The organism is Corynebacterium lehmanniae (assembly GCF_043161975.1).
Lineage (GTDB): Bacteria > Actinomycetota > Actinomycetes > Mycobacteriales > Mycobacteriaceae > Corynebacterium > Corynebacterium lehmanniae.
In genome coordinates this window covers 2,374,128-2,489,060 of record NZ_CP170998.1, presented here as the reverse complement: position 1 = coordinate 2,489,060, position 114,933 = coordinate 2,374,128, and the positions used below count along the sequence as shown (strand labels likewise).

Sequence of the window (114,933 nt, the reverse complement as noted above, 5' to 3'; positions counted from 1 at the left end):
GTGGACTCCGACGTACTCGTCGGCGGCGGCGAGTACGGGGCGCGGCTCGTACCCACCGTAGACGCGCCCGGGCTGGTCGCGGTGCCGTTTGTCAGCCCGCTTGTGCCCACGCGCCGCTTCCTACGGCGACAGCCCGTGCGCCGCACCGACGCCTCCCGGGTCCTCGCAGGCCGCGCGCTGCAATCAGGGGGCGAGGAAATCGCCGTGCTTATCGACGGCATCCGTCGCCCCCGCCCCGTCACCCGCGTCACGTTCTACCGCCATCTGCGCGACATCCAGAGCGTCCGCGAGGGCTAAATTCTAGAATGTGAGTTATCTCACAGTGGGAATTTTGTGGCGTTTGGTTAGCGTTTCGTTACCTCGCCGGTACTGAGCCTTGTTGTAGGTTTTGGCGGTTTACGTGGCGTCGATAGGCAAAGGCCCACGTCAAAGGGGTGTGACTAGGGCTACCTGAAGTGGGCGGGTTTGTCGCTCGAATTTTTGTTCTAACCGCGATTTTGAACGGACGTCCAAACGCGCCGTGGAACTCTTCCCTACATTCGTTTTTGTTCCCGCAAGGACCGCTCCAGACGGAAACCGCGGTAGCAAAATAAATTTACTAGCCAAAACCTTTAAGGAGAAATCATGGCTGACTTCAACCGCATCGAGGACCTCGCAAACGCAACCGCATACGACGTCGACGGCGACAAGGTTGGCGGCGTCAAGGACGTTTACGTCAACGACACCACCGGCCAGCCGGACTTCGTTTCCGTCAACCACGGTCTCTTCGGTGGCGGCGACTCCATCGTCCCGCTGCGCGGCCACAGCCTGCGCGACGGCGAGCTGCACCTCGCATTCCCGAAGGAGCGCATCGAGGACGCACCGGACCTGGACGAGAACGGCCACCTCACCACCGAGGACCAGGACGCGTTCTACCGCCACTACGGCCTGGAGAACACCCAGGACGTGACCACCTACGAGACTGGTAACCGCTTCGCAGAGACCGGCGCTGCTGGTGCGGGCGCAGCAGGTGCTGCAGGTGCTGGCTACGCTGCCGGCGAGCGCCGCGACGTCGAGACCGACGTCGACGCTGAGCGCCGCGAGTTCGCCGACACCGACCGTCACGACGTCGCAGACAACGGCGAGATCATCCGCTCCGAGGAGCAGCTGAACGTCTCCAAGGACCGCGTCGAGACCGGCCAGGTCCGCCTGCGCAAGTACGTGGTCAACGAGACCGAGACCGTTGAGGTCCCGGTTGAGCGCGAAGAGGTCCGCGTTGTCCGCGAGCCGATCACCGACGCTGACCGTGCCAACTACGACGGCAACATCGGCGAGCAGGAAGCTTCCGTCACCCTCTCCGAGGACCGCGTGAACGTTTCCAAGGAGTCCGTCCCGGTGGAGAAGGTCTCCCTGGAGAAGGACACCGTCCGCGACACCGAGCGCGTCTCCGAGGAGGTCCGCAAGGAGCGCTTCGAGACCGACGGCGTCGTCGAGGGCGACGTCGAGGGCGACGTCGAGGGCGACATCAACAAGCGCTAAACACTATGCGCTAAGCGCCTGAGCGCTAGACGCCTCAAACCCCGGCTGGGTTTTCCAGCCGGGGTTTTCGCTGTGCGGGTTGGTTTGGGCTGCCAAACCCGACGCCCGCTAGTCGAAGTCGAACGATTCCGGCTCGACCTTGGGCGTCTTCGAGGTGGGCGCGAGAGCGGCGAGGGCGGACTCGTGGGACATGCCGCACACCATCAACAGGTCCACGATCAGTGAGCGTGTCTGCGCCAGGATGGCGTACGCGGACAGCACGCCGTTCTCCGGGATGACGTCCATGCCAGCTTCCTGAGCGGCCTGGCGCAGCTCGTTGACGCATTGCGGGATCACGGTGGCCTGGGCGACTCGGGAATTGACGTCGTAGACCTCGGAAAGTTCGAGGCACACCTGGGAAAGGGTGTCCAGGAGTTGGATTTGGGCGGGGGTGGCGGAATCGTTGTCGTTGGCAAGCACGCCCGCCCTGCGCGCCAACACACGAGTCGTGCGCACCGCATTATCGACGGGCGGGATCACGCGCGCGAGCGAATTAATGTAGCGGCGCGTGCCCCACAAAAACGGCGAGACCCGCGACGTTTCCTGGCCGGCCTTAATGGCGGCGGCGAGGTCGTCGATGCCGGTCTGGGTGCCGCGGATCAGGTCGAGAGCCTCGTCGATGCTCGCGGGGTCGTTGTCGCGCAGTCCGTCCGAGACGTCGTCGAGCACCGACGACATGATGCCCAGCACCTTGGACACCTCCGCGCGGGCCGACTGCATCGGCGCCTGCGGGATCAGCGCGATAGTAGCCAAGGCGACCAGGCAGCCGATGATCGCGTCCACGGTGCGGTCGATACCCGTAACCTCCGCGCCCGGCGGCATGATCGTGGCGATTAGGATCGCGCCGATCGCGGCCTGGTTGTTCACCAGGATCGAACTGGAGAAAAACGACGCAATAAGCAGCGAACCAGCGACGATCACGGCGATCTGCCAGCCGCCGTCGCCGAGCCGGTAAAAGATGAGGTCGCCAACCAGCACACCAAGGATGCAGCCGAGCGCCATATCCACAGATTTGGACACTCGGTCCCCGCCCGTCATGCCGATGATGATGACCACGCTGATCGGTGCGAAGAACGGGCGCGGGTGTCCGGCGACGTCGCGTGCCAGGAAGTACGCCAGTCCGGCCGCGAGGCCGATCTGCAGGATCGGGAGCAGACGCTTGCGCACGCGTTTCAGGCGCGCCTGCACCGATTTGTCCACCAGCTGAAGACGCTCCCGCGTACCCATCCTCTGCTTCGCCATGGTTAGACAGTCTAGGCGGGAGGGGAACCGGTCGGGCATGAGAACGGTTGAGGCCTAAACGAAACGTGCAAAAGTCGACATCCTGGACAGGTGCGCAGATTTACTGTTGCAGGTCAGGAGGCTATAAGACCTCGCGCATGTAATGTTTTACAAACACTGACCCGAGGCCTGGGGCGGGTGTGGCGCAGGAAGCTGTTGGGGCTGGTGTGGTTCGCGCCCGGGAAAGTTCGCACCAGACCGAAACAGGGCAAAAGGAAAACCTCCGGGGATGGCCGGAGGTTCGTCGAGAAGCAAATGCTTACTTGGACACGGACTTGCCCACGGAGTGGAGGTCCTGGCACGCCTCGATGACGCGCTCGGACATGGCCTGCTCGGCCTTCTTCAGGTAGGAACGCGGGTCGTAGGTCTTCTTGTTGCCCACCTCGCCGTCGATCTTGAGCACGCCGTCGTAGTTGGAGAACATGTGCGCCGCGACCGGGCGGGTGAACGCGTACTGGGTGTCGGTGTCCACGTTCATCTTGATCACGCCGTAGCGCAGGGCCTCCTCGATCTTCTCCTTCTCGGAGCCGGAGCCGCCGTGGAAGACGAAGTCGAACGGCTGCGCACCCTCGTCCAGGCCGAGCTTGCGGGCGGCGACCTTCTGGCCCATGTCCAAGACCTCCGGACGCAGCTTCACGTTGCCCGGCTTGTACACGCCGTGGACGTTGCCGAAGGTGGCGGCCAGCAGGTAGCGGCCGTTCTCGCCGGTGCCGAGGGCATCGACGGTCTTCTCAAAATCGGCTTCGTTGGTGTACAGGTTCGAGCCGGCGCGAGCCTCGACGCCGTCCTCCTCGCCGCCGACGACACCGATTTCCACCTCGAGGATGATGTTCGCCGCGTGCGCCTTAGCCAGGAGCTCCTGCGCGATCTCGAGGTTCTCGTCGATCGGCACTGCGGAGCCGTCCCACATGTGGGACTGGAACAGCGGCAGCTCGCCGCGGTCCACGCGCTCCTGGGAGATGGCGATGAGCGGACGGACGTAGTCGTCCAGCACTTCCTTCTGGCAGTGGTCGGTGTGCAGGGCGATGTTGACGTCGTAGTGCTGCGCCACCTCGTGCGCGAACGACGCCAGCGCCTTCGCGCCCGCAACCTTGTTCTTCACGCCCAGGCCAGAGCCGAATTCGGCGCCGCCGGTGGAGAACTGGATGATGCCGTCAGACTCCGCCTCGGCGAAACCCTTGATAGCCGCGTTGATGGTCTCCGACGAGGTGCAGTTGATCGCCGGGAACGCGAAGCCGCCCTTCTTGGCGGTGTCCAGCATCTGGTTGTAGACCTCGGGGGTTGCGATAGGCATGGAAATCCTCCTGCTAGGGGTTGCAGTTACGCACCCAGTATGCCCGTTTTACGCCTGCGCTGCAGCCACCCTCGCCGCCGCCTCCAGCAGCATCCAGCCGGAAAGTTGGACGGACAGGTCGCGCTCGTCGATACGCACGAGCCCCACCGCCTCGCTTATAGACGACGGCCCGAGCCCGTAGTTGTGCGGCAACTTCGCATCCTGGGTCCACTCCGCGGCGAACACCGGCAAACCGTCGACCTCCAGGCGGTGCGACCACAGCGACTCCGCCGACTGCATGACCAGCCGCGCCGCGATCTTGCGGGTGGCGACGTTCTCCTTCGAATCCTCCGGCAGCCGCATGGCAACCTCGGCCAGGTAGCGCGCGAGAATTCCCTTGAACAGGCCGCCGTCGCCCTCCCCAGACTCCTCCGGCGGGCTCAGCAGCACGCCCTGCGGGGTGGCCAGGTGCAGCGCAATCGCCTGCACAATCGCGCGGATGTGGGTGATGTAGAACATCGACGCGTCCGCGCGCTCCGAGTAAACGAAGGAATCGATCTGCTCGTCGTGCGCCAGGCCGACGTCCTCACGCAGCGCGAGCGCGATCTCGAGGCTGGCTCCGAGCGCGGTGCCCTGGTTGTAGGTGTACACCTTATCGACGACCTCCGGTCCGCTCATGCGCATCCGGATGCCGTCGTCAAGCAGGCCGTCCTCACGCACCAGGTTGTCGAAGATCCAGTCCACAATCTCGCGCGCCTTGTCTAGGCGGCCGGTGCGGGCGAACAGCAGCGCCGCGGTGGCGTTCGACGGCACGTTGTAGAACGTCTCGCCGCTTCGCCACGGCAGCACGCCCGTCACCGGGTCGATGCCCGCGAGCAGGTCAAACTCCAGGTCGTCCAGGTGGCGGTTGCGCTTGATCCCGCCGATGCGGGTCGCGCGGTTCCACGCCAGCGCCAGCCACGCCTTGTCGTCGTAGTGGACGTTGGTCAGCAGCTTGCCGCGGTTGCGGCGCTGCACCCCGCGCAGCGTGTCCGCGATCCGGCGGCGGCGCGATTTGGTCTCACGGCGGGTGGCGGCGTCGACCTGGCAGTCCAGGTACTGGGCCTGCCACCAGTAGTGCCAGTGCCAAAACAGGCGGTCCTTGGGGCCCGGCGGCCACGCCACCACCGCCAGGTTCGTCTTGGGCAGGCCCCAAAGCTTTTGCGCGTGGCGTTCATTTACGGCAGATTCAGCCAGGTCGGCGCGGTGCGCCCACGTTTCCGGCACAGGGGGACTCCTCAAGTTCAAACGGTTCGTACCTATATTGCCAGAGTGGCCGGATTCGTTTCACCGGTTCCGGCGGGTTGTGGGGGTGGCGGCGGGTTTTGGGCCTAGCCTCCTAAACGAAACGTGCAAAAGTTGACAATTGATACGGTCGTTCAACTTTAAACGTGCAGGTCAGAAGATTATAAGTTCTGACGCATGTAAAGTTTTGCGAAACCTGGGCGGGATGGTTACCACGCCTGGGAGAGGTCCGCGTGCAGGCGGATCCAGGCGTGCATCGCGATGCCGGCCGCGACGCCAGCGTTGATGGAGCGGGTGGATCCGAACTGGGCGATCGAGCAGGTCATCACCGACGCCTCCTGGGCTGCTTCGGTCACGCCGGGGCCTTCCTGACCGAACAGCAGGACGCACTCGCGGGGCAGCTCGGCGGTCTCCAGCGGCACGGAGCCGGGGGTGTTGTCGATGGCGACCACCGGGATGCCCTCCGCGGCGGCCCATTCCATGAGGTCGGCAACCGTTTCGTGGTGGCGGATGTGCTGGTAGCGGTCCGTGACCATCGCGCCGCGCCGGTTCCACCGCTTCCGTCCGACAATGTGCACCTCGCGGGCCAGAAAGGCGTTGGCGGTGCGCACGACGGTGCCGATGTTCATGTCGTTTTCGAAGTTCTCGATGGCCACGTGGAACGGGTGCCGGCGCTGGTCCAGGTCGGCCACGACCGCATCCAGCGACCAGTAGCGGTACGCGTCGACGACGTTGCGGCGGTCACCGTCGCGGAGAAACTCCGGGTCCAGGCGGGGGTCGTCGGGCCACTCACCTTCCCAGGGGCCGACGCCGTGGCGGCCTTCGTTCCATTCGGTGGGGCCGCGGAGCTCGTCTTCAGGCGAATTAGGCAAGGCCGAGGTCTTCGAGTCCGAGGAGGAAGCGGTACTCCAGGCCGGCATCGCGGAGCACCTTATCGGCGCCGGTCGCGCGGTCGACGACGGTGGCCACGGCGACCACCTCGGCGCCCTCCTCACGGCAGGCTTCGACGGCGGTGAGCGGCGAGTTGCCCGTGGTGGTGGTGTCCTCGACCACCAGCACGCGCTTGCCCTTGATGGACGGGCCCTCGATGCGGCGCTGCATGCCGTGCTTCTTGGCCTCCTTGCGCACCACAAAGGAATCGATCGGGCGGCCGGGGGCGTGCATGACGGCGGTGGCGACGGGGTCGGCGCCCAGGGTGAGGCCGCCGACGGCGTCGAAGTCCAGGTCGTCGGTGAGCTCGCGCAGCAGTTTGCCGATCAGCGGGCTGGCCTCGTGGTGCAGCGTCGCGCGGCGCAGATCCACGTAGTAGTCCGCCTCCTTACCCGAAGACAGGGTCACTTTGCCGTGCACCACTGCCAGCTCTTTGACCAGCTCAGCGAGTTTTTCCTTCATCGTTTTACTCCTTGTCGTCGAAAATTGAGCTCGGGCCCTGCATGCGGCGCACCCGGGTCAGGTCCACCACGCGGCGCTCGTCGCCGGCGATGGTTTCCACGTCGTCGCCGCCGATGGTGTGGTCGGCCACCTCGCCGCGCTCGCCGCCGGTGGTGCGGGTGGGCAGCTCCACGGGGTCTTCGGGGCGCTGCATCACCGGCTCGTCGTCTACCTCAGGTTCGGCCGCGGGGGCCTGGCCCGGGATGTCGCGGGTGGGGAATGGGAGGGTGAGCGGAGCATCGTCGAGAGGCGGGAGCGTCCGGGCCGCGTCCGCGAGCAACGCCAGGGGCGCAAGGGTGGCGTCCCAGTCCTGCGGGGTGGCGTCGCGGCCCAGCTGCGCAATCGCCCACGCGCCCTCGAACCAAACGGCCTGCACTGCGGCGGGCAGTTGTTCGAGCGCGGTGAGCACTCGCCTATCGACGAACCTCCGGCCCGCCCCCGCCTGCGTAGCAAAACACGTGAACCCGTGGTGCGTGTCCAGCTCCACCAGGTCATCGGAGCCTTCCGCCGCGAAATCCGTGCGGCGGAAATCCACCACCGCGCTGGTTTCCGCGCCGGTGCCCATGGCGATGACGGTGGCCTCTCCCAGGTCAGCCACGTGCGCGTCGTGCCCGTAGGCACTGCCTGTGGCAACGTTTCGGGCCGAGGCTCCCCCGGCGGCGGCGCCGCGCGACCACTCACCTGCCAGCATGTCGTCCCTGGACGCGAACGCGTAGCCGTGCTCGCGGGCCCAGGCGCGGCGGGCGCGCTTGCTGGGCTTGGCCGGTTTAGCGGGCTTTTCGGGTTGTGCGCTGCCCTCGCGGGCATCCGATGCGAACAGCGCCACGGCGGCAAGCAGCGCCGCGAGTGCGAGAACGAACAGCAGGATGACCATCGCGGCCTATGCTACCGCGCGGCCCGACACTAAATGTCCGTCGCCACCGGGTTGTCGCGGTTGCCGCTCCACTGGGACCATCCGCCCACGTAGTGCGTCAGCAGCGGCAGGCCGGCCTGCTCCATCGCGGCCAGCAGCAGGGCTGAGTGGTTGCCGGATCCGGAGTAGGTGATCACGCTGGCCGGGTCCGTGTTCTGGGTAACCCCCAGCTCGGAGAAGCGGTCGCGGATCTCATCGGTGCCCTTCACCTTGTGGGTCTCCGGGTCGAACAGGTCGTTCACCGGCAGGTTCCGGGCACCCGGGATGTGCCCGGCGCGCAAATCCAGGATCTCGCGGAGGCCCTGGAAACGGCGGGCACCTCTGGCGTCGATAAGCAATCCCTCAAATGCCCTGACGTCCTCCATGGTTGCGGACGGCAAGCTGCCCTCGGTGAGTTTGACGTCGCGCGGGACGACGATGCCGCCCGGGCCCGCGACTGTGGGGAAGCCTCCGCCGTCCCAGGTAGCGAAGCCGCCGTCGAGGATGTGCACGTCCGTGACCCCGGCCCAGCGCAGGATCCACCACGCGCGGGCGGCGAACAGTCCGTTGCCTCCGTCGTAAATGTACACCGGGCGGCCGTCCTCAATGCCCCAGCTCGCGGCGGCTTTACGCACCACGTCGATGCTGGGCAGCGGGTTGCGGCCCACCGCGCGGCCGGGCAAGCCGGCGAGCTGCACCGACGGGTCGCAGTACAGCGCCGTCGGGATGTGCTCAGATTGGAATTTGGACCACGCTTTGCCTGCTTTCGGCTCCCACAGCGCGGCGATGATGGTCTGCTTCTGGCCAGTCTGGATTCGCTCGTTGAGTTCAGCGGCGGAGACAAAGACGCTCATGGCCGCAAGTGTAACGGTGTTTTACGCCATGTACCCGGGAGCGAGCTGGATTGTGCCCTGCTCCTCTAGCCCGCTGAGCCACTCGGTGATCCCCTCGCGCGGGCAATCCGCGCCGATGCTGGCTGCGAGCATGCCGCCCGGCCCGAGCTCCACCCGGCACCCGAACGCCAGCAGGGTGCCGGCGATCTCGTCCGGGTCCAGCCCCTCTGGATCCTCCGGCAGCACGCGCACCGTCGACGCGCCGCCGCGCACCACAACGCGATCCACGTGGAACGCGCCGCCCACCGTCACGCACTCCACGATGTCGCCCATCGCTAGCGTCGTATCCACGAACGGCACGCTCGCCACCACAAAATGATTCGGCCCAATCTGGTGCGCCTGCAGCTGCTCGCTCTCAACGCCCGGGATTGCAACGCGGGTGAGGATCGTGGTGGTTGCCTGCATGCACGGCAGTCTAAACCCTTCCGCCGCCGATTTGGGATTTTTACGGTTGCTGCTGGCCTAGACTGCATGCGTGACTGGATACTTAGCCCCCACCAAGAAAATGCGCGTCGCGGACTTCGCGCGCAGAAAGTCTGACGGCGAGAAGTGGGCGATGCTCACCGCGTACGACTACGCCACCGCCCGCGTGTTCGCGCAGGCCGGCATCGAGTGTCTCCTGGTCGGCGACTCCGCGGCCAACGTGGTTTACGGCTACGACACCACCAGCCAGGTCTCCGTGGACGAGATGGCGTTCCTCGGCGCGGCCGTCGTGCGCGGCGCCGGGAATGCGCTGGTGATCATGGACCTGCCGTTCGGGAGCTACGAGGCGAGCGACGAGCAATGCGTCCGCACCGCCACCGACCTGGTGCGCCGCACCGGCGCCCACATGGTGAAGCTGGAGGGCGGCGTGCGGATCGCCCCGCGCATCCGGGCGCTGAAAAACGCAGGTCTTGCGGTATGCGCCCACGTGGGGTTCACCCCGCAGTCCGTGGACAACTTGAGCGGGTTCAAGGTCCAAGGCCGCGACGCTGGAGCGGAGCAATTGCGTGACGACGTCCACGCAGTCGTCCAAGCCGGCGCCGACATGGTGGTCTTCGAAATGGTGCCCGCGGATTTGGCGGCGGAACTTACCGCCTCGTGCCCGGTCCCGACCGTCGGCATCGGCGCGGGTGCAGGCACCGACGCCCAGGTGCTGGTCTGGCACGACATGGCGGACATGCCCGCCGGCGACCACCGCGCGAAATTCGTGCGCCGTTTCGGAACCGTCGGCGCGGACCTGGCCGCCGCGGCCGCGGACTACAAGCGCGCCGTGCACACCGGGGAGTTCCCGGCCGACGAGCACACGTTCTAGGAGGGCGCGGGTCGCTTGCAGCGCTAGAGCTCGATCGGGGCGTTGTCCAGCAGACGGGTCGCGCCGACCTTCGCCGCCACGAGCAGACGCGCCGGACCCGTGTACCCCTCCGGCAGATCTGACATGTCGGGGGCGGTGGCGACGAGGTAGTCGAGGTGGAGGCCTTTGGTGGCGTCGAGAAGCGAGCGCGCTTCGGCGAGGCTGCCGGTGGCCAGCGCCCGCGGGATGGCAAGGGCAATCTCGCGCTCCTCGGCGGAGAGGTAGCGGTTGCGCGAGGACAGCGCGAGGCCGTCGGTGTCGCGCACGATCGGGCAGCCGTGGATGCGCACGGGAAGGTGCAGGTCATCCACCATTTGCCGGATCAGCGCGAGCTGCTGGTAGTCTTTCTCGCCGAAGAACGCGTCCGCTGCGCCGGTCAGCGCGAACAGCTTCGCCACCACCGTGAGCACGCCCGCGAAATGCGTCGGCCTCGTCGCGCCCTCCAGCACCGCGCCGAGCGGGCCGGGCTGGATCGTGGTGCGCGGTCCGTGCGGGTACATCGTCTCCGGCGACGGCGCGAAGACGGCGTCGACGCCGAGGGCTTCAAGCTTTTCGACGTCCTCAGCCAACGTCCGCGGATATTTCTCCAAATCCTCTCCCGGCGCGAACTGCAGCGGGTTGACGAAGATGCTCACCACCACGGGGTTGCCCAACGCCTTGGCGGTGCGGACGAGAGCGAGGTGGCCGCTATGCAGCGCGCCCATGGTGGGGACGAGTGAGACGGGGCCGTCCGGAAGCGCGTTAGCCAGCGCTTCCGGGGTATGCACGAGTTGGGTCATGCACCCATTATCTACCTCGCGGTGACGTCCAGGCCCTCGCCACCGTCGGCGACGTCCACGTGGACCGTGTCGCCGTCGACGATCTCACCCGCCAGCAGCTTCTTGGCCAGGCGGTCGCCGATGGCCTGCTGGATTAGGCGGCGCAGCGGGCGGGCGCCGTAGGCCGGGTCGTAGCCGCGCTCGGCCAACCAGGACTTCGCGGAATCCGACACGTCGAGGGTCAGGCGACGGGCGGCGAGGCGCTCAGCCAGGCCGTCGAGCTGGATGTCCACGATGCCGACGAGCTGGTCCTGGCTCAGCGGGTCGAAGACCACCACGTCGTCGAGGCGGTTGATGAACTCCGGCTTGAAGTGGTGCTTCACCGCGTCCATGATCTGCTCGCGGTTGCCACCGGCGCCCAGGTTGGAGGTGAGGATGACCACGGTGTTGCGGAAATCCACCGTCCTACCCTGGCCGTCGGTGAGGCGACCTTCATCCAGAACCTGCAGAAGCACGTCGAAGACATCCGGGTGCGCCTTCTCGACCTCGTCGAAAAGCACCAGCGAGTACGGACGACGGCGCACGGCCTCGGTGAGCTGGCCGCCGGCGTCGAAGCCGACGTATCCCGGAGGAGCACCGACCAGGCGGGCGACGGAGTGCTTCTCGCCGTACTCGGACATGTCGATGCGGATCATGGCCGACTCGTCGTCGAAGAGGAACTCCGACAACGACTTCGCCAGCTCCGTCTTACCCACGCCGGTGGGTCCGAGGAAGAGGAAGGAACCGATCGGGCGGTTCGGATCCGCCACGCCCGCGCGGGAGCGGCGCACCGCATCGGAGACCGCGACCACGGCTTCCTTCTGGCCCACGACGCGCTCGCCGAGCACGGACTCCATGTTCAGCAGCTTCTCGGTCTCGCCCTGCATCATCTTGCCCGCCGGGATACCGGTCCAGGAGGATACGACGTCCGCGATGATGTCCGGGGTGACCTCCTCTTCCAGCATGGTCTTGTTGCTGGCCTCGGATTCCACCTTGGCTACCTCTGCCTCGAGCTCCGGGATGCGGCCGTAGCGCAGCTCGGAGACCTTGGCGTAGTCGCCCTCGCGCTCCGCGATCTCGGACTCGTTGCGCAGGCGCTCGAGCTCCTCCTTCGCGGACTGGACCTTGTTCACCTCCGCCTTCTCGTTCTCCCAGCGCGCCTTCATCTCGCCGAGGCGCTCACGCTGGTCCGCGAGCTCTTCGCGCAGGTGCTCCAGGCGCTGCGCGGAGGCGGCGTCGGACTCCTTCTGCAGGGCGATCTCCTCGATCTCCAGGCGGCGCACGATGCGCTCGAGCTCGTCGATCTCCTGCGGGGAGGAGTCGATCTGCATGCGCAGGCGCGAGCCGGCCTCGTCGACCAGGTCGATGGCCTTGTCCGGCAGGAAGCGGTTGGTGATGTAGCGGTTGGACAGCTCCGCCGCCGACACCAGCGCCGAATCCTGGATGCGCACGCCGTGGTGCACCTCGTAGCGCTCCTTCAGGCCGCGCAGGATGCCGATGGTGTCCTCCACCGTCGGCTCGCCCACGTAGACCTGCTGGAAGCGGCGCTCCAGGGCGGCGTCCTTCTCGATGTACTGGCGGTACTCGTCCAGCGTGGTCGCGCCGACCAGGCGCAGCTCACCGCGGGCGAGCAGCGGCTTGATCATGTTGCCGGCGTCCATCGCGGAGTCCCCGGAGGCACCGGCGCCAACGATGGTGTGCAGCTCGTCGATAAAGGTGATGATCTGCCCGTTGGACTCCTTGATCTCGTCCAGCACAGCCTTGAGACGTTCCTCGAACTCGCCCCGGTACTTCGCGCCCGCGACCATGGAGCCCAGATCCAGCGAGATCAGCGTCTTGCCCTTGAGCGATTCCGGCACGTCGCCAGCCACGATGCGGCGGGCCAGGCCCTCCACAATCGCAGTCTTACCGACGCCCGGCTCACCGATGAGCACCGGGTTGTTCTTCGTGCGACGGGAAAGCACCTGCACCACGCGGCGGATCTCCGAATCGCGCCCGATCACCGGGTCGATCTTGCCCTCGCGCGCACGCGCGGTCAGGTCCGTGGAGTACTTCTGCAGCGCCTGGAACTGATCTTCTGGATTGTCCGAGGTGACGGTCTTGCCGCCGCGCACCGAGGAGAAGGCTTCCTTGAGCGCCTCGAAGGTGGCGCCGCGCTTCGTCAGCAGCTCAGCGGCGTCGTCGCCTCCCTTTGCGATGCTGGCCAAAAGGACGTCGGCGGACACGAACTCGTCGCCAAGCTCGCCCGCGAGATCCTGCGCGTGTTGCAGTGCCGTCTGCAGGTCCCGGTTGATGCCCGGGTTGGCCATGTTCTGCCCCTGCGCGCTGGGGTAGGTGCTAATCAGCTCGCTGGCCTCGCGCGCGACGGTGTCTGGGTCCACGCCCGTGGCCTTGAGCACCGGGGCGGCGATGCCGTCCTCCTGCTTCAAAAGCGCTTCCAGCACGTGCGCCGGGCGCATCTCCGGGTTGCCGGCGGCAGAGGCGCGCATCTGCGCCTGCTGCAGGGCCTCCTGTGTCTTCTGCGTGTATTTATTCGCCATGATTCCATGGTCCTTTCTTGCCTAATGTTTGTTTCGCACTAGGTGTAACGCACAAGAAGTTGAGTCTGTTCCTGTCAACGGCAAAAAAGGTGCGCGGGGTTGGCTCAAAGTAGCATCGCACCAGATCACACGCGGGGGATACCCCCTTCAACAAAGAAACCCGCTAGGCGCGAAACCTAGCGGGGATTCTTATTGATACCGGATTTTAACCCGTCTTGTAGTTGCCAGTGTAAATATGAGTTCGTGCAAACGCAAACCACCTTGGCTATCACCAAAGCCTTGTCGGACGCCCGCTTCGATACATACCGGACCGTCGCTGGGGGCTCCGACGCGAAGGCACTTGAAATCTATTTATGGAATATTGGGGCGGCCGGTGCCGTCGCTGCGACCACCGGAATGGTCGAGGTGCAGCTGCGCAACAGTATCGACGCTCTACTTCAAGGGTGGAACGAGAACGAGCCCGTAAACGAGCCCGGTCGATCAGAACCGTATCCCCGCGGATGGCTTAAAGATCCTGCGCCGCGGCTCCGGCAGATTATCTCGCCCGCCAACCGGCCACCCATGTGGAAGAAGGCTGAACCCGCCCTTCTGGGCGAAGACGGCAACCCAACAAAGCCCAACCCAACGCATGACGATCTTGTGGCAGCCCTGCCGTTCGGATCCTGGTTGTTCCTTCTGCCACGCCCCGAAGTAACTTCCTCCCAGAACCCCAGGATGAGGATTTGGAACGAGGCTCTCAGTTCGGCATTTGCCCCTAAGCAGGGATCTTCGTTCCAACATGCGAGCCACGCCGTGATCTATAAGTGGGCGAGCACCGTGCGATTCGCCCGCAATCGAGCGAGCCACTTGGAACCGCTTTTGGAGCCAACCGAGCTCATGCGGTACCACAAAGTCTGTCTCCGCCTAATGAACTCGATGAATCCTGCGGCAGCGTCTTGGTTAGCCGGCCAGCAGTATATCCCTGCCGCTTTGCGCCGCCGGCCGTTCTAAGCACCAAGCTTTACGACGATCTCGCGACCGGTATCCACTTCATCGCGTAAGCAAGCACGACCACCCCGACCGCGATGGCGAAGGCGATCCAGCCGAAGACGGCGGTAAAGCCCGCGATGACCGCGATCGGCGCAATGATGGTGGTGCCGATTTCGAACGGGGCGAAACCGACGTAGGCCACGCCGTACTCGTTGAGCGTGCCGGACTTGAGCTTCGGGTCCACCATCTTCAAAAGCGCGATGCCGGTGGCCACTGCGGCGGTGGCCCAGCCCCAGCCGAACAGGCCGCGCTCGAGCCACTTGTCGCCGAAGAAGGTCGGGCCGGCCCAGAACATCCACACCACGCAGAACAGGGTGCCCAGCACGAAGATAAGCACGAGCGCCTGCCAGTAGCCGGCCAGCGCTGCGGGCACGATGGAGGCGATGCCGAAGGCGATCATGTAGTCCGTGGCCGCACCGGAAACAGAGTTGATGGTGGAGCTGTCCAGGTAGTTCGGGCGGCCGGCGAGCTTGAGCAGCAGGCGGCCGATAAGCCCGATGACGAACGCCATGGCGAACAGCGGGATGGACACGTTCGGCCACTGGCCCTTGATCACGCTGTTGACCATGTAGGCGATGAGCACGGTGAAGACGATGAAGCCGGCGTGCAGCGCCAGCGGCTCGATGGACGACGGGTTGGTGGTGGCCTTGCCGATGGAGGGGCGCTCGTCTTCGTTGTGGATGTAGCCGGTGCGCAGGTCGTCGGGAAGCGTGCCGGCGAGCTGGGAGGCCTTGCCCTTGCGGATACCCCAGTTGGCCATGATCACACCACCCACGATGGCCACCAGGGTGCCCACGGTGGCGGAGGTGAAGCCGATGGAGGACGCGCCCTCCACGCCGATCTCCTCGAGCGCGGAGCCCACGGCCGCCGCGGTGCCGAAGCCGCCGACGAAGCCGACCGGCAGCATCATGCCGAACCACGGTTCAGTGCCGAACACCGGCGCGAACAGGTACACGCCGAGCAGCACGAACAGGCCCCATTGGCCCATGAACATGGCGGTGGAGTAGCCCCACATGTTGCGGGCGCCGGAGGCGACGGAGCCGCCGAGCTCCATCGAGTAGGCCATGGACGCGAACACCACCGCGATCAGGAGCGTGGTGTAGGTGCCCACCTGGTCGGACCAGTGGATCACGCCCAGGATCTCGTCGCCCAGCAGCAGGCCGAGCAGTCCCGCGGTGATCGGAGCAGGCAGCAGCAGCGCCTGCAGCACCTTCAGCCGGTTGCGCAAAATGTTGCCGACGATGAGTAGGACCGAAATCCAGCCGATGTCCGTGAGCAGCGTATACGGGGTGAATTCCACCACAGCACCTCTTTTCTATCCACTTATCACATTCAAGCCGGGTGCAACTTTAGCCCACAGGCGCTAGGTAACCTGTTTTCATGCCTTCCGCCCACTTTGCCGAGATACTGCGCACCCACGGCCCGCAGGTCAGCCGCGCGTGGCGCGCCCGCTTCTCCGAGGCGTACCCGCAAGCAGAAATGATGCTGCCTCCTGGCGACGAGATGCCGCCAGTCCTCATGCGCGCCGCCCTCGCCGTGCTCGAGCGCCCCGCCGATAAGGTCCGCGACGATCTGAAGGCGTTGGCGCTGGACCTGCGCCGCACAGGGTTCCCGGCCGAGGAGTACCCCAATGCGGTGCACATGCTTATCGACGAAGCCGGGGCCGACGCGCCCGAACTGATCCAGGCGGCGGAGCTCATGCGCAATGCCGCCTCACAGGCGGACGTTGCTGGCGTGCCTGCCGCCACCGCCGCGCAGGTGACCAGCGTGGAGCGCCGCGGCGGGGTGCAGGTCGTGCGCCTGGAGGCCGGCACGCCGGTGCCCTACGCCCCCGGACAGGTCATCCCGGTGATGTCGCCGAATCGCCCCGGCGAGTGGACCGGCCTGGTCCCCGCGCTGCCGTCCAACCAGCTCGGGCAGCTGGAGTTCCACGTTCCCGACGAGATGCAGTTGCAGCCGGGCGACTGGTTGACGTTGGGGGCGGCGCGGGGCGGGGTACGCGGGGACGTCGATAGGCAATTGCTCCTGGTTGCCGCCGAGGGTGGGTTCGCGGCGGCGAAGGCGCTGGTCTTCCACTATTTGGAGCAGACCGATCCGCCGGAGGTGCACCTCGTGGTCGGTGCGAGCGGGCCGGAGGGGTTCTACGACACGGCGGCGCTGGACGCACTTGCCAAGGCGCAGGACTGGCTGGACGTGGCGTGGATTGCGCAGTCGCGGGTGGGTGCGCCGCTGGAGCAGGTGGTTTCCGGCGCCGGGATGTGGTGGGGCCGCGAGGTGATCGTGTGCGCGAATGAGGAGCGCGCGGTGAGCCTGGCCGCGGCGCTGGAGGTGGCCGGGGCGCGGGACGTGCAGACCGTCGCCCCCGATGCGGCGCCGGAGTGGTTTAGCGCATAGCGCTGTGCTGCCTAATCGCCTCTAGCGGCAGCTGCTTGCGTGCCTCGTCTGCGTCAGTCGGGTCGATCTCCACCACCAGGGTTTCCGGGCCGTAGCCGGCCTCCGCGAGGCGTGTGCCAAACGGGTCCACCACCACCGAATGCCCCGCGCCCGTGGGGCCTGAGGGCTCGCCGGCCTTGGCTTCGAAGTCCGGGCGCGCCTGGTCGGCCGCCGCGATGAACACCCCGGCGTCCAGCGCACGCGCGGCGGTGAGGATGTGCCACTGCCCCACCTTGCCCGGCCCGTCCGCCCAGCTCGTGGGTACCACAACCACCTTTGCGCCGCGTTGGGCAAGCTGTTGGAACTGCTCCGGGAAGCGGATGTCAAAGCAGGTGGCCACCCCCACCGTCACGCCGTCGTGGACGAACGTGACCAGCTCACCACCTGCGCGCACTGTGTCCGACTCCTTGTAGTTGAAGGCGTCGTAAGTGTGGATCTTGTCGTATCCCTTATGCACCCCGCCGCCGGTGATCAGCGCGGTGTTGTAGACGCGGTTGAGTTCCTTGCCGTCCACGGTGTTGGTGTCTGCGGGGCGGAACATGCCGGCGACGATGGTGACGCGGAGCTCGTCACTAAGCTTTTTGAGCCCTGTGGCGAACGGACCGTCCAGCTCTTCTGCCTGCGTATCCAGCCGCCCCTGCCCGAACGCCTGGCTGGCGGCCTCGGGCAGGACGATCAGCGTTGCGCCTTGGGCGGCGGCGTCGCGGACCAGCGGTTCGATGGCGGCCAAATTTTCCATCTTGTCGCTGCCGGAGGCGAATTGCAATAGCGCGATCTTCATGTGGATAACTCTAGGTGCGCCTCAAGGGAGTTATCCACAGATTTGGAACAGGGTATTGCGTCGGCTGTTGCGTTCGCGGATGGTTCGTTGCATGACATTTCTTCAACTGACCACAGAGACCGCACGTGCCGCCCGCAGCTGCATCCGCAGCTTCGGCGCCCTTCCCACCGCCCACCTGAGCCCGTCGCGCTCCGCATCCGCGCTCGCAACGTTGCAGGACACGGAGCATTTGCTTGTCGACGACACCACGTCCCGCCTTGACACCCACCTCCACGATGTCGCCGCGTTTGCGTCCGAAGTGGAGCAGGCAGATGCCCGATTCGGCAAGGAGCTCACGCCATGACATACAAACCAGCACTGATCGCATCCGAATTGTTCGCCGCGGCCGCCGCCACCAGATTGGCCGCTGAGGGTACGCGAGAGCGCGCGGAACACGCGCCGTTTTCAGCCGCTGTGATTGCGGATTCCGGGTTCCGCGGCCCCGCGTTCGAGGTCTCTGCGGCCAGGTTTGCGGACTACGGCTCGTCGCTAGGCGCAAGCGCCGAGCGGCTGGAGCAAGCCTCGGTGGCTTTGGTCGCCGCCGCCGCCCTGCAGCAGCAGTTAGACGAGGCCGCTCAGTTCATCGGCATGTACTCCCATTCCCGCGTCGTGCTGTGGCTCAACGGCATGTCCATGATGCTGGACCTGAGGCTGTCTCGGACCCTGCTGGGCGCATCTGGTAAAGAGCAGGACTACGACCCGCTGTTCGACCACCCGGACGAGTCCTTCGAATCCCTGCACGCCCGGCACGCGCAGACGGTGCCGGCCTCCACGCTGCGCGCGGTGGAGGACGCCGGCGGCGTTCTCCTGGAGGCCGGGCCGACGGCGAGCACGGTGCTCGTCGGCGACGCGGTGGACCCGGCGCGCGTGATCACCATGGTCGCAGGCGCGACCACCGGCAAACCATCGCAGCTGCCGGGCGAGCTGGAAAAGGCCCGGATGCTCTCGGAGAAAACCGGGGCCGCGGTGGTGGTGTGGCAGGGCTACGCCCCTCCCCCGCTACTCACGGACGCAGCCTCGCCCCACCGCGCCCACGCCGGCGCGGACGACCTCGCCATGTTCCAAGCCGCGCTGGAGGAGCGCTTCCCTGACGCGCAAAAGACCGTGGTGTCCCACAGCTACGGCACGCTTTTGGCCACCAAGGCGGCGCACCAGCACGGGTTGCTCGCGGACGACCTGTGGATCCTGGGCAGCGCTGGCGTGTCTGGCGAGCACGTCTCAAAGCTGACGCTCGCCGGACCGGAGGCGACGGTGCACGTGGTGGATTCCCCGAAGACCCGATCCTGCTGCTGCGCTCCGGGCCGACGGCGGCGCTCGGCTCGTCGCCGTCGTACATCGGGTGGGGCGGCGAGCGTGTGCTGGGTGTGAGAGGCGACCACACCGACTACTTCACAGACCCCGCGTTCTTGTCTGCTTTGCAACAGCGCGCCGACCCGCCTGCGTAAATGTCGTTACCATGGCGCACGTTGAATGAAACCACCTATAAGGAGAATTAGGTAGACAATGCCCAACTTTGCAGAACAAGTAGTCAAGCGCCTAGAGGATCAAGGCATTAAGCGCATTTACGGCCTGGTGGGCGATTCGCTCAACCCGCTGTCCGACGCCGTGCGTCAAAGCGACATCGAGTGGGTCCACGTGCGCAACGAGGAGGCCGCCGCCTTCGCCGCGGGCGCCGATTCCCTCGCCGCCGATGAGCTCGCCGTGTGCGGCGCCTCTTGCGGCCCGGGTAACACCCACTTCGTGCAGGGCCTGTTTGAGTCCCACCGCAACGGCGCGAAGGTGCTGGCCATCGCGTCCCACATCCCCACCATGGAAATCGGCTCCTCCTTCTTCCAGGAGACCCACCCGGAGCTGCTCTTCCAGGAGTGCTCCTCCTACTGCGAGGTTGTCCACGAGGCAGACCAGGGCATGCGCGTGCTCCACAACGCCCTGCAGAACACCCTGGCCGGCAACGGCGTGTCCGTGATGATCGTGCCTGGCGACGTCTTCGCCGCCGACACCGCCGAGGGCCCGCACACCGCGGACTCCGTGTACGCCACCGGCGCCAACAAGCGCGTCTACCCGGACCCGCACGAGGCTGCCCGCCTGGTGGAGGCGATTAACAAGGCCGACAAGGTCACCCTGTTCTGCGGCTACGGCGCGCGCGACGCACGCGACGAGGTCTTCGCCCTGGCGGAGAAGATCAAGTCCCCCATCGGCCACTCCTTCCGCGGCAAGATGTACTTCGAGTACGACAACCCGTACGACGTCGGCATGTCCGGCCTGCTCGGCTACGGCGCCTGCCTGGACGCGATGGAAGAGTCCGACCTGTTCATCATGGTGGGCACCGACTTCCCGTACACCGACTGGCTGCCGGACGAGAACGTCGCCCAGATCGACATCGACGGCACCCACATCGGCCGCCGCACCAAGGTGGACTACCCGGTCGTCGGCGACGTCAAGAGCGTCATCGAAAACATCCTCCCGCACATCGAGGAGAAGTCCGACCGCAAGTTCCTGGACAAAATGCTCAAGCGCCACTACCAGCTGCTGGACCATGTGGTGAAGAGCTACACCTCCAAGGCCTTCGAGTCCAAGAAGCCGATCCACCCGGAGCTCGCCGCATCCGTGCTGGACAAGCTTGCGGACGACGACGCCTACTTCACCGTCGACACCGGCATGTGCAACGTGTGGTCCTCGCGCTACCTCACCCCGAACGGCAAGCGCGACGAGGCCGCATCGTTCCTTCACGGCACCATGGCGAATGCGCTGCCGATGGCGATCGGCGTGCAGGCCGCGTTCCCGGACCGCCAGGTCATCTCCTGGTCCGGCGACGGCGGGCTGGGCATGCTCATGGGCGAGCTGCTCACCATCAAGCTGCACCAGCTGCCGGTGAAGGTGATCTGCTTCAACAACTCCTCGCTGGGCATGGTGAAGCTGGAGATGATGGTGGCCGGCATGCCGTACTTCGGCACCGACCACGAGCAGGCCAACTACGCCGAGATTGCCAAGGGCGTGGGCATTAAGTCCTTCCGCATCGAGGACCCGGACGACCTCGAGCCGGTGCTCAAGGAGGCCCTGGCCTACGACGGCCCGGTGCTCGTGGACATTGTCACCGACCCGGAGGCACTCTCCCTGCCGCCGGGAATCACCTGGGACATGATGAAGGGCTTCACCAAGTCCGGCGCCCGCACCGCCTTCCTCGAGGGCGGCGTCGGCCGCCTGTTCAACCTGGCCAAGTCCAACCTCCGCCACATCGGCGGTGCCGCGGCCATCGAGTTCGGCGGTTAAGTCCGGCCCGGTAGCCTCCTCAATGCGGAAACACATCGGCGTATGTAGTGTTGTGGAGGCTTCAAAAAGCCCCTAGCCCTCCATGGCTAGGAAGCGTTTCGAATTTTTACAGCACAAACGCCCGCGCTCACGTGTTCATTGCGCGGGCGTTTTGTCATTCGGTGTCCGACTTCCACTGCCGGTATCCCAGAGCCCGCCGGATCAGCGCCGACCACCCGACAACCTGCAGCACAATGGATGCCGCACCAAATGTGGCGTTGAGCCAAAACTGATCCTCGTACGGAAACCCGGTCAGCCTCAGCACCAGGCCGACGACGTACGCGACGCCCAGGTAGCCAGCGTCAACAATGAAATCGTTCACCCGGCGGTTCTGCAGCGGAAGCCCGATGAGCAGCGCGGCGGCAAGCATCCCCAGCAGGGGGACGACAACGTGGCCGCCGAATACCGCCACGCCTGGAAACGCGACACACAAAATGGCGATCAGCAGAAACTCGGGGATGCGAAAACCCCACGGTCGCGTGTCTTTGAGCAGCGGCGGTTCGCTGACACCTACCATCATGCGGCCGAGTATACGAACTTCCGCGTCACTTCCTCTTCCACGCCAGGAGCGCGATCGCACGCCGCAGCGCCGCGGAGACACCAGTCAGGATTATGGCTGCGACGAGGTACGGCATGATGGCCGGCAGCGCACCGTACGGATTGTCACTTTTGGCCAGAATGACGGCGGCAAGAACGCCCACCACGATGTAGGCGGCATCTCCCCAAAACCTGTTCACCGGCTGGCGCTGCAGCGGAATGCCCAGCACCATGCACATCAGCAAGACACCCAGCAACATCGGAGCGACGAAAAACAATGCAAACCCAAAACCGGCGCTGATTTCACTGTTCGCGTCCTCAACCACCATCCACGCCAACGCCGCAACCAGCAGGATGACTTCCGGGAAACGGAACCGCCACGGACCGGTCTCTTTGAGCAGCGGCGGAGCGCCAGCCTTAGTCGTCATGCGGCCGAGTTTAAAACCCCGGCCGCTACCGCGCGCTGCGCCGGCGGCGTCGAGAAGCAGCTGGCTCTCGGCCCTTAGGAACAGAGCTTTCTAGGATTTCAGTAACCCCGGCGATGTGCTTTCGCAGGGATCGTTCCGGGGCTTTCGGGGGAGAGTAGACAGGGGACCTCCTCGACTCCCTCGCGCGACGTCTTAGGCTTGACCATTCTGGTGGCCACCGAGGCATCAAAGGACATTGGTTGTTTTGTGCCGATCGCTACGTATCAGATTGGATACGAACGATTTCTCAGTCCTGCATCAGATAACTGGCCGCCTTACCATTGCGGTGAATTTGTCGTAATTGCTGTACCTGATAGGAGACCGACAATTAATTTCTCGATGCAGGAATTTCTCGTCTATGCGATCCTGGCTTTCATCGTAATTGCGGTGATTTGGTGGGTAGTCAAAATTCTGAAGGGTTTCGCCAACGGGTACCGATCGGTGAATAAAGCGGATTTGCGTGCTGATACCGAAAAGCAAATGGACAGGATGTAGGGGGAGCTTGCTAAGCGAAAAAGGGCGAGGAACTATTGAAGTCCTCTCCCTTTTTGCAATTTCGCCGGCGGATCTCCCCGGCTAAGCCGTTCTGTGGGGGTTTTCGACCACGCCTTCGTCCAGACAATCACGCGTTGATGGGCTCCGAGCGCAACGCTTGTAAGGACCTACCGCGCGCTGCGCCGGTGGCGTCGAGAAGAAGCTGGCTCCCGCGTGACCACTGCTGAAAAAGGAAATTCAGTAACCCCGGCGATGTGCTTTCGCAGGGATCGTTCCGGAGCTTTCGGGGGGAGTTTACAGGACACCGTTAAAACGGCAGCTGTGGCATGCCGTTCGCGTTCACCCAGCCCCAGGCTGCGATACCGAGTCCGGTAAGCGTCATGATCAGCCCCACGACGATGGAGGCGACATTCGACGGGTTTGACGAACCGTCGCGCTGAGGCGACGCGACAGCCGGTGTCGTGGTTGTGGTCACCGTGGACGTGCGAGGCGATTCAGCAGGAGTCACCGGGCGTGTAGGGCTCGGCGACTCCGGTCGCGTTTTCAACGGGGTCGGCACCACTGGCGCGGGCGCTTGGGGAGCTGTGGCGTTGGAGGTCGGAGTGGCCGGCGAAGGAGTGGTTGTCGCTGTAGCGGTGAGAGCGGGCTTCAGCTTCTCCTCAACGGCTTTCTTCACATTTGGCTTGGCATCAGCCGGAATTTGGTCGATGACCTCGCGCAGCTCTTCCTTCGTGAAGTCCAGGACCGGCACGTTGAGGTCCTGGCTGTACTGAACCTCATTCGCTTCGTTGTACAGGCTGAAACGGATGGGCAGTAGTTCTCCCTTGTAGCCGGTAAGCCCCGTGATTGGAACCTCGATAGGCAGTGCACCTCCGGAGGGATCGTTCACGCCTGGAACGGTGTATTTCTCGGTGTAGGTGCGGCCGTCGTAGGTGTACTCCAACAGGTAAGTGTGCTCGTCTACACCGTGGTTACTCACCTCAGCGTGGATGACGTTTTCGGAGTTCGCGGTCACGATGCCATTCGGACGCTCTTCCGTATCTACCAACCGGAAGCCGCCCTTGCCGTTGTTCTTCTCCGCGGCGACGAGCACCAAATCGCGGGTGCTGGCATCCTCGTTCTTCGAGACTTCTGGGGTCTCAATGTGTCCGATCGCTTGCCCAACCTTGCCACCGGTGAAATTGAGGTTCTCCCAGTCAGAGCCAATCTCGTACTCGCCCACAAAACACGGATCCTCAATTTTCAGGGTGGCGCACCGTTCCTCAAGCTGCGATGGGTTGCGTGAAATCCCCTTTGTAAAACCGAAGTGCTCAAACTGATAGAGGTAGTTCATCGTGGACACATACCCGGGCACCCAGTTGTACCCCTCTGCGCGCTTGGGCTGGTTAATCGCACCAGAATGCCCGAGCCCGAGATTGTGACCGAATTCGTGGAGGATGGTGTTGCGCACCTGCTCGTCGCGATTCATCTGTTCGTACCATGCGACGTAGAACGATCCACCTGGCATTGACCCCAATCCGGAAGCGTCGTTACCCGGTGCCATTTCGTCGCCGATGACGCCAACGTGGAACACCGCCTCCCTGTCTTTCAGGAGCCTGGTGCTGTAGCCATCCAGAACCTCGCGTCCGCTCTTGCCGTTAAACGGGTGCTTCTCAAACTTGATGGGACCACCTTTGAGCTGCCCCGGTTCAGCAGAGACGAAATTCGAGTACCAGTTGCCCGCGTCGATGTGCAGCTTCACGCCGTTTTCATCAAATTCTTTGACCAATTCGTCCAAAATCTGTTTTGACGGCCGGTAGGCATTCTTGTTGGCCTCTGCGCATTCGACCCAGTTCATCGTCTTTTCGATGTTCTTAAGGAAACGCCCACTGACGTTGCATGCGTTGCTGTTGAGCTCCGGCTCCATCCAGTTGAGCTGGAGGAACACGTCCTTCTGATCGGGGCGCGCACCCCACTTCGCCAGGTCGAGCCTTTGCCCGCCTTCCGGTGTGAATGAGCCCCGCTCCCACTCGTCGGGAATGCCGTCTTCATCTATGTCTTGCGTACGCAGCTGCGGCGTGAGCTCGACGCTTATCGACGCCGTCACGGTCTCCCCCGACTTCCAGCCACGCCACCAACCCGCTCCCTGCGAGGACGCATCGCCATCTGGAGCCTGCGCTCCCTTCGGGCCATCCTGCCCCCAACTGGCGTTCGGAATGGCTTCACTGGGTTCCCCTGCGAACCCAGACGTCTGGTAGTCGCCACCGAATTCCACCTGCATGTCGTAGCCCGGAGTGACAGAACGGGCGATCATCTTTCCGTCTTCGACCTCACCCACGAACTGCGTTGGATCATCCATGGATGCGCGGACAAAGTGGCGAAGATCAAGTTGCAGGTTCTGCTGTCTAGGCGTGGTGTTCGTCGCCTCAATGGTGACGTCGACACGCGAGTCGTGCATTCGAATCGTGCGGACGACTTCAATTCCCGTCCCCGGGTCAACGCTCACCAACTCGACTGCGTCACCGGTTCGATTCACCTGTGCAGGTGTGGTGAACTGCGGCGCACCGCCGATGTACATCGACGTTTGGATGTCCGTACGCAGCCTTCCCGCTGCGGACAGCGGCGCGTTCCAGGTGAACTCCAACTGCGAATACTGATGAGTTGCGTCGAGGGTTGCGGCTGCAAGCGAACCAGCGCCATCGCGGGTGTATTTGGCAACCTGCCCCTCTATCTCGGTGGCTGCATTTGCGGGACTACCCGGAGCGACCGCGAGCCCACCCAGCGCAAGCGCAGTGGTGGCGGCGAGAGCAACAATTGTCTTTGGTTTACGCATGATGCCTTCCTAAAAGTTGATCCCGTTCTGGCGCAGTACATCGCGGATGAGGTCCTGGTTTTGTACGGCGGCGAAACCCGCACCGCCGATGAGAGCCAACGCACCAAGCACGAGGGCAAGAATGCTTCCGACACTCGATCCGCTGTTTTGAGCTGGCGGAGCCGGAGCGGTGACAGTTGTTGTCACCACCTTGCTGGTTGGTGGAGTAGGTGTCTGCGCAGTCGGTTTGGTCCGCTTGGCTGCCTTCGCACGGACCTTCACCTCCTTCTGGGAGTTATCTTCAAACGTGGCCACAACCGGGATAACAACCTCTTCGTCCACCCGCACGTTTTCATCTGCGCGAACGGTCAGCTCACCGGTGGCCGGATCGATGCTGACGTCCCAGTTTGGTGCCTCGAAGGTGTCCTTCAACGCGAAGGTGGTGTTGTCCGGCACGTCGCGCTTCGTGTCCTCTGAAGTCGTGTCTCCTACCGGGACCGACAGCTCGGCCCACTCCGGCTTTGCGGTGCGCGCGATGGAATCCGCCACTACCTCTGCGGTGATGAACTCGCTGGATCCGTCTGCATATCGAACCTCCAGGACGGGGAAGTACCTCGTCCCAGGTACTGCGTTCGCGGGCACCGTCGCCTTGAAGGTGCCATTTCGCTTATCGACGACTACGTCGGCCAACCCTGCGGCGTCGGCAAGCGCGAAGCTCGTGTTCGCTCCAACATTGCCGTGGCGAGCCGACGTAGCCTGCTCACCTGCCTTGGCTACAGCTTCGCGGTAGACGGGCTGGTACTGGTCAGCGTCTACGCGCGCCTCGGCGACGCCAATGATCGTGGTGATCTCCTTGGTGGAGCCGTCCGCAAACAACGCGACCGTGGTGAAGGACAACGGCGTGGCGTTCTCAGGTGCAGTAGCACGCAGATCACCGGTGTGCGGGTCGACGGAAACACGCCAACCGCGCAAGTCGTTCTTGTGCCCAGCGATAAACTCCACGTCCGCCGGCAGGTCACGGGTACCTGTTTGCACAATTTTCACCGCGCGGTTGGGCGCCGCTGCCTTGCCCGATTCGTAGCCCAGCGGTGTCTCATCGGCCTGAGTCTTTTCCACGATTTCGAACGGCACCAGCACTTCATCGACGGATCCGTCCGGGTAGACCACCTCAACGGTGACCTCATGTACCTCGCCCGGGGCTGCGTCAGCTGGCGGAGTGTACTCAACCAGTTGGCGAATGGTGCCGTCTTCCCCAGGAACCCGAACAATCTGCGTACCCGGAGTCTTCGCCTTCAACGTTGTTCCCACCGGCAGCGGCTGGTTGTCAAACATCTCGCCCTGGTCATGCAGCGTTGCCAGCGGATCGACCGAAAGGCTTGTCTTGTCAGCTCGGGCATACGCGGTTGGGAACGTCGGCGTGTACCGGTCGCTGTACCTCTCGGCTGAATCCGGCGCGACGCTCACCGTCGGACGAGCAAGCGACGGGGCTGGTGTGGTCGGCTTCGGTGTCGAAGGAGCGGTAGTCGGAGTGGGCCTCGCAATTACCTGAACAACGCCTACGGCAACATTGGAGCTTTCGTCCGTGTATATTGCTTCAACTGGCACCGCGATCGTAGTGCCTGGCACCGCATTTTCTGGGACCCGTACTTCGAATACACCCCCGCCGAGTGCACCTACTACTGGGGGCGAATAGCTGTAGCGAATGTTCGTCGGCTCGTCCACGACTTTGTCCGATGAATAGAAAATTGCACGCAGCCGTACTTTCTCACCGGGATAGCCAGAGACGCCCTCTTCAAAGTGAATCTGATTCCAATCTGCCATTGCTGGTGCCGAAATTTCGAGGGGCTCGGCTAAAATTCTGAAAGTCGTCTGTATGGCAAACCCGTCTGCGCCGAAGATAGAGGACCCGTCTTCATCAACGAGACTCACAGTTACCTCGAATTCAGAGCGCTCATTCACGACACCCACGATCCGCTGGCCGAGATCCGAATAGGACATGGTCTCAGGCAGGCCTCGTACCTCAATTCGGGAACCATTCGGCATGTTCGACACTTCAACGGGAATTGAGAGGTACTCACCCGTTGTCACTTGCTGTTCAGGAATTGGGGTGATTTTCGCGGGTTTGGAGTTCGAGTCGAACGGATTGGAGCCAGCTAATACCTCTGTAGCAGTATCAACCTCGTCGCCGTCAGGGTCCCCCTCCATGGCCCAAAATGTCCAACCCCCACCGTTGTCGCTAGGTCGATCCAGTTCGATCGAACTCACTACCCTGAGATCACGTTCCGACCCGTCCGCAAAACGGAAGGTCAGAACGGCTTCATCATCAGAGGGTGCTGCCTGGATGAATCGGTTCCAGTCAACTGGTTTTCCCTCAAAACGAGCATCATAAGATCTCGCCATATCTTCCAGGGACGGAACGTGAATTAGGTATTCACGAGTCAACGCATCGTATCCGTATTTCCACACTGAATGCTCAGCGAGAGAACGGTAGACGACTTCTACGGGATTGGGCTTATCGAGATCAGCTGGCGGCACAGGTTCACGCACAACACTCCCGATTTGATTCTCACGAAAAGTTCCGAAAGGCAGATAAGAGGGGGAGTAATCCGCATCCGAACCAGGCGTGATGAACAAAACCGGGAAGGGATCATCATGAATCCTATTTCCCGCGGAATCGAAGATCTCAATCGTGCCCCGAAGCGTTTGAGGGCTATCAGAAACCAAAATATCGTAGGTCCACAGCGTATTGTCTTCGCCGGACTTCCGAATGTCAGCAGAGATTTCTACGCCGTCGCCATCTCGAATCACAACCCAGACCGGCTCTTCTGGATCAACTAATTCCAATTTGAGGCGTTCCCAGCCACCCGTTCTAATCTCCAATGGCAGATCTGTATCAGGTAGCTTCACCTTCGTGCTCGAAGCGCGATCTGCGCTCACTTGTGCTTCGGCGAACTCAGGAGTGTCAGTCACTGCCTGGACTGCCGATACCACCAGCGCCAACGACACCGCAGCTGCCGCAATTGTTGTACCCCGCCTGCGCGAGCCGAGGGAACGTGGACCAGAAACAGAGCGGGATGCGCCCATAGGATCTCCTTTATCAGGACCAGAACTTGGCAGAAACTGGAGCGACCCTGTCCAAACCCTGGAAGTGTTACCAAAAGGAGAATATGGCGAAAGCCCGAGCCTTTCAACGGCTCGGGCCTATTTTATGCAGATTAAAGGCGCTGCTTAGACACCTTTTAGCTACACCACCCCCAACCGGCGGTGTGTACCTACCGCGCGGAGCGCCGGCGACGTCGAGAAGCAGCTGGCTCCCACGTGACCACCGCAGTGGAGCGGGGCACGTGCACGAGCTCGCCGCCCCGGCGAGAACCGGACTGCAACTTCTGGCGCAGCTCCTCGTTGTGGCCGCGCTGGGTTTCCAGCTCGTCTTGGAGGTCCTCGATCTGTTGGGACAGCTCGATGATCGTCTTGATGCCGGCGAGGTTGACGCCCTCCTCCTGGGAGAGGTGCTGGATGCGGCGCAGCATGGAGATGTCGCGGCGCGAGTAGCGGCGGCCGCCGCCCTTGGTGCGCATCGGCGTGACCAGGCCGAGCCGGTCGTAGGTGCGCAGGGTCTGCGCGTGCATGCCGGTCAGCTCGGCGGCAACGGAGATGACAAAGTACTCCTGTTTTTCATCCATCGTCTACACCTCCTTCCTGGGCTAGAGCCCGGCCCACCCGGCGCGCGGGTCGAAGCCGGAGTCCTTCTCAGCCTGGGCGTAGGCGCGCAGCGCGGAGGTGGCGGACGGATCCAGATCCTTGGGCACCTTCACCTCGACGGTGACCATCAGGTCGCCTGCGCCGGAGCGCTTCGGGATGCCGCGGCCCTTCACGCGCAGGGTGCGCCCATTCGGGGTGCCGGCGGGGACTTTCACCTTCACCGGGCTGTCCAGGGTGGGCACCGTGATGGTCGCGCCGAGGGCGACCTCGGAGAACGCGACCGGGACGGTGACCTCGAGGTCGTCGCCGGAGCGGGTGAACACCTCGTCGCCTCGCACGTGCACGGTGACAAACAGGTCGCCGGCGGGCGTGCCGTTCGGGCCCGCCTCGCCTTGGCCTGCCAGGCGCACCTTCTGCCCGTCGATCACGCCGGCGGGGATGCGCACGGTGATCGAGCGGGTGCGCCGCACGGTGCCGGTGCCGCCGCAGGTGGTGCAGGGGTCCTCGATGATCTCGCCGGTGCCGCCACAGTTCGTGCAGGGACGCGCCATGCCGAACGCGCCGGAGTTCTCGCGGATGAAGCCGGAACCGGAACACGTCTGGCAGGTATGCGTCTTGCCGTCCTTGGAGCCGGAGCCGTGGCAAGTGGTGCACGGCGCCTCGCCGGTGAGCTCGACCGGGATGGTCGTGCCCTTGGCTGCTTCGCGGAAGTCGAGGGTTATTTCCGTTTCGACGTCGGCCCCCCGCGACGGCCGAGCGTTCCTGCCAGCACCGCCGCGGCCGCCAAAGAAGCCACCGAAGATATCACCAAGGCCGCTGTCTCCAGCTTGTCCACCAGCGGCTGATCCGAAGATGTCGGAGAGGTCGAATTCCGCTTCCGTGCCGCGAAACCCGCCCGGAAAGCCGGACCCTCCTCCCCGCCCGAACCGGCCGAAGCCGCCCGAGCTGATCATGGATTTCAGCTGGTCGTATTCCTTGCGCTTCTGCTCGTCGCCGATAACGTCGTACGCCTCGGCCACCCGCTTGAACTTCTCCTCCGCCTTCTTGTCGCCGGGGTTGGAATCGGGGTGGTTTTCGCGTGCGAGCTTGCGGTATGCCTTCTTAATGTCGGCAGCGCTTGCCGACGAGCTCACGCCCAAGTCGCCGTAATAATCCTTATCTGCCCATTCTTGCTGCATAGCCATCTCGCACCCTCCTTTCCTCTACAAAGAGTATTGAGTCTGTCTCGCTAAAGTTTGTTCACTAATTTATCTAAGTACAAAGGCCGGGGACGAGGCCGCGTGGGTCTCCGCGCTACCTCATTCCCCGGCCCTGGCATCCGAGCGTGTTGGTTACTCGGTGGTGTCGGCTTCTGGCTCGCCGGCCGGCTCGGCGGGATCGGCTGGATCCGCAATGATCACCATGGCGTTTCGCACCAGGCGGTCCCCGATCATGTAGCCCTTGCGCAGCACCGTGCCCACGGCCTTGGTGTCGCCCTGGGACAGGTCCTGCACTGCCTCGTGGATCTCCGGGTTGAACGCATCGCCCTCGGCGCCGAACTCCTTGATGCCCTGGCCGGCAACGATCGTGCGGAACTTGTCGGCAAACGCCTTCAGCGGGCCCTGCTCCAAGTCGCCGTGCTGCTCGGCCAGATCCAGGTCGTCCAGAAGCGGCAGCAGCTGGGTGGCGAACTTCGCCTTCGCAGTGTTGGCCAGCTCGCCGCGCTCACGCTCGGTGCGGCGGCGGTAGTTGGCGTACTCCGCGCTGACTCGCTGGAGCGACTCGGTGCGCTCCGCCAGCTGCAGCTCGATGTCGCTGACTGCGCCATCCCCGTCCACATCCGGGTCGATCTCGTTCTCCGCGATCTTCGCGGCGTCCTCGAGCTCGGCGTCCGCGGCTAAGAGGGGGTCTTCGTCCGTGGCAAGCGCCTCGGACTCAGCGGCCTCGTCGGCGAGCGTTTCCGCCTGGTCGGGGGACACGTACTCGGGGTCCGTGGCCTCCGGAGCGCCCGGGTTGTCCGGCATCTGCTCATTGTGCGGGTTCGTCATCAGAGGTCGCCTCCTTTCTCGGTTGCTGGGCCGGGTCTACTTGTTGTCGGAATCGGTTGCGTCGTCGTCCTCGACAACCTCGGCGTCGACCACGTTGTCGTCGCCTGCGGCGGCGTCAGCCTGGGTTGCGCCCTCGTTCGCCTGAGCCTCGTAGAGCGCGGTGCCCATTGCCTGGGACTCGGTGTTGAGCTTCTCCACGGCGGACTTGATGGCGTCCAAGTCCTCGCCCTTGAGTGCCTCGTCCACGGCGTCGGCAGCCTCGGTCACGCGGCCCTTGATGTCCTCCGGCAGCTTCTCGCCGTTTTCATCCATGAACTTGCGGGTCTGGTAGGCCATGGTCTCCGCGTTGTTGCGGGTCTCCTGCTCCTCGCGGCGCTTCTTGTCCTCGTCGGCGTGAGCCTCGGCGTCCTTGATCATGCGATCGATCTCTTCGTCGGACAGACCGGAGCCGTCCTGGATCTTGATCGTGTTCTCCTTGCCGGTGGCCTTGTCCTTCGCGGACACGGACACGATGCCGTTGGCGTCGATGTCGAAGGTGACCTCGATCTGCGGCACACCACGCGGAGCCGGTGCGATGCCCGCCAGCTCGAAGGAGCCGAGCAGCTTGTTCGCGGACGCGATCTCGCGCTCGCCCTGGAAGACCTGGATCTGCACGGACGGCTGGTTGTCCTCAGCCGTGGTGAAGGTCTCCGAACGCTTCGTCGGGATGGTGGTGTTGCGCTCGATGAGCTTGGTCATCACGCCGCCCTTGGTCTCGATGCCGAGGGAAAGCGGAGTGACGTCGAGAAGCAGCACGTCCTTGACGTCGCCGCGCAGCACGCCAGCCTGCAGAGCAGCGCCCAGCGCCACAACCTCGTCCGGGTTGACGGACTTGTTCGGCTCCTTGCCGGTCAGTTCCTTGACCAGCTCGGACACGGCCGGCATGCGGGTGGAGCCGCCGACCAGGACCACGTGGTCGATGTCGCCGACGGACATGCCGGCATCCTTGACCACCTGGTTGAACGGGCTCTTGGTGCGGTCCAGCAGGTCGGAGGTGATCTTCTGGAACTCGGTGCGGGTCAGCGTCTCATCCAGGAACAGCGGGTTCTTCTCGGAGTCCACCGTGATGTACGGCAGGTTGATGGAGGCCTGCTGTGCGGACGACAGCTCAATCTTGGCCTTCTCCGCAGCCTCGCGCAGACGCTGCATAGCCATCTTGTCCTTGGACAGGTCGACGCCGTTCTGGGACTTGAACTTGTCCACGAGCCACTCGACGATGCGGTTGTCCCAGTCATCGCCGCCGAGCTCGTTGTCGCCGGCGGTAGCCAGCACCTCGACGACACCGTCGCCGATCTCCAGCAGGGACACGTCGAAGGTGCCGCCGCCAAGGTCGAAGACCAGGATGGTCTCTTCCTTCTCGTTCTTGTCCAGGCCGTACGCCAGGGCAGCCGCGGTCGGCTCGTTGACAATGCGCAGCACATCCAGGCCCGCGATCTGGCCGGCCTCCTTGGTGGCCTGACGCTGAGCGTCCTCGAAGTACGCCGGGACGGTAATAACAGCCTCGGTGACTTCCTCACCGAGGTACGCCTCAGCGTCGCGCTTCAGCTTCTGCAGGGTGCGGGCGGAGATCTCCTGCGGGGTGTACTTCTTGTCGTCGATCTCCACGGTCCAGTCCTCGCCCATGTGGCGCTTGACGGAGCGGATGGTGCGGTCGACGTTGGTCACAGCCTGGTTCTTCGCGGACTGGCCAACCAGGACCTCGCCGTTCTTCGCGAAAGCGACGACGGACGGGGTGGTGCGGGAGCCCTCCGCGTTAGCGATGACGACCGGCTCGCCACCCTCGAGGACGGAGACGACCGAGTTCGTGGTGCCAAGGTCAATACCAACTGCACGTGCCATAAGAGTTATTCCTCCTGTTGAGAAGTGGTTTATCAGTAAGTTGATGTGCTCCGACTCAACTTGACGGCCACCACTATAACACCGGCGGCGACGTTCTTGAGTCTGTCGCACTCATAGGTAACAACGGCACGTGCGGCAAAGTTGTTCCCACTTGACGCAACTTTCTTTGTTCCCGCAGCTCAACGCCAAGAAAAAGCCTCCGGTTGCGAGGGCAACCGGAGGCGTAAACGTCGAGAAGCAACTGCTTAGAACAGGCCAGTCTCCTGCTCGGAGTAGGACACCAGGAGGTTCTTGGTCTGCTGGTAGTGGTCCAGCATCATCAGGTGCGTCTCGCGGCCGATGCCGGACTGCTTGTAGCCGCCGAACGCCGCGTGCGCCGGGTAGGTGTGGTACTGGTTCACCCACACGCGACCAGCCTGAATGGCGCGGCCGGCCTTGTATGCCGTGGTGCCGGAGCGCGCCCACACACCCGCGCCCAGACCGTAGATGGTGTCGTTGGCGATGGAGATGGCCTCGTCGAAGTCCTTGAAAGTGGTCACGGACATCACCGGGCCGAAGATCTCCTCCTGGAAGATGCGCATGTCGTTGGTGCCCTTGAACACGGTCGGCTCGATGTAGAGGCCGTTTTCCAGGCCGTCGATCTTGTTCACACCGCCGCCGGTGAGCACCTCCGCGCCCTCCTGGGGCCCAAGCTCCAGGTAGGACTGGATCTTGTTCATCTGCTCGGTGGAGGCCTGCGCACCCATCATGGTCTCAGTGTCCAGCGGGTTGCCAGTCTTGATCTGCTTGACGCGCTGCACGCCGAGCTCCAAGAACTCGTCGGCGATGGACTCGTGCACCAGAGCACGCGACGGGCAGGTGCACACCTCGCCCTGGTTCAGCGCGAACATGGCGAAGCCCTCGACGGCCTTCTTCTTAAAGTCGTCGTCCTTTTCAAATATGTCCTCGAAGAACAGCGCCGGAGACTTGCCGCCGAGCTCGAGAGTGACCGGGATGATCTTGTCCGCCGCGGCCTTGTTGATGATCCTGCCCACCTCGGTCGATCCGGTGAAAGCGATCTTGGCAATACGGTCGGAGCCGGACAGCGCCGCACCCGCCTCGTCGCCCATGCCGTTGACGATGTTCAGCACGCCCGCCGGGATGAGGTCGCCGACAAGATCCATCAGGTACAGAATCGACGCCGGAGTCTGCTCCGCCGGCTTGAGCACTATCGCGTTGCCCGCCGCCAGCGCCGGAGCGAGCTTCCACGCGGCCATGAGCAACGGGAAGTTCCACGGGATGATCTGGCCGACCACGCCGAGCGGCTCGTTGAAGTGGTAGGCGACAGTGTCCTCGTCGATCTGGCTCAGGCGGCCTTCCTGCGCGCGCAGAGCACCCGCGTAGTAGCGGAAGTGGTCGATGGCAAGCGGGATGTCGGCGGCGAGCGTCTCGCGCACGGCCTTGCCGTTATCCCAAGTCTCCGCCACCGCGAGCTCCTCGAGGTGCTCTTCCATGCGGTCAGCGATCTTCAGCAGCACCATTGCACGCTCCGCCGCGGAGGTCTTGCCCCAGGCGGGCGCGGCCTTATGCGCGGCGTCGAGCGCGAGGTTGATGTCGGCTTCCTTGCCGCGCGCCACCTGGCAAAACACCTCGCCAGTGACGGGGGTGATGTTGTCGAAGTACTCGCCGTCCACCGGGGCGACCCAGTCGCCGCCGATGTAGTTGTCGTAGCGCTCGCGGTACTTCACGTTCGAGCCTTCAGTTCCGGGGTTCGGGTAGACAGTCATCTCCAGGCCTTTCTTACATCGGGATCAGGTTGTGGCCCACGCTACACTTAACTCCGCGTGTGGGCTAGAGCATTTTGCTTTGCGACGCCCATCCGTCTCCCACGACATATGCATTAACCAGCATCTCTGGCACAATGAGCGCGTGACTAAACACGAAAACAACGACTACGTCGGCGCGCTCGACACCGCAGTCGACGATGTCCGGATGCTGCCCACCCCGGCAGACGCGGCCCAGGAGCTCTCCAAAGAGCCCGTAGACCGCGGCGACATCATCGCCTCTGACGGCCGCACCGCCGCCGCCTGGGCACTGCGCTTCATCATCATCGTCGCCGCCACCGCGATCCTGCTCTACCTGCTCAAATGGGTCTGGATGGGCCTGCTTCCCATCCTGCTCGCCCTGATCCTGGCCACCGTACTGTGGCCCCCGGTGCGCTGGATGCGGAACCACAAAGTGCCCGCGGCACTCGCGGTGTTCATCACGCTCATCGCCACCTTCGGCATCCTCGGCGGCATCATCGCCGCGATGGCGCCGACCGTGAAGACGCAAGGCACCGAGCTCGGCCACCAGGCGGAACAGGGCATCAACCAGATCATCGCCTGGCTGAAGGAACAGAACTTCACCTTCCTCGAGCCGGAACGCATCCAGCAGGCCGTGGACCAGGCCACCGCGTTTGTGAAGGGCCAGGCGTCGAACATCGCCTCCGGGGTGTTCTCCGGCATCGGCGCGATTACGTCGGTAGGCACGACGCTCGCGTTGACACTCGTGCTGCTGTTCTTCTTCCTCAAAGACGGCGACCGCTTCCTGCCGTGGGTCCGCAAGTACACCGGCGTGCGCGCCGGCTGGCACCTCACCGAGGTGTGCATGCGCTCCTGGAACACCCTGTCCGGCTTCATCCGCACCCAGGCCATCGTGTCCTTGGTGGACGCCATCTTCATCGGCCTGGGCCTGATCTTCCTGGGCGTGCCGCTGTGGCCGGTGCTGGCTGTGGTGACCTTCTTCGCCGGCTTCATCCCCATCGTCGGTGCGATCTCCGCAGGCGCACTGGCTGTGATCATCGCGCTGGTGTCCAACGGGTTCATGAACGCCGTGTTCGTGCTGATCCTCATCATCGCCGTGCAGCAGCTGGAGGGCAACGTTCTCTCCCCGATCCTGCAGTCCCAGGCCATGGGCCTGCACGCCGCCGTGGTCCTGCTCGCCGTGGCCGTGGGCGGCACCCTGTTCGGCATCGTCGGCGCGTTCCTCGCCGTGCCGGTTGCCGCTGTCGCCGCGGTGTGGCTGCGCTACTGGGCTGAGATGGTCTCGCTGCGCTCCGGTGAAATCACCGCCGACGAGATAGCCATGGCCACGCAACAGACCCAAACCATGGACTCGAAGTCTTCCTTCCTCGCCGTGCGCGACCACATGATGAGCATGGCGAAGCGCGAGAAGTCCAACACCAAGGTCCCCGTCAAGGAAGGCCTCGGCTCCACCCGCGTGCCGCTTGGCGACGCCGAGGGAGAGCCCGACGTCCCGGGCCGCACCCACGCCATCAACGACGAAGAATAGGTACGGTGGGCGCCGCACTTACTCATCGACGAAAGGACGTAAACCATGGCCGACCTCAACGGCAAGAACATCGCGATCATCGCCACCAACGGCTTTGAGGATTCGGAGCTGACCTCCCCGAAGGAGGCCGTAGAGTCCGCCGGTGCGACCACCAAGGTCGTCTCCACCGAGACCGGTGAGATCGAGGGCAAGAAGGGCGCGAAGGTAGCTGTCGACGCCAAGACTGCCGACGCCTCCGTCGACGAGTTCGACGCGCTTATCCTGCCCGGCGGCACCATTAACGCCGACACCATCCGCACCGACGCCGACGCCGTCGCCCTGGTCAAGGCGTTCAAGGATGCCGGCAAGCCGATCGGTGTGATCTGCCACGGCGGCTGGATCCTTGCCGATGCCGACCTGCTCAAGGGCGTCAAGCTCACCTCCGTAGCCAACGTCAAGACCGACCTGGCCAACGCCGGCGCCAACTGGGTCGACGAGGAAGTTGTGGTCGACTCCGGCTTCATCTCCTCTCGCACCCCGGACGACCTGCCGGCGTTCAACGCCACGATCGTGGAGGAGTTCGCGAAGTAGGGCCCTGTTCCCTCCGCCCGCTGGGTTTGCCCCGGCGGGCGTTTTCTTTGCCTGATGTGGGAGTTGGCTTCAGCGCGGACCGATTCTCCGGTTCAGTGCTGTCGAAAGTTCGAATCGTCTAGCAACCTCAGCGAAACGCTAGACGATTAGGCCAATACCGGCAATCGTTTTCAACATCACCTGGGGAAACACCACCCGGCTTGGCTGATCGTCTAGCAGCGTTGGGTGGGCTACTAGACGATCCGCATTCTCAACGGAGTCGAGTCTGGAAAGGCCCATTGGAAGCCGGCGCCAGCGATCGAAGAATAGGCGAGTCCGTCGAAGTGATTGGATTACCGCAGGTGGTCGCGCAGCGCCTGCTCCAGCTCGACGCGGGCGCGCTCCAGGGCTGCCTCCCAGACCTCGGAGGCGGACTCGTCGGCCGAGTCGGAGACCTGCTTGAGCAGGGTCAGCGGCACACCGAACGTGGAGCACACCGCTGCCAGGGCGTAGCCCTCCATGTCCACGAGCTGGCACTCGCGGGCGAGCTCGTCGCGCAGGTCGGAGCGGTTCACAAACGCGTCGCCGGTGGCGAGCTTGGCCTTGGGCAGCTCGGTGAGCGGGTCGAAGGAGAACCAGCGCGGGTAGACAAAGTCGGTGATCTCGGAGGTGCCGCCGACTTTGAAGTCGTGCTTGACGGCGTCGGAAACCTCGTAGACGCCGGGCTCCAAGTCCACCAGGGCGCCGGCGGTGCCGACGTTGATCACGCGCGACGGCAGAGGGCCTTCGGATAGGCGGCGGGTCAGCGCGATTGCGGCGGGCAGGGTGCCGATGCCGGTGATGAGCACCTCGTGGTCGCCTCCGGACATGATGTCCGCGGCTTCTTCCTTCATGGCTGCGACGATAAGCAAGTCAGACATGGTTGCTTATCGTAGGCGCGCTGGCTCCGGGTCGACCACTGTCGCGCCCTCGCGCTCCCCGGCGGCCCTCGAGTTCTCCCGGGCCTTGAGCACGCCTCGCACGGATAGCGCCGCGCCCACGATCAGGACGGCAACGCGCACGGCCCACAGTCCGGAGTCCACGCCGAGGAACTTCAGCACCACCGGCAGGTTCAAGAACACAATCAGGGTGCCCACCACCCCGCCGAGGGCGATGGGGTTCATGCGGGTGACCACCCACGCGCCGATCGGCGCGGCGATGACTCCGCCTGCCAACAGCGCGAGCACCCCGGCGAGGTTGGCCATCAGGTCGTTCCACATGCCTACCGCGAAGCCGAGGGTGGCGGCCATGGTGACCAGGAACTCGGCCGTGTTGACGGTGCCGACGATGCGGCGCGGCTCCGAGCGCCCGGCGGACAGCAACGTTGAGGTGGTTACGGGCCCCCAGCCACCGCCCCCGGTGGCGTCCACGAAGCCGCCGAACAGGCCCAGCCCGGCCAGGAATCCGCGCGAGTGCGGCTTTTCAGCCAGCTTGCGCTGCGTCAGCCCGCGCGCGAAGCGCAGCATCAGGTTCAGCCCGATCAGCGCGAGGATCAGCGACATCACCGGCCGCGCCGCTTCGGTGGACAGGCGCACCAGCACCGTCGCGCCGAGGAAAGCGCCGATTGCGCCGGGGATGCCGATGGCGAACGCCGTGCGCCAGTCCACGTTGCCGAAGCGGGTGTGCGCGACGCCGGAGGCCAGCGTGGTGCCCAGCTCGGCGGTGTGCACGACGGCGGACGCGGCGGCGGGCGTGAGCCCGGCCAGCGCGATGAGCATGGTCGACGAGGTGGCGCCGAAGCCCATGCCGAGGCCGCCGTCGACAAGTTGGGCGGCCAGGCCGGCCACGGCGATGAGCAGCAGCGTCTCAATCTTGTACATTTCAGGCGTCCTTTTCGGCGGCGCGGTATCGGTTGGCAACGACGTCCGCGAGGTCTGTGGTTAACGGCCCAGAAGCTGACAGGTGCAGCGGGATCCGGTCCAGGAGTGTTCCGTGGGTGACAAACAGCGGCAGCACGTGCGTGTGCCTATCGACGAACCTCCGGTCGCCCCCAGTCGCCTGCACCACCGACACCTCGATCCCGGCCAAACGTGCCAGGTCAGATGCCAGACGTGTGTAGTTCGCCGCCTGTTCGGTATCTGATGTGCCGACGGGGAAGAGGGTGGCGTGGGGCGCCGAAGGGGCGTCGATAAGCAAACGCTTGTGCAGGACCTCGGCGATGTCGGGGCCGGTGCCCAGCGGCTCGGCGAGGGTGAGGTCGCAGTGGGCCCGCGCCTCGGCGAGGTGGGCCGGCACGTCCACCTTCGCGTGGAACGCGCGGGTGAACAGCAGCGGCACGACGATGGCGCGCGGGCTGTCCAGCGCGGCGGCTGCTTCGGCGAGGGTGGGGCGGTCGAACTCGAGGTGCGCGTCCGCCCACTCCACCCCGAGCGTTTCGGCCGCCGCTTCGGTGAGCGCGCGGATGCCCTCCTTGGCGCGCGGGTGGCGCGAGCCGTGGGAGAGGGTGATCAGCGCGGTCATGGCGGGTGCTCCTAGCGCAGGCGCTTTCCGACGAGACCCGCGGCCAGCGTGTTGCCGGAAGACTGGTCCACGAGCAGGAAGTTGCCCACCGCGCCGCGGGCGGCGTAGGGCTCGACCGGCAGCTCGTCGGCGGTCTGGATGGTCACGTGCGCGATCTCGTTGAGTGCGACAGCCTCGGGCGAGGTGTTGTCGCCGGCGGCGCCGTCAATGTCGAGGACGCGGTCCACGCTGGCCACCCGGGCGCGCACGAACGCGGTGCCGATGCGCAGCTTCACGGCCTGCCCGGCGCGCAGCTCCTTCTCGGTCAGCCCCACCACGGTGGCAGCGAACTCGCGCACGTCCTCCGGCCGAGATTGCGAGGCCAGAAGGTCGCCGCGGGTCAGGTCGATCTCGTCGGCGAGGCGCAGGGCGACGGAGTCGCCGGCGTGGGCGGTGTCCACTGGGCCGTCGGTGGAGTCGATGCCGGCCACGGTGGTTTTCCGGCCGTAGGGGGCAAGGATCTCGTCACCGACGGAGACGGAACCGGCGTTGACGCGGCCGGCGTAGGCGCGGTAGTCGGTGGCGTGCTCGCGAAGCACGTACTGGATGTTGAAGCGGAAGTCCAGGTCATCGGCGCGGCCGTGGTTGACCGGGATGGTCTCCAGCAGCTCCAGCACGGTCGGGCCGGTATACCAGGGGGTCTCCGCGGACAGTTCAGCCACGTTGTCGCCCTTGAGCGCGGAGATCGGCACCACGTGCGGGTCCTCGATGCCCAGCTCGGCGGCCTTGGCGTCGAATGCCACCTTAATCTCGTTGAAGGTCTCCTCGGAGTAGCCGACCAGGTCGATCTTGTTCACCGCCAGGATCACGGTGCGCACGCCCAGAAGCTTGGCCACGGTAAGGTGGCGGATGGTCTGCTCTACCACGCCGTTGCGGGCGTCCACCAGCAGCACGACCACCTGAGAGGTGGACATGCCGGTCACGGTGTTGCGCGTGTACTGCACGTGGCCCGGGGTGTCGGCGAGGATGAAGGTGCGCTTGTCGGTGGCGAAGTAGCGGTAGGCCACGTCGATGGTGATGCCCTGCTCGCGTTCGGCGCGAAGCCCGTCGACAAGCAAAGAAAGATCGAGCCCCTCAAAGCCCCTATCTGCGCTGGTGCGCTCAACGGAGGCGAGCTGGTCGGCGAGGACAGACTTCGTGTCGTGCAGGAGGCGGCCGACGAAGGTGGACTTGCCGTCGTCGACGGAGCCGGCGGTGCACAGGCGCAGCGTTTCGCGGTCCGCCAAAGCGGCTGCGGCGGAGGCGGCTGGAGCGGTAGTCGTAGTCATCAGAAGTAGCCTTCCTTCTTGCGGTCTTCCATGGCGGATTCGCTCAGACGGTCGTCGGCGCGCGTCGCGCCGCGCTCGGTCAGGGTGGAGTTGGCGATCTCGACGAGCACCTCGTCGATCGTGGACGCGTCCGAATCAACCGCGCCCGTGCAGGACATGTCGCCCACGGTGCGGTAGCGCACCCGGCGGGTCTCAAGCTGCTCGCCCTCGCGCGGGCCGCCCCACTCGCCCGGGGTCAGCCACATGCCGTCGCGGCCGAACACCTCGCGGTCGTGCGCGAAGTAGATCGACGGCAGGGCAATCCCGCGCGCGCCGATGTACTCCCACACGTCCGCCTCGGTCCAGTTGGAGATGGGGAACACGCGCACGTTCTCGCCCGGCAGCGTCGCGCCGTTGTACAGGTCCCACAGCTCGGGGCGCTGGCGGCGCGGGTCCCAGCCGCCGAAGGAATCGCGCACGGAGAACACGCGCTCCTTGGCGCGGGCGCGTTCCTCGTCGCGGCGCGCGCCGCCAAGCACTGCGTTGTAGCCGACCTCTGCGATGGTCTCCACCAGCGGCACGGTCTGCAGCGGGTTGCGGGTGCCGTCGGGACGTTCCTGCAGGTCGCCGCGGTCAATCCAGTCCTGCACCTCGGCCACGCGCAGGCGCAGGCCGTGCTTTTCCACGAGCTCGTCCCGGAACTGGATCACCTCCGGGAAGTTGTGCCCGGTGTCCACGTGCAGCAGCTCAATCGGCATGGCCGCCGGCGCGAACGCCCGGCGCGCCAGCTCGAGCACCACGCACGAGTCCTTGCCGCCGGAAAACAGCAGGCCGATCTTGTCGAACTGCCCGGCCACCTCGCGGATGATGTGGATGGACTCGTTTTCCAAGTCCTTCAGGTGCGGCGACAGCTCAGTTGTCGTTGCTTGCGTCATCTTCTCTAACACTCCTTTTATTCGTGCAGGCCGCACTCGGTCTTGGATGCGAACGCCCAGCGCCCGGCGCGCGGGTCCTCCCCCTCGGCCACCGGCATGGTGCAGGTGGCGCAGCCGATGGAGGGGTAGCCCTGGCGGGTCAGCGGGTGGATGATCAGGTCGTTGTCCTCCTCGAAGGCCTCAGTGTCCTCCAGCGACCAGGTCACCAGCGGGGAGATCTTCAGCCGGCCGGTTCCATCCAGGCTCAGCGCGGGTGCCTCAGCGCGGGTGGGGCCGTCGGCGCGGCGCAGGCCGGTGATCCATCCGGCGTACGGGCTCATGTGCACCGCCAGCGGCTCCACCTTGCGCATCCGGCAGCACGCGCCGGGATTGCGCAGGTACAGGTTCGGGCCGTACACCTCGTCCTGCTCCGGGCGGGTGAGCTGGGCTTTCGCGCGCACCAGTTCGTGCGTCGGGTAGCGCGCCTCCACGGCGTCGGCCACCTCCAACGTCTCCGGGAAGTGGTACTCGGTGTCCAGGAACAGGAAGTCGGCGTCGGGCAGGTGGCGCTCGGCCAGCTCCGCCAGCACGGTGTTTTCCATGGACAGGGTCACCACCAGCTTGCCGGGGGCATGCTCGTGGGCCCAGCTCAAGATGTCGGCGGCGGATGCGTCGTAAAGCTTGGGTGCCCACTCCTCGACTAACTGGGCGTTTTGCTTCGCGACGTCCTCCGGCAACGCCGCCGTCTCCTTCGGCCCCTCCGGGCTGATCTCGGGGTCGCGGAAGTTTCCTCCCGGCTGGTTGAGCAGGTTGGTCATCGCTTCTCTTCCTTCACTACTGCGGTATGCCCGTGCCGCGCCAGGGAGGCCTGCAGCGCCTCCTCCGTCGACGGCGCGGGCGCGTGCGGGGTGTCCGGATCGTCCTGGCCGTGGTATTTCACCTCGAAAATTCGCAGGCATTCCCCGCATTTCCAGGCAAAATCCGTCTCCTCGTTGGGCCAGAGGTCCTCGCCGCCACAATAAGGGCAAAACGAGGGGAAATTGCGGTTCGGATTCGGGGCTCGGCGAAAGCTCATCGCAGGTCGTCCTCGTCCGCGCGGGCGACCCACTGACGGAATGTTTCGCCGTCCTCGCGCTTGTCCACGTAATGCTGCACCACGCGCGTGACGTAATCCGTCAGCTCGGTCGACAGCACCTTGTGGCCGCGCAGCTTGCGGCCGAAGTTCGCGCCCTCGCCGACGGTGCCGCCCAGGTGCACCTGGAAGCCCTCGACCTTCTCGCCGGCGTCGTTCGCCACCATCTGGCCCTTCAAGCCGATGTCGGAGACTTGGTGGCGCGCGCACGCGTTCGGGCAGCCGTTCAGCGAAATCGTGATCGGGGAATCCAGGTCGCCGAAGCGCTCCTCCAGCTCATCCGCCAGCTCGATCGCGCGGGACTTGGTGGTCACGTGCGCGAGCTTGCAGTACTCCAAGCCGGTGCAGCTGAGCAGGCCGCGACGGAACTCGGAGGGTGTGGAGTACAGGCCCATCTCCTCCAAATCAGCCTGCAGCTTCTCGACGTCCTCCGGTGTGATCCCGAGCAGCAGCACCTCCTTGAACGGAGTGAAGCGCAGGTCGGTCACGCCGTAGCGTTCAGCGAGGTCGGCTAGGGCGATGAGCTGCTCGCCGGACATGTGCCCCAGCGTGGGCTTGACGCCGATGTAGACGTTGCCGTCCTTCTGCTCGTGCACGCCGATGTGGTCGCGGTCAACCAGGTTGTTGGGGGCCTTTGGTCCGTCCGGAAGCTTGTAGCCCAAGTAGTCCTCTTCGAGGATCTGGCGGAACTTCGCCACGCCCCACTCCTTGACCAGGAACTTCAGGCGCGCGCGGTTGCGAAGGCGGCGGTAGCCGTAGTCGCGGAAGATCCGCACCACGTTCGCCCACACGTCCGGAACCTGCTCGAGGGTGACGAATGCGCCGAGGGACTGCGCGAGCATCGGGTTGGTGGACAGGCCGCCGCCGACGTAGCACTCGAAGCCGGGGCCGAGCTCGGGGTGCTCGACGCCGATGAAGGCGAGGTCGTTGATCTCGTGGACGACGTCCTGGCGGGCGTTGCCGGAAATCGCGGTCTTGAATTTGCGCGGCAGGTTCTGGAACTCGTCGTCGGTGACGATCTGCTGGATCTCGCGGATCGCCGGGGTGGCGTCGATGATCTCGTCCTTGGCGATGCCCGCAACCGGGGAGCCCAGGATCACGCGCGGCACGTCGCCGCAGGCGTCCCAGGTGTTCAGTCCGTGTTCCTCGAGCGTGTCCCAGATCACGGGGACGTCCTCGATGCGCACCCAGTGGAACTGGATGTTCTGGCGGTCCGTCAGATCCACGGTGGAGCGCGCGTAGTCGCGGGAAAGCTCGCCGACGGCGCGGGCCTGCTCCGTGGAGCAGATGCCGCCGTCGAAGCGGATGCGCATCATGAAGTACTTGTCTTCGAGCACGCTGTTGTCCTCGCCGGTGAACTCCCCGCCCAGGTTCTGCTTGCGCTGGGTGTATAGGCCGAGCCACTTAAAGCGCGGGTAGAGGTCCTCGCGGTCTATGGAGTCGAAGCCGCCCTTGGAGTAGACGTCGATCACGCGCTGCTTGACGTCCAGGACCGGGGACTCCTGCTTGATCTCCTCGTCGTGGTTCAGCGGCGTGCAGCCGTCGATAAGCCACTGCCCCTCCGGCTTTTTGGCGCGTGTCCTGGGCTTCGTGGGTGCGCTCATCTGCTCTCCCTAACTAGACAACTCTGTACACATCCGGGCAGCCCGGAGCTATTGCTGGCCAATAGTGCCGGACTACTCGGTCTAAAACAACCGGACTGGAGAAAGTGCCGGTTAACGCCGTGAATGTAAAGGATTTGCGCGTGTTGAGAATGAAATTATTTGCAGGTTTAAGACCACTCGGTCTATACGCTATAGTGTCCAACATCAACACACCCTTTTGCGAAAGGACTACGAACTTATGAGCCTGCGCGTCGCCGTAGTTGGAGCCGGCCCAGCCGGCATTTACGCCTCCGACCTGCTAATCCGCAACGAAGAGCACGACATCCACGTCGACCTCTTCGAGCAGATGCCCGCCCCCTTCGGCCTGATCCGTTACGGCGTGGCACCCGACCACCCGCGAATTAAGGGCATTGTGAAGTCCCTGCACAACGTGCTGGACAAGGACAAGCTGCGCCTGATCGCCAACGTCACCGTCGGCCGCGACATCACTATCGACGACCTGCGCGACTACTACGACGCCGTGGTCATCTCCACCGGCGCGGTGCGCGACCGTGAGCTGCTCATCCCGGGCGGCGACAAGTCCATCGGCGCCGGCGAGTTCGTCGGCTTCTACGACGGCAACCCCCGCTTCGAGCGCAACTGGAACCTCGAGGCCAAGGAAGTCGCCGTCGTCGGCGTGGGCAACGTGGCCCTCGATGTCTCCCGCATCCTGGCCAAGACCGGCGACGAGCTCACCGTCACCGAAATCCCGGACAACGTCTACGAGTCCCTGAAGAACAACAAGGCGGAGACGGTGCACATGTTCGGCCGCCGCGGCCCCGCTCAGGCGAAGTTCACGCCGAAGGAGCTGCGCGAGCTCGACGAGTCCGACACCATCCAGGTGCTCGTGGACCCCGAGGACATCGACTACGACGAGCTGTCCGAGCAGGTCCGCCGCTCCGACAAGTCCGTCGACCTGAACTGCCAGGTGCTGGAGCAGTACGCCATGCGCGAGCCGGACGACGCGCCGCACAAGATCCACATCCACTTCTTCGAGGAGCCGGTGGAGGTGCTCACCGACGATTCCGGTGCCGTGACCGGTATCCGCACCGAGCGCCAGGAACTCGACGGCAACGGCGGCATCCGCGGCACCGGCAAGTTCACCGACTGGCCGGTCCAGCAGGTCTACCACGCGGTGGGCTACCGCTCCGAGCCAGTCGAGGGCGTGCCCTTCGACCTCGAGCGCCACGTCATCCCCAACGACGGCGGCCACGTCCTGGTCACCGCCGAGGAAGGCGCCGCACCGGAGGACAAGCTCTACGTCACCGGCTGGATCAAGCGTGGACCCGTCGGCCTGATCGGCAACACCAAGTCCGACGCCAAGGAAACCACCGACATGCTCGTGGCCGACGCCGCGGCAGGCCGCCTCGCCGCCCCGTCGCACACCGGCGCGGACGATATCTTCGATCTGCTCCGCGAGCGCGGTGTGGACTACGCCACCTGGGAAGGCTGGTACAAGCTGGACGAGGCCGAGCGCGCACTCGGCGCCGCCGACGCCACCTTCCCGCGCGAGCGCAAGAAGATCGTGGAGTGGGAGGACATGCTCGGCCACTCCCGCGCCGGCCATTAGGGCCTCGTGGCGGAAAACCACATCAACCGAATCGACACGTCCGCGCGACGTGTCGATCTTCTGTTGCGGAACTGACCTCGACGGGAGCGGGTGTCTGACCGCCGCTGGGTCACCCGGGAGGACCTATCCTGGTTCGCATGCAATGGCTGGCCACGATGCAGCGCTTCTTCGCCGAGAACGGGGCGAACGCATGAACATAACCTGGCAGCGGGCGACCGTGCTCGTAGTCATCGCGATCCTGACCTTGTTCTTCGCTTTCGACTGGGTCACAGTCCAGTCCCCCTACGGTGCGGCCGGTACCACCGTCGGCGCCGCCCTCATCGCCGTGTGCGGTGCCTGCTGCATGGCGTACGGCGTCCGCCCCGCCGCCGCCGTCGCCGGGATCGCCGCGTGCGCCAGCGTCGCGCTGTGCCTTGTTGCGCTGAGCATCCCCCTCTACTGGGAACCGGCGCTCGCATTCGGCGCGGTCGTCACGACCTCCCGGGTCCCCCGGCGCGACCGCACCTGGTTGACCGTCTGGCTCCTCGCGATACCCACCGTCGCACTTTTCACCCACAGCATGTTCACACCGGACTGGCCGGGCGGCCAGTCTGTGTGGCGCGCCGCCGCCGTCGCAGTCCGCACGGTGGCGCTGTCGTGGGTGTTTCTAGGGTTCTTTTTCCTTCTCGGCGCTCAGCTTCGCAACCGGCGGGAAAAGATCTCCGAGTTGGAGCAGCAGATCGAATTCGCTCACGTCCGCGAGCGCACCCAGATCGCACGGGAGATGCACGACATCGTCGCCCACACTCTCGCCGGGATCACCACCCTGGCGGACGGTGCGCGATACGCATCCAAACACAACCCAGAAGTGGCCAGGGATGCCCTTGAAACGATCAGCGCCGAATCCCGCACCGCACTGTCGCAGATGCGCGGACTGCTCAGCGTGTTACGCGACGACGATGCCACGGCACCCACCGGCGCTGCCCCGGGCCGACGCGACTTCACCGCGCTGTTCAACGACGCCCGCGCCCGTGGCCTCGACTTAACCGTCGCGGGCTTCGACGAGCTCCCCGAGGATATGCCGCCGCTCACGCTCTTCACCATCTACCGTGTCTGCCAGGAGGCCATCACTAATATGCTGCGCCACGCGCCCACACCGGAAGGTGCGCTCACCTTTTCCGCCGACGCGAAGTCGGTGCGTGTGGAGGCGGTCAACGCTGCGCCGAAAAGCAAGCACGACCCCGACGGTTTCGGGCTTGTGGGCATCCGCGAGCGAGTCGCGGCGCACGGCGGGCGCGTGAGCGTGACCGACGACGGCGGCGAGTTCGTCCTGACCGCGGAGGTACCACGATGATCAACGTCGCGCTTGTGGATGACCAGCCGCTCGTGCGCGCCGGCTTCTCCCTGCTCGTCACCTCCCAGGACGACATGGACGTGATCTGGCAGGCGGGCGACGGCGCGGGGGTGGCCGGGCAGCCGGCGGCGGACATCGTGCTCATGGACATTCAGATGCCCGGCACGGACGGCATCGAGGCCTGCCGCGCGTTGCTCGACGAGCACCCGGCCACCCGCGTCATCATGCTGACCACCTTTGACGAGCGCGACCTCGTCCTCGGCGCGCTTGACGCCGGGGCCTCCGGGTTCCTGCTCAAAGACGCCGACCCTGACGAGCTGCTCGACGCGCTGCGCACCGTCCACGGCGGCGACGCGGTACTCGCGCCGAGGGTGACGCGCCACGTCATCGGCGCCGCGCAAGCCCCCGAGCAGCGGGAGGCGGCACGCAACGAGGCAATGCTCGAGCGACTCACCCCGCGCGAGGTGGAGGTCCTGCGCTTGGTGGCGCTGGGCTACTCAAACGAGGAGATTGCCGAGGCCGAGACGCTCTCCCCCGCGACGGTGAAGACACACGTGCACCGCATTCTGTTCAAGACCGAGTCCCGCGACCGCGTCCACGCCGTCCTCTTCGCGTTCCGCGCGGGCCTGGTGGGCACCGGCGAGTTGCTGGGCCACTAGCCGTGTACACCCCAGGGTGTACACGCCGATTTACACCCGCGGGCGGACGATTTCACCCGCGCCACGCGCGATTGTGGGAACCATGATCGAAGTTCACAACCTGACCAAACGATATTCAAGCTCCACCGCCGTCAACGCGCTGTCGTTCACCGCGCCGGACGGCGACGTCACAGGCTTCTTGGGCCCGAACGGCTCCGGCAAGTCCACGACCATGCGCATGATCGTCGGGCTAGAAACCCCAGACGAGGGCGAGGCGCTTATCGACGGCTCCACTTTCCGATCCCTCGACCAGCCCGCACGCGCCGTCGGGGCACTGCTCAACCCGGAATGGATCGCCCCACACATGACTGGGCGCGGCCACCTGAAGATGGTCGCCGACTACGCCGGCGTGCCGGAATCCCGCGCCGACGAAGCGCTCGAGGCGTTCGGGCTCGCGGAGGCGGCAAAACGGGAAGTGAAAAACTACTCCCTCGGCATGCGACAGCGCCTCGGCGTGGCCAGCGCGCTGATCGCGGACCCATCCAACGTCATCCTGGACGAGCCGGTCAACGGCCTCGACCCGCAGGGCGTGGCCTGGATGCGGGGGCGCATCCGCGAGATGGCCGCCGAGGGTCGTGCGGTAGTCGTCTCTTCGCACCTGATGAGCGAGATGCAGCTCACTGCGGACCGCCTTGTGGTGATCAACCGCGGCCGCCTCGCCGGTGAGGGCCCGCTCGAGGACTTCCTGGGCTCCAACCGGGTTGAGGCGACCTGCAGCGACCCGGCGCGGCTGGCTGAGGCCGTCGGCGGCCAGGTCATCGGCGACTCCGTTGTCGTCGACGACGCCACCGCCCGAGACGTCGGCGAGGCCGCCCAGCGCGTGGGCGTGACGGTGTACTCCCTCCAGGAATCCCGCCGAAGCCTCGAAGAAGTGTTCCTGGAGTCGACGAAATAGGACGTAGGAGGTTTTCCATGCACACACTGAAAGCAACGCTTCGGGAAGTCTTTTCCCGCCCCGCGACGCGCATCCTGCTCGCGTTTGTCGCGGCCGCCCTCATTCTCGGGCCCATGGCCGTCGCGATGCTCCTCGGCCCCAACGGTACAAGCACCGCAGACCCTGCAATGCTGCTCATCCCGGCCGCTTTGATGCTCCCTGTGGCGTTCGCCGCGGGCGCTTTCCCCGCCGGCAGCGCGCACTCGCGCGGCACGATCGGCTACGCCTACCTCGCGTCGAACCACCGCGGTTGGGAGCTCGCATGTCGCGTCGGAATCGCAGCTCTCGCCTGCATACTGACGGCATTTGCCGCCTCGGCGATCGGGCTCGGCGGCGCGCACGTGTTTGTCGACAGCGTCGCTCTGGAAGGCGCCGACAGCGCAGATATGGTGCGCGGCCAGGCCGAGCTGTGGATCGCGTACCCGCTCCTCGCGGCCCTGACAGCCGTACTGCTCGGTTCGGGCACCGCGTCCTTCTTCGTCTGGGTCGTAGAGTCGCTCATTGTGGAGACTGCCCTCGGCGCGATCAACCAGCCGTGGGCCGCGGCCCTGGAGAAGCTCCTGCCGGGCGGCGCGGCCGGGAACGGCACGGCCGGCGTGGTCACTCTTGCGGTCTGGGTCGCGGTCCTTGCCGCCGCCGCGTACGCTGCCGTGCAGCGGAGGGCAGTGAAGTGACCGCGACAGGGACCACAACACACACCGGTGAGCGCACTGCGGCCCGCCAGCGGTTCGTGGCCCCCGACCTCGCCCGCGGGTTCGCTCTCGTCGGCATCGCGATGGCCAACATGGTCACTGACTGGGACCCTGCCGAGGGCGCCGACCACGCGGCGGGCCTCGGCGGCTACAACGGTGACGGCACCGTGTTGGAGAAGCTGCTCGTCTTCTTCGAGACGCTCTTCGTGCACGTGCGCGGTTTGCCCATGTTTGCCACCCTGCTCGGTGTTGGCGTCGGCATGATCTTTGTCAGCCTCGAGCGGCGCGGCTACCCGCTGCGCGCCCGGCGCATGGTGCTCGCGCGCCGCTACGGGTTCCTGTTTCTGTTCGGTCTGGTGCATAAGACGCTGTTTTTCACCAACGACATCATGACGGCCTACGGCATCGCGGCACTCATCCTGTGCTTGTTCATCGGGTGGAGCGACAAGGCCCTCTACGCCCTCGCAGGTGCTGCGTTCGCCCTGAACGCGGTGCTTCGGGCACCTGGCGTATTCGCCGCGTTTTCGTCGACAGCGGAACCAATAGACGGCAGCCCCGCGCGCATCGTCGACCTCAGCGACCGCATAGCCGCGGGCCTGACCAACTTCTGGGTGTACCCGGCAATGGGCGTGATCGAGATGCTCGCCTTCTTCCCGCTTGTCGTGGTCGGGTTCGTCTGGGGCCGCCGCGGTATCTTCGGCGACGTCGACGGCAACTCCCGGATGCTCCGCGGGTGGGCGATTCTTGCAGCCGTAGTTATCGCGTCCGTCGGCATCCCGTGGGGCTGTGCGGAAATCGGCGCGCTCGAACCCAGGTGGGCTACAGGGCTCAATGCCACCAACGAGCTCGTCGGCATGCTCACCGGCCCCGGCATTCTCGCCGCAATCTCCCTCGCGTGCCGGCCGTTGCAATCGCGTATCAACGCCTCCGGCTCCCTCCCGCACCTAGCCCAACCGCTAGTGGCGCTGGGGAAACGTTCCATGAGCGGCTACCTTGCGCAAACGATCCTCTTCATCCTGACAACCCAGCCCGCGTTCTGGTGGGCGACCCGCGATGCGACGATCGCCGGCAAGCTCGGTTGGGCGCTGATTGTTTGGCTGGTTACGGTGACTGGTGCGTGGGCGCTCGAGTGGGCCGGCAAGCCGGGTCCGTTCGAGTGGCTGCACCGTCGTCTGTCGTACGGCAAGGACGGCCTGCCCGACCACTACCCTGGCTAGGCCGCCCGGAGCAGACGCAGCCGGAGTTCGCACTGCGCCTGCGCACCCCTTCGGCCCGTTGTTTCTACCCCCACCGGTCTAATATTGCCCCGGACAAAAAGAGAGGAGCACTCATGGATCTCATCCGCCTCACCGCGCGCTTTGGCAGGCGGTACAGCGGCAAGATCGCGCTGGTCATCGTGTTACAGCTGATCACCACCCTGGCCACGCTGTACTTGCCGGACCTGAACGCGGACATCATCAACAACGGCGTCGCCCAAGCGGACGTGCCGTACATCTGGCACACCGGCCGCACGATGTTGGTGGTGGCACTGGTGCAGATCGCGGCGGCGATCGCGGCGGTGTGGTTCGCCTCCCAGGTGGCCATGAACACCGGCCGGGACATCAGGGCCGCCGTGTACGACCGGGTGTCCGATTTCGACAGCGAGGAGATGGCTCATTTCGGCGCCGCCACACTGGTCACGCGCGGCACGAACGATGTCCAGCAGGTGCAGATGACGTTCCTGCTGTTCATGAATTTCATGGTCGCGGCACCCATCATGGCTATCGGTGGCATCATCATGGCGCTGCGCCAGGACGCGGGCATGTCGTGGCTGGTGGTCACCGCGGTGCTCATTCTCGCCGTCGTGGTGGGGATCACCGCCGCGGTTCTGATGCCGCTGTTCAAGCGCATGCAGAAGAAGCTGGACGCGATCAACGGCCTGTTGCGCGAGCAGATCGCGGGTATCCGCGTGGTGCGCGCGTTCGGCCGTGAGGACCACGAGGCCGAGCGTTTCACGGAGGCGAACCACGACATCACCAGGCTGAGCCTGAACATCGGCCGGGTGTTCGTGACCATGTTCCCGGTGATCATGCTGATTTTGAACCTGGCCACGGCCGCGGTGCTGTGGTTCGGCGGCCACCGCGTGGACGAGGGCCTGGTGGAGGTCGGCTCACTCACCGCGTTCATGCAGTACCTGATGCAGATCCTCATGGCGGTGATGATGGGCGTGTTCATGCTGATGATGCTGCCGCGCGCAATTGTCTGCGCCGACCGCATCGAGGAGGTGCTCGGGCATGAGGTGAAGGCGTCGGTGACCGGAGGGGCGTCGATAGGCAAGGGCTCCGTGCGCTTCGAGGATGTCTCCTACACCTACCCGGGCGCGGAGAAGCCGGTGCTGGAGCACATCTCGTTTGAGGCGGCGCCGGGGACGACGACGGCGATCATCGGCTCGACGGGCAGCGGCAAGACCACGCTCGCTGGGCTTTTGCCCAGGCTGTACTCGCCGACTTCGGGGCGCGTGCTTATCGACGGCCATCCGGTCACCCACATCCCGCGCCAAGACCTGGTGGGGGCCGTCGCGATGGTGCCGCAGAAACCGTGGCTGTTTTCCGGCACGGTGGCGTCGAACCTGCGAATCGGCAACCCGGATGCCACGGATGATGAGCTGTGGGCGGCGCTGCGCGTCGCGCAAGCCGGGTTCGTGGAGGATCTGGACATGCCGATTGCCCAGGGCGGCACCAACGTCTCCGGCGGGCAGCGCCAGCGGCTGTGCATCGCGCGGATGTTCGTGGCGGATCCGAAGGTGTACGTCTTCGACGACTCGTTTAGCGCGCTGGACGCGACCACCGAGGCGAACCTGAATGCGGCGATGCGCGAGATCGTGCAGGACCGCACGGTGATTGTGGTGGCGCAGAAGGTGTCCTCGATCAAGCACGCGGACCAGATTCTGGTGATGGAGGCCGGCCGCATCGTCGCGCGCGGCACGCACGACGAGCTGCTGCAAACCAGCGAGACGTACCGGGAGATCGCGGCGAGCCAGGCGGAGGTGGACGCATGAGCAACCAGCACGGATCCGAGCTGACCGACGATCAGCTCGCCGAATACGAAGAGAAGATGGCAGGCGACGACTACTCCAACAAGGCGCCGCGCAAGGCCAAGCAGTTCTGGCCGTCCGCAAAGCGCCTGCTAGGGCTACTCGCGCCGTACAAACTCGCGCTGACGGCGGTGTTTGTCATGAACGCCGTGTCCGTGGTGCTGGCCGTGTACGCCCCGCGCGTGATGGGCCGGGCGATGGACGTGATCTTCTCCGGCGTGATGTCCAAGCACATGCCGCCGGGCACCACCAAGGAACAGGCGATCGAGGGCCTGCGCGCCGCGGGCCAGGATCGGTTCGCTGACATGGCCTCGGCGATGGAGCTCACCCCCGGCTCCGGCATCGACTTCGACCGCCTCGGCCAGCTCATCGTGCTGGTGGTGGCGCTGTACGCGGCGGCGTCGTTGCTGATGTGGGCGCAGGGCGCGATTTTAAACAAGCTGACCATGCGCGCGGTGTTCAACCTGCGCGAGCGGGTGGAGGCGAAGATCAACCACCTGCCGCTGCGCTACTTTGACACACGCCAGCGCGGCGATGTCATGTCGCGCACCACCAACGACGTGGACAACGTGCAGCAAGCGTTGCAGCAGTCCCTGTCCTCGCTGTTCAACGCAATCCTGACTGTGGTGGGCATCCTGGTGATGATGTTCGCCATTTCCTGGCAGCTAGCGCTGGTCGCGCTGCTGGCCATCCCGCTGACAGGCTTAGTCATGGGCCTGGTGGGCACGCGCAGCCAAAAGCAGTTCACCACCCAGTGGAAGGCCACCGGCGACGTCAACGGGCATGTTGAGGAATCCTTTTCCGGCCACGACGTGGCGGTCATTTTCGGGCGCACCGACGAGCTGCGCCGCACCTTTGACGAGCGCAACAACGAGCTCGCGGGCGCAGCGCAGAAGGCGCAGTTTTTGGCCAACTCCATGCACCCGACCATGCAGTTCATCTCGTATTTGTCGTACGTGGCCATCGCGGTGCTCGGCGGCGTGAAGGTCGCCTCCGGCAAGCTCACGCTCGGCGACGCCACCGCATTCATCCAGTACTCCCGCCAGTTCAACCAGCCGCTGGGCGAGATCGCCGGCATGATGCAGATGCTGCAGTCCGGTGTGGCGTCCGCGGAGCGCGTCTTCGAGCTTTTCGACGCTGAAGAGGAACCCGCCGACAGCGCCCAGACCCTCATGGACGGCCGCGCCGAGGGCCTGGTGGAGTTCCGCGATGTGTCCTTCTCTTACACCGACGAGCCGTTGATCCAGGACCTGAACCTGCGGGTGGAGCCCGGCCAGACCGCTGCGATCGTCGGCCCCACCGGCGCCGGCAAGACCACGCTGGTGAACCTGATCATGCGCTTCTACGACGTCGATTCCGGCCGCGTTACCCTCGACGGGGTGGACATCCGGGATTACTCCCGCGAGGACCTGCGCGGCCAGATCGGTATGGTGCTCCAAGACGCGGTGCTGTTCAAAGGCACCATCATGGACAACATCCGCTACGGCCGGCTCGACGCCACCGACGAAGAGGTCATCGAGGCTGCGAAGGCCACCTACGTGGACCGCTTCGTGCGCTCGCTGCCGGACGGCTACGACACGGAAGTCGACCAGGACGGCGGGTCCGTCTCCGCGGGCGAGCGCCAGCTGATCACCATCGCGCGCGCGTTCCTGTCGCAGCCCGCGCTGCTGATCCTGGACGAGGCGACCTCGTCGGTGGACACCCGCACCGAGGTCATGGTGCAGCAGGCCATGCACGCGCTGCGTTCCAACCGCACCTCCTTTGTCATCGCGCACCGTCTGTCCACCATCCGGGACGCGGACGTGATCGTGGTGATGGAAGACGGCAGGATTGTGGAGCAAGGTTCGCATGCGGAGCTCGTCGAAAAGCAAGGTGCGTACTGGCGCCTGCACCAATCCCAGTTCAGCGGGGACTAAACGCGGGTAGCATCGGACGCATGACTGCAGAAAACGAAGGTCTGTACACCAGCATCGACACTCCGGCAGACGGCGCAGCTAACAAGGCTGCTTCAGCCGGTGCGGACAACCCGAACCAGGACATGGACACCAAGCCCCTCGGCGAGGGCGTGCACACCGTGGAAGAAGCCGAAAACCACGAGGACGACTCCCGCTGGAACGACGGCAAGCTGCCTCGCACGCAGGACTAGCCTCAATCCCGCCTCCTGCCCCGGACGTGCACGACATCCGTCCGGGGCGTTACTATGTCCGGCGTGAGCACCCCATACGGCAACTTCAGAATCGGCGACCAGGAGCGCATGGACGCCATGGACACCCTCGGCCGCGCACTCGGCGAGGGCCGGCTCAACATGGGCGAGTTCGACGACCGCTGCCGGCAAGTCGCCGAGGCACAGGTCCACTCCGACCTCGATCCGATTTTGGGGGATCTGCCGCCGCAGCCGGCCGGAGGTGCCGTCGAGAGGCAAGAAGTGCACTCGGGCGATGTGTTTTACAGCGGCCGCGAGATCATGCAGGCGCGCCGCTCCGGCAAGCGCATGCGCGCAGGCGTCTTCTGGCTGGGCACGGTCGGCGCGCTCGGGCTGACCGCTTTGCACCCGGTTTTCCTGCTGATCATCCCCACCCTGTTCATCCTGCTGTACGTGATGAAGGTCGGCCCCGACTCCTGGTACACCCCCAGCCTGCGGCAGCTGGAGCAGCAGCGCCGCCAGGAGATCAAGCGCCGCCAGCTGGAGATCGAATCCGCCAAGGCGCACCAGCAGGCCATGATGCGGGTGCAGCGCAAGGATCAGTTCAACCAGCTGACCTCTGATGCGCTCGATGTCGCACAAAACACGATAAACCGCTTCCGCAAGAACTAAAGAGGCCTACAGTGGTGTGGCATGAGTGAGCCACTGCAAAAGCACCGCCATTTCGACCAAGCGGACAAACTGAAGAACGTCTTCTACGACATCCGCGGGCCGGTGACCGCCACCGCGGAGAAGATGGAGCGCGACGGCCACACCATTTTGAAGCTCAACACCGGCAACCCGGCCGTCTTCGGCTTTGAGGCGCCGGACGTGATCATGCGCGACATGATTGCCAACCTGCCCACTTCCCAGGGCTACACCACCTCCAAGGGCATCACCTCGGCGCGCCGCGCGGTGGTCACTCGCTACGAGATGATCGACGGCTTCCCGCCCTTCGACATCGACGACGTCTACCTGGGCAACGGCGTGTCCGAGCTGATCAGCATGACCACCCAGGCGCTGCTCAACGACGGCGACGAGATCCTCATCCCCGCCCCCGACTACCCGCTGTGGACCGCCGCGTCCACCCTCGCCGGCGGCAAGGTCGTGCACTACATGTGCGACGAGGAGGACGACTGGAATCCCTCGCTCGAGGACATCCGCTCCAAGGTCACCGACCGCACCAAGGCGATCGTGGTGATCAACCCCAACAACCCCACCGGCGCCGTGTACTCGCGCGAGGTGCTCGAAGGCATCGCCAACATCGCCCGCGAGCACGAGCTGATGGTGCTCGCCGACGAGATTTACGACCGCGTGCTTTACGACGGAGCTTCGCACATCTCCATGGCAGAAATCGCCCCCGACCTGCTGTGCATCACCTTCAACGGACTGTCCAAGGCCTACCGGGTGTGCGGCTACCGCGCCGGCTGGATGGTGATTACCGGACCGCGCCGTCGCGCCAAGGGCTTCATCGAAGGCCTTGATTTGCTGTCGGGCACCCGGTTGTGCGCGAACGTGCCTGGCCAGCACGCCATCCAGGTGGCGCTGGGCGGCCGGCAGTCCATCTACGAGCTCACCGCCGAGGGTGGGCGCCTGCACAAGCAGCGCAACGTCGCCGTGCGGAAGCTGCGCGAGATCCCGGGTATCTCCGTGGTGGAGCCGAAGGGTGCGCTGTACTGCTTCCCCAAGATCGACGCGGAGATGTACAACATCCACGACGACGAGAAGTTCATGCTGGACCTGCTCAAATCCGAAAAGATCCTGATGGTCCAGGGCACCGGCTTCAACTACCCCACCCCGGACCACTTCCGCGTGGTCACCCTGCCGTGGGCGTCGCAGTTGGAAAACGCCATCGAGCGCCTAGGCAACTTCCTGGCGGACTACCACCAGCACTAGGGGTTCGTCCTACTGCAAGGTCTCAATGGTGACTTCGCGGGTGAGACCTATTCGCGCGCAGAAATCCTCGTCATGGCTGACCAGGACGATCGCACCGGCGTAGCTGTCCAGTGCGGAGACGAGCCAGTCCACTGTGGAAATGTCGATATTGTTGGTGGGCTCGTCGAGAAGCAATAGCTTCGGGGCTGGGTGAGAAAGCAGGATACGGGCGAGCTCAACGCGGAATCGCTCCCCGCCAGACAGCGTGCCAACGGGGGCGTGCACGGTGTCGTTCTGAAACAGCAGCTGCGCAAGTTGGTCGCGGATATACTGCGGCTCTGCCTCGAGGTTGGTTTGCGTCACCAGCTCCAGCACCGTCAGCTCTGGGTTGAGCGTAATGCGCTGGCGAAGGTAACCCACGTCGTCGATGACGTAGCCTGCCTGCCCACTCGCGATGGAGTTGAGCAGCGTAGTCTTGCCACTTCCGTTAGGACCGGTAATGCGCACCCGCTCGGGACCTACGACTGTCAGTCCGGGAATGTCCAAGACCCGGGTACCATTGGGCAGCTCGGTGCCGGGCAAATCGATAAAGACAGCTTGATCATCGCGGACTTTTTCCTGGGCTTTGTTGTAGGCGGCGAGCGCGCCCTCCACCGCTCCTGCGTGGGCCGACCCCCGTCTCGCCGCAGTCTTTTCAGACCTGTCCTTGTCCAATCCCATCGCCATGCCGGGCTTGCGCTTCGAGGCGGCGAACTTCTTTCCACGGCGCGCATCCCGATCGATGCGTGTCTGCATCGCTTCCCGCTCCTTGACCTGCTTGCGGTGGTTCGCTTTTGCGTCCCTCACCCCGCGTATCGCTGATTCCTGCTCCTGCGCGAGCGTCTCCTTGTATGCGGAAAAGTTGCCGGAGAACATTCGCAGCCGGCCGTCGTGCAGCTCGGCAATTTCGGTGGCGCTCTGCAGCAAGTCGCGGTCATGACTAGCGACGAGCACAGGTACCGACGCCGCCTCCAGCTCCCGTATGAGCTGCTCTTTCGCGTGGTGGTCGAGGTTGTTGGTTGGCTCATCCAAGACGACGAAGTCGGGGTTGCCGGAGAACAAAGCGGCCAACGCTACCCGGACTGTTTCACCGCCGGAAAGCGTATTCAGAGTTCTACCCAAAGGCAGGTCGAGGCCGTGCGCGGACAGGGTGGCGGTGATCTCTGCGGCGATATCCCAACGGTCACCGATAGTTTCGAAAAGCTGGGGGTCGAACTCTCCGGCCTCCACCGATGCAATTGCGTTGAGAGTCTCCGTAGCGCCAAAAACATCAGCCACGGTGTCGTCCGCCCGCAGCATGAGGTCCTGCGGTAAGTACGCGATGTTCGCGGGGCGTTCCACCGACCCACTCGTCGGTTTGAGCTGATCGAGGATGATCTTGATCAGGGAGGATTTACCGGATCCATTGTCGCCGATCAACCCGGTAAGCCGACTATCAAATACGGCGTTCAGGCCTTCAAAGCACGTGGTTCCATTGGGCCACTCGAGAGAAATGTTGTTCAGGGAAATAGGCATGCTCATACGTCTTTCTGGTTCGTGTTATGCGGAAGCACGGAACGCGAGCACTGCCTACTCCTTCCCTCGGGGACGCAGTCTTGTTAGAAACTACGCTGAGCCAGTGTGCGGGTCAAGCACTTTGCGTCCAATAAGTGACCGGACATGACGCGGATCTGCTAGTTCGTCCTTGAATGCCTCACGAGCGAGCTAGCAGATCAAGTGTCCAACTTTTCGTTTGCCCAGGTGATATTGAAACGCGGTGTCGATAGCAGGCTGATCTGCTAGTTGCGCTGCGAACCCTTAAATGGCGAACTAGCAGATCCGCGAGTTGGGGCTGAGTGGGGCCGGTTGAACCTGGTTGGAGCTGGGCCCTGGGAGCTGGCCAGCCAGCCCACCCCAGGCCCGCGAGACGGAAGCTACGCCACGGGGCGGAAGGTGTCCGGGGAGGCGGCTTTCCAGTCGGGGGCCCAGATCGACGGGGCGTCGTCAAGCAATTGCCCCGGGCGCAGCCACTCGTAGATCGAGGCGTAGGAGCGCGACTCAGTCGGCGAGACGCTGCGGCGCAGCATGTGCGGGGTGAGCTCGGACGGGTCGGAGACACCCATGGACGCCATGAGGCGCACGGCGGTGTTGACGGTGGTCTTCTGGAAGTTGCAGACCGCCTTGGACTTGTCCTCCACCACAATTGCGCGGTTACGGCGCGGGTCCTGGGTGGCCACGCCAGAGGGGCACTCGCCGGTGTGGCAGCGCTGCGCCTGGATGCAGCCGGTGGCCATCATCATGGCGCGGGCGGAGTTGGTGTAGTCCGCGCCCTGGATCATGCGCATGACGATGTCGGAGCCGCCCGCGACTTTGCCGGAGGCGCCGATCTTGATCTGGTCGCGGAGCCCAGTGCCCACGAGCGCGTTGTGCATCAGCATCAGGCCGTGGGTCAGCGGCATGCCCATGTGGTCCTCGAAGTCGATGGGCGCGGCACCGGTGCCGCCTTCGGAGCCGTCCACCACGATGAAGTCAGGCGCGGTGCCGACAGCGCGGATGGCCTTGCAGATGGCGAGCACTTCCCGGCGGCTGCTGACGCACATCTTGAACCCCGCCGGCTTGCCGCCGGAAAGCTCGCGCATCTTGGCAATGAACTCGATGAGCTCGACTGGGGTGCTGAACACGCGGTGCGCGGCCGGGCTGATGCAGTCCACGCCCATGGGCACGCCGCGGATCTCCGAGACTTCCTTGGTGATCTTGTCCGCCGGCAGCACGCCGCCGATGCCGGGCTTGGCACCCTGGCTGAGCTTCAGCTCCACCATCTTGACCTGGTCGTCCTGCGCCTTGTCGCGGAACTTCGCCGGGTCGAAGTCGCCGTCCTCGGTGCGGGCGCCGAAGTAGCCGGTGCCCATCTGCCAGACCAGATCGCCGCCGTTTTCCTGGTGGTACGGGGAGATGCCGCCCTCACCGGTGTTGTGGGCGAACCCACCCATGGCCGCACCCTTGTTCAGGGAGCGCACGGCGTTCTTGGACAGGGAGCCGAAGCTCATCGAGGACACGTTCAGCATGGAGATGGAGTACGGCTTGGTGCAGTCCTTGCCGCCCACGAGCGCGCGCGGCGGCTCGGCCGGCTCCTCCACCGGGGCGATGGAGTGCACGAGGTGCTCGTGGTTCGTGTCGTAGACGTCCTGGACGGTGCCGAACGACGTCTCGCTCTGCTTGCCCTTCGCGCGCTCGTAGATGGCGTTGCGCTGGTCGCGGTTGAAGGGGCGGCCGTCCCAGTCGCGTTCAATGAAGTACTGGCGCAGCTCCGGACCGATGTCCGTGAGCAGGTAGCGCATGTGCCCTAAAACGGGGTAGTTGCGCAGGACCGGGTACTTGGTTTGTGTGAGGTCGTGGATGGCGACGCCACCCAGCGCCGCGGCGGCAGCGCCCAGGGCGCCCTTGGCAAACTTTCCTGACTTCTCCTTGGACATGCGGACTATCATGCCCCACCCGGCCAGAAATACTAAGACGGGCACACCCTGCAGGTATGCCCGAATTAGATACTACGAAACTACAGGCTCCGGCCGAGGGCGCGGAGCTGCCAGCCCGCCTGCTGCCACTGCTGGATGTTGAGGACGTTTCGCCCGTCGATAAGCAATTGCTTGTCGACGAGCTCCGCCGCCCACCGCGGATCCATCTCCTTGAACTCCTGCCACTCGGTGGCGAGGATGACCAGCTCCGCGCCGCGCAGTGCGTCCTCGAGGCTGGTTGCGTAGTCGAGGGTGGGGAAGACCTTGCGGGCGTTGTCCATGCCCTGCGGGTCGTAGACGCGCACAGACGCGCCGGCGAGCGAAAGCTGGCCGGCTACTGCGAGTGCGGGCGAGTCGCGCACGTCGTCCGAGTTCGGCTTGAACGCCGCGCCGAGGACGGTGATGTTGCGGCCGATGACGCTGCCGAGCTCCTCGCGCGCCAGGTCGATCACGCGCTGGCGGCGGCGCATGTTGATCGCGTCAACCTCGCGCAGGAAGGTCAGGGCCTGGTCGGCGCCGACCTCGCCGGCACGTGCCATGAACGCGCGGATGTCCTTGGGCAGGCACCCGCCGCCGAAACCGAGACCTGCGCCGAGGAACTTCCGGCCGATGCGGTCGTCGTAGCCGATGGCGTCCGCCAGCTGGGTCACGTCCGCGCCGACGTTTTCGCAGACCTCGGACACGGCGTTGATGAACGAGATCTTCGTGGCGAGGAATGCGTTGGCGGAGACTTTCACCAGCTCCGCGGTCTGCAGATCCGTCACGATGAACGGGGTGTTGTTTTCCAGCGGGGTGGCGTAGACCTCGCGGGCGATCTCCTCGGCTCGGGAATTTTCGGCGCGGTGGCCCAGCACGATGCGGTCCGGCTCGATGGTGTCCTTCACGGCGTAGCCCTCGCGGAGGAACTCCGGGTTCCAGGCGATCTCCACGGTCGCTTTGTTGCCGTGCCCGGCGGCGAGTGTGTCGGCGCGTTCCTGCAGGGCGGCGGCGGTGCCGACCGGGACGGTGGACTTGCCCAGGATCAGGTGTTCGCCCTCGAGCTGGGGCACCAAGTCGTCGATGACGGCCTCGACGTAGCGGGTATCTGCCGCGTAGGAGCCGCGCTGCTGCGGGGTGCCCACCCCGATGAAGTGCACGCGGCCGAAGGCGGCGGCTTCGGCGTAGCTCGTCGTAAAGCCAAGGCGACCTGCCTCGATGTTGCGCTCCAGAACCTCGGGCAGGCCCGGCTCGTAGAACGGCACCTTGGAGTTCTTCAGCGCCTCGATCTTGGTTTCATCAACGTCTACGCCCAGCACCTCGTGGCCGAGTTCAGCCATGCACGCCGCGTGCGTCGCGCCAAGGTAACCAGTGCCAATCACAGTCATCCGCATAAGTGGCCATTATGCCGTGGAGCGGCGACGTCGGCAGGGTGAAGAACGGATTTACTGGAAGTTCAGGTACGCCTTCGACGGGGTGGGGCCGCGCTGGCCTTGGTACTTCGAGCCGAGCTTGCCGGAGCCGTACGGGGTGTCCGCGGGCGAGGTCATGTTGAACAGCGCAAGCTGGCCGACCTTCATGCCCGGCCACAAGACGATGGGCAGGTTGGCCACGTTGGACAGCTCCAAGGTGATGTGGCCGGAAAAGCCCGGGTCGATGAAGCCCGCGGTGGAGTGTGTGAGCAGGCCCAGGCGGCCCAGGGAGGACTTGCCCTCCAAGCGGCCCGCCAGGTCCGCGGGCAGTGTGAAGCACTCGAGGGTGGAGGCGAGCACGAACTCGCCGGGGTGCAGGACAAACGCGTCGCCGTCCGGCACCTCGACGAGCGTGGTCAGATCCGGCATCTCCTGCTTCGGGTCAATGTGCGTGTACTTCGAGTTGTTGAAAACGCGGAAGAACTTGTCAATGCGCACATCGATCGAACTCGGCTGAATGAGCTCGGCATCGAACGGCTCGATACCGAGGTGGCCGGAGTCAATGGCATCGCGGATGTCGTGATCTGAAAGCAACACGAATCAGAGTGTACTTCCCTGTTTTGGGCCGCGAATCCGTGGTGCTAAAGTTGGCAGAGCTGCCGGCGTAGTTTAGTGGTAGAACATCAGCTTCCCAAGCTGAGAGTGCGAGTTCGATTCTCGTCGCCGGCTCTCTTTTCTTTTTCGGGGTGCGGGCTACAAGAAGTAGCGGATCTTCCACGGCACCTCGGGGCCGTACACCTGCCTCGAACACGGGCGCATGTCCGCACGTGCGAGGGAGATGAACGGGTCCTTGATGCCGCTTTCCTCCGGAAAATTGCACTGCATTACGTTGTAGCCCACGCAGTACTTCACGGCGAACTGCATTGCCCACGGGTCGTGGTGGAAGACCTCGTCAACGCCCATTGGTGTGGCAATGACCGTGCGCAAACCGGTCTGCTCCACGACCTCCACGGGCTGCCAGTCCTCGTCGGTGTGCATGGTGGCATCCCATATCTCGCCGCCGAGCACATGGTGGCCGTTCCCCTCCACCTCGCACTCGTCCGCGTCGACATAACGTCGCGCCACCCACACCGGCGGCGCGGAAATCAGCTCGCCGGAGGAGTTGCGAAACGCTTTGCGCCCCGGCGAATACTCGAAAAGGAACCCGAGGCGGCGGATGCACTGCAGCGCCTCCTTCGAATTCGGGAACCGAAACGTGAGCAAGAGCTGTCCCACGTTCACGGTGAAGTAGCGGCCGTTTTGGAAATTGCGGGTCGCGGTGAGGAAGACGGTGGGGTCCGGGAGGTCGTCGAAAAGCATTATGCGTGGCTGCAGGGCCCGATCGGCTTCGAGGACACCACGCTCACCGGGTAGCTTCGGCCGTTAAATTCGCCGCGCAACACAGGCCACTCGCGGTTGTAGGAAACGGCGTTGGCCAGGCGCTCCGGATCGTGGTGGTAGCAGGTGTACACGCCGTCTTCGGTGGAAAAGATCAGCTTGTTGCCGTCGTGCTCGATGATGGTGATAGGCAGCCAGTCTTCTTTGGGCCCGTTGGCGGCGCGCAGCACCGGGATCCAGTGCCCCTTGTGGCCGTTGGCAACCAGGTCGCACTGGTCGTGGCCGCACGGGATGCGCTCAGCGGGCGGCTCTGGCAGCGGGATGACGGTGCCGTTTTTGTCGCGGATTGCCCCTTCGATGGCGGAGTACTCGAACTTTGGCCCGGTGCGGCCGACAAAGTCGAAGGCCTCCATTGCCGACGGGAATTCCGCGGTGACAGTGTCATCGGTGCCGTCGATGGTGAAGGTGACGGTGCTGATGTTGACATTGCCCAGGGTTGCGGGCGCCCAGTCGTCGGCGAAGATGGACTGGCTGGACTTGTTGGACATGTCGTTCATGTCGGAGGACATGGTTGATCTCCTTTGAGAATCGCACTTCCGGCGCGGCGGTTGCACGTGCCGGCGGATCTTCTCCCGGGGGCACCGTGCGCGATGTGCGCGGTTGCCAGCCGACGAGCCGGGAGGCTTTCCCCTTATGCAGGGTGCGTCGGACTTCTTGATCCAGGACCAGACAATAACAGACCGCTTGGTCTACCGCAAGTGGGGCCGGAGGACGTCGATAAGCAATATGCTCAAAAGGATGAAACTCAGCAGCGCGATGATGACACTGGCGGCCGGGTACGGGGCGGTGCGCGGGCTGCAAAACCGCCCGCCGATGCCGTTCAACGACCGGAATTTTCAGCCCACACACCCCACGCCGGTGATGTACGTGCACGGGATCAACTCGCGCACCGCGGCGTTTGAGGCGAACGCGCAAAGGCTCAAAGAGCAGGGGTTTTGGGTCTGGGGCTACGACTACGGCGACATGATCGCGCCCGGGTTTTTCGGCACCGGGGACCTGAATTCAATCGTGGGGGATGTGGAAGAGCACGTGGACCGCGTGCTGCGGAAAACCGGCGCGGAGCAGGTGGACATTGTGGCGCACTCGCAGGGCGCGCTGATGACCAAGCTGTTCATCTCGCGCGGAGGCGCGGCGAAGGTGCGGCGCGTGGTGGCGATGGGCGGCAACTTCCACGGCACCGACTTCCGCGGGATGGCAGGACAGATGGGCGCGTTCGCCTCGAAGCACCCGCACTTCACCGCCCTGGTCGCGCCGGGGGCGGCGCAGCAGCTCGCGGGTTCCGCCTGGCTGCGCGAGTTTGCGAGCGGCCCGGACACCGCGCCGGGGATCGTGTACACCTCCATCTACTCGCCGGCGGACACGGTGGTTACGCCGACATCCACGTCGATGCTCGAGGCCGTCCCGGGTGCGGACGTGGCGAACATCGACTCCGGGCAGTGGTACGACGGCTACGCGCCCCACCATTCGTTGATGCCTCGTGTTCCTCTCTATGCGGAGCTCACCTCGTGGGGGCTACTGCGCGAGGTGGGCGACCATGTGCCGCCTGCACATTTTGAGTGAGCACCTATTGCTTATCGACGAGCTAAAGTTGCTGGCCGCTTAGGGTTATTCGAACATGTGTTTGTGTTTGTGGGGGTCGTGTCGGAGGCGTGTCGTAGCGTATGCATTGTTCATTCGTTGACAGTGCGTTTCCGGAGGGAGGGATGCGGCCATGACCACGGTGATTGACCACCACGTGGACCAGCTCGTCGATAGCCTGAAAGCTCTCGAGGCGCTCATGATGCAGCCCGAATCCCTCCACCTGCTGTCCACGCACCAGGCGATGGAGCGGCTGCACGCGGCGCTTCCACTGCTGTCCAACGCGAACATCGCGTTTGCGCACCTGTGCGAGCGCGACGGGGCTGGCCGGCTGGTCGGCGCGAACCACCCTGTGGAGTATTTGACCAAGCAGCTCGGGCTCCCTCGGGCCGACGCCTTTAGCCTGCTCAACCAGGCGAAGACGATGTTCGGCGAGGTCGAGGTGCCGACGCCGCCGTCGGATCCGCTGATGGAAGAGGAAGAGCGCGAGAAGCAGGCCGAGGAAGAAGAACGCCGCAAGGAGGAAGCGCGCAAGGCCAAAGAGCGCGCCCGGAAGGCCGCGGCGAAGGCCAACGCGGAAAAGAAGCGCATCATCGAACGGGCGCTGATGCAGCTCAACGAGCACTCGGACCCGGGCCGCGACGAGATCTACGCGCAGGCGCTCGAGGCGGCGGAGACGATGTCCGCGGAAGAACTGCGGAAGCACGTGAACACACTGGTCAAGCGTGCCAACCGCAAGGGCCGGGACTACGAGGGCAACAAGGACCCGCTCGCCGCGTTTAAGAAGAGAACCATGATTTTCGGCGAGGAGGACAGCGACGGCGGTTCCTGGGGGCAGATCTACTTCGACAAAGCCAGCCGCGCCGCGTTCGAGGCCGCGCTGGCCGCCGGCGAGTCGCCCGGGGCGAACCTGCCGCCCGGCGCCGAGGACAAGCGCACCCGCGGGCAGCGGCGGTTCGACCAACTCATGGACATCGTTGGTGACCACGCGAACTCCTCCACCGCGGCGCGCAAGGGCATCGGCACCGTGGTGATAACGCTGACGCTGGAAGACCTCATGGGGGCGGACGCGTACACCGAGTTCGCCACCAACACCTCGGTGTCGTTGACCGCGTTGGACATAGTCCGGCTCGGACTGGCGGGAGACTCCTTCGCCCTGCAGCTGGACTCGTGCACCGGGGTGCCGCTGTCCCTCGGGCGGGCGCGGTTGGCCAGCGTGGAGCAGAAGCTGGTGCTTTTGGCCATGCAGCAGGTGTGCGCCTGGACCGGGTGCACCAAGCCGGGCGTGGAACTGGAAGCCCACCACACCCAGTCGTACCTGCACGGTGGTCTCACAGACCTGGAAAACCTGGTCCTCCTGTGCCGCGAGCACCACATGTGCAACAACGACAACAGGGACGGCGCCGGCGGCAAGGGGCATTTCGAGAAAGACCCCTCCACCTGGGACGTCACCCACCACCCCGCCGACGGCGGGCCACCGACACCGACCACGACCCGCCAGTACCAGGAATCGCCTGGTCAGAGGACTATCAGGCGGGTGCGGAAAAAATACCCCGCGTTCGACGACCCACCGAACCAGACAATCACCGACCCGCCGTTATTCGACATCGGCGATGGGTCCAGGGCCGGCCCCGACCGGGGCGGCAACATAGCGTGAACAATGGACGCGCGGCATTCGGTGCCGCGCGGGTGTGGGGTGCGTGGCGGCTAGTTGCTAACCGCTAACCGCAGCGCACGATCGGCTGCGGGTCGTACACCGTGGTCTGGGTTTCTCGGCTGAGCTCGTTTCCGGCGAGGTCGTAGATGATGCGGGTGTCGGAGGTGGTGAAACCAGGCGCGCCCGAAGACGGCGCACAGTTCGAGCCGGAGACGTTCACCGGCTGGGGCTGCGTCTGCGCCCACCGGCCACCGTTGACGGACTCGACGGTCACGGTCTTGACACCCATCAGGCTCACCGTGACCTCACCGCCGCCGACGCTGTTGGCGATGCGCACCGGGTACGGGCTGTCGTTGCGGAACTGCAAGTCGATCGCGCCCTCGTACACGGTTGCCTCGCGGCCGGCCGGGTAACGGGAGATGTAGTAGGAGTGCGGCATGTGCGCCACATCCGTCATGCCGGCAAAGTAGGAGGCGTTGTACAAAGTGGTGGCGAACTGGGAGATGCCGCCACCGACCGCGGTGTCCGCGCGCCCGTTGAGGATGATGCCGGACTCCACATACCCCTGCGCGGGGCCGCGCGGGCCGGTGTAGCCGTTCAGGGAGAACGTCTCGCCCGGGTTCACAACCGCACCGTTGACGGTCTGGGCCACCAGCGCAATGTTGGTGCCGGACGCGCCCGAGTAGCCACTGGTGGTGAACGAGCCGACAACGTCGTTGAAGGTGGCGTTCTGCGCCTGCTCGGTGGTGAACTGCGCGGGCACGTCCTTGTACACCGCGTCCCATTCGCGGGAAGCCCCGCCGGTCAAGCGCTTTTCAAAGCCGGCCAGGGTGGCGTCCCAGTCCACCACGGAGCCGTCGACGGACGGTTCGACGCCGCCTCCGGCCAGCACGCGCGCGTTCTTGCCCTCTACCTCGGTCTCCGCGAGCTGGTCGCCCAGGATTGTGCGCGCCGCATCCAGGTTCACCTCGGGTGCAATGCGGCCTTCCACCGCGGGGAACTGCACGATTTCGCCGATGCGGTCCTGCGGCACCGCGGCGGCGACGCCGTCCTTGCCGGTGACGGTGATCGGTCCGTCGAGGGCGGCGCGCACGGGACCGCCGAGCGCGGCCTTCATGGCGTCGTCGTTGATGGCGGGCTGCACCTCTTTCGGCTCCACCTCAACTCCGTCCGGGTTGAGCCAGCCGGTGGTCACCTCGTCGCGAAGCGTCGTGCGGTCCACGTCCTGGCCGAGCTTCGGGTCGGTGGTTTCGGCCTTGCCGCCCTGCACACGGATAGTGCCGTCGACGGGGTCCACGTGCAGCTCTTCGATCATGCGGTCGAGCTGGCCGCCCAGGGCTTTGTCGTCGACGGTCGGCACAACATCCACCTCGCGGGTGGTAAACAGTCCGCGGAAGCGCTCGACGGGGTTAGCGGTCTCGATGCCGGCGGCGTCCACCGTGGCATCGAAATCGATGCCCAGGCCGGACTTCGCGGGAACGAACTCGGTGGCCTTCTCCCCCGCCTTGACCGGCACGGCCTTGTCGGCGACACCGCCGAGTTCGGCCTGCAGCTTTTCGCGCGCCTCATCAGGCGCCATGGCACCGATGTCCACGCCGCCGACCTCGGTGCCGCGGGGGACGTTGCCCCGGTGGGTAGCCAGATCCGCCAGATAGATCGCGAGCGCCACGGCGAGGATGCCTAGGAGCACACTGAGCGTGATTTTGGCACCGCGGCCCATCACGCCCGGCCCGCCCTTGGCGGTGCCTGCGCGGCCCTTCCTGTGCGAGGTTGCCTTCACCGTAGTCACGGGCCCCACAGTAATGCAGATCTTTGATCTCTCATAGCCGGAGAGACGCCTACAACCCCACGTCGATGAGCTGCTGCTGCACCCTCATTGCGGCCTCGTCCACTCGGGCTTCGGGGATGTAGCCGTTGTGCACGCACCACACGATGTGGTCGATGATGCCGGGCAGGTCCGCGCCGGAGGACCACAGCGCCTGGTCAGCGCCGGAGCCGATCGCCCTGGCCACGGCGTCGCGGGTGGGGGCGTAGTCCAGGATGCCGCGCATGCCTGACAGGTCGTCGGTGACCACCACGCCTTCGAAGGGCACGCCGCCCGGGTAGTCGCCGGTGCGCAGGAGCCGGTAGGTGTCCGGGTTCATGGAGCTGGGCACACCGTCCGGCCCGAGGCCAGGCACGATCATGTGGCCCATCATCACGCTGGCGCGGGGGAACTGTTCCAGCAGCGGGCCGTAGGGGCGCAGGTCCAGCTCGCGCATCTGGTCCAGCGGCGGGGTGACGGCTAGGTGGTGGTGCGTGTCCCCGGAGGCGCGCCCGTGGCCGGGGAAGTGTTTGAATGTCGGGGTCACCCCGGCGTCGATAAGCCCTTGCGAAAACAGTCCGGCCACGCGCACGACCTCGTCGGGGTTGCCGTGGAAGGAGCGGTCGCCCACGATGTCCAGGTCGGTCACGTCGAGGTCCAGCAGCGGCGCGTAGTCCACGTTGATGCCGTGGGCGCGCAAGGATCGGCCGATGTCGTAGCCCGTGCCGCGGATCACCTCGGGTGGCTGCCCGGCGAGCGCGCGCGGCGGCATAAATTCGCCGAGGACCTGCGTGTGCCGCTGCACGCGGCCGCCCTCGAAGTCGATGGCGACGCTGAACGGCCGGTGGTACTGGGCGCGCAGGGCGTTGATGTCGCGGCCCACCTCGGTCAGCAGCGCCGGTTCAGCCCAGCTGGGGATGATCAGCCCGCCGACACCCTGGTCCAGCGCGAACCGCGCCTGGTCGTAGTTGGCCACGCCGACCACCATGAGCGAAGCAACCTTTTGCCGCAGGTCGTCCGGCACGCGCTGCTGCGCGGGCGACAAGGGTGCGGGCGCGGCCGGGGGCGAAGTAGGCGGCACCATCTCGGGGGCTTCTTGCTCGTCGACGTCCTCCCGGCCCGCAACCGCAGTCTCCAAAACCGCCGACTCAGCAGCGTTGTCCTCAGACTGTTCGGCGCATCCGGCGAAGCTGAACGTCGTTAGGCACGCAAGTGCGAGCAATGCCGCACCTGTCCGAGCCCGCATGTACCTGTCCCCTTGTAAGCTGTTTCAAACCCTGTTTCAAACCACAGTCACTGTACCCGCTGCTGGTAGGCTTCTCCGACATGTCCCATCGAGTATTTGCCCTGCCGGCGTCGCTTGCCCGGCGCGCCACCGCGCCCGTTTTGGCCAGCACGGTCGTTGGCGTGGTGCTCGGTGTTGTGGGGGTGCTCGGCATCGCGTCCGTGTCCGGGCAATCCGCGGTGCCACAGGGTACGGCGGTGCCAGCGGATGAGGCGGTGCTGGGCGGGCCGGAGTACGGCTCGAGGAAGTAGGCGCTGGTGCGGGGGATGCGCGCGCACCTCGCGGGCTGGCTGGTTCTGCTCGTTGTTGTGCTTGCTCAGCCGCCGGGGCACGTGGCGGCGGACACGAAGTTCGATCTGATCGCCGACCCGGGGCGGTTTTTGCGCCGCGCAACCCACGCCTACACGGACGAGTTTCCGCTGGGCCAGGTGCAAAACCAGGCGTACGGGTATTTGTTCCCGCAGGGGCCGTTCTTCTTGGCGGGGGATCTGTTGCACGTGCCGGATTGGTTGATCCAGCGCGCGTGGTGGTGGCTGTTGCTGGGGTTGGCGTACTCCGGCACGCTCGCGTTGGCGCGGCGCGTAGGCATCCGCGGCACGTTCCCGCAGGTCCTCGCGGCGGCGGTGTACGCGCTGAGCCCGCGCATCCTGACCACTCTCACCGCGATTTCCTCGGAGGCGTGGCCGGTGGTGCTCGTGCCGTGGACGCTGATCCCGCTGACGCGCCGCAACCCACAGGTGGCGCCGGCGGTGGTGGCGGTGGCGTGCATGGGCGCGGTCAACGCCACCGCCACCATCGCCGCGTGCCTGCCGGCGTTCGTGCTGCTCATCGCGCGGCGTGCTTATAAAACCGCCGGCAAGTTCGCCGTCGGGGCGGCGGCGGTGTCCGCGTGGTGGATCGGGCCGCTTTTGGTGCTGGGCCGCTACTCCCCGCCGTTCACGGACTTCATCGAGTCCGCCGGCGTGACCACCGCGTGGCTCAACCCGGTGGAGATCCTGCGCGGCACCACCAGCTGGACGCCGTTCGTGGACACGGAGCGCGCCGCCGGCCACCTGCTGGTGGCGGAGCCGACGTTCGTCATCGCCACCTGCCTCGTCGCCGCGTTCGGTCTCGCGGGCCTGGCGCGCCGCGACATGCCGTGGCGCGGGCCGTTGCTCGCGGTGTTCGCGGTGGGCTTCTGGGTGCTCGGCTCGGCGCACATGAGCACTTCGCTTTACGACGGTGCTCTCGCCCCCTTCCGCAACCTGCACAAATTCGACCCCCTGGTCCACCTGCCGCTCGCGCTCGGCGCCGGGCACCTGGCCGCGAACGTGAACCGACCGAAGGCTGTCGGCATCACCCTTGCCGCCACAGTGGCGGTGGCGCCGGCGTGGTCGCTGCGCCTGCTGCCGGAGGGCACATGGAACGAGGTGTCCGAGGACTGGGTCGCGGCGGGCCAGTGGTTGAACCAGCACGCGGCTGGCACCCGCACGCTAGTGGTCCCGCCGACATCGTTCGCGCGCCAGAGCTGGGGGTGGACGCGTGACGAGCCGATCCAGGCGCTGACCCAGGCGCGTTTCGCGTTCCGCGACGCGGTGCCCCTGGTGGATCCGGAGGCGATTCGGGGGTTGGAGGGGCAGGCGGAGCTCGTCGATAGGCAAGCGCTGCGTTCCATCGGTGTGGGCGCGGTGGTGGTGCGCCGCGACCTTGAGCGCCAACCGCGCACGCCGAATTTGGGCGAGCCTGACGCGAGCTTCGGCGAGGTGGACGTCTTCCTGCTGGATCCGCACGCGGATGTGATGGACACGGACCGCGAGCCGGTCGCGGTGGACGGCGGCGGCGAGGTGCTGCCGCTGCTGTGGCGCGAGCTCGGCTACTTCCCGGCGCGCCTGACCAGCGGGGATGCCGACGTTGTCACCGACACCCCGGCGCTTGCGGTGCGCAACTACGGCACCATCGACGGCCAGTCCGGCTACCTCACCGCCGAGTGGGAGGACGGCACGGTGCGCAACCGGGTGAAGGACTACCCCTCCGCAGGCTCCCGCACGGCGGTGGCGGCCGACGGCTTCGCCCGCGCGTCGTCCTCGGCCGCGGATGCCGGCGCGTTCGGCGGTCCCGACGCGTCGAAGTCGCTCACCTCCGCCTTCGACGGCGTAAGCGAGACCGCCTGGTGGCCCGCGCCCGGCGACCGCGACGCCTGGATCGAGTTCCAAACCCAGCAGGAGCACGTCACCATCGCCGCCACCGCGGACACCACCGTCCAGCTGTGCGACGGGCACAGCAACTGCCGCAGCGTCACCCTGGTCAAGGACCAGCCGCGCAGGCTCACCCGCGGCGACGCCACCATCCTGCAGCTGACCGAACCCGTGGGCATCCGCGAGCTCGACGTGGGTATCCACCGCATCGTCGAGGTGGAGGGCACCGCGGACCGCTACTTCTTCCAGCGGCATTTCCCCGAGCACACGGTTATCCAGCGCCGCTTCACCACCGCTGAGGACGCCACGTGGCAGCTCACCGCGCCCGCCACCATCGACGGCGAGCGCCGCGTGGGCAGCGTCTTCCTCGAAGCCGGCGCCCACGAGCTGTTCACCCGCGCCGACACGGTCATGCTCTCGCGCGCGCCGCTGCCAGACCGCACCGGCGACCGGCTGATCCTGACCACGCGCGCGTTCAACGACGGTCTCCGCGCCACCCTCGGCGGCACCGAGCTGGAGCCAATGCGTATCGACGCCGGCGCCCAGGCCTTCCGCGTCCCTCCGGGAGCCGACGGCGAGTTCGAGATGCGCTTCGCGGGCGAGGGCGCTTACCGCTACTCGCTGATCTTCGGCGGGGCGTTCAGCCTGCTCGTGCTCGCACTGTGTTTGTGGCTGCCGTGGCGGCGCGAGGACGGCACCCCGTACGTGCCGAAAGCAGGCGCGAACTGGGCGCCGACCGTGGCCGTGATCGCCGCGTTCCCCTTCCAGGGCCTGGCGGCGGTGGCCCTCGCGTGGGTGGTGCGCCGCTTCACCGTGTTACCGATGCACCGCATCGCGGCCGGCGCCATGACCATCTGCGGGCTCGTGCTCGCGCGCGCGGCGTGGCCCGCGGCCAACTACGCCGGTTCCTCCACCTTCTTGGTCGTGGCCGGCCTGTTCGCCGTGGCCTGCCTGACCAACCGCGCACCCGGCACCTCCACCAGCTCGTAGGAGATGTACGCCACGGCCGTGCTCGCCAGCGCGGTGGCCGCGTACACCAGCGCGAACCCGCCCGAAAACATCGGCACCCCCAGCACGGGGAAGACGAAGTACAGCACCGCCATATGCCACAAGAACACCGAGTAGGACCAGTGGCCCAGGGTGCGCATGACTTTCGACGACAGCACCGTGCCGCGCTCGCGCTGCCCCAGCGCAAACGGCGCGACCACCAGCGCCGCGAACACCGCGCCGAGCAGCACCCGCACGTTGAACTCGGCCGGCGAGGGGTGTGCCAGCCCTCGCGGGCCCAGCACCCCGCCGACCCACGCCACCGGCAGCGCCAGCGCCGCAACCGGCCAGCGCGGGCCGGTGTAGCGCACGCCGGCGCGCTCCAGCTCCGCCAGCACAAGCCCCACCGCGAACCAGGGGACGTACGACGGCGGCCAGATCTGCATGTTCACCACCGCCGGATCCGTCACACCCGACACCGCCCACGGCCACGCCAGGCCCAGCACCACGGCCCCCGCCAGCGCCGCGTGCCGCCCCCACGACCCGAGGCGCAGGTACAGCGGCAGGACCAAGTAGAAGGCGGCTTCGACGCATAACGACCACATCTGCGTGAGCCCGTCGATAAGCGAATGCGGCACGTAAATCTGCGCAAGCAGCACATTCGCCGCGACCTGGCCCCACGTCACCCCTGCGAGCGGCGGCAGCGCGAGCAGCACCACAACCACGCACACAAGATACGCGGGTGCAAGGCGCGACACCCGCCGCCCGTAGTAGCCCTCACGGAGACCGCCGCGCGCCAGGAGGAACGCCGAAAGCGCAAAGAAGACGGCCACGAAGTAGTCGAAGCGCTCCAGCACCGCGGAGCCGGTGGCGGTCTGGAAGGCGACGTGCGTGGCCACGATGCCGTAGGCGGCCACGGCGCGCAGGCCGTCGAGCTCGGGCAAAATGGCGGGTCTGTTCACGATGGCGCAAGTCTAGCCACCCGGTAGGGTGACACGGGTGAACCTGCGACGCCGACTTGCCGCCTGCCTCGGCATCATCGTCGTGTGCGGCGCGCTCAACCTCGCCTCCCCCATCGTGATTGCGCAGCAGCGCACCCTGGATCCGGGCGAGTACACCATGCTTTTCGACGGCACGTCGCCCCGCACCCGCACCATCGAGCTCACCAAGGCCCCGAAGAGCCTGGACGCGGTAGTCACGCTGGACGGCGAAGAGGTGGACGCGTTTCCCATCGACCCCTCCACCGCCTTTCCCGCGAAGGGGCGCGCCGGGCTGGGGCCGCTTTTGCCCTACCGCCCGGAGCGGCGCACCTACCCGATGTTCGACTCCACGTCCGGCGACGACGTCGGGTTGGACTACCTGGGCCCCGGTTCGGTGCGGGGGCTGGACACGTACAAGTACTCGGCGGCGCTTTCGGACGGCTGCGTGCGCACCGTGGATGCGGAGCGGCGCACCGGCCGCATCGTCGACGAGGTGTGGGACTGCGGCGCCGACCAGTGGGTGCTGGCCGAGGAGACCAAGGCGGCGCAGGTGTCGGCGGCGGGGCGCGACGTGGCGTGGCTGCGGGGGCTGCAGGTGATGTCGGTGGTCACCCGCGTCGTCGCCGCGGCGGCGTTTGTGGCGGGCCTGGTGATGTATGCGCGCCGCCGTTAGCCGCTGGTGGGCGCCCGCGTACGGCGCGCTACTGGTGTTGTCGCTGACCTGGCCGTTTCTTATGCCCGGCGAGGCGTTCGCGCTGCGCGACATGATGGTGTTCGATGCTATGGCGCTCACCCGCGCCTCGCTCGGCTGGGGTGATCTGGCCGCGCGCAATGTGCCGCAGGACGCGCTGTTGGGGATCCTGCCGTGGCCGGTGGCGTTCGTGCGGGTGTTCATGGTCGCCGCCGCGGGGTGCGCGGCGTGGGCGGGGTTCCGGCTCGGGCGCTCCCCGTTTGGACGGGCGGCGGCGATGACGGTGGCGGTGTGGAACCCGTTCGTGGTGGAACGTCTGCTGCAGGGGCAGTGGTCGCTGGCCGCGGCGGGGTGGCTGCTGCCGCTGGTGGCGTTGGGGTGTGGGCCGGCATCGGGCTTGGCGCACTGGTTGGCGTCGCTCACCCCCACCGGTGCGCTGGCGGCGGCGTGTTTCGCCCGCGGCTGGCCGGGGGTTGCGGTCAGCGTGTGCACCTGCCTGCCGTGGGTGGTGGCGAGCGTGTTCGCTGACGCACCCGGCACGTCCTCGGCCGCCTCGGCTGCGGCGTTTGCGCCCCGCGCGGAGGCGCACGTGGGCACCCTCGGCTCCTTGCTGGGCTTGGGCGGGATCTGGAACGGGCAGGCGGTGCCGGCCTCGCGCGAGCTCGGGTTCGCGCTGTTCGGGGTGGCGCTTTCTGCTCTGCTCGCGTTGTCCTGGCGCGCGGTGCCCCGCCGGTTTCTGCTGTTGGCGGCAGTCGGGTTCGCGGTGGCTTTTGGTTCCTGGGCCGGCCTGACTGCGCCGCTGATCCAACACCTTCCCGGCGGCGGCCTTCTCCGCGACGGGCAGAAGTGGCTCATCCTCGCCATCCCCGCCTTCGTCGCGGCCGCTGGCGCGCTCGAGCCCCGGCGCGCGCTCGCCGCTGCCGCGTTCGCGTTGCTGCAGGTCCCAGACGCGCCGGTAGCCCTCGCGGCGCTTGCCCCCACCACCGTCGAGGTTCCTGCCGTCGACCATCGCGGCCGCGATGTCCTTTTCGAATCGCGCCCCGCGCTTGTGCCTATCGACGGCCATCCGGTCGTCGACCCCGCCCCCAAAGCCATGAACGTTGTCGAATCTGGTGCGCTGACGGTGGACGGGGTGGCGGTGGACCCGCCGTCGCTGCGCTGGTCGGCGGCGCAGGCAGCCTTGGACAATCAAGCGCGGCTGCGCGAGCTCGGCGTCGGCGTGGTAGTGCGCGCCGACGGCTCCGTGACCAGTACCGGCGCGCCCGCGCGCCCGCTGCCTCCTGCCGGTGTCGCGTTGTTTGCCCTGTGGTGCATGGTACCCCTGATACAGTGTGTCCAGGATCACACCACGCGCAAGAAACACTCCTAGCTGGGCCTTTAACGGATTTAATTGGTGATCACCAATTGATGGACAATTCCAATCGTTGACCCCCTTGCACTATTCGCCCCATATGACCTAAAGTGAACGGCAAGTTAACAACAGGTTACGTACACGCGTAACCCTGAGCCTAGAGAAGGAGCAGATACCGCTTCTGCAAGGAGGAACACAACATGGCTAACACAATTGACTTCAGCATCATCCGCGAGCGCGCACTGCGCAACATCCGCGAGGACCTGCTCGCCGAGTACGCCGGCAAGTTCGACGCACTCGAGATCAACGACGCGTTCGATGCTGTCCTGCGCACCCACCGCAACTCCGCTGTGATCGAGGACTTCATCCCGGTCCTCGTCGAGGCCGAGATGCGCGACCGTCTCCGCGACGGCGAGCTGTTCCCCTCCGCGGCGTAAACCCGCACAACCCCAACGCCCAGCCCTTCCCAGCGGCTGGGCGTTTTGCTATGTTAGATCGAAACTGTCGGTAGCGGAAAGCTCGCCGGCACCCAGCGAACGTCAACCCCACGCGTCCGGGGAAAAGGGCGCACTCATGGCGCCTTGTGGCCGTATCAGGGCTGAAGCGGTTCGATTCCGCTCACACGCACAACGCATGCGGCCTGCACGACGCACACGGGCACGACCCCCACCACAGGGTTGCACCGAGCACGCATTACTACCGCGACGTTGGGGGTGCCCCGGGCGGATCCGCGAGGGTTGGGAACGGGGACAGAAACGTACAAGGAGGCACTCATGCTGCTCGCAGAGGCACTGGCGCGACGCGCCGAGGCGCAAGACCGCCTGAACAAGCTGCAGGAACGCCTGGTCCAGGGCGCGATGATCCAGGAGGGCGACTCGCCCGTCGAGGACCCGGCGGCCATGCTCGAGGAGGCGGCCGCACTCCTGCAGGAGATTGAGACGCTGGTGCGCCGCATCAACCACACCAACGCGCAGACCGCCTTCGAGGGCGCCACGCTCACCGACGCCATCGCGCGCCGCGACGCACTGCTGCGCTCCCGCCGTCTCTACGCCGCCGTCGCCGACGCCGGCACCATGACCGGCTCCCGCTATTCCCGCTCCGAGGTCCGCTTCGTCCCCGCCGTGGACGTGAAAGCCCTGCGCGACATGGCCGACAGCGCCGCGAAGGCCTACCGCGAGCTGGATACGAAGATCCAGCAGCTCAACTGGACGACTGAGCTAATTTAGGGGCTCCAATAATCGTCGCGAACCTCCGGCCGGTCTCCTCCCAGGAGAACCGCGCCGCCCACTTTCGCGCCGCAGGAGCCATTGCCTCTCGACGCCCCAAGGTCTCCCCCACAACCTGCCCAAACTCCTCCCCGGGTTGCACTAGCCGACCAGTCTCGCCGTCACGGATCGAGTCAGCCACCCCGCCCGCCGACGCGTACGCCACGGTGGGCACCCCGTGCTGCGCCGCCTCAATCACCGCGATCCCCCAGCCCTCCTTGCGCGACGGCAGCAGGTGCACCGCGGCCCGCTCAAGCAGCGCGTGCTTGTAAGCCTCGGAGACGTGCCCGTGGAAGACCACCTTGTCGCCGTGCGGGGCGGCGTACTCGCGCAGCTGGTCCTCCCACCAGCCGGAACCGACCACGTCCAGGACGGCGCCATCCATCCCCGCCACCGCGTCGATCGCCTCCTCGATGCGCTTGTGCGGCACCAGGCGGGAGAGGGTGACCAGGTGCAACCTTTGGTCGTCGTGAAGCACAGGCGTGTGCGCCGGCACCGGGTCGACGCCGTTTTCCACGATCTCAATGTCCTCCTCACGCACCCCAAGCGCCACCAGGTCGCGCTTCGAGGCTTGCGACACTGTCACGTACTGCGCGCCCCGGTACACCCTCGGCGCCACTTTCGACTCCAAGAACCACCCCAGGCGGCGGATCAGCGGGCCCGCCACCGGCCACTGCTCCTTGTGGCAGTGGTGCGTCAGCAGCACCACGGGCTTTCTCGTGAACAGCCGGGCGAAGAACGGAATGCCGTTTTGCGTGTCCACCACCACGTCCGGACGGTTGCGCCAAATCGACAGCGGCGCCGCAAGATACACGCCGAACTTGCCGCCGGCGCGCTCGTAGCGCACCCCGTTGCGCCGGGATCGCCTCGGTGCGTCCGTGTGCTTCGCCGTCCGGTAGATGACCTCGTGGCCCTGCGACGCCAGGTACTCCCCGACGCGCTCGAGGTAGCGCTCCGACCCGCCGCCTTGCGGGTGGGTGGAGTCGCGCCAACACAGAAGCAGTATCTTCATGGCGCGATAACCTCGAGTCCCACTTCACGCGAGGCGTCAGCGAGACGGTCGTCGTAGGTGAGCATCGCATCGGCCTCCAAATCCAGCGCGGCCTGCAGATGGATCGCATCCAGCGTTCGAAGATACGACATGGGCAGCATGCTCGCGCTGCGCAGCGTCGCCCGGTTCAGTTCCGCAAGCGAAATGCCGCGCAGGATCAGCGTGACCTCTCCCTGGGGCCTGCCCAAGCGCACGGCCAGCCGCCGCAGCTCAATCTCGAGCAAGTCCGACGAAACTACCTCGCCCTCCCCTGCCTCGAGCCACAGCCGCATCGCGTGCGTGTGCGGCTCCGCTTTCAGCAGGCAGGCGATGGCCGACGTATCCGTATACACCCGCCGCATCCTAAAAGCGGTCCTCGCGCATGTCATCGAGCATCTCCGCCAACGGCTCGCCATCCGCCGGCTCCACCGGAAGGTCCAGCCAACCGCCGACACGGGTGGCGGGGCGTGTGATGGCCAGCCGCGGCTTCGGTTCGTCGAGAGGCACAAGTCGCCCCACCGGTTCGCCGTTGTTGGTGACAACGAAGCTGTGCCCCGCCCGCACCGCGCGCAGGATCCGCGCAGAGTCGTTGCGTAGTTCGCGCTGCGATATCCTGCGCTCGACTAGCGATTCGTCGTATCCCGGCGTGGCCATGCACCGCACTGTAGCACGGTTGCTACGGTATGCCTATGCACCGTACCCGCCGGATGGCCACCCTTTCCCGCTCGCTCCGGCTGTTGCGCGCGTTTTCCTACGAACAATTCCGCCCGCGCATCTTCTACTCCATGCTCGCCCGCGATACGCGTTCGCTTATCGACGCCCTCTCGCACGACCTCCTGGGCACCCCCGTCACCGGCCAGTCAGTGCTAGATGTCGGCGGCGGACCCGGCTACTTCGCCGACGCGTTCTCGGACTGCTTCTATGTCGGCCTGGAACCAAACGTCTCCGAACTGTCGGCGGCGGGTTTGACCGGCTTCGGGGCGGTGCGCGGCGACGGCACCGCCCTTCCCTTCGCCGACGATTCGTTCGACGTGGTGTACTCCTCCAACGTCGCCGAGCACATCCCGAACTGGCAAGCCATGGGCGAGGAGATGCTGCGCGTGGCCAAGCCAGACGGGCTGGTGGTGCTCAGCTACACGGTGTGGCTCGGGCCGTTCGGCGGGCACGAGACGGGGCTGTGGCAGCACTACGTCGGCGGGCAGTACGCGCGCCGTCGATACGCAAAAGTGCACGGCCGCGACCCGAAGAACATCTTCGGCGAGAGCTTGTTCGCCGTCTCCGCGGGCGAGGGCCTCGCCTGGGCGGAGGGCACCGGCCAGCTCGCGGCCGCATTCCCCCGCTACCACCCGTGGTGGGCGTGGTGGGTCACCCGCGTGCCGCTGCTGCGCGAGTTCGCGGTGTCGAACCTCGTGCTCGTGCTGCGCAAGGGTTAGTACTGGGGCTTAATATGCTTGGATCCGAGCACTGCTAAGGCTTCTTACAAGTTCCCCCGCCATCCCGATGAGAATAGCGAAAGGCCTGCCAAACGGCAGGCCTTAAGCTTTATTAACAACAGATCCTGTCTGAAGTTCTCCAGCAGCAACGATACAACATCACTGCCGTGCTACTCAAGCGATTACTTCGTCGCAGCGTGGATGCGCTCGTCCAGCTTCTTCAGCTGGTCGAAGATCTCCTGCGGCACGCGGGATCCGAGGCCCTCAAGGTAGCGGCGGGAGTCCGCGACGTCTTCCTTCCACAGCTCCGGGTCGGCGGTGAGCGCCTCGCGCACGTCCTCGATAGGGGTGTCCAGGCCGGTCAGGTCCAGGTCTTCGGCGCGGGCGGTGTAGCCGACCACGGTCTCGTCGGCGTCGACCTTGCCCTCGATGCGGTCGATGACCCACTTGAGCACACGCGAGTTGTCGCCGAAGCCCGGCCACAGGAAGCGGTCGTCGTCGCCGCGGCGGAACCAGTTGACCAGGAAGATCTCCGGCATGCGGTCGCCGCCCTTTTCGCCCATGTCCAGCCAGTGCTGGAAGTAGTCGCCCACGTTGTAGCCCATGAACGGCAGCATGGCCATCGGGTCGTGGCGCAGGGAGCCGACCTTCGCCTCCGCGGAGGCGGCGGTCTGGCCGGAGGAGAGCATCGCGCCGATCATGGTGCCGTGCTCCCAGTTGTGGGCCTGGGTGACCAGCGGCACGGTGTCCGGGCGGCGGCCGCCGAAGAGGATGGCGTCGATCTTGACACCCTGCCAGTCGTTGAACTCCGGTGCGGCGGCCGGGCACTGCTCGATGGCCACGCAGTAGCGGGAGTTCGGGTGGGCTGCCTTGGAGGAGGATTCCGGTGTCCAGTCCTCGCCGCGCCAGTCGATGAGGTGGGCCGGCTTGTCGCCGTCCATGCCTTCCCACCAGATGTCGCCGTCGTCGGTAAGTGCGACGTTGGTGAACAGGATGTTGCCCGGCTCCATGCTGCGCATGGCGATCGGGTTGGAGGCGTAGTTGGTGCCCGGGGCGACGCCGAAGAAGCCGTTTTCCGGGTTCACGGCGTACAGGCCGTCCTCACGCAGGTGCATCCAGGCGATGTCGTCGCCGACGACCTCGGCCGTCCAGCCGTCGAGCGTCGGGGTGATCATGGCCAGGTTGGTCTTGCCGCAAGCCGACGGGAAGGCGGCGGCGATGTGGTAGGCCTTGCCCTCCGGGGAGGTGAGCTTGAGGATGAGCATGTGCTCGGCCATCCAGCCCTCTTCCTTCGCCATCACGGACGCGATGCGCAGGGCGTAGCACTTCTTGGCCAGGATGGCGTTGCCGCCGTAGCCGGAGCCGTAGGACCAGATCTCCTTGGTCTCCGGGAACTGGGAGATGTACTTGGTGTCGTTGCACGGCCACGCCGCATCTTCCTGGCCCGGCTCGAGCGGGGCGCCGACGGAGTGGAGGCAGTGCACGAAATTCTCGCCTTCGATCTTCTCCAACGCCTGGGTGCCCATGCGGGTCATGATGCGCATGGAGAGCACGACGTAGGCGGAGTCCGTCAGCTGGACGCCAAGCTTCGGGTCCGGGTCGGAGATGGGGCCCATGCAGAACGGCACGACGTACATGGTGCGCCCGCGCATCGCGCCGGTGAAGTGCTCCAGCATCTCTTCCTTGAGCGCGGCCGGCTTCATCCAGTTGTTGGTCGGGCCTGCGTCTTCTTCGTTCTCAGTGGAGATGAAGGTGCGGGATTCGACGCGTGCGACGTCGGACGGGTTGGAGCGGGCGAGGAAGGAGTTGGGGCGCTTTTCCTCGTTGAGCTTGATCAGGGTGCCTGACTCGACAAGTTCGGCGGTGAGGCGGTCCCATTCTTCCTGGGAGCCGTCGGCGAAGACGACCTTGTCGGGCTGGAAGAGCTCGACCGCCTCGTTGATCCAAGCGATTAGCTTTTCGTTGTCGGTGGGGTTGGTCCCCTCCAGGCGCTTGATTTCGGCGGTCATACGTACTCCTTGTTCAACTGGTTATGGCCAGTGCGCGTGCGAAATTCATCGTTGTTGCGTCACAAGATTATCGAAACGGGCGTTCATCTGGCCAAAAGTTCCGACCAATCCGCGTCCACTGGATATAACCAGACCGCACGAGCACGACCTTTGCCGCAAGCGGGGGTGACGCCCTACCCCCGTCGCCCGTTCTTGAGCCTTCGCTTTACGACGCCTTCGGGGGTGCCCCGTGGAGCTTGCGTTTGCCCTGTTCATGTGGACAATAAATCTGATGAATAATACTGAAAATTTGCGTCCGGGAACGGGCGAGTTGCCGGCGGGCCGCCCGCTGCAAACCGAGTTCGACACCGGCCTGGACTACCCGCGCCTGGGTTCCGTGACCTTCCGCCGCGGCACGTTGACGGAAAACCAGGAGGCCCTGTTCGACGAGCACTGGCCACGCCTGGGCCGCGTACTGGCGGAGGGCTCGGACGATCCCATCGACGTCGACGAGTGGTTCGGCCGCTCCGGCCACCCCACCATCGTCGAGATCGGCTCGGGCACCGGCACCTCCACCGCCGCGATGGCGCCGCTGGAGGCGGACACGAACATCATCGCCGTGGAGCTGTACAAGCCTGGACTGGCCAAGCTGTTGGGCTCGGTGGTGCGCGGCGGTATCGACAACATCCGCATGGTGCGCGGCGACGGCGTGGAGGTCCTGGCCCGCATGTTCGGCGAGGAGTCCCTCGACGGCGTGCGCATCTTCTTCCCGGACCCGTGGCCGAAGGCGCGCCACCACAAGCGCCGCATCATCCAGTCCGGCACCCTGAACCTGATTGCCACTCGGTTGAAGCCGGGCGGTGTGCTGCACGTTGCCACGGACCACGCGGATTACGCGGAGTGGATCGACGAGCTGGTGAACGTGGAGCCGATGCTGGAGTACAAGGGTTGGCCGTGGGAGGAGGCGCCGCTGCTCACGGACCGGCAGGTGATCACTAAGTTCGAAGGCAAAGGCCTGGATAAGGATCATGTGATCCGCGAGTACCTGTGGGAGAAGAAGTAGCCATGGATCTGCAAGCGCTGTCGCACCCGTACACCCCGGGCGCGCCCGCCGGCCCGGAAAGCTACCTGCTGGTGTGGGATGCGCCGAACTTGGACATGGGCCTCGGCGCGATCCTGGGTGGACGCCCGACTGCGGCGCACCGTCCCCGCTTCGACGCGATCGGGCGCTGGCTTATCGACGAAGCCGAGGCCCGCGCCGACGAGCTTGGCCGCGACATCGAACCGGAGGCGACGGTGTTCACCAACGTCGCCGCCGCAGGCGCGGATTCCATCCGCCCGTGGGTGGAAGCGCTGCGCAACGTCGGTTTCGCGGTGTTTGCCAAGCCGAAGAGCGACGAGGATTCGGACGTGGACCAGGACATGCTGGCCCACATCCAGCGCCGCCGCGACGAGGGCGTGCTCCAGGGCGTCGTGGTCGCCTCGGCGGACGGGCAGAACTTCCAGGAGCCGCTGCTCGAGCTGGTGGACGCCGGCATCCCGGTGACCGTCCTCGGTTTCCACGAGCACGCCTCCTGGGCGGTGAACTCCCGCGACGTGGATTTTGTGGACTTGGAGGACATCCCGGGCGTGTTCCAGAACCCGCTGCCGCGTGTGAACCTGGACCGGCTGCCGGACGGCGGCGCGTGGCTGCAGCCGTTCCGCCCGCTGCGCTCCCTGCTGCACAACACCCGCGACTAGGAGGCCGGAGATGTTTTACAAGTGGGGCCGTTTCGCGTTCCGCCACCGCCGGATCATTCCGCTGGTAGTCATCGTGCTCATCCTGGCCATGCAGGTGCTGTTCGGATCGAAGCTGGGCGAGCGCCTCTCCCAGGAAGGCTGGGAGGACCCAGGCGCGGACTCGACCACCGCCGCGCAGATCGAGTACGACACCTTCGGCCGCGACAACTCGGGCGATGTGATCCTGCTGGTGAGCACACCCGACGACTCGGCAACCCCGGTCAGCATCGACGATCCGCTGCTCGTGGAGTCAATGAACACACAGATCAGCGGCCTGCGGGACCAGTTCCCCAACGAGATCGACCACATCACCAGCTACTTCGAGCGCCCCAACCCGCAGCTCGTCAACGACGACCACACCAAGGCGTTCGCGGCAATCGGGCTCAAGGGCGACGGCGAGCAGACGCTGAAGGATTTCCGCACCATCAAGCCCGCGCTCGAGGCGATGGAGCTGCCGGGCGCGACCGTGCAGGTCGCCGGCGCGACCGCGGTGGCCGACGCGCTGGACGAGGGCATGGCGGCCGACATCGCCCGCGCCGAGAAGGTCGGCCTGGTCTTCGTCGCCGTCATTTTGTTGTTTGTGTTCGGTGGCGTGGTGGCTGCCGCGATGCCGCTGATCGTGGGCATTTTGTCCATCATCGGTTCGCTGTCGCTGCTGTCGGTGTTGGCGCAGTACCAGCAGGTGAACATCTTCTCGCAGTCCATCATCACGTTGCTTGGCCTGGGCCTGGCCATCGATTACGGCCTGTTCATGGTCTCGCGCTTCCGCGAGGAGCTGGACCGCGGCGCGGACGTCGAGGAGGCGGTGGCGGTGACCACCAACACCGCCGGCAAGACCGTGTTCTTCTCCGCGCTCATGGTGGGCGTGGCCTTGTCCGGGCTGCTGATGTTCCCGCAGGCCTTCCTCAAATCCGTGGCCTACGGCGCAATGAGCGCGGTGCTGCTCGCCGCCGTGATCTCTGTGGCGGTGCTGCCGGCGCTGTTCGGCATGCTTGGCCCCAAGATCGACATGTGGTCGGTGCGCAATGCTTCTCGACGTGCACGCCGCCTCCAAGACACCGTCTGGTACAAGATCCCGGCGTGGGCGATGCGGCACGCCAAGGCTGTCGTGGTCGGCTGCGCGGCACTGTTGCTCCTGCTCACCGTGCCGATCGTGGGCATCACGTTCGGCGGCATCAACGAGACGTACCTGCCGCCGAACCAGGCCACCCGCCAGGCCCAGGACGAGTTCAACGAGGAGTTCCCCGCCTTCCGCACCGACCCGGTCAAGCTCGTGGTCACCGGCGCGGACAACCAGCAGCTCGTGGACATCGTGATGCAGACCCGCCAGGTCGAGGGCCTGGCTGCGCCGCTCAAACCCGCGCACGCCACGCAGGACGGCACCACGGTGCTTTCCGCCCCGTTGGCGGATAGGGCCGGGGGCGCGGACGTCGTGAAGCAATTGCGAAACATCGACACCCCCGAGGGCGTCGAGACCTACGTCGCAGGCACCCCGGCGATGGAAACCGAGTCCATCGAGGCGCTGCTGAAACGCCTGCCGTGGATGGCGCTGTACATGGTCATCGCCACGTTCCTGCTGATGGCGCTAGTGTTCGGCTCCGTGATCCTGCCGGCGAAGGCCGTGATCATGAACGTGCTCGGCATCGGCGCCACGCTCGGCTTCCTCACCGCCGTCTTCGTCGACGGCCTCGGCGCCGGCGCGCTGAACTTCACCCCGGGTCCGCTGATGAGCCCGATCCTGGTGCTGATCATCTCCATCCTCTACGGCCTGTCCACGGACTACGAGGTCTTCCTGGTCTCGCGCATGGTGGAGGCGCGCCAGGACGGCGAAAGCACCGACGAGGCGATCAAGCGCGGCACCGCGCACACCGGCGGTATCATCACAGCCGCGGCGCTCATCATGATCGTCGTCGCCGCCGCCTTCGCGCTCAGCGAGATTGTGATGATGAAGTACATCGCCTACGGCATGATCTTCTCGCTTGCGCTCGACGCCACCCTGATCCGCCTGCTGTTCGTGCCTGCGGTGATGCACCTGCTGCGCGAGGACAGCTGGTGGGCGCCGCGCTGGGTCAAGCGTTTGGCCGGCGCGTTCGGGGAGGGCTCAAGCCTATCGACGCCACCGCGCACCGATACCCCCATCTCCGACATGGTGCCCGACACCCAACCCGGCCGCGCGGGAGTGTCGGTGTCCGAGGATGCCTCGCTGGTGCCGTTTACCCAGCTCATGCGCGACCTGGAGGAGCGCCGCGCACGCCAGGCGCTGGAGCAGCTGAAGAAGAAGGAACTTGAGCGCTAACACGTGGCGCCAGTGGCTGCGCTGGCTCGCGCCCGTAGCCATCATGGTGGTCGTGCTGGTGGTGCTGCGCGACCAGCTGCCGTTTTTCGGGGAGGCGTGGAAGGCCGTTGGCGCGGCGTCGACAGGCCCGCTGCTTGGCGCTGTGGCTACGGCGGTGCTGTCGCTGGCGGCGATGTCCGGGGTGATGCAGATCCTGCTCAACGTGGAGGGGCGGATTACGGGGGTGGCGCGCACGAACGCGATCGTGTTCGCCTCCAACGCCTGGTCCACCACGGTGCCGGGCGGGCCCGCGCTGTCGGCGTGGCTGACGTTTAGGGTGCACCGGTCCTGGGGTGCGTCCGTGGGGTTGTGCGGCTGGTTCTTCGTGGTCTCAGGCGCGCTGTCGACGGTGTGGATGGTGCTCATCGGCGTGGTCGCCGTGGCGCTTTTGGGCGCGGAGCTGTCCGTGTGGTCCCTGGTGGCGTCGCTGGCAGTGGCGCTGGCGACGATCGGCGCGGTGTTCTGGGCGACCCTCCACCCTGCGGTGCTGAAGCGCTGGGTGCGGTTTCTGCCGGAGAAGGTGCGCGGGCGGGTCGTGGACGTGATCGACCAGGTCTCTGCGATCCGCATTTCCGCGCCGGCGTTTTTCGCGGCGGCGGGGCTCTCTCTTGCGAACCGGCTATTGGACCTGGCCACGATGGTCTTCGCCGTGTGGGCCGTGTCCGGCCAGGGCGCGCCACTTGCCGGGGTGTGCCTGGCGTTCATCATGACCAAGCTGGCCGGCTCGGCCCAGGTCACGCCCGGCGGGCTCGGCACGGTGGAGCCCGTGGCAGTGGGCATGCTGGTCGCCGCCGGGTTGCCGCTGGCCCACGCCACGGCGGCGACGGTGGTGTACCGGGCGGTGTCGTTCCTGCTCATCACAGCAATCGGGTGGGTGGTCTACGCGGCGGTGTACGCCGGACGCGGCTTCATGGCCGGGCGTCCGGCCGCTGGCAAAGCCGTTTGAGCTGGCGTGACGTTTTATCTTGCGCGCGGCGCGCAACTTGGGTCTATGGTTGCACTACATGAGCGTTTCCCGCATGTTTTCCGGTCGCAGCGTCGATTTTGAACGCGTCGTGCCCATCGGCTGGCACGCGCACGAGGAGGGGGTTGCCGCGCTCCTGGATAGCTTCCGGCGGGTGCCAGACGGCCAGCGGGTGCGCTTGGCCAAGAAGACGTCGAACCTTTTCCGTTCCCGCGACGCGGGGAGCGCCGGGCTCAACGTGGAGGGCCTGCGCGGCGTCATCGCCGTCGACCCAGTGACGAAAACAGCCGACGTGCAGGGTATGTGCACCTATGAGGACCTCGTCGACGCCACCCTGCCGTACGGCCTCGCGCCATTGGTGGTGCCGCAGCTAAAAACTATTACTCTCGGCGGCGCAGTTTCCGGCATGGGCGTCGAGTCCACCTCCTTCCGCAACGGTCTGCCGCACGAGTCCGTGCTCGAGATGGACGTGCTCGTGGGCACCGGTGACATCGTCACCTGTTCACGCGACGAAAACGTCGCGCTCTTCCGCGCGTTCCCGAACTCCTACGGCTCACTCGGCTACGCGGTGCGCCTCACCATCGAGCTCGAGGAGGTCGAGCCGTTTGTTGAGCTCCAGCACATTCGCTACAACGACCTCACGGCCTTCCAGGACGCCCTCGCCGACGCCGCCGCCACCGGCCAATGGGCCGGGCGCGCCCTGCACGGCCTCGACGCCGTCGCGTTCTCCCCCACCGAGCAGTACCTAGTCTGCGCCTTCCAGGTCGACCAGGCACCGGGGACCTCCGACTACACGCGCGATGCCGTGTACTATCGCTCGCTTCAGCACCCGTCCGGAGTGCACCACGACTTCCTCACCGTCCGCGACTACATTTGGCGCTGGGACACCGACTGGTTCTGGTGCTCCCGCGCCTTCGGCACCCAGAACCCCAAGGTGCGCAAGTTCTGGCCGCGCGAGCTGCGTCGCAGCACGTTCTACTGGAAGCTCGTGGGCCTAGACAAGAAGTACGACCTGGAGTACCGGTTCCTAAAGAAGCCGAAGGGCCTGCCGCGCACCGAGCGCGTCGTGCAAGACATCGAGGTGCGCGACACGCAGATCGCCGAGTTCCTCGACTGGTTCTTCAAAGCCAGCGATATCCAGCCGGTTTGGCTGTGTCCGATCCGGCTGCGGGACGGCGTCGATACGCTCGCTGGCGTCGGCCTCGACGAAGAGGCGCCGTGGCCGCTCTACCCCCTCGAGCCGGCGACGACGTGGGTGAACGTCGGCTTCTGGTCCGGCGTCCCGGAGGTGGAGCCGGGGGCCTTCAACAAGGTCATCGAGCGGAAGGTCTCAGACCTCGGCGGGCACAAGTCCCTGTACTCCGAGGCGTTCTACGACCGCGCCGAGTTCGAGCGCCTCTACGGCGGGGACCTGCCGGAGCGGATGAAAGCCCAGTACGACCCGGACCGGCGCTTCCCGGGCCTCTACGAAAAGACAGTGGAAAACGCGTAGGAGAATGACAATGCAGATGACCGTGGCGGATATCGTCGACACCCTCTTCCCTTCTGGCACCCCGTTCAAGTGGGAAGCTTTCGACGGCTCATCAACGGGACCGGCGGACGCCAAGCACACAGTGAAGGTGAACAGCCCCGGGGGTCTGTCCTACATAGTCACCCACCCCGGCGACGTCGGCCTCGCCCGCGCCTGGGTCACCGATGGCCTGACGGTTGAAGGCGCGCACCTCGCGCACCCGTACGACGTCTTCGATGACATGCGCACCCTCTACAACAACTACAAGCGCCCGAACCCGCGCGAGCTCGTCCGCATCGCACGCTCCCTGCGCTCCATGGGCGCACTGCAGATCCAGCCAATCCCGGAGGCGGAGCAAGCGTCCTGGCTCGAGCGCACCATCCGCCAGGGCCTCGCCCCGCACTCGAAGGAACGCGACGCCCAGGTTATTTCGTCCCACTACGACGTGGGCAACGACTTCTACGAACTGTTCCTCGGCGAGTCCATGGCCTACACCTGCGCCTACTACCCCACCCCGGACGCCACCCTCGACGAGGCGCAGGAAAACAAGTTCCGCCTCGTCTTTGAGAAGATGAACCTTAAGCCCGGTGACAAGCACCTCGACGTCGGCTGCGGCTGGGGCTCCATGGTGCGTTACGCAGCCCGCCAAGGCGTGAAGTCCCTCGGCGTCACCCTCTCGAAGGAGCAGGCCGAGTGGGCGCAGGCGAAGATCAAGGAGGAGGGCCTCGAGGACCTCGCGGAGGTGCGCTTCCTGGACTACCGCGACGTCACCGAGACCGGCTTCGACGGCGTCTCCTCAATCGGCCTGCTCGAGCACATCGGGGTGAACAACTACGCCTCGTACTTCGAGTTCCTCGCCGGCAAGCTGCGCCCGGGTGGCGTGATGGTCAACCACTGCATCACCTACCCGGACAACCACAAAACGTCGCAGGGCGACTTCATCAACCGCTACATCTTCCCGGACGGCGAGCTCACCGGCTCCGGCACGATCATTCACGAGATGCAGGACCACGGCTTCGAAGTCTTCCACGAGGAGAACATCCGCTTCGACTACATGCGCACGCTGCACGACTGGTGTGAGAACCTCAAGGCCAATTGGGACGAGGCAGTCGCGCTTGTCGGCGAAAACACCGCCAAGCTGTGGGGCATGTACATGGCGGGCTCCGAATGGGGTTTCGAGCACGACGTCGTGGAGCTGCACCAGGTCGTGGGCATCAAGCTTGCTAGCGACGGCTCCCGCGCCGGCGCACCTGAGCGCCGGTGGTGGAACGACTCGGTGTTCTAGAGTGGGCGGCATGCGCAACACCATCTCCAAGCCCTACGCCATCGCCGCCGACTATGTCGCCATCGCTGCCTTCGCCCTCTTGGCACGCGCGGCGCACCAGTCCGACGACATGCCCTTCAACTTCACCGGCTGGCTGTCCACCCTGTGGCCGTTCGCCCTCGGCGTGACGCTCGGCTGGCTGATCACGCGCAAAAACAACGGCGGGGTCATCTGGATCATCACCGTGGTCACCGGGCTCGTGATCTGGGGCATCCGCAACGGCGACGTACCCCACTGGTCTTTCATCGTCGTGGCCACGGTGATGTCCGCGCTGCTCATGCTCGGCTGGCGCGGCGTGGCCAAACTCGTGCGCAAAAACTAAAACGCACCCGCTGGAAAGGCGGGTGCGCGTGGCTTCGGCGCGGATTAGAAGCCGATGCCGAAGTTCCAGGCCGGGTTTCCGGTCTGGATGCCATTGATAAACCAGACCAGCATGCTGATCAGGTCGCCGAAAATGTCAAGAGTGGAAGAAAGCATGGGGAGAAACCTTACTAGAGGGGACTAATGGTGTGCTTCTTGGGCAGGTCGAATTCCTGCTTGGAGGCTAGCTGCCGCAGGGCTCGTCGTAAAGCGATGCGTGTTTGGCTCGGTTCAATCATCTGGTCGATGTAGCCGCGCTCCGCCGCGACGTACGGCGAGGTCATTTCCTGGTCGTAGAAGTCCATGAACATCTTCTTCATGGCTTCGCGCTGCGCCGGGTCCTCGATGGCGGCAAGCTGCTTGCCCTGCAGCATCACCACCGCCGCCGCCGAACCCATCACCGCGATCTGGGCGGTGGGCCACGCCAGGTTGATGTCGCCGTTGAGGTTCTTCGACCCCATCACGGCGTACGCGCCGCCGTAGGCCTTGCGCACGACCAGCGTGACCTTCGGCACGGTGGCCTCCACGCCGGCGAACGCGAACTTCGCGCCGCGGTGGATCAGGCCCTCGCGCTCCTGCTCCACGCCGGGCAGGTAGCCGGGGGTGTCCACGACGTAGACGATGGGGATGTTGTACGCGTCGCAGGTGCGGATGAAGCGCGCGCCCTTGTCGGCGGCGTCCGCGTCGATGCAGCCCGCGGCGTACATGGGGTTGTTGGCGACGAAGCCGACGGCGCGGCCGTCGATACGCCCGAATGCGCAGATGAGGTTCTCGGCGTACCCGGACTGGACCTCGACGAGGTCCTCGTCGTCGCCGAGCTGCACCAGCAGGTCCATCATGTCGTAGCCGGCGTTGGTGTCGTCGGGCATGAAGGTGTCCAGCGCGGAGTCGTCGAGCTCCTCATCGGGCTGCGCGGCGACGACGGGCGCGGCGTCGAACGTGGACGTCGGCAGGTGCGCGAGCAGGTCCTTGACGTAGTCGAAGGCGTCCTCCTCCGTCGCCACAACCGCCTGGATGTTGCCGGCGGCCTCCTGCACGCGCGCCCCGCCCAACTCGGCGGAGGTGATGTCCTCGCCCGTGACCTCGCGGATCACATTTGGGCCGGTGACGTACATCTCGGACTCGCCGTCGACCGCGACGACGAAGTCGGTGGTCACCGGCGCGTAGACGGCGCCGCCGGCGGACTTGCCCAGCATGATGGAGATCTGCGGCACGCGGCCCGACAGGGGCAGCTGGCGCTTCGCAATCTCGGAGTACATTGCCAGCGACGTCACCGCGTCCTGGATGCGGGCGCCGCCGGAGTCCTGGATGCCGATCACCGGGCACGAGATCTTGATGGCGAACTCCATGACCTCGGTGACCTTGCGCCCGAACGTCACGCCGACTGACCCACCGTAGACAGTCTTGTCGTGGGCGTACACGGCGACAGGGCGGCCGTCGATGCGCCCGTAGCCGGTGACAACGCCGTCGGAGTAGACGGCGTCCGGGTCGCCCGGGGTGCGGGCCAGGGCGCCGATTTCGACGAAGGAGCCCTCGTCCAACAGCGCGTCGATGCGCTGGCGCGGGGTGGTGCGCCCGGCGTCGTCGCGGCGCTTCCGGGAGCGTTCGGAGCCCGGGTCCTGCGCCTTGTCCAGGCGCTCGCGCAGGTCTTGGAGTTTCTCGGCGGTTGTCATCGCTTCCCCTCAATCCATGCGTTCATATGCTTTCCGACGATCCCCACCGCCGGCTCGTCCACCACCGCGAGGTGGTCGCCGGGCAGGTGGACGATGGTCAGGTCGTCCACGATAGCGCCCCAGCCGCCGTCCTCGTCGATGTGCGCGTAGTTCGGCTCGAGCTGGATCGCACCGTCGTGCATGCGCTCCGAGCGGAACAGCAGCACCGGCACCTTTACATCCGCCCAGCGGGTGAAGTCCAGGTGGTTGAGGATCTGGTTGTCCACGAAGCTCGCCCGCTGGTGCTCCAGCACACCGGCGGCGAGGCCGTGCTCGGAGGCGTCGGTGGTGGCCAGGAACTCGGTGAGCATCTGCAGCAGCGCGTCTTCGCCGGCGGTCTCCAGCAGCTCGTACGGCACGTCGAATTCGAGGCCGTACGTTTCCTTGGCAAACGCGGCGTAGCGGCCCCAGCGCGCCTTCGTCTCTTCCAGCGTGTCGGGGATCGGCTCGGACGGCTGGGTGGTGTCCAACAGCGCGATGTAGTCGATCTTGTCGTTGCCCAGCTGGTGTGCGACCTCATAGGCCAGCGCGCCGCCGAACGACCAGCCGGCGAGCACGACCTTGCGCCCGTCGGCGATGCGCTCGATGTCCTTGACGTACTCCGCCGCGCGCTCCTCCAGGGAGCCTTCCAGGCGCTCGACGCCGTAGACGGGCACGTCGTCGCCAAGCCTCCGCGCGAGCGGCGCGTACACCGACGACGACCCGCCCGCCGGGTGGAACACGAACACCGGGGAAACCTCGGCGTCGCCGTCGCGGAAGACGCGGATGTTGCCGTCCACAGGTGTTTCCAGCCCCTCGCGCACGAGGTTCGCCAGCGGCTCGAGCGTCTCGGCGCCGAGCACGTCGTCCGCGGTGACGTCGATGCCGGAGCGCTCGGTCAGGTGCGCGGCGATCTCGGCCGCCTGCTCCTTGCTAATCGACGGCAACTCCGACGTCACACCGGCCGCCGCCGCACCCGCGTACTTGGCCCAGGCGCCGAAGACCATGCGCTCGGAGGCGTCACGCGGGGCCACGCCCACACCCTGGGTCTTCTCGGCCGCCGCGGCCGGGTCGCGCGCCTCGTCGTTGTAGGCCATCGGCTGCGGCGCGTCCGTCTTGCCGGCGACGGCGTCTTCGACGATGCGGATCACGTCGGCGACGGAGGCGTCGCGAAGCGTCTGCACCTGCAGCGGCGGGATCTGGAAGTCGTTCTCCACGCGGTTTTTGATGCGCATGCCCATCAGGGAGTCGAGGCCGAGGTCGATCAGCGGCAGCTCGTCGGGCAGGTCCGCGGCGTCGTAGCCCATGGACTCGGAGACGATGTCGCGCAGGCGGTCCGCCACCGACTCGCCGGAGTTGGGGTCCCAACGCACGGCATCTGTCTCGGTGTCTCCCTCGGGGGCGTTGTCCACCGAAGGTTCGTCGTCAAGCGGTTGCTCCATGACGCCCTGCACCGGGGCGCGGTCGATGGTGGAGGCGAAGCCCTCCGCGAGCAGTGTTGCGCCATCGAAGACCTTGATGGATACCCCGCCGAGCGAGGAGGCGACGATGGTGGTCACCTCGCCGTCCGCGGGCAGGTAGCCGTGCTCCTCGGTGGCCACCACGCGCGCGTCGGGCGAGACCTCGGCGGCGGCGGACTCGATGAGCTGGTGCGGGCTGAAGATCTGGTCGGCGGCGGTGGAAAACGCCACCTCGCCGCCCGGCAGGCGCACGCGCGAGCCCAAAAGCGACGCGCGCGACGACGACGGCCGTGCCGGCGTCCAGTGGTCCACCTGTTTAAACACGGTCTTCGGCGCCTGGACCACGTCGCCCGCACCGTAGAACGCGCCGAAGTCCACGCCCATGCCGCCCACGTACAGCTTCGCGGCCAGGTCCAGCAGCGATTCCAGTTCGTCCACCTTGCGCTTGGTGGTGTACAGCAGCTGCGCCTCTGGCTTGCCGGCGGCGAACGCGGTGTTCATCATGCCCATCAGCGCCACCGGGTTCGGGGTGATTTCCACGAGCGTGGTGTGGCCGGCGGCAAACGCGGCCTCGGTGGCGTCTTGGAAGTACACCGGCTGGCGGGTCATGCGCAGGAAGTACTGGTCGTCGTGGACGATCTGGCCGGGCTGGTACACCTCGCCGCGGTCCACGGAGGAAAACAGCGGCACGCGCAACGGCCGCGCGTCAAGACCTGCGATTTCGCCGGCGAGGTCGCCCATGATCGGGTCGAGGGCGCTGGTGTGGCCGGCGCCACGCACGTTGAGCTTGCGCGCGAATTTCTCCTCGGCCTCGAGCGCTGCCACCACGTAGTCGACGGCCTTGCCCGGCCCGCCGACGGTGGTCATGCCGGGCCCCGCGTACACGGCGGGTTCCACGCCGCGAGCCTGCTCATGCTTCTCGACGAACTCCGCCAACTCCTCGCGGGAGAGCTCCACCACCGCCATCGCACCTTCTTGCTCGGTGCCGGCGATCATGGCTTCGCCCTCGCCCATGAGGCGGGCACGCGCGGTGGCGACCAGGATGCACTCCTCGGCGGAAAGGCCCCCGGCGCCGTATGCCGCGGCGATCTCGCCCATGGACATGCCCATCGTGGCGACCGGGGTGATGCCGGCGGCGGCGAGCAGGTCGGTCTGGGCGATCTGGATGGCGGTGATGGTGACCTGGCCGTTTTCAGTGTCGTAGGTCAGCTCGTCGTTCTCGATAATCTCGAGCATGGACCAGCCGGCCTGGAACTTGACCATCTCGTCCAGCTCGCGCATGCGGCGCGCGAACAGCGGGGAGCGTGCAATGAGCTCCTTGGCCATCTTGCGGTGCTGGGAGCCGAAGCCGGAGTAGACGAAGACGGGGCCCATCGGGGTGGGCGCGTCGGCGGCGGCGATGCCGGGGCCGATCTTGCCGTCGGCGACCTGGCGCAGGCGGCGCACGGCCTCCTCGACGCCGGTCGCCTGCACGACGGCAGCGGAGCGCCCGTGGTTGCGCTTGGCCAGCGAGCGCGCAACCGGGATCAGGTCGGCGTCGTCGCGGCCCTCGAGGAAGTCCGCGAGCACACCGGCGGCTTCCTTGCGCCGCGACGGCAACAGCCCAGACACCGGCAGCGCCGCCACGGAAACGCCCTCGAAGGCGGGCTCATCCTCGACCACGTCGAAGTCGTAGTCGGCCGGGTCGAAGTCGGCCACGACCACGTGCGCGTTGGTGCCGCCGAAGCCGAAGCCGGAGATACCGGCGACGCGGCGGCCGGAGTAGCGCGGCCACTCGCGCGGGTCCTGGACGACCTCGATGCGCTCGGCGTCGAAGTCCACGTAGTGGTTCGGTGCGGCGAAGTTGATGGACTCCGGGATCGTGTCGTGCTTGAGCGCCTCGAGCACCTTGATCAGCGCCACCACGCCGGCGGCGGATTCGGAGTGGCCGATGTTGGACTTCGCCGAGCCCAGCAGCAGCGGCTGGTAAGCCTCGCGCCCGCGGCCGAGCACCTCGCCCAGCGCGGTGGCCTCGATCGGATCGCCGAGGATGGTGCCGGTGCCGTGAGCTTCGACCAGGTCCACCTGGTGCGGGTCCACGCCGGCGTCGGCGTAGGCGCGGCGCAAAACGTCCACCTGCGCCTCCGGGTTCGGGGCGGTTAGCCCGTTGGAGTGGCCGTCGGAGTTGGTCGCCGACCCCTTGATCACGGCCAAGATGTTGTCACCATCGCGCACGGCGTCCTCGACGCGCTTGAGCACCACAAAACCTGCGGCATCGGCGCGGACGATGCCGTCAGCGTCGTCGGAAAAGGCATGGATGCGCCCGGTCGGCGAGATCACGCCGAGCTCCGAAAACGCCAGCGACGCGAACGGGTTGGCCAGGATGTTCACGCCGCCGGCCAGGGCGACGTCGGCCTCGCCGTCACGAAGCGCACGCACCGCGTGGTGCACCGACACCAGCGACGACGAGCACGCGGTGTCCACGTTCATCGACGGGCCGCGGAAGTCGAACGCGTACGAGATGCGGTTCGGGATCACGGCGGAGGACGCGCCGGTCAGCGCGTACGGGTGCGCCTCGTTCGGGTCGGCGGCGATGAGCATGCCGTAGTCGTTGTTGGACGAGCCCACGAACACGCCCACAGGCTCCCCGCGCAGCTCGCTGGGCGCCAAGCCGGCGTCCTCGAGCGCCTCCCACGCCACCTCGAGCATGATGCGCTGCTGCGGGTCCATGTTCTGCGCCTCGAGCGGGGAGATGCCGAAGAACTCGTGGTCGAAGGACGCGATGCCGTCCATGTAGCCGCCGTCGGTGTTCTCCTCCGCCATCTTGGTGCGCACCACCGGATCGCCCAGGTACTCGTCCCAGCGGAGCGGGGGAAGCGGGCCGGTGGCGGAGCGGCCGTCGATAAGCATCTGCCAGAACTCGTCGTTGTTTTTCGCGCCCGGGAAGCGCCCCGCGGAGCCCACGATCGCGATGTCGTGGGAGCTCGTTGCTTCTCGACGTTCAACCTCCGGCGCTGCCTGCCTCTGCGCAAGGAGCGCCTGTGCCAGCGCCGTGATGGTCGGGTACTGGTAGGCGACGGTGGGATCAACACGGCGGCCGAGCTTCTTTTCCAGCTCGCCGGAGAGGATCACCGCATCGCGGGATGCGAGGCCGTAGGTTTCGAGCGGCGTGGTCGGGTCCACCGAGTCGACGCCGGTGGCGCCCTCGACCCAACTGGTGAGCCACTGGATCAGTTGATGCTCGTTCATAACAGTTCAGAGTATCGGCCCATCCGGGCTTTTCGTTACTCCGCTGCAGCGTGTTCGCGTTCGGTGAACTGCTTCGCATTGACGCGGCGGGCGATCTTGCCTGCGGTGGAGCGGGCCACACCGCCCGGCGCGCGGAACTCCACGACCTCCGGCGAGATGCCGTGGTTGGTGGTGATGGCGGAACGGATGGCGTCCTCGGCGGCGGCGTCGCCTTCCTCGGTTGCGCCGTCGGCGCGCTCGGCGAGGATGATCAGGCGCTCCACGTCGTCGCCCGGCACGGCGAACGCGGCGACGGAGTCCTTGCGCACGTGGTCGGAGGCCTCCATCGCGGTGGCCTCGATGTCCTGCGGGTAGTGGTTGCGGCCCGCCACGACGACGAGGTCTTTCACGCGCCCGGTGAGGTAGAGGTGGTTGTCCAGCACGGTGCCCAAGTCGCCGGTGGCGCACCAGTTGTCCTTCGGCAGGCCGTCCTGGATGGTGGCTCCGATGGTGTTGCGGAAGGTCGCCTCGGTTTCCTCCGGGCGGTCCAGGTAGCCGGCGGCGACGTTGTTGCCGTTGACCCAAATCTCGCCGATCTCGCCTTCGGGCAGCTCGTTTTTGGTCTCGGTGTCCACGATGGCGAAGTGCATCCACTTCGCCGGCTGGCCGATGGACGCCATGGGCACGCCGCCTTCGGCGGGCACGGCCTTGCCGTCGGCGAGTGCTTCGCGGTCGAATTCAATGAACTTCGGGCGCTCCTCGGTGCGGTCCGTGGACACCAGCAGTGTGGCCTCCGCCAGGCCGTAGGAGGGGCGCAGCACCGTGCGGTCCAGGCCGGACTCGCCGAACGCGCCGACGAAGGCCTCCACGCCCGGCTTGGTCACGGACTCGGAGCCGATGAGGATGCAGTGCACGCCGGAGAAGTCGTACTGGTCCGGGGTCTCCGGCGCCGCGTAGCGGGCGGCCAGATCCAGCGCGAAGTTGGGGATGCAGGAGTAAATGTGCACGTCGGCCGGGTCGTCGTCGCGCCGCGAAAGCATGTCCACCCAGCGCTTCGGGTTCTGCAGGAAGTCGCGCGGGCTCATGATCTCCAGCACCTGGCCCAGCACGACGCCGACCACGGCGACGATGACGCCCATGTCGTGGTGCTGCGGCAGCCAGGTTGGGATGCGCATGGGCGCTTCGAAGCGCAGCGCCTCGTTGATCTGGAGTACGTCGGTGACCAGCGCTTCGTTGGTGATCATCACGCCGGCCGGGTTGCGGGTGGAGCCGGAGGTGTACTGCAAGAAGCAGATGGCGCCGGCGGTGTCCTCGCCCTCTGCCGGGGTGATGGGCTGCCAGGACTCTGCGAGCGTGTCCGGCAGGGAGTCCGCGGCGATAATGCGGGGGCGCTCGGCAGCCGGGCGGTCGGCGAAGTAGGCGCGCACGGCAGGGGCGCCGGCGGAGTTGGTCACCACGAGCCGCGCGTTGGCGTCGTCGAGCACGGCGCGCAGGTGGGCCTCATGGCCGGGCTCGTTCGGGTCGTACAGCGGCACCGGAGCCAGGCCTGCGTACAGCGCGCCCATGAAGGCGAAGAGGTACTCGGCGGAGTTCGGGGCCATAATCGCCACGCGTTCCCCCGGCTCGCCTACCTGGGCGAGGCGCGCGGCGACGGCCTTGATGCGTGTGTTGACCTGCGTGCGGGTGAACTCGCGCGCCTCGCCTTCCGGGTTGGAGGTGAAGTCCCAGTCACGGATGTTCACCGCGTCGCCGCCGCCGGTGGCCAGGTGGGCCTGGTAGATCGTCTCGCTCAGGCGCGGGAGGGTGAAGTGCTCCGGGAGCGCGATTTGGCCGTCATCGTCGAAAAATTGCGCGATGAGCTGCTGAAGATCCATACCCGTAACTCCTTTTCAGGACAAAATGATTTTGGACTACAAACTGTCTACCACGTTCTGGACCCAACCTACAGTCCATTCCGGCGTGGTGGTCCCGGGGATGACGGCCGGATTGGTCGCGTACATGGCGTGATTGCCGTTCGCCGCAATGAGCGCGTGAGCCCGGTCGATGGCGTTACCCACACCCTTCGGCGCGTCGCAGACCGTGTCGTCCGGCGCGCAGATCTCAAACGCGCGGTCCTCAACCAGGCCGAAGCCGCCAGGACGCGGGCCGGTCATGGTCGCGCCCGGGGTGACCCGGTCCACAAGCCCCTGCAGCGGCTGCATGACAATTTCCGCGCCCACGCCGCCGACCTCGGCGCCCGGGTTGACGCCCACGCCGTTTTCACGCCGGCCGTCCGCGATCATCACCGCGCCCAGCAGCCGCTCCGGGTCGATCGGCCCTTCGCTGTTGCCGATCTTGGACGCCACGTCGCCCACAATCACCGCACCCTGGGAGAACCCGGCGACGATGAACTTTGTCGACGGGCACGTCTCCGCCACAAACCTCAGCTCGCCCGACAGTTTGGCGGTGCCCTCGGCGCGCGAGTCGTCGTAGGTCATCTCGGCGCGCCCGTGCGCCGTCTGGATGTTCCTGAACTGCGCGGTGTACGGCACCGTGAACACGCGCACGTGGTTGATGTCGTACATCTGCTGTAGCGGCTGGGTGATCGAGAGCATGAAGCTCGCCGGGTTGGCCGAGGGCGCGAACGGGTCATCGTCTGCCGCGGACTCCCAGGTGCCGGGCACGGAGACGAACTCGACCGCAGGGCACCAGTCCGGCTCCACCGCCTGCGACTCCGAGGGTTCCTCAGGCGCCTCGGAGGTCGCCAACGGCCCGTCCGCGGACGGCAGCCCGGTCTCGCCGGAACGCCACTGGTAGATCCCCAGACCGATCAAGGACAGCACCACAATCACTGCGGCGACGACAAATACGTTGCGCGATGCGCGCATGAGCCCAGGCTCCCTTCTGTACTGCTAGGAGCAGAGGTTGGCGCGTGCGGTGTCGCTGATCAGCGCCGCCACGCCCGCCGCATCCATGTCGGTGCGGCGCTGCTCCACAAGCTGGCCTGCCACCGCGTCGCGGGTGATCAGGTCGTCCGCGCATACGGTAGCCCCGGTGGCTGTGAGCTGGTCTTCAATCCCGTCGACGTTGACTCCGCTTTCCCTTAGGGTGGCCAGGTAGGCCTCCTCCTGCGGGGAGAATGCGCTGGCCTGCTCGGGCACGTCGGTCACCTCGCGGGCCGGTTGGTCGTCGGCGCGTTTGCCTTGCGACGGCACAACTGCCGACGACGACGGCGCCACCGACGATGACGCAGTTTCCGTCTCGGATTCAGTTTCCGCCTCAGTGGTCTCGCTGGCCACCGTCGGGGTCTCCGTCACGTCGTCGGAGTCCACAGTGGCGCCTCCGCAGGCGGCCAGGGCGACGGCGGCAGCGGCCGTCGCAAAGCAGAATGCAACCTTGCGCACTACTTCTTCCTCACGTTGACGTTGCCGTTGACCTGCTCAATCGTGCCGTGCTGGAAGTCGATGGTCAGGCCGCCGGCCTGGATCTTCTCCATGTCCTTCACCGGCCAGCCCAGCTCGCCCTGCTCGTAGCCGCGCCTGCCCCACTCGTCGAAGATGTCGCCGGTGAGGATGGTGTGCGCGCCCGTGGCCGCGGACCAGTAGATGTTGCCGTGCTCGAACGGCTGAAAGAAGCCGCCCTTGACCGCGATTTCGTTGCCGGTCGGGTACCCCAGCTCAGAGGTTGCGGTGCCGATCTCGCCGTACTTCTCCGCGATCGCACCGTGGACGATGAAGTGCTTGCCGTCCGGGTTGCGGGTGAGGAAGCCGCCCTGGAACTTCTGCACGTAGCCCTGGCCCACCTGGTTCGCCTCGGCCACCGGGTACTTCAGGTCGCCGCCCTCGTAGCCGTTCTCACCCCACGCGGCGAACATGTCGCCCGGGATGGCGTACGCGCCGGTCTGCGGGGTCCAGTAGACGGAGCCGTGCTGGAAGTGCACGAAGCGGCCCACGCCGTCAGGCGCCGGCGTCTCACCCGTGACCGGGAAGCCCAGCCAGCCCGCCGGGCCGCCGAGCGCGTTGTACTTGGCAAGGATCGCGCCGAACAGCGCGTGCGCGCCGGTGTCCGGGGACCAGAAGGCGGTGCCGCCGCGGAAGTCCTGGGCCTTGCCCTTGGTGTCCTTGCCCGCGTCGTACTCGTCGTTGACGCAGGAGCCGATCGTGCCGGACTTGGTGGCCTCCGCGATCGCGCCGACCGGGGTGCACTTGGAGCCGCGGTCCGCCTCCGGCACCTCCAGCGCGTTGGCCATGTACGGCCAGGCCTGCGCCATCTCGAACTGCCAGTACTCCCAAGAGTGCACGCCTGACGGGCGGAAGCGCACGATCGGCTTCACCGGGGTGCGGGAGGCGTAGTCCACGAACGTCTGGGTGGACAGGCGCGACAGCACCTCCAGGCCGATGCCGGCCGGGTTCGCCTGGCCCTTGGCCACAGACTCCGGGTTGCCAAAGTCGTCGCGGCCCGAGCCTGCGGAGACGTAGACCGTCATGTCCTTCAGGTTCTCGATGCCCAGCTTCGGGTCGTGGTCGATCCAGTCCTGCGAGCCCAGCGGGCCCCACATCGCCTCGGCGTTGTAGCCGCCGGCGTCCAACTGCGCCGCCTTGATCGCGGTGGGCATGCCGGTGGTGGTGGTGTCGAGGTAGCCGGAGAAGGAGCCGACGAACTTGAACAGGTTCGGATTACGCTCAGCCAGGTTGACCGCGGCGGTGCCGCCCATGGACAGGCCCACCACGGCGCGGGAGCCGTTGGAGCGGAACTCGTTGTTCAGCACCGGGATGAGCTCCTTGGTCAGGAACGTCTCCCACTTGTAGTGCTTACCGTTGTTCTCGCGCTGCCAGTCGGAGTAGAAGGAGGACTCGCCGCCGACCGGCAGGATCACGTTGACGTTCTTGTCGGCGTAGAACTGCTCGATGTTCGTCTCGATAGTCCAGCCGTTTTCGTCGTCACGCGCGCGCAGGCCGTCGAGTGCCCACACCTCGGGGAACTTCGCGGTCGGGTTGGAGTGCCAGTCGCGCGCCAGCAGGATCTGCACCTGGATCGGGTGGTCCGGCATGGACGGGGAGTTGATGAACACCGCCACTCGACGATTGGTGATCCACTCGATGCGGTCCACCTTCACGCCGTCCGGCAGGCCCGGGATCTGCGGGCTGGTCTCCACCTCGATCGGGGTGCGCTTCGGCGGGTCGTGCGGGCGCAGTCCGTCGGAGATGCCGCGGTTGGAGGACAGCTGCGAGGACAGGTCGCTCGGCAGGCTCGGCTGGGCGCCGGCGGCGGGCGCGGTGGCAACTGCGGGTGCCAGCGAAAGCGCAAGAGCGGCGGGCAGCAGCGCGGCGGCGATCCGCGTGGGGGTGGTTCGGTTGTCTCGCATGAGTCTCCTACCTCGTCTGGCTACTGGTGTCACAAGAGTATCGACCAAAAGCTTAAGTTTCACTTGAAGGTTTAGTCGTGTGCGACACGCGATGCGTTACGACGAGCCCCGCCCCTCGCCGCCGCGCCTGCCCCCAGCCCGGGCCCGGGGCCCGATCCAGCCCCCGATCCGCGCAGATCTTCACCATCTGCAGTTCACCATTTGCCCCGAAAAGGCTAAAACCGGCTACCTACATCCGGCTATGTGCTGGAAAGGGGATGCGGACAAATTCTTGGAGTGCATTTGGGGGACTTTGTCTCGTTGTTATGCACTCAGTGCTTGTCGGTGTTCGGCGATGGTGGTGTAGCCGTCGCCGAGTGTCGACTTCAATCGTCTGTGAATGTAGAAGTCGATGTAGGTGTCAATATAGTCGCGCATTTGCTCCACCGTCATCGTTGACACCACAGGCCTGCCTTTGAGCAGTTCTTGTTTCATCGTGCCGAAGAACCCTTCGGTGCGCGCGTTGTCGCCGCTGGTGGCTTTGCGTGACAGTGACGGGATGTATCGCCACCGGGTGTCGCACCACGCATCGGCCTGGCAGTCGGGGCAATCCAGGATGTTGTGGGTGTGGTCGGTGATCAGGCTGACCCAGCGTTCACTGCGGTAGAGCCCGCCACGGTCGGAATGGATAATCGGTTGCGCACCGTCGGGTTTTACCTCGTCGATTCGCGCGATCATCTCGGCGACCAAGTCGTGATTCGGCGACGTCGACATGGTGACCGCAATCGGCATCCCGTCGTAGAAATCGATCGCTGCCGACAGGAACAACTTCCCGTCTGGGCAGTGGATTTCGGTGACGTCGGTGCCGATTTTCTCCCACGGGGCATCCGCGTGGAAATCGTGGGTCAGCCCCTGAGTGTCGGCGTGGTCGATGAAATACTGCGACGGTGCAACAACCGGCCGGGCCGCATCCGAATCCGCATCCCCGTCGCTGCTGTCGGGTGGGGTGATCAGCAGCAGGTTTGCCGGTTTGTGGTCGGTTTCACCGGTGTAGGAGGAGTACTTGCCCGACGCCTTCGCCGGCGGGCGGCACCCAAGCTCTTTCATGAGGGTGCGCACGATCTTTTCCGACACTGTATGCCCCATGATCTTTAACCAGGCGTGGATGCGCCGGTAGCCGTAGCTTTGCCCGGATTCGGCGGCTGCCTGCAAGATCAGCGGTTTGAGTGCAGCGTGGCGCTGTTCGCGCTGTTGCACTACCTGCGTGTGTTTGTGTCGGTGGTAGTAAAACGTCGACTGCGCAATCCCAACGACCGCGCATGCTCGAGCGATGGAAAACTCGTGGGCGTCCGTGAGGGCAACCACCACTGCGGCTTTCGCCGCGGTGGACAGCTCACCGTCACGGACGTCGTCTTTTCCCCGCGACTCACCGTCGCGGACGTTGTCTTTTCCCCGTGGCTCACCATCGCTCATGAGCACGTGGATAATGGCGTCTTTGACCGTTTCCCGGTCGCGCATCTCAACAACGAGTTTTTTCAGCTCGTCCATGTCACTGGGTAAATCAGCGATATCGTCTATCGGCCCAGGCCCTGGCAGCCACTCGTTGACTGGCCGGGGTGGTTTCTTCGCATTGGCTGCCTCATCGACTCGCTGCTGCTGATGGTTGCGTTGGACTTTGCGGTGTTTGCTCACGCGTTCCATTGTCGCCGCATAGGCCTCGTCGAAAGTCATCGACGCTGCCGAATCGCGTTCGTCATCGTCGGGCCAAAACCGCTTCGTCCAGGTCAGTGCCGCGGTGTCGTGGACATCGAACTCCACGGCAATGTCACGCACTGTCGCCTGCGAGGTCAATCTGCGTGCGACAACTTTTGCGATGGTCTCAGCGTCGTAGGCGCGTCGCGTACCGTCCAAGCTCTGGCCACGACGCTTGGCCGCAACCCAGTTGCCGACCGTGGCCACCGACGGTCGGCGACCACACGCGTGTTCAGCCCAGTCGCAGACCTCACGGGCAGACGACCCAGCCAAAAACCTCTCAACCGCACCAACGCGGATATCAGATGGAAAACCTGCGGGCATCGGAATACCTTCCAGCCCCCAACACTCCAACTTTTTGTCCGCGCTCCCAAAAACAGCTGGTAACCGTTTGTAGGTAGCCGGTTTCGGCAGGATATGCCCGGCGGTCCGGGCGAGATAGCGCCCTACCAGGCGTTCATCACGTTCAGGATGCGCGGCTTGGTAGCCGCGAGCTGGCCGCCGAACTGGTCCCAGTTGTGCAGGCCGGTCGGGGTGAACACGGCGGTGTGCTGCACACCGGTCACAGTGGCCTTCGCGGACCACGCGCGGGTGGTAGCGTTCGCGACGTTTTCCAGCGCGATGCCGGCGGCGCGGTGCTGTGGCAGGTACTTCTGGTCTGCCGGGCCCGGCACGCCGGAGCCGGCGGAGACGTACACGTCGCGGCCGCGGAGGTTGCCCATGTTCAAGAACGGGTCGTTTTCAAAGCGGCGCGGGTTCAGCGAGGACCCCCACATGGCGTTGACGTTGTACATGCCGCCGTCGAGAAGCGCGGCTCGCAGTGCGGTCTGGCCGCCCGGCACCGTGGTGGTGAGGTAGCCCGAGAAGGACAGCACCTGGCGGAACTGGTTCGGGTGCAGCGCGGCGAGGTTGATCGCGGCGGTGCCGCCCATGGAAAGGCCGAGAATGGAGTTGTTCGTCGGCGAAACGCCGAAGTGCTGCTGCAGGTAGGGCGGCAGCTCCTTGGTCAGGAAGGTGTCCCACTTGTAGGTCACCGGATGGTTGAAGTCGTAGGTCGCCGGGGCGTTCCAGTCGGTGTAGAAGGAGGACTGGCCGCCGACGGGCATCACCAAGGTGATGTTGTTGTCCTTGAACATCTGGGCGGCGTTGACGTCGTTGACCCAGGCGTTGGTGATCTCGGTGGCGCGCAGGCCGTCGAGCATGTACAGGCCAGCGTTGCCGGCGCGCTGCGCGGGCTGGATCTGGACGGGGATGTGGCGGTTCATCGCGGGGGACCACACCGTGCAGCGCTGCACCCAGAATCCGACGCGGTCCCACTCGCAGTGGCCGGTGGAGTCGGGTCGCAGCCAGTCACGGTGCGCCGCCGACGCCTGCGGAGCGCCGATCACCGCTGCCAGGCCCGTGACCAGGGCCATGAGCAGCGCAGTGAGCTTGCGGCGCACAGAATTTTTGGAGTTCATAGATCCCCTCAAAACGTGTTTTCAGGCAAAAGACACGTTCACGTTACCAATTCGAAACGTCACCCGCTATTCCCCCTCGTGTGCCTGCACCGGCCAGGCGATCTGCGGGCCCTCCATCCCGGGGTTGGCGCCGTGGCGGATCGCGCGGCGGGTCTCGGCGTCGATGTAGAGGCCGGGGTCGCTGGAGAGCTGCAGCGTGCGGCCGTCGCCAAGCGAATAGCGCACGTTCTTCCAGAAGCGCTCCCAGCTCATCGGTTCGCGCGAGGTAGCCAACAGTTCGGAGATTTCGGGGCTGCGCAGTGCGGCGCGCGCCTGCTTCGCGCGCATGGAGCTGATGAACGGCGGCAGCCCGTCCAAGTAGGTGTCGGTGTCGGCGGCCTGCCAGGCAGGGTCGAGGAACTTGTCGTGGCCGACGCGGCCTTTCGGGTCGCGCGGCATGCGCGCGGCGATGGGGGTTGCCAGGCCTACGGTGTCCAGAATGCGCACGTCCAAAGGCGCGTTCATGCTAGTCATGCCCAGGTTGATCAGGTATGCGGTCAGCGGCAGATTGCTCAGATCCGAGGCATCCTCTTCGCGGTCGCGGTAGTACCAGCTGTAGATTTCCGGGTCGGCGGAGACGTAGGCGAGGTTGAGCTGCGCGGCGTTTGCGTCGATGCCCTTGTCCAGCGCATCTTCCCAGTTCTGCATGAGCTTGGAGCCGAGGAAGTCTTCGGCGTAGCGCGGCGGGTCGGTCAGTTCGCGGCCGACGGCGAGCGTCCAGAATTCGCGCTCGTCCACGATGCCGAGTTCCTTTTCGCCGGTCTGGTACGCCTCCCAGTCGATGGGGTGGGCGCGCACGATGGTCACACCCGCCCACACGGCCACGGCGGTCGCCAAAGCAATGCTGACGCGCGTAATCGGCACGGCCATCGCGGGCAGCAGCAGCGCGAACAGCGGCAACAGCCACATGCGCCCGTGCATGAAGTCGCCGCCGACGCGCAGGACGTAGAGGATGTGCGCGAGCGCGCAGCCGGTGACAAGCAAAACAATTGCTAATCGACGTCCTCCGGTCCCCCGCATCATCCACCCCACCAACGCGGCGGCGGCCAGCACGGGCAGCCAGAGCCAGTAGTAGCCCACAAAGTCGGCGAAGTACTCGAACCCGCGCGCCCACTCGGCGCCGGAGGCGGATTTTGCCACGGCGGTGTGCGGGGTGAGCAGGCCGTAGTAGCCCATGCGGAAGATTTGGTAAGCGGCTGGCACGGGCAGCGCCGCGGCGAGGATGCCTGGGGTCTTGCGGGGGTTGCACGCGATGAGCAGGATGCCGGTCACGCCGCCGTAGAGCGCGAGCTCGGGCGCACGAGCCAGGACATGCCGCACCAGAAGGCGAGGAAGTAGCCGACCTCGGGCGCGCGACGGCGCAGCGGCTCGGCCCACGCGACCAGCGCGGCCCACCACCCGGCGATCCACAAAAGCGACAGGCCCCACTCCAGCCCAGAGGTGGCGAAGTCGCGCGCCGGCGGCAGCGCCAGGTAGATCACGATGCCCAGGGGCACAACGGGGCCCACCTTGCCCCAGAACCGGCCCGCGGCGAAGGTGGCCAGCGCGGCCGCCGTCACGGTGCAGATCAGCGCGAGCCACATGGCCACGTCCTCGAGCCGGGCTCCGGTGAGCCAGCCAAACGCGGTAATCAGGTACTGCCACAGCGTGGAGGTGTTGGCTTCGACGCGCTCGCCGGCGTTGAACACGGGCCCGTTGCCGGCGAGCAGGTTGCGCACGGTGCGCAGGACGATCAGGCCGTCGTCGGACATCCAGCGGCGGGTCCACCCGCCCCAGAACGCGAAGATGCCCGCGACTACGGCTGCGGCGAGCGCGGAGAGGCGGGCGTTCTTTGTCATTGCGACGATGTTAGTGGGTCAATGCCTACCAGCCTAAGTTCGGCACAACGTAGACGGCCATCGCGATGCAGAACAGCCACGCCGCGGCGAGCAGCTGCAGCACGCGGTCCTCCAGGGCGATCTCGTCGGGCGCGCCGCCCTGCCCGCCGTCGACCACGGAGGCGTAGCGCAGGATCGCGATGACAAACGGCACCATGGACACCTGGTACCAGATGGCGGCGGTGCCCTCGACGGAGTTGGACAGCTGGAAGCCCCACAGCGCGTACGACATGACCACGGCGGTGGCGGACAGCGTCCACACGAACCGCAGGTAAGTCTCGGTGTAGCCCTGTAGCGAGCGGCGGATCTCCGCGCCGGTTTCTTTCACCAGCAGCAGCTCGGCGTAGCGCTTGCCGGACGCCATGAACAGGGAACCGAACGCCGCCACCAGCAGGAACCACTGGGACAGGTCGATGCCCGCGGCCACGCCGCCGGCCATGGTGCGCAGCATGAAGCCGGAGGACACCAGGGCGATGTCGATCACCGGGATGTGCTTCCAGCCGAAGCAGTAGCCCAGCTGCAGCGCGATGTAGATGCCGATGACCCAGGCCAAAGACGTGCCGTCGGTAGCCAGAAGCGACAGTCCGAGCGCCAGCGCGATGAGCACCGCCGCCATGCCGTACGCCAGGTTGATCGGCAGCATGCCGGAGGCGATCGGGCGGAAGCGCTTGGTGGGGTGGCGGCGGTCGGATTCGACGTCGCGCGCGTCGTTGATCAGGTAGATCGAGGACGCGCCGAAGCAGAACACCACAAACGCCAGGAGGATGTCCACGGCGGTGCGGGAGTTGAAGGCGTCCGTGCCGGCGGCGAGGGGCGCGGCCAGCACGAGGACGTTTTTCACCCACTGCTTGGGCCGCAGGCCCTTGATCATCGCGTCCGGGAGGTTCTTCGGCGGCGTCTTCTTCATCACCTGGTCAACGCCGGAGGTGTGCGGCTCCGACTTGATCAGGGGCTCGTCCACGGGTTCACGGGTGTTTGCCACTAGATCCTCTTCTCAGCCTCGATTGCCACCTTCGCCGTCGCCGCGCCAAGGGCGGCACCGGCGAGGGTGTCGGTTGGGTAATGCACGCCGAGCACGTTACGCGACAGCATCATCACCGGCACGAGCAGCCACGGCCACTTCCTTCCGGTGATGTCCGCCAGGTGCGCGGCGGCGGCGCCGGTGTTCGCAGCGTGCGAGGAGGGGAACGACAGCTGCGAGGGCGTTTTCACGCCGATTTTCACGCGCGGGTCGTTCGGCCGCGGACGTCGCACGATGCGCTTGAGCACCACAGTCGCGGCGTGCGCGGCGAAGGTGCCAGCGCCGAGCGCGAGCCATTTGGAGCGATTTTGCTTATCGACGGCTCCGCCAACCCCCGCCACCGCCAGCCAACCGAGGTCGTGCTCGCCGAAGTAGCTCAAGCCCCGGGCGGCCCTCGCGGTTTCTGGGGTGTACAGCGCGTCCTGGATGGCGACGAGCAGGTCTACCTCTTTACTGCGCATCGAAGATCTTCCCCCAGTTCTCGTGACTGGTCAGCTCGCCGCGCGCGTCGCGGTACTGCTTCTTCAGCTCCGGCCAACGCTCCTTGATCTGGGCGCGCAGTTCCTTCTGCTCGCGCATCAGATCGTCGGCAAGCTTCTTGTCGCGCTTGCGGAAGGCCACGCCGGTGCCGCCGGCGGTGGACACGGTCGCCGAATCCACGCGGGCGAGCGTGTACCAGCGGGCCTCGTCGGCGGTGAGGTTGAGCTGCGGCGCGTCCCAGTGCGCGCGGTCCTCGTCCTTGCGCAGGTGCATCAGCGCCTTGACGGCCCACGGGATCTTCTTCACCTTGGCCAGGCGACCGCCGATCTTGTTGGTGGGCACGCCCGGCGCGCCGGTGGGCGCGGGCAGGTCGGTCGCGGACGGCAGCACCTGCGCGTCCGAGTACTCCTTGCGGATGCTCTGAATCCGCGGCAGCGAGGATTCGAGGATGTCGAAGAGCTGGTCCGGGCCGGCGAGGAAGTCGCGCATGGCCTCGTTCTGGATGGCGATGGTGGAGTACTCCATGCAGAAGTAGTGCTTCGCGGTGGATTTCTGCATGTTCTTCAGCATCGCCTCCGGGTTCTCCGGTCCGTAGATACTGGCCACGATGAGGCGGTTGCGCATGTGGAAATACGCCTGCCAGTCAATCGCGTCGTCCTTGTCCGCCCACGCCATGTGCCAGATGGCCACGCCGGGCCAGGTGACCGTCGGGAAGCCCGCTTCCTTGCCGCGCAGCGCGTACTCGTTGTCGTCCCACTTGATAAACAGCGGCAGCGGCAGGCCCATCTTCTCCGCCACCACGCGCGGGAAGAGGTTCATCCACCAGCCGTTGTAGTCCACGTCGATGCGGCGGTGCAGCGGGCGCGATGTGGTCTTCTTCGGATCCAGGTCCTCTTCGTCCGTGCCCACGTAGCCGAGCGGGTACTTGGCAAAGTCGTGGTCGTAGACGGCGTGCTTGGCGGCGGAGAACATGAAGATCTCCGGGTCCACCGTTTCACCCGTGGTGCGCAGCTGCGAGCGGTCCTGCAGGTTGAGCATCTGCCCGCCCACCAGGATCGGCTGTGCTGCGTAGCGCGCGGCCTGCACAGCGCGGACGATGGAGTCCGGCTCGATGGCGATGTCGTCGTCCATGTACAGGATGAACGGCGCGTCGGTGCGGTTCAGCGCCTCGTACATGATGCGGGAGTAGCCGCCGGAGCCGCCCAGGTTGCCCTGCTGGAAAATCTCCAGCTTGCCGTTCAAGTTCTTCTCGGCCTCGGCGAAGTCCGGCTCGTCCGCCGGGTGCTGGTTGCCCTGGTCCGGCATGAGCACGTTGCTGATGCAGGCTTCCACGTACGGGTCCTCCGCCAGCGCGTGCAGCGCGTTGACGGCGTCGCGGGGACGGTTGAACGTGGGGATGCCCACGGCCACCTGCTTGGGCTGGGGCGGGACCACGGTGCCGTCGTCAAGCACCTGCTCTTTGGGCTCCTGCGGGGAGCACCACGCGGCGTCCGCGATGCGCGTGTCGTCCTCGGCGGTGATGTCGAACCACAGCCAGCCGCCGTCCTCGAAGTTGCTCAAGCGCAGCGGGATTTCGACTGCGCCGGTCGCCTCGACGTTGGTGACGCTCACGCGCGTGCCGTCCTGCTTGGACCGGTAGACCGAGATGGTCGCGCGGCCCTCGACGTCCATGGCCAGGACCACGGAATCCAGCTGCGACCAGCGGCGCCAATAGCTCGCCGGGAACGCGTTGAAGTACGTCTCGAAGCTGACCTCGTTGCCCGCGGGGACCTCGAAGCTCGTGCGGTCGGACCAGCGCAGACGCTGCTTGTTGTGCTCCTGCTCGATCAGGTACAGCATGCGCACGTCGTGCGGCTCGCCCTTCTTCGGCATGAGGACGCGCTGCAGCGTGTCCACGGCGAGGGTCTTGCTCGTCTCCACAGCTCTCACTTTCTGTTGTGGGCAGTTGGAGCCAAGCGTAATCGCTCCAATGGTGATTCCTCGCTGTGGCTCGCGGTTCGGTGCGAGCTAGCTGGAGAAGAGGAGGCGCAGGCCTTCGCGGAGGTCGGCCACGATGCGGTCGGACTCCGATTCGGGAACCCGCAGGTTGTCCAGAGTGAGACCGTTGATCAGTGCGGTAACGAGGCGCGCCTTGGGCTTTGCATCCTCCTCACCGCCGAGCGCAGCGACAACGCTGCCCTGAAAGTCTTCAAGCACCTCGGTGTAGAGCTTCGCAATCCAGTCCCTAGTTGCAGAGGCGGAGCCGTACGTGACCCAGATCGCGGCATCTTCGGAACGCACCCCTCCGATCGGGAGAAGCTCGGCAAGCCTCGCCACCCAGGTTTCGAGCTCGCCTTCCCTTTCAGGCACCGCCGCCACCCGCTCGCTCTGGCGCTGGATGGAGCGGATGAACGCGTGAGCCAGCAGGGTGTCCCTGTTCGGAGCGTGGTACTGCACAGAGCCGGCGGCGAACCCGGATTCCTTCGCCACCTCCCGCACGCTCACGGCATCGAGCCCCCGCGACGCGATGATGCGGATAGTGGCGTCGGCAATTGTCGCGGCCGATTCTGAAAACTGATGGTCCAGGGAAAAATCGTTCATGGTTGCGTCCCAGTCTAGATTCTCGTACGTTCGTAAGTCGTAGTACGTTCGTACGAGAGATTCGGAGATCCCCATGAGCTCGGTCATCCCCGTTGTTGGCTTGGCGCTGCTTGACAGCCTGAGCCTGGGCACCCTTGTCATCCCCCTTGCGCTTATCGTCCACTGGCGCGCCGTCCGCGTTCCGGCGCTGACCACCTACCTGGTTACCGTCGCAGCGGTCTACTTCCTCCTCGGGCTAGGGATCCTCCTCGGATTCGCTGGCCTGGGCTCGGCCGCCGAACGGATCACGCAGACCGACGTCTTCCCATGGATCACGTTGATACTGGGCGCGACCCTTGCGATCTTCGGCATCTTCGCGCCCAACCCCAAGAAGCCCGAACCCGGGCAGTTGCCGAAACGCGCGGCCAGCGCAAGAAGCAGTGTGCCGAGCATGGTCGCCTTAGGCCTCGGCGCATCTCTTACCGAGGCGGCGACGATGCTGCCGTACATCGCAGCGATGGGCATCATCGGCAGCTGGGATATCCCATCCGTGTCCAAGGCCGGGGCCGTGGGTGTCTACTGCCTCGTGATGATCTTGCCGACAGTCATCCTCGCCACCGTGGCACTGCTCTTTGGCCAGAAGTTCTTCCCGCGGCTCGAACGCCTTATCCCCCGCCTCGAGTACGAGGCAAAGGTGACGCTTCTCTGGATCGCCGCCATCGTCGGCATCTACATGGTGGCGTACAGCTTTGCGACGATCCGCGGCGACCTCCCCGCCTCGTGATGAGGACCGGTTTCGCGCGGCGGCTGCATTGGCGCTTGATGCGCAGGACCGATACGGTAGCTACGTTTTCACGCCCTCGCCTGCCGGAGGGCGCAGTTTCCCGCGCATGTAGAACGGTAGATTCCATGGCTTTCGCTCACACCGAGATATCTCACGAACCGCCCGCTCCGACGGGGGTTGTGGAGTCCTTCCGCTACGCATTTTCGTCGCCCTCTCGCCTGCGCAAGGAGGTGCTGGCGGGCCTCACCGTCGGGCTGGCGCTCATCCCCGAGGCCATCGCGTTTTCCATCCTCGCCGGCGTTGATCCGGCGCTTGGACTGTTCGCCTCGGTGATCATGGCCATCACCATCGCGTTCACCGGCGGCCGCCCCGCGATGATTTCGGCCGCCACGGGTGCGGTCGCCCTGGTCATCGCCCCAGTGGCCCGCGAGTACGGGGTGGACTACTTCATCGCGACCGTCTTGCTGGCGGGCGTGCTGCAGATCGTGCTCGCGGCGCTCGGGGTGGCGAAACTGCAGCGGTTCATCCCGCGGTCGGTGATGATCGGCTTCGTCAACGCGCTGGGTATTTTGATCTTCACCGCGCAGCTGGAGCATCTTATCGACGTCCCAAAGGTCGTCTACGTCCTCGTCGCCGTCGGCATCGCGATCATGATCGGGTGGCCGAAGCTTACGGGCGCTATCCCCGCCCCGTTGATCACCATCGTCGTCATCAGTGCTGTCGTGGGGTTTGCCGGATTCCGCGTACCCACCGTGTCGGATATGGGGCAGCTGCCGGATTCCCTGCCGCGCCTGTTCGTCCCGGACGTGCCACTGACGCTGGAGACGCTGCGGATCATCGCTCCGTACGCGCTCGGCATGGCCATTGTCGGCCTGTTGGAGTCGTTGATGACCGCCAAGCTTGTCGACGACATCACCGACACCCACTCCGACAAAACCCGCGAATCCTGGGGCCAAGGCGTGGCGAACATCGCCTCCGGCCTGTTCGGCGGCATGGGCGGCTGCGCCATGATCGGGCAGACCATGATCAACGTCCGCGAATCTGGGGCGCGCACCCGCCTGTCGACGCTGCTGGCCGGCGTATTCCTCCTCGCATTCATCCTGCTACTCGGCGACGTGGTGGGCCAGATCCCGATGGCGGCACTCGTGGCCATCATGATCATGGTGTCCGTGGGCACCATCGACTGGCACTCGGTACACCCGCGCACTCTGAAATTCATGCCGCTGTCGGAGACCGTGGTGATGTTGGTGACCGTCGTAGCAACGCTTGCCACCAGCAACCTCGCAGTCGGCGTGGTGCTCGGCGTGATCACCGCGATGATCACCTTCGCCCGCCGCGTCGCACACCTCGCCTCCGTCGAGCAGGTTTCCGCCGAGGACACCACCAACGACGGGCAGGTGGACACCCGCACCTACCGCATCCACGGCCAGCTGTTCTGGGCCTCCAGCAACGACCTGGTCTACGCGTTCGACTACACCGACCCGGCAGAAAACATCGTGCTCGATTTGAGCGCGGCCGAGGTGTGGGACGCCTCCACCGTGGCCACGTTGGACTCCGTCACCCGCAAGTTCGAGGAACGAGGCAAGACCGTCACCATCGTCGGCCTCGACGGGCCAAGCAAGGACCGCCTGGACCGCCTGTCCGGAAAACTCAACAGCCAATAGCGGCGCTTCTCCCGTAGGCTGCGAATCATGCAGTTCAAGGGATACAACGACGACGGTCTCCCCCACGACCCCGCAGGTGGACCACGCAACAGCTCCGGTTCGCCAGCGCGCAACTACGCCATCGGCGCAGCCTGCATCGTGGTGGCCGTGCTCTCGTTCGCGTTCCTCACCGGCTCCACCGCCGTGTTCATCGGCATCGCGGGCGCGGTGACCGGTGCGGTGTTTCTGGTGATGGGGATCCAGGGCAGCGGCGACCAGCAGCCGGACACCTTTGAGCAGGGAAACTTCGGCACCCAGGACCCGGGCGCGGACTACGACTGGGACGGCAACTTCCGCCGCGAGTTCGGCGACGGTCAGCACCGCTAAAGCCCGGGCCACCTAGGTGTTGCCCGGTGGCGGCGGCGTACCCTAAGCTAGTCACGTTAGCTTAGGCACACCTAACCCAGGGTGCTTTCGTTCCCGACCGAAAGGGCGAACCTTGAAACGCACTTCCCCACTGTCGCTTCAGCGGCTGACCGCTACCTTCGCTGCGGCTGCGCTGCTGCTCACCGGCTGTTCCAGCGAGTCCGCAGACTCCGGCCAGCACACCGACGCGGCGGGGTCGAACGACCGCATTGTCACGCTGGGGCTTGGCGACGTGGACACCGTCCTCGCGTTAGGGGAGCAACCAGTCGGCTACGCCACCTGGGAGGCAGAGGGCTCGGGCGATCCGTCCGGCCTCGGACCGTGGGCGAAAGACAAGCTCACCGGCGAGCCGAACCCGATCCGCAACACCACCACCGAGTTCAGCACCGACACCGCTGAGCAGGTCGCAGCGCTCGATCCGACCAAGATCATCGCGGTCAACAGCGGTTTCGACAGCGACAAGCAGGCCCTGTTGCAGCAGATTGCGCCGGCGACCTTCCATTCCGACCAACACGAGGACTGGCAGGTGCCGTGGGACGAGCAGATTAAGGAGATCGCGGCGGCGTTGGGGCAGGAAGCTGAGGGCGACAAGCTCATCGCAGAATCCGAGCAGGCTTTCGCCGACTTCCGGCAGGCGCATCCGGAGCTGCAGGGCAAGACCGCGGTCATCGGGATGCCTTACGACGGCAAGCTCGGCGTGTACACGGCAGGCGACGGCCGCGGCTCCTTCATTGAAAAGCTCGGGTTTACCATTCCGGACAAGTTCAACGGTGACGGATCCAGCTTCTTCATCGATTGGTCCCCCGAGAACTACTCCGACCTCAACGACGTGGACTACGTGTTCATCCTGGACTACTACGGCGCGATCGACGCGCTGAAAAACGATGCCGCGTTTGCGAACCTCGACGTCAACACGCGCGGCGGCGTGCACTGGCTCGACACCGACACCGCCAACGCGATGAGCATGCCCAACCCGCTGACCATCCCGTACGTGATCACACAGATTGACCAGGAGCTCTAGAGCGCGCTAGCGGGGCACGATCAGCGGCCCTCCTGCCACCGGGTCCTCGGCGACCACGGCGGGCAGCGAGAATACGTCGGCAAGCAACTGCTCCGACACAACCTCGGCGGGCGTGCCCGCCGCTTGCACCTCGCCGCGTTTCATCACAACCAACTGGTCGGAAAAACGCGCCGCGAGGTTCAAATCGTGCAGCACCATGACCACGGTGCGCCCCATGTCATCGGCAAGACGGCGAATAAGTGCAAGTAACTCGACGGAGTGGGAAAGGTCCAGATACGTGGTCGGCTCGTCCAAAAGCACGAGCGGGGTGTCTTGGGCGAGCACCATCGCGATCCACGCGCGCTGCCGCTGCCCGCCCGAGAGCCGCTCGAGCGGGCGCTCCGCGAACTCGGCCACCTGGGTCAGCTCCATCACCTCGTCCACCATCGCGCTGTCTTTCTCCGAGGTCTGGCGCAGCCACGTCTGGTGCGGGTGACGCCCGCGTCCGACCAGGTCACGCACCGTCAGCCCGTCCGGCGCTACGGGGGTTTGCGGCAGCACCGCGAGCGTTCGGGCGATCTCGCGGCGTTTCATCTCCGCGGTGTTTCGGCCGTCCAGGACCACCTCGCCGCGCTCACGCGGGATCAGGCCAGCAACCGCGCGCAACAACGTTGATTTGCCGCAGCCGTTCGGCCCGACGATGGTGGTGACGCCGCCGCGCGGGACGTCGAGGGCGAGCCCGTCGATAATCGTTGCCGCACCGTAGCTGACGGTGAGATCACGCACGTGAAGCATTACAAGGTCACCTTTCTGGTCGCGCGCATCAGCGCGTAGAGCAAGGCTGCCCCGCCGAACGCTGACGTGGCCACGCCTACCGGTAAGTCTCCCGGCACAACGGTG

General features: G+C 65.8%; 99 protein-coding genes, 1 tRNA gene and 1 riboswitch (2 of these 101 running past the window's edge). Of the genes, 42 read left to right on the top strand and 58 right to left on the bottom strand.

Translation table 11 applies throughout. The features are described from left to right. Nucleotides 1–297 carry the 3' portion of a hypothetical protein gene (locus ACF3NP_RS11840; protein ID WP_181889148.1) on the top strand. It extends 498 nt beyond the left edge of the window, so 297 of the gene's 795 nt are visible here — the last part of the coding sequence; its start codon lies off the left edge, out of view; its stop codon occupies nt 295–297. A 327-nt stretch (nt 298–624) separates the two neighbouring features. Next, nucleotides 625–1,518: a PRC and DUF2382 domain-containing protein gene (locus tag ACF3NP_RS11835; protein ID WP_181889149.1), complete on the top strand. Its 894-nt coding sequence runs from the start codon at nt 625–627 to the stop codon at nt 1,516–1,518. 108 nt (nt 1,519–1,626) lie between these two features. Here ACF3NP_RS11835 and ACF3NP_RS11830 read toward each other — a convergent pair whose 3' ends face one another. The 8 genes from ACF3NP_RS11830 to ACF3NP_RS11795 form a co-directional block, all read right to left on the bottom strand. Next, nucleotides 1,627–2,799, bottom strand: a complete 1,173-nt coding sequence (locus ACF3NP_RS11830) for an FUSC family protein (protein ID WP_181889150.1) — start codon at nt 2,797–2,799, stop codon at nt 1,627–1,629. 298 nt (nt 2,800–3,097) lie between these two features. Further along, entirely contained in the window at nt 3,098–4,132 is a 1,035-nt protein-coding gene (gene fbaA, locus ACF3NP_RS11825) for a class II fructose-bisphosphate aldolase (protein ID WP_181889151.1), read from the bottom strand. 48 nt (nt 4,133–4,180) lie between these two features. Beyond that, nucleotides 4,181–5,377 (bottom strand): glycoside hydrolase family 76 protein, encoded by a 1,197-nt coding sequence (locus ACF3NP_RS11820; protein ID WP_181889152.1) that lies wholly within the window; start codon nt 5,375–5,377, stop codon nt 4,181–4,183. A gap of 227 nt (nt 5,378–5,604) precedes the next feature. Beyond that, nucleotides 5,605–6,315, bottom strand: a complete 711-nt coding sequence (locus ACF3NP_RS11815) for a TrmH family RNA methyltransferase (protein WP_181889153.1) — start codon at nt 6,313–6,315, stop codon at nt 5,605–5,607. Then, nucleotides 6,260–6,787, bottom strand: coding sequence for an orotate phosphoribosyltransferase (gene pyrE, locus ACF3NP_RS11810; RefSeq protein ID WP_181889154.1), 528 nt, complete (start codon nt 6,785–6,787; stop codon nt 6,260–6,262). Before pyrE ends, ACF3NP_RS11815 begins: the two co-directional genes overlap by 56 nt. Nucleotides 6,788–6,791: 4 nt before the next feature. Beyond that, nucleotides 6,792–7,700 (bottom strand): type III secretion system chaperone family protein, encoded by a 909-nt coding sequence (locus ACF3NP_RS11805; RefSeq protein ID WP_181889155.1) that lies wholly within the window; start codon nt 7,698–7,700, stop codon nt 6,792–6,794. 29 nt (nt 7,701–7,729) lie between these two features. After that, nucleotides 7,730–8,572: a sulfurtransferase gene (locus ACF3NP_RS11800; RefSeq protein WP_181889156.1), complete on the bottom strand. Its 843-nt coding sequence runs from the start codon at nt 8,570–8,572 to the stop codon at nt 7,730–7,732. Between the two features lie 21 nt (nt 8,573–8,593). Next, nucleotides 8,594–9,016 carry a DUF4265 domain-containing protein gene (locus ACF3NP_RS11795; protein WP_181889157.1) on the bottom strand — a complete coding sequence of 141 codons (423 nt, stop codon included), beginning with the start codon at nt 9,014–9,016 and terminating at the stop codon, nt 8,594–8,596. A gap of 70 nt (nt 9,017–9,086) precedes the next feature. Between ACF3NP_RS11795 and panB the strand changes: the two genes are divergently transcribed. After that, a complete protein-coding gene (panB, locus tag ACF3NP_RS11790; RefSeq protein WP_269951842.1) occupies nt 9,087–9,905 on the top strand; it encodes a 3-methyl-2-oxobutanoate hydroxymethyltransferase in 819 nt (272 codons plus the stop codon). Between the two features lie 23 nt (nt 9,906–9,928). On the opposite strand, the gene panC is transcribed toward panB, so the two are convergent. The 3 genes from panC to ACF3NP_RS11775 all read right to left on the bottom strand — a co-directional run bounded on the left by panC (nt 9,929) and on the right by ACF3NP_RS11775 (nt 15,610). Further along, nucleotides 9,929–10,723: a pantoate--beta-alanine ligase gene (panC, locus tag ACF3NP_RS11785; protein ID WP_181889158.1), complete on the bottom strand. Its 795-nt coding sequence runs from the start codon at nt 10,721–10,723 to the stop codon at nt 9,929–9,931. A gap of 11 nt (nt 10,724–10,734) precedes the next feature. Continuing rightward, complete coding sequence (gene clpB / locus ACF3NP_RS11780; RefSeq protein ID WP_181889159.1) at nt 10,735–13,281, bottom strand: ATP-dependent chaperone ClpB; 2,547 nt, start codon at nt 13,279–13,281, stop codon at nt 10,735–10,737. 1,000 nt (nt 13,282–14,281) lie between these two features. Continuing rightward, nucleotides 14,282–15,610 (bottom strand): sodium/glutamate symporter family protein, encoded by a 1,329-nt coding sequence (locus tag ACF3NP_RS11775; RefSeq protein WP_181889648.1) that lies wholly within the window; start codon nt 15,608–15,610, stop codon nt 14,282–14,284. 80 nt (nt 15,611–15,690) lie between these two features. On the opposite strand from ACF3NP_RS11775, the gene ACF3NP_RS11770 reads away from it, so the two are divergent. Then, nucleotides 15,691–16,704, top strand: a complete 1,014-nt coding sequence (locus ACF3NP_RS11770) for a ferredoxin reductase domain-containing protein (protein ID WP_181889160.1) — start codon at nt 15,691–15,693, stop codon at nt 16,702–16,704. Here ACF3NP_RS11770 and ACF3NP_RS11765 read toward each other — a convergent pair. Then, complete coding sequence (locus ACF3NP_RS11765) at nt 16,694–17,524, bottom strand: carbon-nitrogen hydrolase family protein (RefSeq protein WP_181889161.1); 831 nt, start codon at nt 17,522–17,524, stop codon at nt 16,694–16,696. The two genes, ACF3NP_RS11770 and ACF3NP_RS11765, sit on opposite strands and share 11 nt — an antisense overlap. 91 nt (nt 17,525–17,615) lie before the next feature. Here ACF3NP_RS11765 and ACF3NP_RS11760 point away from each other — a divergent pair, with 91 nt between their 5' ends. The 3 genes from ACF3NP_RS11760 to ACF3NP_RS11750 all read left to right on the top strand — a co-directional run bounded on the left by ACF3NP_RS11760 (nt 17,616) and on the right by ACF3NP_RS11750 (nt 20,833). Then, complete coding sequence (locus tag ACF3NP_RS11760; protein ID WP_181889162.1) at nt 17,616–17,867, top strand: hypothetical protein; 252 nt, start codon at nt 17,616–17,618, stop codon at nt 17,865–17,867. Beyond that, nucleotides 17,864–18,931, top strand: coding sequence for an alpha/beta hydrolase (locus ACF3NP_RS11755; protein WP_392398730.1), 1,068 nt, complete (start codon nt 17,864–17,866; stop codon nt 18,929–18,931). The genes ACF3NP_RS11760 and ACF3NP_RS11755 overlap by 4 nt, the downstream gene beginning before the upstream one ends. A 135-nt stretch (nt 18,932–19,066) precedes the next feature. After that, a complete protein-coding gene (locus ACF3NP_RS11750; protein ID WP_181889164.1) occupies nt 19,067–20,833 on the top strand; it encodes a pyruvate dehydrogenase in 1,767 nt (588 codons plus the stop codon). A gap of 154 nt (nt 20,834–20,987) precedes the next feature. Here the strand turns inward: ACF3NP_RS11750 and ACF3NP_RS11745 are convergent, their stop codons facing one another. Both ACF3NP_RS11745 and ACF3NP_RS11740 read right to left on the bottom strand, forming a co-directional pair. Continuing rightward, nucleotides 20,988–21,392, bottom strand: coding sequence for a hypothetical protein (locus tag ACF3NP_RS11745; protein WP_181889165.1), 405 nt, complete (start codon nt 21,390–21,392; stop codon nt 20,988–20,990). Between the two features lie 25 nt (nt 21,393–21,417). Next, complete coding sequence (locus tag ACF3NP_RS11740) at nt 21,418–21,837, bottom strand: hypothetical protein (RefSeq protein ID WP_181889166.1); 420 nt, start codon at nt 21,835–21,837, stop codon at nt 21,418–21,420. A 198-nt stretch (nt 21,838–22,035) separates the two neighbouring features. On the opposite strand from ACF3NP_RS11740, the gene ACF3NP_RS11735 reads away from it, so the two are divergent. Next, nucleotides 22,036–22,371 carry a hypothetical protein gene (locus tag ACF3NP_RS11735; protein ID WP_181889167.1) on the top strand — a complete coding sequence of 112 codons (336 nt, stop codon included), beginning with the start codon at nt 22,036–22,038 and terminating at the stop codon, nt 22,369–22,371. Between the two features lie 307 nt (nt 22,372–22,678). Here the strand turns inward: ACF3NP_RS11735 and ACF3NP_RS11730 are convergent, their stop codons facing one another. The 7 genes from ACF3NP_RS11730 to exaC form a co-directional block, all read right to left on the bottom strand. After that, nucleotides 22,679–25,183 (bottom strand): zinc metalloprotease, encoded by a 2,505-nt coding sequence (locus ACF3NP_RS11730; protein ID WP_181889168.1) that lies wholly within the window; start codon nt 25,181–25,183, stop codon nt 22,679–22,681. Between the two features lie 9 nt (nt 25,184–25,192). Then, nucleotides 25,193–28,246, bottom strand: coding sequence for a Rib/alpha-like domain-containing protein (locus tag ACF3NP_RS11725; RefSeq protein ID WP_181889169.1), 3,054 nt, complete (start codon nt 28,244–28,246; stop codon nt 25,193–25,195). Between the two features lie 188 nt (nt 28,247–28,434). Beyond that, nucleotides 28,435–28,845 carry a heat shock protein transcriptional repressor HspR gene (locus ACF3NP_RS11720; protein ID WP_181889170.1) on the bottom strand — a complete coding sequence of 137 codons (411 nt, stop codon included), beginning with the start codon at nt 28,843–28,845 and terminating at the stop codon, nt 28,435–28,437. Nucleotides 28,846–28,866: 21 nt separating this feature from the next. Continuing rightward, nucleotides 28,867–30,048 (bottom strand): molecular chaperone DnaJ, encoded by a 1,182-nt coding sequence (dnaJ, locus tag ACF3NP_RS11715; protein ID WP_181889171.1) that lies wholly within the window; start codon nt 30,046–30,048, stop codon nt 28,867–28,869. A 147-nt stretch (nt 30,049–30,195) separates the two neighbouring features. Next, nucleotides 30,196–30,891, bottom strand: a complete 696-nt coding sequence (gene grpE, locus ACF3NP_RS11710) for a nucleotide exchange factor GrpE (protein ID WP_181889172.1) — start codon at nt 30,889–30,891, stop codon at nt 30,196–30,198. 36 nt (nt 30,892–30,927) lie between these two features. After that, on the bottom strand, nt 30,928–32,769 hold the full coding sequence (gene dnaK / locus ACF3NP_RS11705; RefSeq protein WP_181889173.1) for a molecular chaperone DnaK: 1,842 nt from the start codon (nt 32,767–32,769) through the stop codon (nt 30,928–30,930). Between the two features lie 245 nt (nt 32,770–33,014). After that, complete coding sequence (gene exaC, locus ACF3NP_RS11700) at nt 33,015–34,535, bottom strand: acetaldehyde dehydrogenase ExaC (RefSeq protein WP_392398729.1); 1,521 nt, start codon at nt 34,533–34,535, stop codon at nt 33,015–33,017. A gap of 205 nt (nt 34,536–34,740) precedes the next feature. Between exaC and ACF3NP_RS11695 the strand changes: the two genes are divergently transcribed. Both ACF3NP_RS11695 and ACF3NP_RS11690 read left to right on the top strand, forming a co-directional pair. Next, complete coding sequence (locus ACF3NP_RS11695) at nt 34,741–36,081, top strand: AI-2E family transporter (RefSeq protein ID WP_449257612.1); 1,341 nt, start codon at nt 34,741–34,743, stop codon at nt 36,079–36,081. Nucleotides 36,082–36,126: 45 nt separating this feature from the next. Continuing rightward, nucleotides 36,127–36,651 carry a type 1 glutamine amidotransferase domain-containing protein gene (locus tag ACF3NP_RS11690; protein WP_181889175.1) on the top strand — a complete coding sequence of 175 codons (525 nt, stop codon included), beginning with the start codon at nt 36,127–36,129 and terminating at the stop codon, nt 36,649–36,651. 332 nt (nt 36,652–36,983) lie between these two features. On the opposite strand, the gene ACF3NP_RS11685 is transcribed toward ACF3NP_RS11690, so the two are convergent. From ACF3NP_RS11685 to ACF3NP_RS11650, 8 genes are read right to left on the bottom strand one after another with little or no spacing between them, the layout of a single operon-like run. Continuing rightward, the gene (locus ACF3NP_RS11685) at nt 36,984–37,550 is read right to left on the bottom strand and encodes a nucleosidase (RefSeq protein ID WP_181889176.1); all 567 of its coding nucleotides are present in this window, start codon (nt 37,548–37,550) and stop codon (nt 36,984–36,986) included. A gap of 6 nt (nt 37,551–37,556) precedes the next feature. Continuing rightward, a complete protein-coding gene (locus tag ACF3NP_RS11680; protein ID WP_181889650.1) occupies nt 37,557–38,480 on the bottom strand; it encodes a TSUP family transporter in 924 nt (307 codons plus the stop codon). A gap of 10 nt (nt 38,481–38,490) precedes the next feature. After that, nucleotides 38,491–39,129, bottom strand: a complete 639-nt coding sequence (locus ACF3NP_RS11675; protein WP_181889177.1) for a sirohydrochlorin chelatase — start codon at nt 39,127–39,129, stop codon at nt 38,491–38,493. An 11-nt stretch (nt 39,130–39,140) separates the two neighbouring features. Continuing rightward, nucleotides 39,141–40,436 carry a sulfate adenylyltransferase subunit 1 gene (locus ACF3NP_RS11670; RefSeq protein WP_392398727.1) on the bottom strand — a complete coding sequence of 432 codons (1,296 nt, stop codon included), beginning with the start codon at nt 40,434–40,436 and terminating at the stop codon, nt 39,141–39,143. After that, entirely contained in the window at nt 40,436–41,350 is a 915-nt protein-coding gene (gene cysD, locus ACF3NP_RS11665) for a sulfate adenylyltransferase subunit CysD (protein WP_070472052.1), read from the bottom strand. Before cysD ends, ACF3NP_RS11670 begins: the two co-directional genes overlap by 1 nt. A gap of 17 nt (nt 41,351–41,367) precedes the next feature. Continuing rightward, a complete protein-coding gene (locus ACF3NP_RS11660) occupies nt 41,368–42,147 on the bottom strand; it encodes a phosphoadenylyl-sulfate reductase (protein ID WP_269951858.1) in 780 nt (259 codons plus the stop codon). Continuing rightward, complete coding sequence (locus tag ACF3NP_RS11655; RefSeq protein ID WP_070472049.1) at nt 42,144–42,404, bottom strand: hypothetical protein; 261 nt, start codon at nt 42,402–42,404, stop codon at nt 42,144–42,146. The genes ACF3NP_RS11660 and ACF3NP_RS11655 overlap by 4 nt, the downstream gene beginning before the upstream one ends. Beyond that, nucleotides 42,401–44,065, bottom strand: coding sequence for a nitrite/sulfite reductase (locus tag ACF3NP_RS11650; RefSeq protein WP_392398726.1), 1,665 nt, complete (start codon nt 44,063–44,065; stop codon nt 42,401–42,403). Before ACF3NP_RS11650 ends, ACF3NP_RS11655 begins: the two co-directional genes overlap by 4 nt. Nucleotides 44,066–44,303: 238 nt before the next feature. On the opposite strand from ACF3NP_RS11650, the gene ACF3NP_RS11645 reads away from it, so the two are divergent. The 11 genes from ACF3NP_RS11645 to ACF3NP_RS11595 all read left to right on the top strand — a co-directional run bounded on the left by ACF3NP_RS11645 (nt 44,304) and on the right by ACF3NP_RS11595 (nt 56,482). Beyond that, nucleotides 44,304–45,674, top strand: a complete 1,371-nt coding sequence (locus tag ACF3NP_RS11645; RefSeq protein ID WP_392398725.1) for an FAD-dependent oxidoreductase — start codon at nt 44,304–44,306, stop codon at nt 45,672–45,674. A gap of 190 nt (nt 45,675–45,864) precedes the next feature. Further along, nucleotides 45,865–47,007 carry a sensor histidine kinase gene (locus ACF3NP_RS11640; RefSeq protein WP_392398724.1) on the top strand — a complete coding sequence of 381 codons (1,143 nt, stop codon included), beginning with the start codon at nt 45,865–45,867 and terminating at the stop codon, nt 47,005–47,007. Continuing rightward, nucleotides 47,004–47,666, top strand: a complete 663-nt coding sequence (locus ACF3NP_RS11635; RefSeq protein ID WP_392398723.1) for a response regulator — start codon at nt 47,004–47,006, stop codon at nt 47,664–47,666. The genes ACF3NP_RS11640 and ACF3NP_RS11635 overlap by 4 nt, the downstream gene beginning before the upstream one ends. 82 nt (nt 47,667–47,748) lie before the next feature. After that, a complete protein-coding gene (locus ACF3NP_RS11630; RefSeq protein ID WP_392398722.1) occupies nt 47,749–48,600 on the top strand; it encodes an ATP-binding cassette domain-containing protein in 852 nt (283 codons plus the stop codon). Between the two features lie 17 nt (nt 48,601–48,617). After that, entirely contained in the window at nt 48,618–49,313 is a 696-nt protein-coding gene (locus ACF3NP_RS11625) for a hypothetical protein (protein WP_194560602.1), read from the top strand. After that, nucleotides 49,310–50,548: a DUF418 domain-containing protein gene (locus ACF3NP_RS11620; protein WP_392398721.1), complete on the top strand. Its 1,239-nt coding sequence runs from the start codon at nt 49,310–49,312 to the stop codon at nt 50,546–50,548. Before ACF3NP_RS11625 ends, ACF3NP_RS11620 begins: the two co-directional genes overlap by 4 nt. 113 nt (nt 50,549–50,661) lie before the next feature. Beyond that, entirely contained in the window at nt 50,662–52,368 is a 1,707-nt protein-coding gene (locus ACF3NP_RS11615) for an ABC transporter ATP-binding protein (protein ID WP_311389956.1), read from the top strand. Beyond that, nucleotides 52,365–54,320, top strand: a complete 1,956-nt coding sequence (locus ACF3NP_RS11610) for an ABC transporter ATP-binding protein (RefSeq protein WP_392398720.1) — start codon at nt 52,365–52,367, stop codon at nt 54,318–54,320. The genes ACF3NP_RS11615 and ACF3NP_RS11610 overlap by 4 nt, the downstream gene beginning before the upstream one ends. 20 nt (nt 54,321–54,340) lie before the next feature. Then, nucleotides 54,341–54,550: a hypothetical protein gene (locus tag ACF3NP_RS11605; RefSeq protein WP_392398719.1), complete on the top strand. Its 210-nt coding sequence runs from the start codon at nt 54,341–54,343 to the stop codon at nt 54,548–54,550. A 54-nt stretch (nt 54,551–54,604) separates the two neighbouring features. After that, on the top strand, nt 54,605–55,219 hold the full coding sequence (locus ACF3NP_RS11600) for a DUF1707 SHOCT-like domain-containing protein (RefSeq protein ID WP_202032101.1): 615 nt from the start codon (nt 54,605–54,607) through the stop codon (nt 55,217–55,219). Between the two features lie 21 nt (nt 55,220–55,240). Next, a complete protein-coding gene (locus ACF3NP_RS11595; RefSeq protein WP_194989449.1) occupies nt 55,241–56,482 on the top strand; it encodes a pyridoxal phosphate-dependent aminotransferase in 1,242 nt (413 codons plus the stop codon). Between the two features lie 9 nt (nt 56,483–56,491). Here the strand turns inward: ACF3NP_RS11595 and ACF3NP_RS11590 are convergent, their stop codons facing one another. From ACF3NP_RS11590 to dcd, 4 genes are all read right to left on the bottom strand, one after another. Beyond that, complete coding sequence (locus tag ACF3NP_RS11590) at nt 56,492–58,015, bottom strand: ABC-F family ATP-binding cassette domain-containing protein (protein ID WP_392398718.1); 1,524 nt, start codon at nt 58,013–58,015, stop codon at nt 56,492–56,494. A gap of 398 nt (nt 58,016–58,413) precedes the next feature. Then, nucleotides 58,414–59,952, bottom strand: a complete 1,539-nt coding sequence (locus ACF3NP_RS11585) for an FMN-binding glutamate synthase family protein (RefSeq protein ID WP_392398717.1) — start codon at nt 59,950–59,952, stop codon at nt 58,414–58,416. Nucleotides 59,953–60,032: 80 nt separating this feature from the next. Continuing rightward, nucleotides 60,033–61,361, bottom strand: coding sequence for a UDP-glucose dehydrogenase family protein (locus ACF3NP_RS11580; protein ID WP_239356062.1), 1,329 nt, complete (start codon nt 61,359–61,361; stop codon nt 60,033–60,035). A 51-nt stretch (nt 61,362–61,412) separates the two neighbouring features. Next, complete coding sequence (dcd, locus tag ACF3NP_RS11575) at nt 61,413–61,976, bottom strand: dCTP deaminase (protein ID WP_181889196.1); 564 nt, start codon at nt 61,974–61,976, stop codon at nt 61,413–61,415. Between the two features lie 61 nt (nt 61,977–62,037). Between dcd and ACF3NP_RS11570 the strand changes: the two genes are divergently transcribed. Then, nucleotides 62,038–62,108 (top strand) — tRNA-Gly (locus tag ACF3NP_RS11570). Between the two features lie 24 nt (nt 62,109–62,132). Here ACF3NP_RS11570 and ACF3NP_RS11565 read toward each other — a convergent pair. Then, nucleotides 62,133–62,738 (bottom strand): hypothetical protein, encoded by a 606-nt coding sequence (locus ACF3NP_RS11565; protein ID WP_392398716.1) that lies wholly within the window; start codon nt 62,736–62,738, stop codon nt 62,133–62,135. Further along, the gene (locus ACF3NP_RS11560; RefSeq protein WP_392398715.1) at nt 62,738–63,325 is read right to left on the bottom strand and encodes a hypothetical protein; all 588 of its coding nucleotides are present in this window, start codon (nt 63,323–63,325) and stop codon (nt 62,738–62,740) included. Before ACF3NP_RS11560 ends, ACF3NP_RS11565 begins: the two co-directional genes overlap by 1 nt. Nucleotides 63,326–63,341: 16 nt before the next feature. Next, a riboswitch (SAM riboswitch) is annotated at nt 63,342–63,476 on the bottom strand. 78 nt (nt 63,477–63,554) lie between these two features. Between ACF3NP_RS11560 and ACF3NP_RS11555 the strand changes: the two genes are divergently transcribed. Next, complete coding sequence (locus ACF3NP_RS11555) at nt 63,555–64,376, top strand: esterase/lipase family protein (RefSeq protein ID WP_239356066.1); 822 nt, start codon at nt 63,555–63,557, stop codon at nt 64,374–64,376. A gap of 151 nt (nt 64,377–64,527) precedes the next feature. After that, entirely contained in the window at nt 64,528–66,051 is a 1,524-nt protein-coding gene (locus ACF3NP_RS11550; protein WP_392398714.1) for an HNH endonuclease signature motif containing protein, read from the top strand. 64 nt (nt 66,052–66,115) lie between these two features. Here ACF3NP_RS11550 and ACF3NP_RS11545 read toward each other — a convergent pair whose 3' ends face one another. Beyond that, nucleotides 66,116–67,771: a VanW family protein gene (locus ACF3NP_RS11545; RefSeq protein WP_392399150.1), complete on the bottom strand. Its 1,656-nt coding sequence runs from the start codon at nt 67,769–67,771 to the stop codon at nt 66,116–66,118. Nucleotides 67,772–67,889: 118 nt separating this feature from the next. After that, entirely contained in the window at nt 67,890–69,101 is a 1,212-nt protein-coding gene (locus ACF3NP_RS11540) for a glycoside hydrolase family 3 N-terminal domain-containing protein (RefSeq protein ID WP_392398713.1), read from the bottom strand. An 80-nt stretch (nt 69,102–69,181) separates the two neighbouring features. Here ACF3NP_RS11540 and ACF3NP_RS11535 point away from each other — a divergent pair, with 80 nt between their 5' ends. Both ACF3NP_RS11535 and ACF3NP_RS11530 read left to right on the top strand, forming a co-directional pair. Beyond that, the gene (locus ACF3NP_RS11535) at nt 69,182–69,391 is read left to right on the top strand and encodes a DUF2613 family protein (RefSeq protein ID WP_239356071.1); all 210 of its coding nucleotides are present in this window, start codon (nt 69,182–69,184) and stop codon (nt 69,389–69,391) included. A 15-nt stretch (nt 69,392–69,406) separates the two neighbouring features. Beyond that, nucleotides 69,407–72,304 (top strand): alpha-(1->3)-arabinofuranosyltransferase domain-containing protein, encoded by a 2,898-nt coding sequence (locus tag ACF3NP_RS11530; protein WP_392399149.1) that lies wholly within the window; start codon nt 69,407–69,409, stop codon nt 72,302–72,304. On the opposite strand, the gene ACF3NP_RS11525 is transcribed toward ACF3NP_RS11530, so the two are convergent. Beyond that, nucleotides 72,211–73,263: an acyltransferase family protein gene (locus tag ACF3NP_RS11525; RefSeq protein ID WP_392398712.1), complete on the bottom strand. Its 1,053-nt coding sequence runs from the start codon at nt 73,261–73,263 to the stop codon at nt 72,211–72,213. The two genes, ACF3NP_RS11530 and ACF3NP_RS11525, sit on opposite strands and share 94 nt — an antisense overlap. Before the next feature lie 37 nt (nt 73,264–73,300). Here ACF3NP_RS11525 and ACF3NP_RS11520 point away from each other — a divergent pair, with 37 nt between their 5' ends. The 4 genes from ACF3NP_RS11520 to ACF3NP_RS11505 all read left to right on the top strand — a co-directional run bounded on the left by ACF3NP_RS11520 (nt 73,301) and on the right by ACF3NP_RS11505 (nt 76,549). Continuing rightward, the gene (locus ACF3NP_RS11520) at nt 73,301–73,954 is read left to right on the top strand and encodes a hypothetical protein (RefSeq protein ID WP_269511534.1); all 654 of its coding nucleotides are present in this window, start codon (nt 73,301–73,303) and stop codon (nt 73,952–73,954) included. Continuing rightward, nucleotides 73,938–75,341, top strand: coding sequence for a hypothetical protein (locus tag ACF3NP_RS11515; protein ID WP_392398711.1), 1,404 nt, complete (start codon nt 73,938–73,940; stop codon nt 75,339–75,341). Before ACF3NP_RS11520 ends, ACF3NP_RS11515 begins: the two co-directional genes overlap by 17 nt. A 182-nt stretch (nt 75,342–75,523) precedes the next feature. Continuing rightward, on the top strand, nt 75,524–75,760 hold the full coding sequence (locus ACF3NP_RS11510) for a three-helix bundle dimerization domain-containing protein (protein ID WP_181889203.1): 237 nt from the start codon (nt 75,524–75,526) through the stop codon (nt 75,758–75,760). 336 nt (nt 75,761–76,096) lie between these two features. Continuing rightward, nucleotides 76,097–76,549, top strand: a complete 453-nt coding sequence (locus ACF3NP_RS11505) for a DIP1984 family protein (protein WP_239356075.1) — start codon at nt 76,097–76,099, stop codon at nt 76,547–76,549. On the opposite strand, the gene ACF3NP_RS11500 is transcribed toward ACF3NP_RS11505, so the two are convergent. Genes ACF3NP_RS11500 through ACF3NP_RS11490 form a run of 3 tightly spaced genes read right to left on the bottom strand, consistent with a single transcriptional unit; the run spans nt 76,524 to nt 78,272 of the window. After that, nucleotides 76,524–77,600, bottom strand: a complete 1,077-nt coding sequence (locus tag ACF3NP_RS11500) for a glycosyltransferase family 4 protein (protein WP_392398710.1) — start codon at nt 77,598–77,600, stop codon at nt 76,524–76,526. The two genes, ACF3NP_RS11505 and ACF3NP_RS11500, sit on opposite strands and share 26 nt — an antisense overlap. Beyond that, nucleotides 77,597–77,980 carry a type II toxin-antitoxin system VapC family toxin gene (locus ACF3NP_RS11495; RefSeq protein ID WP_392398709.1) on the bottom strand — a complete coding sequence of 128 codons (384 nt, stop codon included), beginning with the start codon at nt 77,978–77,980 and terminating at the stop codon, nt 77,597–77,599. Before ACF3NP_RS11495 ends, ACF3NP_RS11500 begins: the two co-directional genes overlap by 4 nt. A 1-nt stretch (nt 77,981) precedes the next feature. Beyond that, on the bottom strand, nt 77,982–78,272 hold the full coding sequence (locus tag ACF3NP_RS11490; RefSeq protein WP_181889207.1) for a type II toxin-antitoxin system Phd/YefM family antitoxin: 291 nt from the start codon (nt 78,270–78,272) through the stop codon (nt 77,982–77,984). A gap of 35 nt (nt 78,273–78,307) precedes the next feature. Between ACF3NP_RS11490 and ACF3NP_RS11485 the strand changes: the two genes are divergently transcribed. Then, nucleotides 78,308–79,051 (top strand): class I SAM-dependent methyltransferase, encoded by a 744-nt coding sequence (locus ACF3NP_RS11485; RefSeq protein WP_392398708.1) that lies wholly within the window; start codon nt 78,308–78,310, stop codon nt 79,049–79,051. Between the two features lie 182 nt (nt 79,052–79,233). On the opposite strand, the gene ACF3NP_RS11480 is transcribed toward ACF3NP_RS11485, so the two are convergent. Beyond that, the gene (locus ACF3NP_RS11480) at nt 79,234–81,060 is read right to left on the bottom strand and encodes a phosphoenolpyruvate carboxykinase (GTP) (RefSeq protein ID WP_392398707.1); all 1,827 of its coding nucleotides are present in this window, start codon (nt 81,058–81,060) and stop codon (nt 79,234–79,236) included. A 271-nt stretch (nt 81,061–81,331) separates the two neighbouring features. Between ACF3NP_RS11480 and trmB the strand changes: the two genes are divergently transcribed. The 7 genes from trmB to ACF3NP_RS11445 are packed head-to-tail and all read left to right on the top strand — an operon-like array spanning nt 81,332 to nt 89,273. Further along, nucleotides 81,332–82,102, top strand: a complete 771-nt coding sequence (gene trmB, locus ACF3NP_RS11475; protein ID WP_392398706.1) for a tRNA (guanosine(46)-N7)-methyltransferase TrmB — start codon at nt 81,332–81,334, stop codon at nt 82,100–82,102. Nucleotides 82,103–82,104: 2 nt separating this feature from the next. Next, complete coding sequence (locus ACF3NP_RS11470) at nt 82,105–82,779, top strand: NYN domain-containing protein (RefSeq protein WP_392398705.1); 675 nt, start codon at nt 82,105–82,107, stop codon at nt 82,777–82,779. 10 nt (nt 82,780–82,789) lie between these two features. Continuing rightward, nucleotides 82,790–85,114, top strand: coding sequence for an MMPL family transporter (locus tag ACF3NP_RS11465; RefSeq protein WP_392398704.1), 2,325 nt, complete (start codon nt 82,790–82,792; stop codon nt 85,112–85,114). Further along, nucleotides 85,104–86,099, top strand: coding sequence for a lysylphosphatidylglycerol synthase transmembrane domain-containing protein (locus ACF3NP_RS11460; protein WP_392398703.1), 996 nt, complete (start codon nt 85,104–85,106; stop codon nt 86,097–86,099). Before ACF3NP_RS11465 ends, ACF3NP_RS11460 begins: the two co-directional genes overlap by 11 nt. A gap of 58 nt (nt 86,100–86,157) precedes the next feature. Further along, nucleotides 86,158–87,609, top strand: coding sequence for an FAD-binding protein (locus tag ACF3NP_RS11455; RefSeq protein ID WP_392398702.1), 1,452 nt, complete (start codon nt 86,158–86,160; stop codon nt 87,607–87,609). 16 nt (nt 87,610–87,625) lie between these two features. After that, on the top strand, nt 87,626–88,912 hold the full coding sequence (locus tag ACF3NP_RS11450) for a class I SAM-dependent methyltransferase (RefSeq protein ID WP_392399148.1): 1,287 nt from the start codon (nt 87,626–87,628) through the stop codon (nt 88,910–88,912). A 10-nt stretch (nt 88,913–88,922) separates the two neighbouring features. Continuing rightward, nucleotides 88,923–89,273, top strand: coding sequence for a DUF3054 domain-containing protein (locus ACF3NP_RS11445; protein ID WP_392398701.1), 351 nt, complete (start codon nt 88,923–88,925; stop codon nt 89,271–89,273). Nucleotides 89,274–89,442: 169 nt separating this feature from the next. Here the strand turns inward: ACF3NP_RS11445 and ACF3NP_RS11440 are convergent, their stop codons facing one another. The 14 genes from ACF3NP_RS11440 to ACF3NP_RS11375 all read right to left on the bottom strand — a co-directional run bounded on the left by ACF3NP_RS11440 (nt 89,443) and on the right by ACF3NP_RS11375 (nt 110,201). Next, nucleotides 89,443–90,984 carry an acyl-CoA carboxylase subunit beta gene (locus ACF3NP_RS11440; protein ID WP_392398700.1) on the bottom strand — a complete coding sequence of 514 codons (1,542 nt, stop codon included), beginning with the start codon at nt 90,982–90,984 and terminating at the stop codon, nt 89,443–89,445. Then, a complete protein-coding gene (gene pks13, locus ACF3NP_RS11435; protein WP_392398699.1) occupies nt 90,981–95,690 on the bottom strand; it encodes a polyketide synthase Pks13 in 4,710 nt (1,569 codons plus the stop codon). Before pks13 ends, ACF3NP_RS11440 begins: the two co-directional genes overlap by 4 nt. A gap of 35 nt (nt 95,691–95,725) precedes the next feature. Next, a complete protein-coding gene (locus ACF3NP_RS11430) occupies nt 95,726–97,543 on the bottom strand; it encodes a FadD32-like long-chain-fatty-acid--AMP ligase (RefSeq protein WP_181889217.1) in 1,818 nt (605 codons plus the stop codon). A 36-nt stretch (nt 97,544–97,579) separates the two neighbouring features. Further along, on the bottom strand, nt 97,580–98,536 hold the full coding sequence (locus ACF3NP_RS11425; RefSeq protein WP_181889218.1) for a cutinase family protein: 957 nt from the start codon (nt 98,534–98,536) through the stop codon (nt 97,580–97,582). 24 nt (nt 98,537–98,560) lie between these two features. Further along, a complete protein-coding gene (locus ACF3NP_RS11420; RefSeq protein WP_181889219.1) occupies nt 98,561–99,052 on the bottom strand; it encodes a DUF732 domain-containing protein in 492 nt (163 codons plus the stop codon). Then, the gene (locus tag ACF3NP_RS11415; RefSeq protein ID WP_181889220.1) at nt 99,052–101,013 is read right to left on the bottom strand and encodes an alpha/beta hydrolase-fold protein; all 1,962 of its coding nucleotides are present in this window, start codon (nt 101,011–101,013) and stop codon (nt 99,052–99,054) included. Before ACF3NP_RS11415 ends, ACF3NP_RS11420 begins: the two co-directional genes overlap by 1 nt. 303 nt (nt 101,014–101,316) lie before the next feature. Further along, nucleotides 101,317–102,951 (bottom strand): IS3 family transposase, encoded by a 1,635-nt coding sequence (locus ACF3NP_RS11410; protein WP_181889013.1) that lies wholly within the window; start codon nt 102,949–102,951, stop codon nt 101,317–101,319. A gap of 239 nt (nt 102,952–103,190) precedes the next feature. After that, nucleotides 103,191–104,204 carry an alpha/beta hydrolase gene (locus ACF3NP_RS11405; protein ID WP_181889222.1) on the bottom strand — a complete coding sequence of 338 codons (1,014 nt, stop codon included), beginning with the start codon at nt 104,202–104,204 and terminating at the stop codon, nt 103,191–103,193. 66 nt (nt 104,205–104,270) lie between these two features. Next, complete coding sequence (locus ACF3NP_RS11400; RefSeq protein WP_392398698.1) at nt 104,271–105,563, bottom strand: hypothetical protein; 1,293 nt, start codon at nt 105,561–105,563, stop codon at nt 104,271–104,273. Further along, nucleotides 105,512–106,081 carry a hypothetical protein gene (locus ACF3NP_RS11395; RefSeq protein ID WP_392398697.1) on the bottom strand — a complete coding sequence of 190 codons (570 nt, stop codon included), beginning with the start codon at nt 106,079–106,081 and terminating at the stop codon, nt 105,512–105,514. The genes ACF3NP_RS11400 and ACF3NP_RS11395 overlap by 52 nt, the downstream gene beginning before the upstream one ends. A 25-nt stretch (nt 106,082–106,106) precedes the next feature. Then, a complete protein-coding gene (locus tag ACF3NP_RS11390; RefSeq protein ID WP_181889224.1) occupies nt 106,107–107,102 on the bottom strand; it encodes a decaprenyl-phosphate phosphoribosyltransferase in 996 nt (331 codons plus the stop codon). Continuing rightward, nucleotides 107,102–107,602: a phosphatase PAP2 family protein gene (locus ACF3NP_RS11385; protein WP_181889225.1), complete on the bottom strand. Its 501-nt coding sequence runs from the start codon at nt 107,600–107,602 to the stop codon at nt 107,102–107,104. Before ACF3NP_RS11385 ends, ACF3NP_RS11390 begins: the two co-directional genes overlap by 1 nt. Next, on the bottom strand, nt 107,592–109,541 hold the full coding sequence (locus ACF3NP_RS11380) for a glycosyltransferase (RefSeq protein ID WP_392398696.1): 1,950 nt from the start codon (nt 109,539–109,541) through the stop codon (nt 107,592–107,594). The genes ACF3NP_RS11385 and ACF3NP_RS11380 overlap by 11 nt, the downstream gene beginning before the upstream one ends. An 87-nt stretch (nt 109,542–109,628) precedes the next feature. Then, the gene (locus tag ACF3NP_RS11375) at nt 109,629–110,201 is read right to left on the bottom strand and encodes a TetR/AcrR family transcriptional regulator (protein ID WP_181889226.1); all 573 of its coding nucleotides are present in this window, start codon (nt 110,199–110,201) and stop codon (nt 109,629–109,631) included. A 73-nt stretch (nt 110,202–110,274) separates the two neighbouring features. Between ACF3NP_RS11375 and ACF3NP_RS11370 the strand changes: the two genes are divergently transcribed. The 4 genes from ACF3NP_RS11370 to ACF3NP_RS11355 all read left to right on the top strand — a co-directional run bounded on the left by ACF3NP_RS11370 (nt 110,275) and on the right by ACF3NP_RS11355 (nt 114,054). Next, nucleotides 110,275–110,964 carry a GAP family protein gene (locus tag ACF3NP_RS11370; protein ID WP_181889227.1) on the top strand — a complete coding sequence of 230 codons (690 nt, stop codon included), beginning with the start codon at nt 110,275–110,277 and terminating at the stop codon, nt 110,962–110,964. Between the two features lie 125 nt (nt 110,965–111,089). Next, a complete protein-coding gene (locus tag ACF3NP_RS11365) occupies nt 111,090–112,628 on the top strand; it encodes a SulP family inorganic anion transporter (protein ID WP_181889228.1) in 1,539 nt (512 codons plus the stop codon). A 27-nt stretch (nt 112,629–112,655) separates the two neighbouring features. Continuing rightward, nucleotides 112,656–112,994, top strand: a complete 339-nt coding sequence (locus tag ACF3NP_RS11360) for a hypothetical protein (RefSeq protein WP_181889229.1) — start codon at nt 112,656–112,658, stop codon at nt 112,992–112,994. A 112-nt stretch (nt 112,995–113,106) separates the two neighbouring features. After that, on the top strand, nt 113,107–114,054 hold the full coding sequence (locus ACF3NP_RS11355) for an ABC transporter substrate-binding protein (RefSeq protein WP_236883431.1): 948 nt from the start codon (nt 113,107–113,109) through the stop codon (nt 114,052–114,054). A 6-nt stretch (nt 114,055–114,060) separates the two neighbouring features. On the opposite strand, the gene ACF3NP_RS11350 is transcribed toward ACF3NP_RS11355, so the two are convergent. Together ACF3NP_RS11350 and ACF3NP_RS11345 are read right to left on the bottom strand one after the other, a co-directional pair. After that, nucleotides 114,061–114,828 carry an ABC transporter ATP-binding protein gene (locus ACF3NP_RS11350; RefSeq protein ID WP_181889230.1) on the bottom strand — a complete coding sequence of 256 codons (768 nt, stop codon included), beginning with the start codon at nt 114,826–114,828 and terminating at the stop codon, nt 114,061–114,063. Continuing rightward, a protein-coding gene (locus ACF3NP_RS11345) for an iron chelate uptake ABC transporter family permease subunit (RefSeq protein WP_181889231.1) crosses the window boundary here: on the bottom strand, nt 114,828–114,933 show its 3' end. 893 nt of this gene lie beyond the right edge of the window; only the last 106 of its 999 coding nucleotides appear in the window; its start codon lies beyond the right edge, outside the window; it ends in the stop codon at nt 114,828–114,830. Before ACF3NP_RS11345 ends, ACF3NP_RS11350 begins: the two co-directional genes overlap by 1 nt.

Coding starts and splice junctions, on each gene's coding strand:
- ACF3NP_RS11635 (WP_392398723.1), top strand. CDS start 47,004: ATGATCAACGTCGCGCTTGTGGATGACCAGCCGCTCGTGCGCGCCGGC.
- ACF3NP_RS11645 (WP_392398725.1), top strand. CDS start 44,304: ATGAGCCTGCGCGTCGCCGTAGTTGGAGCCGGCCCAGCCGGCATTTAC.
- ACF3NP_RS11590 (WP_392398718.1), bottom strand. CDS start 58,015: ATGCCTATTTCCCTGAACAACATTTCTCTCGAGTGGCCCAATGGAACC.
- ACF3NP_RS11765 (WP_181889161.1), bottom strand. CDS start 17,524: ATGAAGATCGCGCTATTGCAATTCGCCTCCGGCAGCGACAAGATGGAA.
- ACF3NP_RS11690 (WP_181889175.1), top strand. CDS start 36,127: ATGGCCGACCTCAACGGCAAGAACATCGCGATCATCGCCACCAACGGC.
- ACF3NP_RS11755 (WP_392398730.1), top strand. CDS start 17,864: ATGACATACAAACCAGCACTGATCGCATCCGAATTGTTCGCCGCGGCC.
- ACF3NP_RS11370 (WP_181889227.1), top strand. CDS start 110,275: ATGAGCTCGGTCATCCCCGTTGTTGGCTTGGCGCTGCTTGACAGCCTG.
- ACF3NP_RS11630 (WP_392398722.1), top strand. CDS start 47,749: ATGATCGAAGTTCACAACCTGACCAAACGATATTCAAGCTCCACCGCC.
- ACF3NP_RS11500 (WP_392398710.1), bottom strand. CDS start 77,600: ATGAAGATACTGCTTCTGTGTTGGCGCGACTCCACCCACCCGCAAGGC.
- ACF3NP_RS11470 (WP_392398705.1), top strand. CDS start 82,105: ATGGATCTGCAAGCGCTGTCGCACCCGTACACCCCGGGCGCGCCCGCC.
- ACF3NP_RS11545 (WP_392399150.1), bottom strand. CDS start 67,771: ATGGGCCGCGGTGCCAAAATCACGCTCAGTGTGCTCCTAGGCATCCTC.
- ACF3NP_RS11360 (WP_181889229.1), top strand. CDS start 112,656: ATGCAGTTCAAGGGATACAACGACGACGGTCTCCCCCACGACCCCGCA.
- ACF3NP_RS11815 (WP_181889153.1), bottom strand. CDS start 6,315: ATGCCGGCCTGGAGTACCGCTTCCTCCTCGGACTCGAAGACCTCGGCC.
- ACF3NP_RS11505 (WP_239356075.1), top strand. CDS start 76,097: ATGCTGCTCGCAGAGGCACTGGCGCGACGCGCCGAGGCGCAAGACCGC.
- ACF3NP_RS11670 (WP_392398727.1), bottom strand. CDS start 40,436: ATGACTACGACTACCGCTCCAGCCGCCTCCGCCGCAGCCGCTTTGGCG.
- ACF3NP_RS11800 (WP_181889156.1), bottom strand. CDS start 8,572: ATGAGCGTCTTTGTCTCCGCCGCTGAACTCAACGAGCGAATCCAGACT.
- panC (WP_181889158.1), bottom strand. CDS start 10,723: ATGACCCAACTCGTGCATACCCCGGAAGCGCTGGCTAACGCGCTTCCG.
- ACF3NP_RS11745 (WP_181889165.1), bottom strand. CDS start 21,392: ATGATGGTAGGTGTCAGCGAACCGCCGCTGCTCAAAGACACGCGACCG.
- ACF3NP_RS11440 (WP_392398700.1), bottom strand. CDS start 90,984: ATGACAACCGCCGAGAAACTCCAAGACCTGCGCGAGCGCCTGGACAAG.
- ACF3NP_RS11530 (WP_392399149.1), top strand. CDS start 69,407: ATGCGCGCGCACCTCGCGGGCTGGCTGGTTCTGCTCGTTGTTGTGCTT.
- ACF3NP_RS11515 (WP_392398711.1), top strand. CDS start 73,938: ATGCGCGCCGCCGTTAGCCGCTGGTGGGCGCCCGCGTACGGCGCGCTA.
- ACF3NP_RS11730 (WP_181889168.1), bottom strand. CDS start 25,183: ATGCGTAAACCAAAGACAATTGTTGCTCTCGCCGCCACCACTGCGCTT.
- ACF3NP_RS11555 (WP_239356066.1), top strand. CDS start 63,555: ATGAAACTCAGCAGCGCGATGATGACACTGGCGGCCGGGTACGGGGCG.
- ACF3NP_RS11675 (WP_181889177.1), bottom strand. CDS start 39,129: ATGACCGCGCTGATCACCCTCTCCCACGGCTCGCGCCACCCGCGCGCC.
- ACF3NP_RS11425 (WP_181889218.1), bottom strand. CDS start 98,536: ATGCGCGCATCGCGCAACGTATTTGTCGTCGCCGCAGTGATTGTGGTG.
- ACF3NP_RS11350 (WP_181889230.1), bottom strand. CDS start 114,828: ATGCTTCACGTGCGTGATCTCACCGTCAGCTACGGTGCGGCAACGATT.
- ACF3NP_RS11490 (WP_181889207.1), bottom strand. CDS start 78,272: ATGGCCACGCCGGGATACGACGAATCGCTAGTCGAGCGCAGGATATCG.
- grpE (WP_181889172.1), bottom strand. CDS start 30,891: ATGACGAACCCGCACAATGAGCAGATGCCGGACAACCCGGGCGCTCCG.
- ACF3NP_RS11585 (WP_392398717.1), bottom strand. CDS start 59,952: ATGTCCAAGGAGAAGTCAGGAAAGTTTGCCAAGGGCGCCCTGGGCGCT.
- ACF3NP_RS11655 (WP_070472049.1), bottom strand. CDS start 42,404: ATGAGCTTTCGCCGAGCCCCGAATCCGAACCGCAATTTCCCCTCGTTT.
- ACF3NP_RS11375 (WP_181889226.1), bottom strand. CDS start 110,201: ATGAACGATTTTTCCCTGGACCATCAGTTTTCAGAATCGGCCGCGACA.
- ACF3NP_RS11450 (WP_392399148.1), top strand. CDS start 87,626: ATGACCGTGGCGGATATCGTCGACACCCTCTTCCCTTCTGGCACCCCG.
- ACF3NP_RS11480 (WP_392398707.1), bottom strand. CDS start 81,060: ATGACCGCCGAAATCAAGCGCCTGGAGGGGACCAACCCCACCGACAAC.
- clpB (WP_181889159.1), bottom strand. CDS start 13,281: ATGGCGAATAAATACACGCAGAAGACACAGGAGGCCCTGCAGCAGGCG.
- ACF3NP_RS11770 (WP_181889160.1), top strand. CDS start 15,691: ATGCCTTCCGCCCACTTTGCCGAGATACTGCGCACCCACGGCCCGCAG.
- ACF3NP_RS11615 (WP_311389956.1), top strand. CDS start 50,662: ATGGATCTCATCCGCCTCACCGCGCGCTTTGGCAGGCGGTACAGCGGC.
- ACF3NP_RS11385 (WP_181889225.1), bottom strand. CDS start 107,602: ATGCGCAGTAAAGAGGTAGACCTGCTCGTCGCCATCCAGGACGCGCTG.
- ACF3NP_RS11560 (WP_392398715.1), bottom strand. CDS start 63,325: ATGTCCTCCGACATGAACGACATGTCCAACAAGTCCAGCCAGTCCATC.
- pyrE (WP_181889154.1), bottom strand. CDS start 6,787: ATGAAGGAAAAACTCGCTGAGCTGGTCAAAGAGCTGGCAGTGGTGCAC.
- ACF3NP_RS11395 (WP_392398697.1), bottom strand. CDS start 106,081: ATGACAAAGAACGCCCGCCTCTCCGCGCTCGCCGCAGCCGTAGTCGCG.
- trmB (WP_392398706.1), top strand. CDS start 81,332: ATGAATAATACTGAAAATTTGCGTCCGGGAACGGGCGAGTTGCCGGCG.
- ACF3NP_RS11535 (WP_239356071.1), top strand. CDS start 69,182: ATGTCCCATCGAGTATTTGCCCTGCCGGCGTCGCTTGCCCGGCGCGCC.
- ACF3NP_RS11600 (WP_202032101.1), top strand. CDS start 54,605: ATGTCCGGCGTGAGCACCCCATACGGCAACTTCAGAATCGGCGACCAG.
- ACF3NP_RS11660 (WP_269951858.1), bottom strand. CDS start 42,147: ATGACCAACCTGCTCAACCAGCCGGGAGGAAACTTCCGCGACCCCGAG.
- ACF3NP_RS11695 (WP_449257612.1), top strand. CDS start 34,741: ATGCTGCCCACCCCGGCAGACGCGGCCCAGGAGCTCTCCAAAGAGCCC.
- dnaJ (WP_181889171.1), bottom strand. CDS start 30,048: ATGGCTATGCAGCAAGAATGGGCAGATAAGGATTATTACGGCGACTTG.
- ACF3NP_RS11430 (WP_181889217.1), bottom strand. CDS start 97,543: ATGGATCTTCAGCAGCTCATCGCGCAATTTTTCGACGATGACGGCCAA.
- ACF3NP_RS11805 (WP_181889155.1), bottom strand. CDS start 7,700: ATGGTCATCCTGCTGTTCGTTCTCGCACTCGCGGCGCTGCTTGCCGCC.
- ACF3NP_RS11760 (WP_181889162.1), top strand. CDS start 17,616: ATGACATTTCTTCAACTGACCACAGAGACCGCACGTGCCGCCCGCAGC.
- ACF3NP_RS11445 (WP_392398701.1), top strand. CDS start 88,923: ATGCGCAACACCATCTCCAAGCCCTACGCCATCGCCGCCGACTATGTC.
- ACF3NP_RS11465 (WP_392398704.1), top strand. CDS start 82,790: ATGTTTTACAAGTGGGGCCGTTTCGCGTTCCGCCACCGCCGGATCATT.
- ACF3NP_RS11830 (WP_181889150.1), bottom strand. CDS start 2,799: ATGGCGAAGCAGAGGATGGGTACGCGGGAGCGTCTTCAGCTGGTGGAC.
- ACF3NP_RS11565 (WP_392398716.1), bottom strand. CDS start 62,738: ATGCTTTTCGACGACCTCCCGGACCCCACCGTCTTCCTCACCGCGACC.
- ACF3NP_RS11580 (WP_239356062.1), bottom strand. CDS start 61,361: ATGCGGATGACTGTGATTGGCACTGGTTACCTTGGCGCGACGCACGCG.
- ACF3NP_RS11605 (WP_392398719.1), top strand. CDS start 54,341: ATGACTGCAGAAAACGAAGGTCTGTACACCAGCATCGACACTCCGGCA.
- cysD (WP_070472052.1), bottom strand. CDS start 41,350: ATGACGCAAGCAACGACAACTGAGCTGTCGCCGCACCTGAAGGACTTG.
- ACF3NP_RS11455 (WP_392398702.1), top strand. CDS start 86,158: ATGAGCGTTTCCCGCATGTTTTCCGGTCGCAGCGTCGATTTTGAACGC.
- dnaK (WP_181889173.1), bottom strand. CDS start 32,769: ATGGCACGTGCAGTTGGTATTGACCTTGGCACCACGAACTCGGTCGTC.
- ACF3NP_RS11405 (WP_181889222.1), bottom strand. CDS start 104,204: ATGAACTCCAAAAATTCTGTGCGCCGCAAGCTCACTGCGCTGCTCATG.
- ACF3NP_RS11740 (WP_181889166.1), bottom strand. CDS start 21,837: ATGACGACTAAGGCTGGCGCTCCGCCGCTGCTCAAAGAGACCGGTCCG.
- ACF3NP_RS11550 (WP_392398714.1), top strand. CDS start 64,528: ATGACCACGGTGATTGACCACCACGTGGACCAGCTCGTCGATAGCCTG.
- ACF3NP_RS11795 (WP_181889157.1), bottom strand. CDS start 9,016: ATGCAGGCAACCACCACGATCCTCACCCGCGTTGCAATCCCGGGCGTT.
- ACF3NP_RS11720 (WP_181889170.1), bottom strand. CDS start 28,845: ATGGATGAAAAACAGGAGTACTTTGTCATCTCCGTTGCCGCCGAGCTG.
- ACF3NP_RS11485 (WP_392398708.1), top strand. CDS start 78,308: ATGCACCGTACCCGCCGGATGGCCACCCTTTCCCGCTCGCTCCGGCTG.
- ACF3NP_RS11835 (WP_181889149.1), top strand. CDS start 625: ATGGCTGACTTCAACCGCATCGAGGACCTCGCAAACGCAACCGCATAC.
- ACF3NP_RS11510 (WP_181889203.1), top strand. CDS start 75,524: ATGGCTAACACAATTGACTTCAGCATCATCCGCGAGCGCGCACTGCGC.
- ACF3NP_RS11415 (WP_181889220.1), bottom strand. CDS start 101,013: ATGCGAGACAACCGAACCACCCCCACGCGGATCGCCGCCGCGCTGCTG.
- ACF3NP_RS11640 (WP_392398724.1), top strand. CDS start 45,865: ATGAACATAACCTGGCAGCGGGCGACCGTGCTCGTAGTCATCGCGATC.
- ACF3NP_RS11725 (WP_181889169.1), bottom strand. CDS start 28,246: ATGGGCGCATCCCGCTCTGTTTCTGGTCCACGTTCCCTCGGCTCGCGC.
- exaC (WP_392398729.1), bottom strand. CDS start 34,535: ATGACTGTCTACCCGAACCCCGGAACTGAAGGCTCGAACGTGAAGTAC.
- ACF3NP_RS11595 (WP_194989449.1), top strand. CDS start 55,241: ATGAGTGAGCCACTGCAAAAGCACCGCCATTTCGACCAAGCGGACAAA.
- ACF3NP_RS11610 (WP_392398720.1), top strand. CDS start 52,365: ATGAGCAACCAGCACGGATCCGAGCTGACCGACGATCAGCTCGCCGAA.
- ACF3NP_RS11540 (WP_392398713.1), bottom strand. CDS start 69,101: ATGCGGGCTCGGACAGGTGCGGCATTGCTCGCACTTGCGTGCCTAACG.
- ACF3NP_RS11685 (WP_181889176.1), bottom strand. CDS start 37,550: ATGTCTGACTTGCTTATCGTCGCAGCCATGAAGGAAGAAGCCGCGGAC.
- pks13 (WP_392398699.1), bottom strand. CDS start 95,690: ATGAACGAGCATCAACTGATCCAGTGGCTCACCAGTTGGGTCGAGGGC.
- fbaA (WP_181889151.1), bottom strand. CDS start 4,132: ATGCCTATCGCAACCCCCGAGGTCTACAACCAGATGCTGGACACCGCC.
- ACF3NP_RS11750 (WP_181889164.1), top strand. CDS start 19,067: ATGCCCAACTTTGCAGAACAAGTAGTCAAGCGCCTAGAGGATCAAGGC.
- ACF3NP_RS11495 (WP_392398709.1), bottom strand. CDS start 77,980: ATGCGGCGGGTGTATACGGATACGTCGGCCATCGCCTGCCTGCTGAAA.
- ACF3NP_RS11365 (WP_181889228.1), top strand. CDS start 111,090: ATGGCTTTCGCTCACACCGAGATATCTCACGAACCGCCCGCTCCGACG.
- ACF3NP_RS11625 (WP_194560602.1), top strand. CDS start 48,618: ATGCACACACTGAAAGCAACGCTTCGGGAAGTCTTTTCCCGCCCCGCG.
- ACF3NP_RS11650 (WP_392398726.1), bottom strand. CDS start 44,065: ATGAGCGCACCCACGAAGCCCAGGACACGCGCCAAAAAGCCGGAGGGG.